Annotated in this window: 111 protein-coding genes, 1 tRNA gene and 1 pseudogene (1 of these 113 only partly in view); 69 read left to right on the top strand and 44 right to left on the bottom strand. The window is 62.5% G+C overall.

The window, feature by feature from the left end; genetic code table 11:
* Both L6D80_RS05970 and phnE read left to right on the top strand, forming a co-directional pair.
* Positions 1-107: pseudogene (locus tag L6D80_RS05970) on the top strand (ABC transporter permease); the annotation flags it as partial.
* On the top strand, positions 104-871 hold the full coding sequence (phnE, locus tag L6D80_RS05975; RefSeq protein ID WP_054901108.1) for a phosphonate ABC transporter, permease protein PhnE: 768 nt from the start codon (positions 104-106) through the stop codon (positions 869-871). The pseudogene L6D80_RS05970 and the gene phnE, both read left to right, overlap by 4 nt.
* Before the next feature lie 38 nt (positions 872-909).
* Here phnE and L6D80_RS05980 read toward each other — a convergent pair whose 3' ends face one another.
* From L6D80_RS05980 to L6D80_RS05995, 4 genes are all read right to left on the bottom strand, one after another.
* The gene (locus L6D80_RS05980; RefSeq protein WP_054901107.1) at positions 910-1809 is read right to left on the bottom strand and encodes a bestrophin family protein; all 900 of its coding nucleotides are present in this window, start codon (positions 1807-1809) and stop codon (positions 910-912) included.
* Between the two features lie 213 nt (positions 1810-2022).
* Complete coding sequence (locus L6D80_RS05985; protein ID WP_176513001.1) at positions 2023-2790, bottom strand: hypothetical protein; 768 nt, start codon at positions 2788-2790, stop codon at positions 2023-2025.
* Between the two features lie 183 nt (positions 2791-2973).
* The gene (locus L6D80_RS05990) at positions 2974-3621 is read right to left on the bottom strand and encodes a trypsin-like peptidase domain-containing protein (protein WP_054901134.1); all 648 of its coding nucleotides are present in this window, start codon (positions 3619-3621) and stop codon (positions 2974-2976) included.
* Positions 3622-3893: 272 nt separating this feature from the next.
* Positions 3894-3978: transfer RNA gene (locus L6D80_RS05995), tRNA-Leu, on the bottom strand.
* A gap of 108 nt (positions 3979-4086) precedes the next feature.
* On the opposite strand from L6D80_RS05995, the gene queA reads away from it, so the two are divergent.
* The 6 genes from queA (at position 4087) to L6D80_RS06025 (ending at position 10155) form a co-directional block, all read left to right on the top strand.
* On the top strand, positions 4087-5136 hold the full coding sequence (gene queA, locus L6D80_RS06000) for a tRNA preQ1(34) S-adenosylmethionine ribosyltransferase-isomerase QueA (RefSeq protein WP_176513003.1): 1050 nt from the start codon (positions 4087-4089) through the stop codon (positions 5134-5136).
* A 14-nt stretch (positions 5137-5150) separates the two neighbouring features.
* Positions 5151-6266, top strand: coding sequence for a tRNA guanosine(34) transglycosylase Tgt (tgt, locus tag L6D80_RS06005; protein ID WP_176513221.1), 1116 nt, complete (start codon positions 5151-5153; stop codon positions 6264-6266).
* Between the two features lie 45 nt (positions 6267-6311).
* Positions 6312-6647, top strand: coding sequence for a preprotein translocase subunit YajC (gene yajC / locus L6D80_RS06010; protein ID WP_008092587.1), 336 nt, complete (start codon positions 6312-6314; stop codon positions 6645-6647).
* A gap of 63 nt (positions 6648-6710) precedes the next feature.
* Complete coding sequence (secD, locus tag L6D80_RS06015) at positions 6711-8573, top strand: protein translocase subunit SecD (protein ID WP_054901103.1); 1863 nt, start codon at positions 6711-6713, stop codon at positions 8571-8573.
* Positions 8574-8583: 10 nt separating this feature from the next.
* Complete coding sequence (gene secF / locus L6D80_RS06020) at positions 8584-9492, top strand: protein translocase subunit SecF (protein ID WP_054901102.1); 909 nt, start codon at positions 8584-8586, stop codon at positions 9490-9492.
* Between the two features lie 120 nt (positions 9493-9612).
* Positions 9613-10155 carry a glycine zipper 2TM domain-containing protein gene (locus L6D80_RS06025; RefSeq protein ID WP_176513004.1) on the top strand — a complete coding sequence of 181 codons (543 nt, stop codon included), beginning with the start codon at positions 9613-9615 and terminating at the stop codon, positions 10153-10155.
* A gap of 101 nt (positions 10156-10256) precedes the next feature.
* Here L6D80_RS06025 and suhB read toward each other — a convergent pair whose 3' ends face one another.
* Entirely contained in the window at positions 10257-11075 is an 819-nt protein-coding gene (suhB, locus tag L6D80_RS06030) for a type III secretion system regulator SuhB (protein WP_054901100.1), read from the bottom strand.
* 151 nt (positions 11076-11226) lie between these two features.
* On the opposite strand from suhB, the gene trmJ reads away from it, so the two are divergent.
* The 21 genes from trmJ (at position 11227) to L6D80_RS06135 (ending at position 29825) form a co-directional block, all read left to right on the top strand.
* The gene (gene trmJ, locus L6D80_RS06035; protein WP_176513006.1) at positions 11227-11982 is read left to right on the top strand and encodes a tRNA (cytosine(32)/uridine(32)-2'-O)-methyltransferase TrmJ; all 756 of its coding nucleotides are present in this window, start codon (positions 11227-11229) and stop codon (positions 11980-11982) included.
* A gap of 3 nt (positions 11983-11985) precedes the next feature.
* Entirely contained in the window at positions 11986-12771 is a 786-nt protein-coding gene (gene cysE, locus L6D80_RS06040) for a serine O-acetyltransferase (RefSeq protein ID WP_054901099.1), read from the top strand.
* Positions 12772-12950: 179 nt separating this feature from the next.
* Positions 12951-13442, top strand: coding sequence for a Fe-S cluster assembly transcriptional regulator IscR (gene iscR / locus L6D80_RS06045; protein ID WP_042111731.1), 492 nt, complete (start codon positions 12951-12953; stop codon positions 13440-13442).
* 53 nt (positions 13443-13495) lie between these two features.
* On the top strand, positions 13496-14710 hold the full coding sequence (locus L6D80_RS06050) for an IscS subfamily cysteine desulfurase (RefSeq protein ID WP_054901098.1): 1215 nt from the start codon (positions 13496-13498) through the stop codon (positions 14708-14710).
* A gap of 46 nt (positions 14711-14756) precedes the next feature.
* Positions 14757-15143 carry a Fe-S cluster assembly scaffold IscU gene (iscU, locus tag L6D80_RS06055; protein WP_003248539.1) on the top strand — a complete coding sequence of 129 codons (387 nt, stop codon included), beginning with the start codon at positions 14757-14759 and terminating at the stop codon, positions 15141-15143.
* A gap of 28 nt (positions 15144-15171) precedes the next feature.
* Positions 15172-15495 (top strand): iron-sulfur cluster assembly protein IscA, encoded by a 324-nt coding sequence (gene iscA, locus L6D80_RS06060; RefSeq protein ID WP_008092567.1) that lies wholly within the window; start codon positions 15172-15174, stop codon positions 15493-15495.
* A gap of 8 nt (positions 15496-15503) precedes the next feature.
* A complete protein-coding gene (gene hscB / locus L6D80_RS06065) occupies positions 15504-16025 on the top strand; it encodes a co-chaperone HscB (protein WP_054901097.1) in 522 nt (173 codons plus the stop codon).
* Positions 16026-16067: 42 nt separating this feature from the next.
* Positions 16068-17930: a Fe-S protein assembly chaperone HscA gene (gene hscA, locus L6D80_RS06070; RefSeq protein ID WP_054901096.1), complete on the top strand. Its 1863-nt coding sequence runs from the start codon at positions 16068-16070 to the stop codon at positions 17928-17930.
* Between the two features lie 3 nt (positions 17931-17933).
* Positions 17934-18275, top strand: coding sequence for an ISC system 2Fe-2S type ferredoxin (gene fdx / locus L6D80_RS06075; protein ID WP_054901095.1), 342 nt, complete (start codon positions 17934-17936; stop codon positions 18273-18275).
* A 10-nt stretch (positions 18276-18285) separates the two neighbouring features.
* Positions 18286-18486 (top strand): Fe-S cluster assembly protein IscX, encoded by a 201-nt coding sequence (gene iscX / locus L6D80_RS06080; protein ID WP_023382209.1) that lies wholly within the window; start codon positions 18286-18288, stop codon positions 18484-18486.
* Between the two features lie 89 nt (positions 18487-18575).
* The gene (ndk, locus tag L6D80_RS06085) at positions 18576-19001 is read left to right on the top strand and encodes a nucleoside-diphosphate kinase (RefSeq protein WP_028942767.1); all 426 of its coding nucleotides are present in this window, start codon (positions 18576-18578) and stop codon (positions 18999-19001) included.
* Between the two features lie 28 nt (positions 19002-19029).
* Entirely contained in the window at positions 19030-20175 is a 1146-nt protein-coding gene (rlmN, locus tag L6D80_RS06090; protein ID WP_054901094.1) for a dual-specificity RNA methyltransferase RlmN, read from the top strand.
* Between the two features lie 13 nt (positions 20176-20188).
* Positions 20189-20950, top strand: coding sequence for a type IV pilus biogenesis/stability protein PilW (gene pilW / locus L6D80_RS06095; protein WP_176513008.1), 762 nt, complete (start codon positions 20189-20191; stop codon positions 20948-20950).
* Complete coding sequence (locus tag L6D80_RS06100) at positions 20947-21945, top strand: RodZ domain-containing protein (RefSeq protein WP_176513010.1); 999 nt, start codon at positions 20947-20949, stop codon at positions 21943-21945. Before pilW ends, L6D80_RS06100 begins: the two co-directional genes overlap by 4 nt.
* Positions 21946-21948: 3 nt before the next feature.
* Positions 21949-23058, top strand: coding sequence for a flavodoxin-dependent (E)-4-hydroxy-3-methylbut-2-enyl-diphosphate synthase (gene ispG, locus L6D80_RS06105; protein ID WP_054901091.1), 1110 nt, complete (start codon positions 21949-21951; stop codon positions 23056-23058).
* Positions 23059-23082: 24 nt separating this feature from the next.
* Positions 23083-24372 carry a histidine--tRNA ligase gene (hisS, locus tag L6D80_RS06110; RefSeq protein ID WP_176513012.1) on the top strand — a complete coding sequence of 430 codons (1290 nt, stop codon included), beginning with the start codon at positions 23083-23085 and terminating at the stop codon, positions 24370-24372.
* A gap of 39 nt (positions 24373-24411) precedes the next feature.
* Positions 24412-25053, top strand: a complete 642-nt coding sequence (locus tag L6D80_RS06115; RefSeq protein ID WP_054901089.1) for a tetratricopeptide repeat protein — start codon at positions 24412-24414, stop codon at positions 25051-25053.
* Between the two features lies 1 nt (position 25054).
* Positions 25055-26197 carry an outer membrane protein assembly factor BamB gene (gene bamB / locus L6D80_RS06120; RefSeq protein ID WP_054901132.1) on the top strand — a complete coding sequence of 381 codons (1143 nt, stop codon included), beginning with the start codon at positions 25055-25057 and terminating at the stop codon, positions 26195-26197.
* A gap of 117 nt (positions 26198-26314) precedes the next feature.
* The gene (gene der, locus L6D80_RS06125; RefSeq protein ID WP_054901088.1) at positions 26315-27778 is read left to right on the top strand and encodes a ribosome biogenesis GTPase Der; all 1464 of its coding nucleotides are present in this window, start codon (positions 26315-26317) and stop codon (positions 27776-27778) included.
* Between the two features lie 119 nt (positions 27779-27897).
* Positions 27898-29046: a pyridoxal phosphate-dependent aminotransferase gene (locus L6D80_RS06130; protein WP_054901087.1), complete on the top strand. Its 1149-nt coding sequence runs from the start codon at positions 27898-27900 to the stop codon at positions 29044-29046.
* Positions 29034-29825: an amidohydrolase gene (locus tag L6D80_RS06135; RefSeq protein WP_054901086.1), complete on the top strand. Its 792-nt coding sequence runs from the start codon at positions 29034-29036 to the stop codon at positions 29823-29825. The genes L6D80_RS06130 and L6D80_RS06135 overlap by 13 nt, the downstream gene beginning before the upstream one ends.
* A 65-nt stretch (positions 29826-29890) precedes the next feature.
* Here the strand turns inward: L6D80_RS06135 and L6D80_RS06140 are convergent, their stop codons facing one another.
* Together L6D80_RS06140 and L6D80_RS06145 are read right to left on the bottom strand one after the other, a co-directional pair.
* Positions 29891-32446 carry a sulfite reductase flavoprotein subunit alpha gene (locus L6D80_RS06140; protein WP_176513225.1) on the bottom strand — a complete coding sequence of 852 codons (2556 nt, stop codon included), beginning with the start codon at positions 32444-32446 and terminating at the stop codon, positions 29891-29893.
* 177 nt (positions 32447-32623) lie between these two features.
* Positions 32624-34927, bottom strand: a complete 2304-nt coding sequence (locus L6D80_RS06145) for a TonB-dependent receptor (protein ID WP_176513014.1) — start codon at positions 34925-34927, stop codon at positions 32624-32626.
* Between the two features lie 221 nt (positions 34928-35148).
* Here L6D80_RS06145 and L6D80_RS06150 point away from each other — a divergent pair, with 221 nt between their 5' ends.
* Complete coding sequence (locus tag L6D80_RS06150) at positions 35149-35829, top strand: Fe2+-dependent dioxygenase (protein ID WP_176513016.1); 681 nt, start codon at positions 35149-35151, stop codon at positions 35827-35829.
* A 3-nt stretch (positions 35830-35832) separates the two neighbouring features.
* Entirely contained in the window at positions 35833-36582 is a 750-nt protein-coding gene (locus L6D80_RS06155) for a tetratricopeptide repeat protein (protein WP_054901083.1), read from the top strand.
* A gap of 43 nt (positions 36583-36625) precedes the next feature.
* Here L6D80_RS06155 and L6D80_RS06160 read toward each other — a convergent pair whose 3' ends face one another.
* The gene (locus L6D80_RS06160; RefSeq protein WP_054901082.1) at positions 36626-37789 is read right to left on the bottom strand and encodes a type III PLP-dependent enzyme; all 1164 of its coding nucleotides are present in this window, start codon (positions 37787-37789) and stop codon (positions 36626-36628) included.
* Between the two features lie 505 nt (positions 37790-38294).
* Here L6D80_RS06160 and L6D80_RS06165 point away from each other — a divergent pair.
* From L6D80_RS06165 to L6D80_RS06175, 3 genes are all read left to right on the top strand, one after another.
* A complete protein-coding gene (locus tag L6D80_RS06165) occupies positions 38295-38783 on the top strand; it encodes an RNA polymerase sigma factor (protein ID WP_054901081.1) in 489 nt (162 codons plus the stop codon).
* A gap of 17 nt (positions 38784-38800) precedes the next feature.
* Positions 38801-39763 carry a FecR family protein gene (locus tag L6D80_RS06170; RefSeq protein WP_176513018.1) on the top strand — a complete coding sequence of 321 codons (963 nt, stop codon included), beginning with the start codon at positions 38801-38803 and terminating at the stop codon, positions 39761-39763.
* Positions 39764-39871: 108 nt separating this feature from the next.
* Complete coding sequence (locus L6D80_RS06175; RefSeq protein WP_054901079.1) at positions 39872-42301, top strand: TonB-dependent siderophore receptor; 2430 nt, start codon at positions 39872-39874, stop codon at positions 42299-42301.
* A gap of 70 nt (positions 42302-42371) precedes the next feature.
* Here the strand turns inward: L6D80_RS06175 and L6D80_RS06180 are convergent, their stop codons facing one another.
* The 4 genes from L6D80_RS06180 to L6D80_RS06195 are packed head-to-tail and all read right to left on the bottom strand — an operon-like array spanning position 42372 to position 45814.
* Entirely contained in the window at positions 42372-43529 is a 1158-nt protein-coding gene (locus tag L6D80_RS06180) for an osmoprotectant ABC transporter ATP-binding protein OsmV (RefSeq protein WP_054901078.1), read from the bottom strand.
* Positions 43526-44179, bottom strand: a complete 654-nt coding sequence (locus L6D80_RS06185; RefSeq protein ID WP_054901077.1) for an ABC transporter permease — start codon at positions 44177-44179, stop codon at positions 43526-43528. Before L6D80_RS06185 ends, L6D80_RS06180 begins: the two co-directional genes overlap by 4 nt.
* A complete protein-coding gene (locus L6D80_RS06190) occupies positions 44176-45087 on the bottom strand; it encodes a glycine betaine ABC transporter substrate-binding protein (protein ID WP_176513020.1) in 912 nt (303 codons plus the stop codon). Before L6D80_RS06190 ends, L6D80_RS06185 begins: the two co-directional genes overlap by 4 nt.
* A 13-nt stretch (positions 45088-45100) precedes the next feature.
* On the bottom strand, positions 45101-45814 hold the full coding sequence (locus L6D80_RS06195; RefSeq protein WP_054901075.1) for an ABC transporter permease: 714 nt from the start codon (positions 45812-45814) through the stop codon (positions 45101-45103).
* Between the two features lie 475 nt (positions 45815-46289).
* Here L6D80_RS06195 and L6D80_RS06200 point away from each other — a divergent pair, with 475 nt between their 5' ends.
* Positions 46290-47873: a peptide chain release factor 3 gene (locus tag L6D80_RS06200; protein ID WP_054901074.1), complete on the top strand. Its 1584-nt coding sequence runs from the start codon at positions 46290-46292 to the stop codon at positions 47871-47873.
* A 220-nt stretch (positions 47874-48093) separates the two neighbouring features.
* On the opposite strand, the gene L6D80_RS06205 is transcribed toward L6D80_RS06200, so the two are convergent.
* The 4 genes from L6D80_RS06205 to L6D80_RS06220 form a co-directional block, all read right to left on the bottom strand.
* Entirely contained in the window at positions 48094-49173 is a 1080-nt protein-coding gene (locus L6D80_RS06205) for a polyamine ABC transporter substrate-binding protein (RefSeq protein WP_054901073.1), read from the bottom strand.
* Between the two features lie 52 nt (positions 49174-49225).
* The gene (locus L6D80_RS06210; RefSeq protein WP_054901072.1) at positions 49226-49567 is read right to left on the bottom strand and encodes a cupin domain-containing protein; all 342 of its coding nucleotides are present in this window, start codon (positions 49565-49567) and stop codon (positions 49226-49228) included.
* 32 nt (positions 49568-49599) lie between these two features.
* Complete coding sequence (locus L6D80_RS06215; RefSeq protein WP_054901071.1) at positions 49600-51006, bottom strand: NAD(P)/FAD-dependent oxidoreductase; 1407 nt, start codon at positions 51004-51006, stop codon at positions 49600-49602.
* Between the two features lie 65 nt (positions 51007-51071).
* Positions 51072-51881 carry an AraC family transcriptional regulator gene (locus tag L6D80_RS06220; RefSeq protein ID WP_054901070.1) on the bottom strand — a complete coding sequence of 270 codons (810 nt, stop codon included), beginning with the start codon at positions 51879-51881 and terminating at the stop codon, positions 51072-51074.
* 261 nt (positions 51882-52142) lie between these two features.
* On the opposite strand from L6D80_RS06220, the gene L6D80_RS06225 reads away from it, so the two are divergent.
* Entirely contained in the window at positions 52143-53039 is an 897-nt protein-coding gene (locus L6D80_RS06225) for a hypothetical protein (protein WP_054901069.1), read from the top strand.
* Positions 53040-53213: 174 nt separating this feature from the next.
* Here the strand turns inward: L6D80_RS06225 and L6D80_RS06230 are convergent, their stop codons facing one another.
* From L6D80_RS06230 to L6D80_RS06270, 9 genes are all read right to left on the bottom strand, one after another.
* Positions 53214-54182: a peptide ABC transporter ATP-binding protein gene (locus L6D80_RS06230; protein ID WP_176513022.1), complete on the bottom strand. Its 969-nt coding sequence runs from the start codon at positions 54180-54182 to the stop codon at positions 53214-53216.
* Complete coding sequence (locus L6D80_RS06235) at positions 54182-55150, bottom strand: ABC transporter ATP-binding protein (protein ID WP_176513024.1); 969 nt, start codon at positions 55148-55150, stop codon at positions 54182-54184. The genes L6D80_RS06230 and L6D80_RS06235 overlap by 1 nt, the downstream gene beginning before the upstream one ends.
* A gap of 10 nt (positions 55151-55160) precedes the next feature.
* Positions 55161-56087: an ABC transporter permease subunit gene (locus L6D80_RS06240; RefSeq protein ID WP_054901066.1), complete on the bottom strand. Its 927-nt coding sequence runs from the start codon at positions 56085-56087 to the stop codon at positions 55161-55163.
* 10 nt (positions 56088-56097) lie between these two features.
* Positions 56098-57108, bottom strand: coding sequence for an ABC transporter permease subunit (locus L6D80_RS06245; RefSeq protein WP_054901065.1), 1011 nt, complete (start codon positions 57106-57108; stop codon positions 56098-56100).
* 76 nt (positions 57109-57184) lie between these two features.
* Positions 57185-58795, bottom strand: coding sequence for an ABC transporter substrate-binding protein (locus L6D80_RS06250; protein WP_176513026.1), 1611 nt, complete (start codon positions 58793-58795; stop codon positions 57185-57187).
* 79 nt (positions 58796-58874) lie between these two features.
* Complete coding sequence (locus L6D80_RS06255) at positions 58875-60254, bottom strand: OprD family porin (protein WP_176513028.1); 1380 nt, start codon at positions 60252-60254, stop codon at positions 58875-58877.
* Between the two features lie 145 nt (positions 60255-60399).
* Entirely contained in the window at positions 60400-61992 is a 1593-nt protein-coding gene (locus L6D80_RS06260; RefSeq protein ID WP_176513030.1) for an ABC transporter substrate-binding protein, read from the bottom strand.
* A gap of 148 nt (positions 61993-62140) precedes the next feature.
* Entirely contained in the window at positions 62141-63766 is a 1626-nt protein-coding gene (locus L6D80_RS06265) for an ABC transporter substrate-binding protein (protein WP_176513032.1), read from the bottom strand.
* Between the two features lie 355 nt (positions 63767-64121).
* The gene (locus L6D80_RS06270; protein WP_054901061.1) at positions 64122-64838 is read right to left on the bottom strand and encodes an SIMPL domain-containing protein; all 717 of its coding nucleotides are present in this window, start codon (positions 64836-64838) and stop codon (positions 64122-64124) included.
* Between the two features lie 202 nt (positions 64839-65040).
* On the opposite strand from L6D80_RS06270, the gene L6D80_RS06275 reads away from it, so the two are divergent.
* The 4 genes from L6D80_RS06275 (at position 65041) to L6D80_RS06290 (ending at position 69369) form a co-directional block, all read left to right on the top strand.
* A complete protein-coding gene (locus L6D80_RS06275; protein WP_176513034.1) occupies positions 65041-66297 on the top strand; it encodes an ATP-binding protein in 1257 nt (418 codons plus the stop codon).
* Positions 66297-66857 carry a response regulator transcription factor gene (locus L6D80_RS06280; protein WP_054901059.1) on the top strand — a complete coding sequence of 187 codons (561 nt, stop codon included), beginning with the start codon at positions 66297-66299 and terminating at the stop codon, positions 66855-66857. Before L6D80_RS06275 ends, L6D80_RS06280 begins: the two co-directional genes overlap by 1 nt.
* A gap of 153 nt (positions 66858-67010) precedes the next feature.
* Positions 67011-67952, top strand: a complete 942-nt coding sequence (locus tag L6D80_RS06285; protein WP_054901058.1) for an AEC family transporter — start codon at positions 67011-67013, stop codon at positions 67950-67952.
* Positions 67953-68007: 55 nt separating this feature from the next.
* A complete protein-coding gene (locus L6D80_RS06290) occupies positions 68008-69369 on the top strand; it encodes an amino acid permease (RefSeq protein ID WP_054901057.1) in 1362 nt (453 codons plus the stop codon).
* Between the two features lie 49 nt (positions 69370-69418).
* Here the strand turns inward: L6D80_RS06290 and L6D80_RS06295 are convergent, their stop codons facing one another.
* The 6 genes from L6D80_RS06295 to gatC all read right to left on the bottom strand — a co-directional run bounded on the left by L6D80_RS06295 (position 69419) and on the right by gatC (position 74624).
* Complete coding sequence (locus L6D80_RS06295; RefSeq protein ID WP_054901056.1) at positions 69419-69790, bottom strand: carboxymuconolactone decarboxylase family protein; 372 nt, start codon at positions 69788-69790, stop codon at positions 69419-69421.
* Positions 69791-69800: 10 nt separating this feature from the next.
* Positions 69801-70844 carry a calcium/sodium antiporter gene (locus L6D80_RS06300; protein WP_082422770.1) on the bottom strand — a complete coding sequence of 348 codons (1044 nt, stop codon included), beginning with the start codon at positions 70842-70844 and terminating at the stop codon, positions 69801-69803.
* A 71-nt stretch (positions 70845-70915) separates the two neighbouring features.
* Entirely contained in the window at positions 70916-71290 is a 375-nt protein-coding gene (locus L6D80_RS06305; protein WP_054901054.1) for a septal ring lytic transglycosylase RlpA family protein, read from the bottom strand.
* A 122-nt stretch (positions 71291-71412) separates the two neighbouring features.
* Positions 71413-72858, bottom strand: a complete 1446-nt coding sequence (gene gatB, locus L6D80_RS06310) for an Asp-tRNA(Asn)/Glu-tRNA(Gln) amidotransferase subunit GatB (protein ID WP_054901053.1) — start codon at positions 72856-72858, stop codon at positions 71413-71415.
* An 11-nt stretch (positions 72859-72869) separates the two neighbouring features.
* Positions 72870-74321 carry an Asp-tRNA(Asn)/Glu-tRNA(Gln) amidotransferase subunit GatA gene (gatA, locus tag L6D80_RS06315; RefSeq protein WP_176513036.1) on the bottom strand — a complete coding sequence of 484 codons (1452 nt, stop codon included), beginning with the start codon at positions 74319-74321 and terminating at the stop codon, positions 72870-72872.
* A 15-nt stretch (positions 74322-74336) separates the two neighbouring features.
* Positions 74337-74624, bottom strand: coding sequence for an Asp-tRNA(Asn)/Glu-tRNA(Gln) amidotransferase subunit GatC (gene gatC / locus L6D80_RS06320; protein ID WP_054901051.1), 288 nt, complete (start codon positions 74622-74624; stop codon positions 74337-74339).
* A gap of 204 nt (positions 74625-74828) precedes the next feature.
* Here gatC and mreB point away from each other — a divergent pair, with 204 nt between their 5' ends.
* The 8 genes from mreB (at position 74829) to tldD (ending at position 85896) form a co-directional block, all read left to right on the top strand.
* Positions 74829-75866 carry a rod shape-determining protein MreB gene (mreB, locus tag L6D80_RS06325; RefSeq protein WP_003255163.1) on the top strand — a complete coding sequence of 346 codons (1038 nt, stop codon included), beginning with the start codon at positions 74829-74831 and terminating at the stop codon, positions 75864-75866.
* Positions 75867-76058: 192 nt separating this feature from the next.
* A complete protein-coding gene (gene mreC, locus L6D80_RS06330) occupies positions 76059-77045 on the top strand; it encodes a rod shape-determining protein MreC (protein ID WP_220462491.1) in 987 nt (328 codons plus the stop codon).
* The gene (mreD, locus tag L6D80_RS06335; RefSeq protein ID WP_054901050.1) at positions 77045-77533 is read left to right on the top strand and encodes a rod shape-determining protein MreD; all 489 of its coding nucleotides are present in this window, start codon (positions 77045-77047) and stop codon (positions 77531-77533) included. The genes mreC and mreD overlap by 1 nt, the downstream gene beginning before the upstream one ends.
* Positions 77534-77566: 33 nt before the next feature.
* A complete protein-coding gene (locus tag L6D80_RS06340) occupies positions 77567-78178 on the top strand; it encodes a Maf family protein (protein ID WP_176513038.1) in 612 nt (203 codons plus the stop codon).
* Positions 78179-78232: 54 nt separating this feature from the next.
* Positions 78233-79690, top strand: a complete 1458-nt coding sequence (gene rng, locus L6D80_RS06345) for a ribonuclease G (RefSeq protein ID WP_054901048.1) — start codon at positions 78233-78235, stop codon at positions 79688-79690.
* Between the two features lie 88 nt (positions 79691-79778).
* A complete protein-coding gene (locus tag L6D80_RS06350; protein WP_176513040.1) occupies positions 79779-83588 on the top strand; it encodes a YhdP family protein in 3810 nt (1269 codons plus the stop codon).
* 14 nt (positions 83589-83602) lie between these two features.
* Positions 83603-84454 carry a carbon-nitrogen hydrolase family protein gene (locus L6D80_RS06355; RefSeq protein WP_176513043.1) on the top strand — a complete coding sequence of 284 codons (852 nt, stop codon included), beginning with the start codon at positions 83603-83605 and terminating at the stop codon, positions 84452-84454.
* 2 nt (positions 84455-84456) lie between these two features.
* Positions 84457-85896, top strand: coding sequence for a metalloprotease TldD (gene tldD / locus L6D80_RS06360; protein WP_054901045.1), 1440 nt, complete (start codon positions 84457-84459; stop codon positions 85894-85896).
* 125 nt (positions 85897-86021) lie between these two features.
* Here the strand turns inward: tldD and yjgA are convergent, their stop codons facing one another.
* The gene (gene yjgA / locus L6D80_RS06365) at positions 86022-86543 is read right to left on the bottom strand and encodes a ribosome biogenesis factor YjgA (protein ID WP_054901044.1); all 522 of its coding nucleotides are present in this window, start codon (positions 86541-86543) and stop codon (positions 86022-86024) included.
* A 108-nt stretch (positions 86544-86651) separates the two neighbouring features.
* Between yjgA and pmbA the strand changes: the two genes are divergently transcribed.
* The 6 genes from pmbA to L6D80_RS06395 all read left to right on the top strand — a co-directional run bounded on the left by pmbA (position 86652) and on the right by L6D80_RS06395 (position 91922).
* Positions 86652-87998, top strand: a complete 1347-nt coding sequence (pmbA, locus tag L6D80_RS06370; protein WP_176513045.1) for a metalloprotease PmbA — start codon at positions 86652-86654, stop codon at positions 87996-87998.
* A 129-nt stretch (positions 87999-88127) separates the two neighbouring features.
* Positions 88128-88529 carry a FagA protein gene (locus tag L6D80_RS06375; protein ID WP_082422766.1) on the top strand — a complete coding sequence of 134 codons (402 nt, stop codon included), beginning with the start codon at positions 88128-88130 and terminating at the stop codon, positions 88527-88529.
* Positions 88522-89898 carry a class II fumarate hydratase gene (locus L6D80_RS06380; RefSeq protein ID WP_054901042.1) on the top strand — a complete coding sequence of 459 codons (1377 nt, stop codon included), beginning with the start codon at positions 88522-88524 and terminating at the stop codon, positions 89896-89898. The genes L6D80_RS06375 and L6D80_RS06380 overlap by 8 nt, the downstream gene beginning before the upstream one ends.
* A gap of 44 nt (positions 89899-89942) precedes the next feature.
* The gene (locus L6D80_RS06385; RefSeq protein ID WP_054901041.1) at positions 89943-90404 is read left to right on the top strand and encodes a hypothetical protein; all 462 of its coding nucleotides are present in this window, start codon (positions 89943-89945) and stop codon (positions 90402-90404) included.
* 1 nt (position 90405) lies between these two features.
* Positions 90406-91017: a superoxide dismutase gene (locus tag L6D80_RS06390; protein WP_176513046.1), complete on the top strand. Its 612-nt coding sequence runs from the start codon at positions 90406-90408 to the stop codon at positions 91015-91017.
* An 11-nt stretch (positions 91018-91028) separates the two neighbouring features.
* Positions 91029-91922, top strand: coding sequence for a ZIP family metal transporter (locus L6D80_RS06395; RefSeq protein ID WP_176513229.1), 894 nt, complete (start codon positions 91029-91031; stop codon positions 91920-91922).
* Between the two features lie 61 nt (positions 91923-91983).
* Here L6D80_RS06395 and L6D80_RS06400 read toward each other — a convergent pair whose 3' ends face one another.
* From L6D80_RS06400 to L6D80_RS06445, 10 genes are all read right to left on the bottom strand, one after another.
* On the bottom strand, positions 91984-92256 hold the full coding sequence (locus L6D80_RS06400; RefSeq protein ID WP_054901038.1) for an HPr family phosphocarrier protein: 273 nt from the start codon (positions 92254-92256) through the stop codon (positions 91984-91986).
* Positions 92257-92276: 20 nt separating this feature from the next.
* On the bottom strand, positions 92277-93131 hold the full coding sequence (gene rapZ / locus L6D80_RS06405) for an RNase adapter RapZ (RefSeq protein WP_054901037.1): 855 nt from the start codon (positions 93129-93131) through the stop codon (positions 92277-92279).
* A gap of 2 nt (positions 93132-93133) precedes the next feature.
* Entirely contained in the window at positions 93134-93598 is a 465-nt protein-coding gene (gene ptsN, locus L6D80_RS06410) for a PTS IIA-like nitrogen regulatory protein PtsN (protein WP_054901036.1), read from the bottom strand.
* A gap of 12 nt (positions 93599-93610) precedes the next feature.
* Positions 93611-93919 (bottom strand): ribosome hibernation-promoting factor, HPF/YfiA family, encoded by a 309-nt coding sequence (gene hpf, locus L6D80_RS06415; protein ID WP_003255135.1) that lies wholly within the window; start codon positions 93917-93919, stop codon positions 93611-93613.
* Between the two features lie 79 nt (positions 93920-93998).
* Positions 93999-95492 carry an RNA polymerase factor sigma-54 gene (locus L6D80_RS06420; RefSeq protein WP_054901035.1) on the bottom strand — a complete coding sequence of 498 codons (1494 nt, stop codon included), beginning with the start codon at positions 95490-95492 and terminating at the stop codon, positions 93999-94001.
* 175 nt (positions 95493-95667) lie between these two features.
* Positions 95668-96393 (bottom strand): LPS export ABC transporter ATP-binding protein, encoded by a 726-nt coding sequence (lptB, locus tag L6D80_RS06425; protein ID WP_054901034.1) that lies wholly within the window; start codon positions 96391-96393, stop codon positions 95668-95670.
* Positions 96394-96918: a lipopolysaccharide transport periplasmic protein LptA gene (gene lptA / locus L6D80_RS06430; protein WP_054901033.1), complete on the bottom strand. Its 525-nt coding sequence runs from the start codon at positions 96916-96918 to the stop codon at positions 96394-96396.
* Positions 96905-97477 (bottom strand): LPS export ABC transporter periplasmic protein LptC, encoded by a 573-nt coding sequence (gene lptC, locus L6D80_RS06435; protein WP_054901032.1) that lies wholly within the window; start codon positions 97475-97477, stop codon positions 96905-96907. Before lptC ends, lptA begins: the two co-directional genes overlap by 14 nt.
* Before the next feature lie 7 nt (positions 97478-97484).
* Positions 97485-98009: a KdsC family phosphatase gene (locus L6D80_RS06440; protein ID WP_054901031.1), complete on the bottom strand. Its 525-nt coding sequence runs from the start codon at positions 98007-98009 to the stop codon at positions 97485-97487.
* 15 nt (positions 98010-98024) lie between these two features.
* Positions 98025-98999 carry a KpsF/GutQ family sugar-phosphate isomerase gene (locus L6D80_RS06445; protein WP_054901030.1) on the bottom strand — a complete coding sequence of 325 codons (975 nt, stop codon included), beginning with the start codon at positions 98997-98999 and terminating at the stop codon, positions 98025-98027.
* A 247-nt stretch (positions 99000-99246) separates the two neighbouring features.
* On the opposite strand from L6D80_RS06445, the gene L6D80_RS06450 reads away from it, so the two are divergent.
* From L6D80_RS06450 to L6D80_RS06515, 14 genes are all read left to right on the top strand, one after another.
* Positions 99247-100056 (top strand): ATP-binding cassette domain-containing protein, encoded by an 810-nt coding sequence (locus L6D80_RS06450; protein ID WP_043213285.1) that lies wholly within the window; start codon positions 99247-99249, stop codon positions 100054-100056.
* On the top strand, positions 100056-100853 hold the full coding sequence (mlaE, locus tag L6D80_RS06455; protein WP_054901029.1) for a lipid asymmetry maintenance ABC transporter permease subunit MlaE: 798 nt from the start codon (positions 100056-100058) through the stop codon (positions 100851-100853). Before L6D80_RS06450 ends, mlaE begins: the two co-directional genes overlap by 1 nt.
* On the top strand, positions 100853-101338 hold the full coding sequence (mlaD, locus tag L6D80_RS06460; protein WP_054901028.1) for an outer membrane lipid asymmetry maintenance protein MlaD: 486 nt from the start codon (positions 100853-100855) through the stop codon (positions 101336-101338). Before mlaE ends, mlaD begins: the two co-directional genes overlap by 1 nt.
* Before the next feature lie 9 nt (positions 101339-101347).
* Complete coding sequence (locus L6D80_RS06465) at positions 101348-102001, top strand: MlaC/ttg2D family ABC transporter substrate-binding protein (RefSeq protein WP_054901027.1); 654 nt, start codon at positions 101348-101350, stop codon at positions 101999-102001.
* Positions 101998-102300: an STAS domain-containing protein gene (locus L6D80_RS06470; RefSeq protein WP_176513047.1), complete on the top strand. Its 303-nt coding sequence runs from the start codon at positions 101998-102000 to the stop codon at positions 102298-102300. Before L6D80_RS06465 ends, L6D80_RS06470 begins: the two co-directional genes overlap by 4 nt.
* Positions 102301-102419: 119 nt before the next feature.
* Positions 102420-102659, top strand: a complete 240-nt coding sequence (locus tag L6D80_RS06475; RefSeq protein WP_003255121.1) for a BolA family protein — start codon at positions 102420-102422, stop codon at positions 102657-102659.
* A gap of 23 nt (positions 102660-102682) precedes the next feature.
* Positions 102683-103948, top strand: a complete 1266-nt coding sequence (gene murA, locus L6D80_RS06480; protein WP_176513048.1) for a UDP-N-acetylglucosamine 1-carboxyvinyltransferase — start codon at positions 102683-102685, stop codon at positions 103946-103948.
* 169 nt (positions 103949-104117) lie between these two features.
* Entirely contained in the window at positions 104118-104753 is a 636-nt protein-coding gene (hisG, locus tag L6D80_RS06485; RefSeq protein WP_023382134.1) for an ATP phosphoribosyltransferase, read from the top strand.
* A gap of 126 nt (positions 104754-104879) precedes the next feature.
* On the top strand, positions 104880-106205 hold the full coding sequence (hisD, locus tag L6D80_RS06490) for a histidinol dehydrogenase (protein WP_054901024.1): 1326 nt from the start codon (positions 104880-104882) through the stop codon (positions 106203-106205).
* A gap of 2 nt (positions 106206-106207) precedes the next feature.
* Positions 106208-107254, top strand: coding sequence for a histidinol-phosphate transaminase (gene hisC, locus L6D80_RS06495; protein ID WP_176513049.1), 1047 nt, complete (start codon positions 106208-106210; stop codon positions 107252-107254).
* A 134-nt stretch (positions 107255-107388) separates the two neighbouring features.
* Positions 107389-108039, top strand: coding sequence for a FadR/GntR family transcriptional regulator (locus L6D80_RS06500; protein ID WP_176513050.1), 651 nt, complete (start codon positions 107389-107391; stop codon positions 108037-108039).
* Between the two features lie 13 nt (positions 108040-108052).
* Entirely contained in the window at positions 108053-109333 is a 1281-nt protein-coding gene (locus L6D80_RS06505) for a CynX/NimT family MFS transporter (protein ID WP_054901021.1), read from the top strand.
* A gap of 114 nt (positions 109334-109447) precedes the next feature.
* The gene (locus L6D80_RS06510; protein WP_176513051.1) at positions 109448-109918 is read left to right on the top strand and encodes a nuclear transport factor 2 family protein; all 471 of its coding nucleotides are present in this window, start codon (positions 109448-109450) and stop codon (positions 109916-109918) included.
* Between the two features lie 39 nt (positions 109919-109957).
* Positions 109958-110242 carry a GIY-YIG nuclease family protein gene (locus tag L6D80_RS06515; protein ID WP_176513053.1) on the top strand — a complete coding sequence of 95 codons (285 nt, stop codon included), beginning with the start codon at positions 109958-109960 and terminating at the stop codon, positions 110240-110242.
* On the opposite strand, the gene yejK is transcribed toward L6D80_RS06515, so the two are convergent.
* On the bottom strand, positions 110243-111250 hold the full coding sequence (gene yejK, locus L6D80_RS06520) for a nucleoid-associated protein YejK (protein WP_176513055.1): 1008 nt from the start codon (positions 111248-111250) through the stop codon (positions 110243-110245).
* A gap of 391 nt (positions 111251-111641) precedes the next feature.
* On the opposite strand from yejK, the gene L6D80_RS06525 reads away from it, so the two are divergent.
* Positions 111642-111923: an HU family DNA-binding protein gene (locus tag L6D80_RS06525; RefSeq protein WP_008098055.1), complete on the top strand. Its 282-nt coding sequence runs from the start codon at positions 111642-111644 to the stop codon at positions 111921-111923.
* Positions 111924-111974: 51 nt separating this feature from the next.
* Here the strand turns inward: L6D80_RS06525 and rlmF are convergent, their stop codons facing one another.
* Positions 111975-112335 carry the 3' portion of a 23S rRNA (adenine(1618)-N(6))-methyltransferase RlmF gene (gene rlmF / locus L6D80_RS06530; protein ID WP_176513057.1) on the bottom strand. The gene runs 590 nt beyond the window's last position, so 361 of the gene's 951 nt are visible here — the last part of the coding sequence; its start codon lies beyond the right edge, outside the window; the stop codon is at positions 111975-111977.

Below are 112335 nucleotides of genomic sequence, written 5' to 3' on the forward strand. Positions count from 1 at the left end.
TGCGCATGTTCGCCGGCGGTGAAGTGGCGAGTATGCTGTTGGCGTTTTTTGTTCTGGTGCTGCTCGCCGACCTGCTCAGCCGCTTCTTGCGCGGGCGGTTGGCATGAACCGGCTGGTCAATGTGCTGCTGATGGCTGCTATCGCTGCCGCGGTAGTGGCTTCATTCGGCTATCTGGAGCTGGACCTCGGTGCGCTGGTCGGTCATGGCGGGCTGGGGCAGATGGCCGAGTATGCCGGACGCTTTCTGCATCCGGACCTGACGGGCGAGCACTTGCAGGCGGTGGGGCGTGGCGCCCTGGAAACCTTGGCCATGTCGGGGTTGGGGACGTTGCTGGCGATGCTGCTGGGCCTGCTGTTGGCGCTGCCCGCGGCGGGGCGCTTCGGCTGGCCGTTGCAGGCTGCGGCACGGGTGCTGCTCAATGCCTTGCGCGCCATTCCCGAGCTGGTGTGGGCCGCGCTGATGGTGCTGGCAGCAGGCCTGGGGCCCAATGCCGGCACGCTGGCGCTGGCGCTGCACACGGCAGGGGTGCTCGGGCGGTTGTTCGCCGAGGCACTGGAGAATGCACCGGCCGAGCCGGCAGCGGCGATCCGCCTGCAAGGGGGCGGGCAGTTGGCCGCGTTCTGTTTCGGCACTTTGCCCAATCTGTGGCCGCAGTTGCTGGCCTACAGCCTGTACCGCTGGGAGAACAACATCCGCATGGCCAGCGTGCTTGGGCTCGTCGGGGCCGGGGGGCTGGGGCAACTGCTCTATACCACCTTGAGCCTGTTCCAGGAGGCGCAGGCCAGCACGGTAATCATGGCGATGCTGGTGCTGGTGTTGCTGGTGGATGCCCTGAGCGATGTGCTGCGCCAGCGGTTCGTGCGGGCTTGAAAAGCCTGCACGGGCGGCCAATTGGCCTGCGCCATTGGTTAGGCAATCGGCACACTCAATTCCCCACACTGAGCCTCACGCTGCATCGATTCGAGGTTGCGCTCGATGGTCTCGCAAATGGTATCCATCTGAATCTGGTGTTCGCTGAAACGGAACGGGCTCTGCAAGTCAGTGCCAATCCGTTCGATGGCCAGCAGCATGAAGCCCACCACCGTTGACGCCAGCGGCGTGAACCAGCCCAGCGACTCGACCAGCCCCACCGGTACGATCAGGCAGAAAAGCGTAATGAACAGCCGCGGAAAGTACACGTAAGGGTAGGGTAGCGGTGTATTGGCGATGCGCTCCATGCCGCCTTGGGCGTTGGTCAGGTCAACCAGGGTCGACTCCAGCCGCGCCAGGCGAATGCTGTCCAACCGCCCTGCCTGATGTTCCCGTGCCAGCAGCGCTGCAGAGCCGCTGAGGATATCGTTGGCGAAATTGTTCGAACGGTTGCGCCGCTCGAACTCGCCCGGTGGGATAAACGCCATCAACTCTTCCGGGCAGGCCTCGCCCTTCAGGTGTGCCGCCAGGCAATTCACATAGGCGATGTGCCGGCGCAGCAAGGTGGCCTTCACCGGGTTCAGCCCGTCATCGGGGTCGTCGATCAGCGTCAGCGTCTGCCGGGCGAAGCTACGTGAGCTGTTCACCAGCGCGCCCCACAAGGTGCGTGCCTCCCACCAACGGTTGTAGGCGCTGCTGTTGCGAAAACTCACCAGCACCACCAGCGCCGAACCCAGCAAGGTCAGCGGGAGCAGTGGCAGGGTGAACTTGCTGTTGAAGAACAGCATGAAGTCGATAGTGACCAGCACATCCCAGATCAGCAGCCAGAACAGCGACCAGCCGATGTAGCCGAGGGTTTTCACCACCAGCCGGTACTTGCGGGCGATCATGTCTTTCACGCGTGGGTGCCTCTAAACGGGTGGGGATGCTGGATCGGACGTCGAGGGGCGTTGAAGGTTCGGTGCGGGAGGTTGCAAGAGGTTTTGCTCCCTCCACCAGAAGAACATCCTGACGCGATTACAGGACGTTGCTGGCTTTTCCATCAGCTGGATGCAAATCGGCAGGAGCGGCCCTGTGGCTCGACAAGGCCTCTCGCCATTTCTGAGGCAGGGTTACGGCTGATTACTCAACGGCACCTCGTTGAATTTGAGTGCCTGTTCATTGTGGTTGCGTGTTTGGAAAACAAGCTTGATAGACGGCGAGCGCTTGATTTTCCTGTCGGCTTCCTGGAACTGCAGTGTCACGGTCGTCGTAACGTTACGAATCAGCTGAAACTCGCTCCAGGCGCTGTTGCGCTGCTGACCTACCCGCAACTCACTGATCTTGAGAGGCGCGCCGGCTTCGTCGAACAGGCGTGAGTCACCGCTGAACCTGAACTCGCGATCCATGCCCAAGTTGGTCAGCTGGAATGTGCAGTTGGGGTAGCTGCCGATGTTCTCGCATTCGATCAGCTCGAAGCGGACATCATCGACCACCTCGATGCGCTTGCCCAACAGGTTGCTGCCATCGTTTTCAACGATGTTCGACTGTACCTTGGCGAATTCGAAGCTTGGCTTGGCGAACTCGGTGCCGAGAACGAAAAAGGCAAACGACAGGGCCACGATCAACACGGTGGTCAATGTGCCGCGCATTATTCTGGGGAGGTTGCGTATCTGCCAGCAGATCGACAGGCTGGATAACAACAGGAACGTGCTAACCAGCAAGACGATGTTACGCCAGTTGAGGAAGCCGAAACCGAATACGCTGGGGTCAGGTACCAGGTAGGTGATGACGGCCCACATACCGCCCAGTGCGACACCTACCCCGGTCATGACCTTTGCTACCAGCGTAGTGATCCGATTGCTGCGCGTAGAGGGCAGCGATTGCTCCATTTGGGACATACGAACTCCATGTCATGCCCCTCGCGTTTGCCGGGACGGTTGATTTCAAAATGACATTATCGGTGCTGGAGGCCGCAGGGGTAAAGCGCTGATAGGGCGGCAAGGCCGCAGTGGTGCTGGCCCGCCATTGTGACTGGAGCGTTCGACCAGGCGGAACGCTCCGCCTGGTTCTTGAGGGGCGCCTCAGGGGTGGGCTGTCACTGCCACATACCCTTTGACCGCAGCAGGCGCGGCAGTTGGCTTGCCCTTATGGGCCAAGTACTGGAAGCGTCGCCATTCCTTGTCGATTTCGCTGTACGACATGAACACGCTGACGCGCGCCTTCCCGGCCAGGTCGGGCCGGTTGCGCGCATCGATCTCAGTCTTGGGGATGAACGCAACATTGATCCCGACCACCTTGCCATCGTCGGCGAATACTGGGCCACCGGACATGCCTTTGACCATCGGGCCGTCGTGCACCGAATAGAACACGCTGCCTGGCGTGCCTTCCAGGCGCACCAGCGACGCCAAGGTCTGGCCTTTGCCCTGCACCGGCATCATCAGGCTGTTGAAGCCCACCGCAGTCACCGACTCGCCCGGTACGTACTGACGCCATAGCGGTACCTGCGTGGCCTTGTGCTTGAAGAACACCACGTCACCGAGCCCTTCATGCACCACGTTGCGCAGGAAGGGGGTGTGTTTGGCGGTCACCGCATAGTCTTCGTTCCACTGGATGGCGGTGGCCATCAACAGCATCGGCAACGGGGCACCGGAAGTGACCACGAAAGCCTGGTCGTAGACAGGATCTGACACGTAGGACGTCGGCACTCCATTGCACCCGCTCAACAGCATCATCGCTGCCACACAGGGCACAGTTGTTTTCATGGTCTGCACATAGGATTAGAAAATGGGAGCGGAACTATGGCTAAGTGATATTACGCAAACAATACTTTCTGCATATATCTGACGAATGACATCTTAGGTAGGGGCGGGGGCCATGGCCAATAGATTCACGGCATGGTTGCAGGGCTCGGGGCCGGTGGGGTGGCGTCAAATCGAGGGCGGTAGGCGGGGCAAACGTCAGGCACAAAAAAACCGACCATAAGGTCGGTTTTTTCTGGATTTGGTGCCCCGAGGGAGACTCGAACTCCCACTCCTTTCGAAAACGGATTTTGAATCCGCCGCGTCTACCAATTCCGCCATCAGGGCTAGTGGCGCGCAGTATAGAGAGGTGCCGCTGGTCGGTCAATCGGCTTTCATGGTCAATTTTCACACATTGGGCTAAACTTCCCGGCCCTGCCGAACCCGAACAACATCATGCGCGTCGCCGATTTTTCCTTCGAACTCCCCGATTCCCTGATCGCCCGCCACCCTCTGGCCGAGCGCCATGGCAGCCGTCTGCTGGTCCTCGATGGGCCGAGCGGGGCGCTGGCACACAAGCGGTTCACCGATCTGCTCGACTACCTGCGCCCCGGCGACCTGATGGTGTTCAACAACACCCGGGTTATCCCGGCGCGGCTGTTTGGCCAGAAAGCCTCTGGCGGCAAGCTGGAAGTGCTGGTCGAGCGCGTGCTCGACAGCCACCGGGTGCTTGCCCATGTGCGCGCCAGCAAGGCGCCCAAGGAAGGCGCGATGATCCTCATCGATGGCGGTGGCGAGGCTGAGATGGTCGCCCGCCACGAAACGCTGTTCGAACTGCGCTTCACCGAAGAGGTGCTGCCACTGCTTGAACGTGTCGGGCACATGCCGTTGCCGCCCTACATCGACCGCCCCGACGAAGGCGCCGACCGCGAGCGCTACCAAACCGTCTACGCCGAGCGTGCTGGCGCCGTGGCCGCGCCGACTGCTGGCCTGCACTTCGACGAGGCGCTGCTGGAACAGATCGCCGCCAAGGGCGTGGAACGTGCCTTCGTCACTCTGCATGTGGGTGCGGGCACCTTCCAGCCGGTGCGGGTCGACAAGATCGAAGACCACCACATGCATAAAGAGTGGCTCGAAGTGGGCCAGGATGTGGTCGATGCCATCGAGGCCTGTCGTGCCCGGGGTGGCCGTGTGATCGCGGTCGGCACCACCAGCGTGCGTTCGCTGGAGAGCGCGGCGCGTGACGGCGTGCTCAAGGCCTTCAGCGGTGACACCGATATCTTCATCTACCCGGGCCGGCCGTTCCACGTGGTCGACGCCCTGGTCACCAACTTCCACCTGCCGGAGTCCACGCTGCTGATGCTGGTCTCGGCCTTCGCGGGTTACCCCGAGACCATGGCTGCCTACGGGGCGGCGGTCGAGCAGGGTTACCGCTTCTTCAGTTACGGTGATGCCATGTTCATCACCCGCAATCCGGCGCCACGCGGCCCAGAGGATCAAGCATGAGTCGCACCTGTCGAATGTCCTTCGAACTGCTGGCCACCGACGGCAAGGCCCGTCGGGGCCGCCTGACCTTCCCCCGTGGCACGGTCGAGACCCCGGCCTTCATGCCAGTGGGCACCTATGGCACGGTCAAGGGCATGCTGCCGCGTGATATCGAGGCCATCGGTGCCGAGATCATCCTTGGCAACACCTTCCACCTGTGGCTGCGCCCGGGCACCGAGGTGATCAAGAAGCACAACGGCCTGCACGACTTCATGCAGTGGAAAGGCCCCATCCTCACCGACTCCGGTGGCTTCCAGGTATTCAGCCTGGGTGCCATGCGCAAGATCAAGGAAGAGGGCGTGACCTTCGCCTCGCCGGTTGACGGGTCCAAGGTGTTCATGGGGCCTGAGGAGTCCATGCAGGTGCAGCGCGACCTGGGTTCGGACATCGTGATGATCTTCGACGAGTGCACGCCTTACCCGGCCGAGCATGACGTGGCGCGCACCTCCATGGAGCTGTCGTTGCGCTGGGCCCAGCGCTCGAAAAACGCCCATGGCGACAACACCGCGGCATTGTTTGGCATCGTCCAGGGTGGCATGTACCAAGACCTGCGCATGCGTTCGCTGGAAGCCTTGGTCAACATCGACTTCGACGGCCTGGCCATCGGCGGCCTGTCGGTGGGTGAGCCCAAGCACGAAATGATCAAGGTGCTGGATTACCTACCGGCACAAATGCCTGCTGACAAACCTCGTTACCTTATGGGGGTAGGCAAACCGGAAGATCTCGTTGAGGGTGTGCGCCGCGGCGTCGACATGTTCGACTGCGTGATGCCGACGCGTAACGCGCGCAACGGCCATCTGTTCGTCGATACAGGGGTGATCAAGATCCGCAATGCGTTCCATCGCCACGATGATTCGCCGCTGGATCCGACCTGTGACTGCTACACCTGCACCAACTTCTCGCGCGCCTATCTGCATCACCTGGACAAGTGCGGCGAAATGCTGAGCAGCATGCTGAATACCATCCACAACTTGCGCCATTACCAGCGCTTGATGGCCGGTTTACGCGAGGCTATTCATCAGGGTAAATTGGCCGCCTTTGTCGACGCCTTCTATGCCAAGCGCGGGCTGCCTGTGCCGCCTTTGGACTGACTGTTCGCACCTACTAATTAAAACTTATAGCAACTGGAGTGCCCAATGAGCTTCTTGATCCCCGCCGCCTACGCGGACGCTGCTGCACCCGCCGCTGGCCCAGCCGGCACCGGCTTCGAGTGGATTTTCCTGGTCGGTTTCCTGGTCATCTTCTACCTGATGATCTGGCGTCCGCAGGCCAAGCGTGCCAAAGAGCAGAAGAACCTGCTGAGCAACTTGCAAAAAGGTGACGAAGTTGTCACCAACGGCGGCATCGCCGGCAAGATCGTCAAGGTTTCCGATGATTTCGTGGTGCTGGAAGTGTCCGACACCGTCGAACTGAAGTTCCAGAAGGGCGCCATTGCCGCGACCCTGCCTAAAGGTACGCTCAAGGCTATCTGAGTTACCGGTTTTTCTTTCCAGTCGGGGCGCGCAACGCGCCCCGCGTCTTGAACGGGCGGCGTGATGCTGAACAAATACCCTCTGTGGAAATACGCACTGATCGTGTTGGTACTGGCGATCGGTTTTATTTATTCCGCTCCCAACCTTTACCCGGATGACCCGGCGGTGCAGATCAGCGGTGCCAGCTCGGCGCTGCAGGTAAACCAGGCCGACCTCGACCGCGTCAGCAAGGCGCTGGCCGATGCCGGGATCACCGTCAAGGGCGCAAGCCTGGGCGAGAAGGGCAGCGGGCTGGTACGCCTGACCAACCAGGAAGACCAACTTCCGGCCAAGGATGTGGTGCGCAAGGCACTGGGCGATGATTACGTCGTGGCCCTGAACCTGGCCCAGACCACCCCGCAATGGTTGCGTAACGTGGGCGCAAGCCCGATGAAGCTGGGCCTGGACCTGTCCGGTGGTGTGCACTTCCTGCTGGAAGTGGACATGGACAAGGCCATGAGCGCCCGCATGAAAGTCTACGAAGGCGAGGTCAAGACCTTGCTGCGCAAAGAGCGCGTCCGCTACCGCAGCCTGCCTCAGCAGGATGGCGGCATCATGCTGGGCTTCGCTGACGATGCCACCCGCGAACAGGCACGTGCCCTGATCCGCAAGAATTTCAATGATTTCGACCTGACCACCACCGAGCGCAACGAGCTCGCCGTGCTGCGTCTGGCGCTCACCCAGGCGAAAGTCGCCGAGATCCGCGAATACTCGATCAAGCAGAACCTCACCACCGTGCGCAACCGTGTCAACGAGCTGGGCGTGGCTGAGCCGCTGGTACAGCGCCAAGGCGCCAACCGCATCGTGGTCGAGCTGCCGGGCGTGCAGGACACTGCCGAAGCCAAGCGCATCCTCGGCAAGACTGCCAACCTTGAGTTCCGCTTCGGTGCCGAGCCGGGTGCGTCCAAGGCCACTACCGAAGTCTTCGAGTTCCGTGAAGGCGGCCGTTCCGCTGCCGTCGAGCGCGGCCTGATCATCACCGGTGACCAGGTCACCGACGCCCAGGCCAGCTTCGACGAGCACGGTCGCCCGCAGGTGAACATTCGCCTGGATGGCCACGGTGGCGAGTTGATGAGCCGCGCGACCCGCAGCAACGTCGGCCGCAGCATGGCGGTGATCTTCATCGAGCAGAAGCCGATCACCCGCTACGTCAAGCAGACTGTCGACGGCGTCGAGAAGGAAGTGCCGGTTCAGAGCTTCCAGGAAGAGAAGAAGATCATCAGCCTGGCGACCATCCAGTCGCCGCTGGGTAGCCAGTTCCGCATCACCGGCCTCAACGGCCAGGGCGAATCCTCTGAACTGGCCCTGTTGCTGCGTGCCGGTGGTCTGGCCGCGCCGATGTACTTCGCCGAAGAACGTACCATTGGCCCAAGCCTGGGTGCCGACAACATCACCAAGGGTGTGGATGCATCGCTGTGGGGCATGCTGTTCGTCTCGCTGTTCATCATCGCCATCTACCGCGGCTTTGGCGTGATCGCCACCGTTGCCCTGGCGGGCAACATGGTGCTGCTGCTGGCATTGATGTCGCTGCTGGGCGCAACCCTGACGCTGCCGGGTATTGCCGGTATCGTGTTGACCATGGGTATGGCGGTCGATGCCAACGTGCTGATCTTCTCGCGAATTCGCGAAGAGCTCAAAGCCGGCATGTCGGTGCAACGTGCCATCCACGAAGGTTTCAACCGCGCCTACACCGCGATCATCGACGCCAACCTGACCAGCCTGCTGGTCGGCGGTATCCTGTTCGCCATGGGTACCGGTCCGGTCAAGGGCTTTGCGGTCACCATGTCCCTCGGGATTTTCACCTCGATGTTCACCGCCGTCATGGTGACCCGTGCAATGGTCAACCTGACCTGTGGCGGGCGTGACATCAAGAAGCTGTGGGTTTGAGGGAGCTGCGATGAAAACCATCAATTTCATGGGCGTGCGCAATGTCGCGTTCGCCGTTACCGTGCTCCTCACCGTACTGGCGCTGTTCAGCTGGTGGCACAAGGGCCTGAACTTCGGCCTGGACTTCACCGGCGGTACGCTGATCGAGCTGACCTACGAACGCCCGGCCGACCTCAAGACGGTGCGTGCCGAGCTGGTCGACTCCGGTTTCCACGAAGCCGTGGTGCAGAGCTTTGGCGCGACCACCGACCTGCTCGTGCGCATGCCAGGGGACGACCCGCAACTGGGTAACAAAGTGGCTGCCGCCTTGCAGAAGGCCGGTGGTGACAACCCGGCAACCATCAAGCGGGTCGAGTTCGTTGGTCCCCAGGTGGGTGAAGAGCTGCGTGACCAGGGCGGGCTAGGTATGCTCCTGGCGCTGGGTGGCATCCTTATCTACCTGGCCTTCCGCTTCCAGTGGAAGTTCGCCGTGGGTGCGATCATCTCGCTGATTCACGACGTGGTGGTGACACTGGGTATCCTGTCGTTCTTCCAGATCACCTTCGACCTCACGGTGCTGGCAGCGGTGCTGGCGATCATCGGTTACTCGCTGAACGACACCATCGTCGTGTTCGACCGGGTGCGTGAGAACTTCCGCGTCATGCGCAAGGCCTCGCTGATCGAGAACATCAACGTCTCGACCACCCAGACCCTGCTGCGCACCATCGCCACCTCGGTTTCGACCCTGTTGGCGATCGCTGCACTGCTGTTCTTCGGTGGTGACAACCTGTTCGGCTTCTCCCTGGCACTGTTCATTGGTGTCATGGCCGGTACCTACTCGTCGATCTACATCGCCAACGTGGTGCTGATTTGGTTGAACCTGAACAGCGAAGACCTGATTCCACCTGCCAAGACTGAAGGTGTGGATGATCGTCCGTAAGGGTTAGCCCTTGCCGTTCGGCGGCCCGAAAGGCGCGAGTGTTGAACTCGCGCCTTTTTTTTTGCTCCAAGGCTGGGAGAAGGTGGGGTAGCCCCCCACAGGTACGGTCAGGAGGTTCAAGTGAACAAATCAATGCTGGTGGGTGCGGTACTGGGTGCTGTCGGTGTAACCGCCGGAGGTGCTGTGGCGACCTACAGCTTGGTGAACAAGGGCCCTGAATACGCCCAGGTCACCGACGTGCAGCCAATCAAGCAGCAGGTGAAAACCCCGCGTGAGGTCTGCAAGGACGTTGCCGTGACGCGTCAGGCGCCAGTGAAGGACCAGCACCAGATCGCAGGCACCGTGGTGGGCGCCCTGGCAGGCGGTTTGCTGGGCAACCAGATCGGTGGTGGTACCGGCAAGAAGATCGCGACCGTGGCCGGTGCGGTGGGTGGTGGCTATGCCGGTAACAAGGTGCAGGAAGGCATGCAGCAGCGTGATACCTACACCACCACGCAAACCCGTTGCAACACGGTCAATGACATCAGCGAGAAGGTCGTTGGTTACAACGTGACCTATTCCATTGGCGATCAGGTGGGCAAGGTGAAGATGGATCGCGAGCCGGGTTCGACCATTGCGCTGGACAAGAATGGCAAGCTGATCCTCAGCGAAGCGGGCCAGTGAGCTGATGTCGCCAGTGCTGGCCGCATCGCTGGCACAGGCGGCATGAAAAGTAGCCGCAAAAAAAGCACCCTCGCAGGTGCTTTTTTTGCGGCAATCGGCGCTTAGCGCTTCATGTGCTCTGGCAGGTGCGGCTGGATAGCAGTCAGCACGGCCTTGAAGCACTTGATGTTGCCCGCAACGATGTGGCCTTTGTCGAGGAAGTCGTGGCCACCGTTGAAGTCGCTGACCAGGCCGCCTGCTTCCTGAATCAGCAGCACACCCGCAGCCATGTCCCACTCGGACAGGCCCGACTCCCAGAAGGCATCAAAACGGCCGGCTGCCACATAGGCCAGGTCCAGGCTGGCCGAGCCGGCGCGGCGGATGCCAGCGGTCTGGCCGGTCAGGGCGCGGAACATGCCCAGGTAGTTGTCCATGTCGGCCATCTGGCTGTCACGGAACGGGAAGCCGGTACCCAGCAGGGCGCCGTCCAGGCTGGTGCGCGAGCTGACGCGCAGGCGGCGGCCATTGAGCTGGGCGCCACGGCCACGGCTGGCGGTGAATTCTTCCTGGCGCACCGGGTCGACGATGACGGCGTGCTCGAGGCGGCCACGGTATTTGCAGGCAATGCTGACCGCGAAGTGCGGGATGCCACGCAGGAAGTTGGTGGTGCCGTCCAGCGGATCGATGATCCAGAGGTAGTCCTTGCCTTCTTCACCGGTACCCGCGTGCAGACCGGTTTCCTCGCCCTGGATGGAGTGATTCGGATAGGCCTTGCGCAGGGCGTTGACGATGCTCTGCTCGGCGGCGCGATCAACCTCGGACACGTAATCCTTAGCCTCTTTCTCGTCCACCTTGATGCTATCCAGGCGTTCGATGGAGCGGAAAATCAGTTCACTGGCGCTGCGAGCGGCGCGCAGGGCGATATTCAGCATAGGCTGCATGGGCGGGTCACCTGGAGATGTTAAAGAAGAAAGCCGATCATTCTAGCAGAAAATCTTGGCGGCTGAAGTGTCACATTTGCTTTCATGGCGTTACGCTGGTCGGTTCTGTAAGATCGTAACCCCCGAAACCTGCATCTGTGAGCACAGCACCTTGCTGCAAAATATTCGTGTTGTTCTGGTCAATACCAGCCACCCCGGCAACATCGGCGGCGCTGCGCGTGCCATGAAAAACATGGGCTTGTCGCGTCTGGTACTGGTGCAGCCAAAAGAGTTTCCCGCTGCTGACGCCAGTGCCCGTGCCTCCGGTGCCGACGATGTACTGGCCAATGCCCAGGTGGTCGACAGCCTCGAGCAAGCGTTGGTCGGCTGCAGTCTGGTCATGGGCACCAGTGCCCGTGAGCGCAGCATCCCGTGGCCGTTGATCGACCCCCGTGAATGTGGGGCCAAGGCCGTGGAGCACGCCAGTGGCGGTGAAGACGTCGCCCTGGTGTTCGGGCGCGAGCACGCCGGCCTGACCAACGAAGAACTGCAGCGATGTCACTTCCACGTGCACATTCCCTCGAACCCCGACTTCAGTTCGCTGAACCTGGCCGCCGCGGTCCAGGTGCTTTCCTACGAGGCACGCATGGCCTGGTTGGCGGCACACGGTTCGGCGCCCAGAGCCGAGAAGGTCGACGCCAGCGAGCTGGCGACCATGGACGAAATGGAGCTGTTCTACGAACACCTGGAAAAAACCCTGGTGGACATCGGCTTCCTTGACCCAGAGAAACCCAAACACCTGATGGCGCGCCTGCGCCGGTTGTATGGGCGAAGCTCGGTCGAGCGTCCGGAAATGAGCATTTTGCGCGGTATCCTCACCGAGACCCAGAAGGTCGCACGGGGCGAACCGCATAAAAGGAAGGGCTGACAGATGTTCGAACGTCTGCGTGAAGATATCCAGAGCGTTTTCCACCGTGACCCGGCAGCGCGCAATGCCTTCGAGGTGCTCACCTGCTACCCGGGCATGCACGCCATTTGGCTGCACCGCCTGGGCAATGCCCTGTGGAGGCGCGACCTCAAATGGCTGGCCCGCCTGGTGTCGAACTTCGGTCGATGGTTGACCGGTATCGAGATCCATCCCGGCGCGACCATTGGCCGGCGCTTCTTCATTGACCACGGCATGGGTATCGTCATCGGCGAAACAGCCGAGATCGGTGACGATGTCACCCTGTATCAGGGCGTGACCCTGGGCGGCACCAGCTGGAACAAGGGCAAGCGCCACCCGACTCTGGAAAACGGTGTGGTGGTAGGGGCGGGGGCCAAGGTGCTCGGCCCGTTTACCGTTGGAGCCGGGGCCAAGATCGGCTCCAATGCAGTGGTCACCAAGGCGGTGCCTGCGGGCGCCACTGCGGTTGGCATCCCCGGGCGGATCATCGTCAAGAGCGAAGACAGCGAAGTCGAGGCCAAGCGCAAGGCCATGGCCGAGAAGATCGGCTTTGACGCCTATGGCGTCAGCGGCGACATGCCGGACCCGGTGGCGCGTGCCATTGGCCAGATGCTCGACCACCTGCAGGCGGTCGACGAGCGTCTGGAGGGGATGTGCGGGGCGCTGACCAAGATGGGTAGCGACTACTGTGCCACGGAGCTGCCTGCCCTGCCGGAAGACGATTTCATCGAGGCCGTGCAGGCTGCGCAGCGCGACACTCAGTCGCATTGATCACGGCACGCTGCAGGCATACTGACATATGGGGCGTGTGCTCACGCCCCATTACTGCTACAATCGCGCCCGCCTCCCCGATGCAAACCCGACTAAAGCAGTAGGTCTAATAGTTGACTTAAATGCTCGGGAATAGCATACTTGCTCACATCCTGTAACTCCTGTGGTACCCACTAGCCATGCGACTGACTACCAAAGGCCGATACGCGGTGACAGCCATGCTTGACCTGGCGTTGCACGCGCAGCATGGGCCGGTGTCTTTGGCCGACATTTCCGAGCGCCAGGGCATTTCCCTCTCTTATCTGGAACAGCTGTTCGCCAAGCTGCGCCGCAGCAGCCTGGTCTCCAGCGTGCGCGGTCCGGGTGGCGGCTACCAGCTGTCGCGTGGCATGGAAACCATCCAGGTGGCCCAGGTCATCGACGCGGTCAATGAATCGGTCGATGCCACCCGTTGCCAAGGACTGGGGGATTGTCATGCCGGTGATACTTGCCTGACCCACCACCTGTGGTGCGACCTCAGCCAGCAAATTCACGAATTCCTCAGCGGCATCAGCCTGGCCGACCTCGTCATGCGCCGTGAGGTGCAGGAAGTCGCCCAGCGCCAGGACCTGCGTCGTGTCGCAGGCCGTTCCGCCCAGCTGGACAAGATTGAGACGTCCGCCGTCGACTGATTTTCGCTAAACAGTGACGACGAGCGACGCCACCGCCTGATAGGAGATATTCAATGAAGTTGCCGATCTACCTCGATTACTCCGCGACCACGCCGGTCGATCCCCGTGTCGCCCAGAAAATGGCCGACTGCCTGCTGGTCGACGGGAACTTCGGTAACCCGGCCTCGCGTTCCCACGTATTCGGCTGGAAAGCTGAAGAAGCGGTCGAGAACGGCCGCCGCCAGGTTGCCGAGCTGATCAACGCCGACCCGCGCGAGATCGTCTGGACCAGCGGTGCCACCGAGTCCGACAACCTCGCCCTCAAAGGTGTGGCGCACTTCTATCAGACCAAGGGCAAGCACATCATCACCTCCAAGATCGAGCACAAGGCGGTCCTCGACACCGCTCGCCAGCTGGAGCGTGAAGGTTTTGAAGTCACCTACCTGGAACCGGGCGAAGACGGCATCGTCACGCCGGCCATGGTCGAGGCGGCGCTGCGCGATGACACCATCCTGGTCTCGCTGATGCACGTGAACAACGAAGTCGGTTCGATCAACGACATCGCAGCCATCGGCGAGCTGACCCGCTCCCGTGGCGTCCTGTTCCACGTCGATGCTGCCCAGTCGGCCGGCAAGGTCGAAATCGACCTGCAAAAGCTCAAGGTCGATCTGATGTCGTTCTCGGCGCACAAGGTCTATGGTCCCAAAGGCATCGGCGCGCTGTACGTCAGCCGCAAGCCGCGTGTACGCCTGGAAGCCATCATCCACGGCGGTGGCCATGAGCGCGGCATGCGTTCGGGCACCCTGCCGACCCACCAGATCGTCGGCATGGGCGAAGCCTTCGCCATCGCCAAGCAGGAAATGGCTGCTGAGAACCAGCGCATCAAGGCCCTGAGCGACCGCTTCTTCAAGCAGGTCTCGGACCTCGAAGAGCTGTACGTCAACGGCAGCCGTACTGCCCGCGTGCCGCACAACCTGAACCTGAGCTTCAACTACGTCGAAGGCGAGTCGCTGCTGATGTCGCTCAAAGACATCGCCGTATCGTCCGGTTCGGCCTGTACCTCCGCTTCGCTCGAGCCGTCGTACGTACTGCGCGCGCTGGGCCGCAACGACGAGCTGGCGCACAGCTCGATCCGCTTCTCCTTCGGCCGCTTCACCACCGAAGAAGAAGTTGACTACGCCGCGCAGAAAGTCTGCGAGGCAGTGAACAAACTGCGTGAGCTGTCGCCGCTGTGGGACATGTACAAAGACGGCGTTGACATCTCCAAGATCGAGTGGGCCGCCCACTAAGCAGTCGCCAGCAAGAGCGGCTCCCTGATGAGGAAGGAATAGCACCATGGCATACAGTGAAAAGGTCATCGACCACTACGAAAACCCACGCAACGTCGGCAAGATGAATGCCGAAGACCCGGATGTCGGTACCGGCATGGTCGGCGCTCCAGCGTGCGGTGACGTGATGCGTCTGCAGATCAAAGTCAACGAACAAGGCGTCATCGAAGACGCCAAGTTCAAGACTTACGGCTGCGGTTCGGCTATCGCGTCCAGCTCCCTGGCCACCGAGTGGATGAAGGGCAAGACCCTGGACGAAGCCGAAACCATCAAGAACACCCAGCTGGCGGAAGAACTGGCGTTGCCGCCGGTCAAGATCCACTGCTCGGTTCTCGCCGAGGATGCCATCAAGGCAGCCGTTCGCGATTACAAGCAGAAAAAAGGCTTGATCTAAGTCGCCTGTGTTGAGGTAAGGAGTTCCGATGGCTATCAGCATGACAGAAGCCGCCGCCAACCACGTGCGGCGTTCCCTCGAAGGGCGCGGCAAGGGCGAGGGCATCCGCCTGGGCGTGCGCACCACCGGTTGCTCGGGCCTGGCCTACGTGCTGGAGTTCGTCGATGAACTGGCGGACGAAGACACCGTGTTCGAGAACCATGGCGTGAAGGTGATCATCGATCCCAAGAGCCTTGTCTACCTCGACGGTACCGAGCTGGACTTCGTCAAGGAAGGGTTGAACGAAGGCTTCAAGTTCAACAACCCCAACGTGCGCGGTGAGTGTGGCTGCGGCGAAAGCTTCAACGTCTGAGGCTGGCTGTGGGTACTCCTTGTCATTTCGCGCTGTTTGATCTCCAGCCCAGCTTCCGTCTGGACCTCGACAAGCTGGCCACTCGTTATCGCGAGCTGGCCCGTGAGGTCCATCCGGACCGCTTCGCCGACGCTCCCGAGCGGGAGCAGCGGGTAGCGCTGGAAAAGTCCGCCGCCCTCAACGACGCCTACCAGACCCTGCGCAGTGCGCCGCGCCGTGCCCGCTACCTGCTGGCCATCGGTGGCCACGAAGTGCCTCAGGAAGTCACGGTCCACGACCCGGACTTCCTGTTGCAGCAGATGCAGTGGCGCGAAGAGCTCGAAGAGCTGCAGGACGAAGCCGACCTCGACGGTGTGGCTGTGTTCAAGAAGCGCCTGAAGGGTGCCCAGGACACGCTGAACGAGGATTTCGCCGCCTGCTGGGATGTGCCTGCCGAGCGCGACAAGGCCGAACGCCTGATGCGCCGCATGCAGTTCCTCGACAAGCTCGCCCAAGAAGTGCGCCAACTGGAAGAGCGCCTCGACGATTAACCCGGTGTCGCCCGTGATGGCACCTAAGGTATTCAGATAAGCATGGCCCTACTGCAGATCGCCGAACCCGGTCAAACCCCCCAGCCACACCAGCGCCGCCTGGCGGTGGGGATCGACCTCGGTACCACCAATTCCCTGGTCGCTGCTGTGCGCAGCGGTCGCAGCGAGCCCCTACCCGATGCGCAGGGCAGCGTCATTCTGCCGTCCGCGGTGCGCTACCTCGAAGGGCGCATCGAGGTCGGGCAGGCGGCGCGCGATGCAGCCTCCAGCGACCCCCTGAACAGCGTGTTGTCCGTCAAGCGCCTCATGGGGCGTGGCCTGGCCGACGTCAAGCAGCTCGGTGAACAATTGCCGTACCGCTTCACCGGTGGCGAATCGCACATGCCGTTCATCGACACTGTCCAGGGGCCGAAAAGCCCGGTGCAAGTGTCTGCCGATATCCTTAAGGTGCTGCGCGAGCGCGCTGAACAGACCTTAGGCGGCGAGCTGGTTGGCGCAGTGATCACCGTTCCGGCCTACTTCGACGATGCCCAGCGCCAGGCTACCAAGGACGCTGCGCGTCTGGCCGGTCTGAACGTGCTACGCCTGCTCAACGAGCCGACTGCGGCAGCCGTGGCCTATGGCCTGGATCAGAATGCCGAAGGCCTGGTGGCCATCTATGACCTGGGTGGTGGTACTTTCGACATCTCGATTCTGCGCCTGACGGCAGGCGTGTTCGAAGTGCTGGCCACCGGTGGCGATACGGCCCTCGGTGGCGATGACTTCGACCATGCCATTGCCGGTTGGATTATCGAGCAGGCAGGGCTGTCCGCCGACCTCGACCCGGCCACGCAGCGCCAACTGCTGCAGGCTGCCTGTGCCGCCAAGGAAGCGCTGACCGATGCAGATGTGGTCACGGTCCGCCATGGCGCCTGGCAGGGCGAACTCAGCCGTAGCGCTTTTGAAGCCATGATCGAGCCGCTCATCGCCCGCAGCCTCAAGGCCTGCCGCCGTGCCGTGCGCGACAGCGGTGTGGAGCTTGAAGAGGTCGGTGCGGTGGTCATGGTTGGCGGTTCGACCCGCGTGCCACGTGTACGCGAAGCGGTAGGCTCGCTGTTCGGCCGTACGCCGCTGACCTCGATCGACCCTGACCAGGTGGTGGCCATCGGTGCCGCCATCCAGGCCGATACCCTGGCCGGCAACCGCCGTGAAGGGGGCGAGTTGTTGCTGCTCGATGTGATCCCGCTGTCCCTGGGCCTTGAGACCATGGGCGGCCTGATGGAAAAGGTGATCCCTCGCAACACCACCATTCCGGTGGCCCGTGCCCAGGAATTCACTACCTACAAAGATGGCCAGTCGGCCATGATGATCCACGTCCTGCAAGGTGAGCGCGAGCTGATCAGCGACTGCCGCTCGCTGGCGCGCTTCGAGTTGCGTGGCATCCCGGCCATGGTTGCCGGGGCAGCCAAGATCCGTGTCACCTTCCAGGTCGACGCCGATGGCCTGCTCAGCGTCGCTGCACGCGAGCTGGGTTCAGGGGTGGAGGCCAGCATCCAGGTCAAGCCGTCCTACGGCCTGACCGATGGCGAGATTGCGCGCATGCTCAAGGATTCCTTCGAGCACGCCGGTACTGATAAACAGGCACGCCAGCTGCGTGAGCACCAAGTAGACGGCGAACGTCTGCTCGAGGCCGTACAGGGCGCCCTGGACGCTGATGGCGAGCGCCTGCTCAGCAGCGAAGAACGCGAAGCCATCGAATTCCAGATGCAGGAACTACGTGATTTGCTGACCGGCACCGATGGCCCTGCCATCGAGCAACAGACCAAGCGTCTGTCGCAGGTGACTGATGCATTTGCCGCCCGTCGCCTTGATTCGACGGTCAAAGCCGCACTGGCCGGGCGCAACCTGAATGAGATCGAGGAGTAACCGATGCCGCTGGTGACATTCCTGCCGCATGAGAAGTTCTGCCCTGAGGGGCTGACCGTGGAGGTCGAGCCCGGGACCAACATCCTGGAACTGGCCCACGACCATCACATCGAGATGGAAAGCGCCTGCGGTGGCGTCAAGGCCTGCACCACCTGCCACTGTATCGTTCGCAAAGGTTTCGACTCGCTCGAAGAAGCCGACGAACTCGAAGAGGACATGCTGGACAAGGCCTGGGGCCTGGAGGCCCAGTCGCGCCTCGGCTGCCAGGTGGTTGTCGGTGATCAGGACCTGACCATCGAGATCCCCAAGTATTCGCTCAATCACGCTGCCGAAGCGCCGCACTGAGGTTAGCCGCATGAGCCTGAAATGGATTGATGTACTTGAGATCGCCATCCAGCTTGCGGAAAGCAAGCCGGACGTCGATCCTCGTTATGTGAATTTCGTCGATCTGCACCGCTGGGTGCTGGCCTTGCCAGAATTCAGCGACGATCCGTCACGCGGCGGTGAGAAAGTGCTTGAGGCCATCCAGGCGGCCTGGATCGAAGAAGCCGACTGAGCGTGTGCTGCAGGTTAGGCAATCCCCTGGAACCCGCGTATAATTCGCGGGTTTAATTTTTCGCAACACTCATATTTCTGGAGTTTTCCATGGCTGTTCAACGTACTTTCTCCATCATCAAGCCTGACGCCGTCGCCAAAAACGTCATCGGCAAGATCACCACTCGCTTCGAAGATGCCGGCCTGCGCATCGTTGCTTCGAAAATCAAGCAACTGTCCAAAGCCGAAGCAGAAGGCTTCTACGCTGAGCACAAAGAGCGCGGCTTCTTCGGTGACCTGGTTGCCTTCATGACTTCCGGCCCGGTTGTCGTTCAGGTGCTGGAAGGCGAAAACGCCATCGCGCTGAACCGTGAGCTGATGGGTGCTACCAACCCTAAAGAAGCTGCTCCAGGCACCATCCGTGCTGACTTCGCCGAGTCCATCGACGCCAACGCCGTCCACGGTTCGGACTCCGAAGCTGCTGCTGCTCGCGAAATCGCTTACTTCTTCGCTGCTACCGAGGTAACCACTCGCTAAGCGAAAGCTTACGGGTGAGGGTGAATCCATGACGACATCTACTGGCAAAATCAACCTGTTGGGCCTGACCCAGCCGGAAATGGAACAATTCTTCGACTCGATCGGGGAGAAACGCTTCCGTGCCGGCCAGGTGATGAAATGGATTCACCATTTTGGCGTCGATGATTTCGCCGCCATGACGAACGTCGGCAAGGCCTTGCGCGAAAAGCTCGAGGCCGTTGCCGAAATTCGCCCGCCGGAAGTGGTCAGTGAAGACATTTCCGCCGACGGCACCCGTAAATGGGTGATCCGCGTTGCCTCCGGCAGCTGCGTCGAGACCGTCTACATTCCCACTGACGACCGCGGTACCCTCTGCGTTTCGTCCCAAGCCGGCTGCGCCCTGGACTGCAGTTTCTGCTCCACCGGCAAGCAGGGCTTCAACAGCAACCTCACCGCCGCCGAAGTGATTGGCCAGGTGTGGCTTGCCAATAAATCCTTCGGGACCGTTCCGGCCAAGATCGACCGCGCCATCACCAACGTGGTCATGATGGGCATGGGCGAGCCTCTGCTGAATTTCGACAATGTCATCGCCGCCATGAAGATCATGATGGACGATCTGGGCTATGGCATTTCCAAGCGTCGCGTCACCCTGTCCACCTCGGGCGTGGTGCCGATGATCGACGAACTGGCCAAGCATATCGACGTGTCGCTGGCCTTGTCGCTGCACGCCCCCAATGACGAGCTGCGCAACCAGTTGGTGCCGATCAACAAGAAGTACCCGCTCAAGGTGCTGCTGGAATCGTGCATGGGCTATATGTCCACCCTGGGTGGCAAACGCGTCCTGACGGTGGAATACACCCTGCTCAAGGACGTCAACGACCAGCCCGAGCATGCCGCGCAGATGATCGAGCTGCTGCGCGACGTACCGTGCAAGATCAACCTGATCCCGTTCAACCCCTTCCCGCATTCGGGCTACGAGCGGCCTAGCAACAACGCTATCCGCCGCTTCCAGGACCTGCTGCACCACGGTGGTTTCAACGTCACTACCCGTACCACCCGTGGCGACGACATCGACGCGGCCTGTGGTCAGTTGGTCGGCCAGGTCAATGACCGTACCCGCCGCAGCGAGCGCTACATCGCCGTGCGCCAGCTCTCTGCCGACGCCGAGCTGCAAGACAGCGCTGTGCGCCACTGAGCCCGGCCCCGCCATGAGCCTGCGCGCCGCGCTGTCGATCCTTGCGCTTTCGCTGCTGGCCGGCTGCGTGTCGGGCGGCGCGAGCGATCCTCTGGCCAGTCGCCAGGGGCGCGTGGAAGCAGGGCGCGCTTATGTGCAACTTGGGCTTGGTTATTTGCAACAAGGTTTGACCGAGCAGGCCAAGGAGCCCCTTGGCAAGGCATTGGCGCTGGACGCCGGTGACGCGGATGCCCACGCGGCGTTGGCCATTGTGTTTCAGGCCGAGGGCGAGCCAGCGCTTGCCGAGGCGCACTTCAGAAAGGCGCTGGCAACTCGCCCGGGCGACACGCGAATTCGCAACAACTACGGCAGTTTCCTATATGCTCAGCAGCGTTTTGCCCAAGCCGAGCAGATGTTTCGCCTGGCCAGCGCCGATACCCTGTATCCTGAACGTTCGCGGGTGTACGAAAACCTGGGCCTGACGGCCCTGCGGCTCGACAACCGTGGCCAGGCACAGGCGTATCTGACCAAGGCCCTGCAACTCAACCAGCGGCAACCCAGGGCATTGCTGGAAATGGCTGAGTTGTCCTACGAAAACAGGCATTATGTGCCGGCCCGGGACTATTACGATCGTTTCAGCCAGTTGAGCGATCACAGCGCCCGTAGCCTCCTGCTGGGCAGCCGTCTTGCCCGGGTATTCGACGAGCAGGGCACACTGGCCGAGCTGGGCCAGCAATTACAACGACTTTATCCCGGTACGCCGGAATATCAGCAATACCTGTCGGAGCAACGATGAAAGCCGCGCATCCCGAAGTAGCAGCAGCGACTGGCCAGAACCCCGGCGAGCTGTTGCGCCAGGCCCGCGAGAAACGCGAGTGGTCGCAAGCCGAGGTGGCTCGTAAGCTGAACCTCACTGTAAATTCGCTGAACCACGTGGAAACCGGCGCCTTCGACAAGCTGCCAGGGCATACCTTTGCCCGTGGCTATATCCGTGCCTATGCCAAGCTGATGGACATGGACCAGGCGCCGCTGGTCGAGGCTTTCGACCAGTACACCGGCACCCACGCCAAAGGCAGCGAAGTGCATTCACTGGGCCGAATCGAAGAGCCGGTGCGCCTTTCGCACAACATCCTGCGCGGTGTCAGCCTGGTGCTGCTGGTGGCTGTGGTTGGCGGCAGCTTTCTCTGGTGGCAGGATCAGGGCAGCTTGCCAGGCAAGGACCTGGCCAAGATCGCCCTGGAGCACGTCGAGGTCGAAAGCGCCGACGGCACCACCCAGATCCACCCGCTGGACGAGCCTGAGGATCAGGCCGTGACCGCTGGCCAGCAGCCCGAAAGCGCACCGCTGCCGTTGGAGCAGGCCCCCGCCGAACCGGTCGCCGAGGCCGCCGATCCGGCCGCGCCCGCGCCGGTTTCGCCGGCAGCTGCGCAGCAGGCGCCAGTACAGGCCGCAACACCGGCCACACCCCCTGCAGCACCCACCGCTACCGCAGCACCCACCGCCAGCGTGCCGGCCATTGCCGCCGCCGAGCCTGTTGCCGTACCGGCTGGCAGCGCCAAGGTTGCCATCCAGTTCACCGCCGATTGCTGGACCCAGGTGTCCGATGGCAACGGCAAGGTGCTGTTCAGCGCCATCAAGCGCAAGGGTGACAGCCTGGAACTGACTGGCAAGCCGCCGTTCGCGGTGCGCCTGGGCTTTGCCCGTGGCGCCCAGGTCAGCTACAACGGCCAGGCCGTCGATGTAGCCCCGTTCACCAGTGGCGAAACCGCTCGCCTGAAGTTGGGACAGTAAGTCATGCACGGCGAATCTCCGATCAAACGTCGCGAATCCCGCAAAATCTGGGTCGGCAATGTGCCGGTGGGTGGTGATGCCCCCATCGCGGTGCAGAGCATGACCAACACCGATACCAATGATGTTGCCGCCACCGTCGCGCAAATCCAGCGCCTGGTCGATGCCGGCGTCGACATCGTCCGTGTCTCGGTTCCGGACATGGACGCCGCTGAAGCCTTCGGCAAGATCAAGCAGCTGGTCAGCGTGCCGCTGGTCGCCGATATCCATTTCGACTACAAGATCGCGTTGCGCGTGGCCGAACTGGGTGTCGATTGCCTACGTATCAACCCGGGCAACATCGGCCGTGAAGACCGTGTGCGCGCCGTGGTCGATGCCGCCCGTGACCGGGGCATCCCGATCCGTATCGGTGTCAACGCCGGCTCGCTGGAGAAGGACCTGCAGAAGAAGTACGGCGAACCCACGCCGGCTGCGCTGGTCGAGTCTGCGTTGCGCCATGTCGAGCACCTGGACCGCCTGGACTTCCAGGACTTCAAGGTCAGCGTCAAGGCCTCCGACGTGTTCATGGCCGTCGAAGCCTATCGCCTGCTGGCCAAGCAAATCATCCAGCCGCTGCATCTGGGCATCACCGAAGCTGGTGGCCTGCGCTCGGGGACGGTGAAATCCGCCGTCGGCCTCGGTATGCTGCTGGCCGAAGGCATTGGCGATACCATCCGTATCTCGCTGGCGGCCGACCCGGTCGAGGAAGTGAAGGTCGGCTACGACATCCTCAAGTCGCTGCACCTGCGTTCGCGTGGCATCAACTTCATCGCCTGCCCGAGCTGCTCGCGGCAGAACTTCGATGTGGTCAAGACCATGAACGAGCTGGAAGGGCGCCTGGAAGACCTGCTGGTGCCGCTGGACGTGGCGGTGATCGGTTGTGTGGTCAACGGCCCCGGTGAAGCCAAGGAGTCCCATGTGGGGCTCACCGGCGGTACGCCGAACCTGGTCTACATCGACGGCAAGCCGGCGCAGAAGTTGACCAATGACAACCTGGTCGATGAGCTGGAAAAGCTCATCCGCCAGAAAGCGGCCGAAAAGGTCGAGGCCGACGCGGCGCTGATCGCCCGCGGCTGACACACAGATTCGTAAGGACTTTTCGTGAGCAAATCGCTGCAAGCCATCCGTGGCATGAACGACATCCTGCCAGAGCAGTCGCCGCTGTGGCGCTACTTCGAAGGCACCGTGGCCGGGCTGCTGGACACCTATGGGTACAGCCAGATCCGCACGCCGATCGTCGAGTTCACCGAGCTGTTCAAACGCTCCATCGGTGAAGTCACCGACATCGTCGAAAAAGAGATGTACACCTTCGAGGACCGCAACGGCGATTCGCTCACCCTGCGCCCTGAAGGCACTGCCGCCTGCGTGCGTGCCGTGCTCGAGCATGGCATCACCGGCAACGGCCAGGTGCAGAAGCTCTGGTACATCGGCCAGATGTTCCGCCACGAGCGCCCGCAGAAGGGTCGTTACCGTCAGTTCCACCAGATCGGTGTGGAGGTGTTCAACCTCGACGGTCCGGACATCGATGCCGAGTTGATCATGCTGACCTGGCGCCTGTGGGGCCTGCTGGGCATCCAGGATGCGGTCAAGCTCGAACTGAACAGCCTGGGCACCAGCGAAGCCCGTGCCCGCTACCGTGAGGCGCTGGTCGAGTTCCTCTCGGCGCGCCTGGAACAGCTCGACGAAGACAGCCAGCGCCGCCTCAAGAGCAATCCGCTGCGCATCCTCGACAGCAAGGACCAAGGCACCCAGGCGGTGCTGGTCGGTGCGCCGAAGCTGGAAGACTACCTGGACGAAGACTCCCGCGTGCACTTCGAGAGCCTCAAGGCCCGCCTGGACGCCGCCGGTATCCCGTTCGTGATCAACACCAAGCTGGTGCGTGGCCTGGACTACTACAGCAAGACCGTGTTCGAGTGGGTCACCGACAAGCTCGGCGCCCAAGGCACCGTCTGCGCCGGTGGCCGTTACGACGGGCTGGTCGAGCAGATGGGCGGCAAGCCGACGCCGGGGGTAGGCTTTGCCATGGGTATCGAGCGCCTGATCCTGCTGTTGGAGACCCTGGGCAAGGTCCCGGAGTCGATCAACCGTCAGATCGACGTCTATCTGTGCGCCTTCGGCGAGCAGGCAGAGCTGGCCGGCCTGCGCCTGTCCGAGCGCCTGCGTGATCGCCTGCCGGGCCTGCGCCTGGCGGTCAACGCCGGTGGTGGCAGCTTCAAGAGCCAGTTCAAGAAAGCCGACAAGAGCGGCGCGTTGTTCGCCCTGATCCTGGGTGACGACGAGCTGGCCAAGCAAGAGATCGGTCTCAAGCCCCTGCGTGGTCAGGGCGAACAACAGAACATTGCCTGGGATGCTCTGGCTGAGCACCTGGAAACCGCGATCGCACAGGCGTAACGCGGTTCAACAAGCGAATAGGCGAAAAGGAGTATTGGGGTGTCGAGTACCGATGATGATGACCTGGCAGGGGTCAAGGACTGGTGGAACCGCAACGGCAAGCCGCTGTTGACCGGTGCCCTGCTGGCCGGTGTGGTGGTGCTGGGCTGGAATACCTGGCACAAGTACCAGAACAACCAGTCGCAGGGCGCCTCGCAGCTGTACCAGGCCTTGCTGGAAACCAGCCTGACGCCAAGCGGCCAGCCTGACGCGACCAAGGTCGCGGAACTCTCCGGCAAGCTCAAGAGCGAGTTCGGTGGTACCGCCTACGCCCAGTACGGCAGCCTGTTCGTGGCCAAGGTGGCGGTCGAAAGCGGCAAGCTCGACGACGCAGCTGCCGAGCTGAAAGCTGTGCTGGACAAGCCGGCCGACGTGACCCTGGGTGAAATCTCGCGCCAGCGCTTGGCGCGCGTGCTTGCGGCCCAGAACAAGGCCGAGGATGCCCTGAAGCTGCTCGACGGTGATGCCGACAAGGCCTTCCTGGCCAGCCGTGAAGAATTGAAGGGTGACCTGCTGGTGCAGCTGGGTCGCGCCGACGATGCCCACAGCGCATACGAAAAAGCCAAGGCCGCGCTGTCGGATGACGCAGCGGTCGGTGGCCTGCAACTGAAGCTGGATGACCTGGCCAAAGGGGACGCGTGACGTGATCGGTTGGAAACAAGCAGCAGTGCTGACCCTGGCCGTACTGGCCGCAGGTTGCAGCAGCAACAGCAAGAAGGAACTGCCTCCGGCCGAGCTGACCAAGTTCACCGAAGAAGTGGTGCTGAAAAAGCAGTGGAGCCGTTCGATCGGTGACGGCCAGGGCGAGACGTACAACACCCTGGTGCCGGCGATCGAGAACGACCGCATCTACGCCTCCGACGTCAACGGCGAAGTGTTCGCCCTTGACCGCATCAATGGCGACGTGGTGTGGAAGAAGGACCTTGACCTGCCGGTTTCCGGCGCGGTCGGCGTAGGCTACGGCCTGGTCATGCTCGGTACGCTCAAAGGTGAGGTCATTGCCCTTGATTCCAGCACCGGTGAGGAACGCTGGCGTTCCCGCGTGACCAGCGAAGTACTGGCGCCACCTGCCAACAACGGTGACGTTGTGGTGGTCCAGACTCAGGACGACCGCCTGATCGGCCTCGACGCCGCCACCGGCGACCGTCGCTGGATCTACGAGAGCACCCCGGCCGTGCTGACCCTGCGGGGTACTGGTGCGCCGATCGCAACCAACCACTTGGCCGTCGCCGGCCTGTCCACTGGCAAGGTGGTCGCGGTGGACATCAACAACGGCGTGCCCGTGTGGGAGAGCCGCGTGGCTATCCCGCAGGGGCGTTCCGAGCTGGACCGTGTGGTCGATATCGACGGCGGCTTGCTGCTGTCCGGTGGTACCCTGTACGTCAGCACCTACCAGGGCCGTGTCGCGGGCCTGGACCTGGAAAGCGGCCGCGTGCTGTGGCAGCGTGATGCTTCCAGCTACGTGGGTGTCGCCCAGGGCTTTGGCAACGTCTATGTCAGCGAAGCTTCGGGCAGTGTCGAGAGCGTCGATGAGCGCTCTTCCAGCGCCCTGTGGACCAACGATTCGATGGCCCGCCGCCAGTTGACGGCGCCCGAGGTGTACTCCAGCTATGTGGCGGTGGGTGACTTCGAGGGTTACCTGCACCTGCTCAGCCAGGTCGATGGCCGTTTCGTCGGCCGTGAGCGTATCGACAGCGATGGCCTGCGCGCCCGGCCCCTGGTGGTCGGCGACACCATCTATGTCTTCGGCAACAGCGGCAAGCTCGAGGCACTGACCATCCGCTGAAGCTATGCTTGAAGCCTTGGCGGGCTTCAGGCCGCGGCACATGATGTGCCGCACGAACTCCGGCCGCTGCCTTGCAGCGGCCTTTGCATTTTCAAGAATTCAAGAGTGGAGAGCCGCATGGTTCCCGTAATCGCCCTGGTGGGACGGCCGAACGTCGGCAAATCCACCATGTTCAATCGCCTGACCAAAACCCGCGATGCCATCGTTGGTGACTTGTCGGGCCTGACCCGTGACCGCCAGTATGGTGATGCCAGCTGGCAGGGTCGCTCCTTCATCCTGATCGACACCGGTGGTATCACCGGTGACGAAGTGGGCATGGACGAGAAGATGGCCGAGCAGTCGCTGATGGCCATCGAAGAAGCCGACTATGTGCTGTTCCTGGTCGACGCGCGCGCTGGCATGACCGCCGCCGACCAGATGATTGCCGAGCACCTGCGCAAGCGCAACAAAGAAGCGATTCTGGTCGCCAACAAGATCGACAACATCGATGCCGACGTGGCCCGGGCCGAGTTCTCGCCGCTGGGCATGGGCAACGCTATTCCGGTGGCGGGCTCCCAAGGCCGTGGCATCAATGCGCTGATGGAAACCGTGCTCGGTCATATCCCGCGTGACGCCGAGGAAGAGGCTCTCGACCAGGAAGTTGCCGAAGGCGAGGAAGCGGTACGCATCCCGGGCCCGAGCGAGAAGGACGGCATCAAGATCGCCATCATCGGCCGCCCCAACGTGGGCAAGTCGACCCTGGTCAACCGCATGCTCGGCGAGGAGCGCGTGGTGGTCTACGACCAGCCGGGCACTACCCGTGACAGTATCTACATCCCGTTCGAGCGCGATGGCGAGAAGTACACCTTCATCGACACCGCTGGGGTGCGCAAGCGCGGCAAGATCCACGAAGAAGTCGAAAAGTTCTCCGTGGTGAAGACCCTGCAGGCGATCAAGGACGCCAACGTGGTGATCTTTGTCATGGATGCCCGCGAAGGGGTGGTCGACCACGACCTCAACCTGCTGGGCTTCGCCCTCGAAGCCGGCCGCGCCATCGTCATTGCCCTGAACAAGTGGGATGGCATGGAGCCAGGTGAGCGCGACTACGTGAAGACCGAGCTGGAGCGCCGGCTGTTCTTCGTCGACTTCGCCGACATTCACTTCATTTCGGCCCTGCACGGTACTGGCGTTGGCCACCTGTACAAGTCGGTACAGGCTGCGTTCAAATCGGCGGTCACCCGCTGGCCGACCAGCCGCCTGACCCAGATCCTCGAAGATGCGGTCAGCGAGCACCAGCCGCCGCTGGTCAATGGCCGCCGCATCAAGCTGCGCTATGCCCACCTCGGTGGGGCCAACCCGCCGCTGATCGTGATCCACGGCAACCAGACCGAGAAGATCCCCAAGTCGTACTCCCGATACCTGGAAAACACCTACCGCCGGGTGCTCAAGCTGGTCGGTACGCCGATCCGCATCGAGTACAAAGGCGGTGAGAACCCGTACGAGGGCAAGAAAAACACCCTCACCGACCGCCAGGTCAACAAGAAGCGCCGCTTGATGTCGCACCACAAGAAGGCCGAGAAGAAGCGCCGCGACAAACGCTGACAGGTGCCAGGCTACACGCTGCAAGCTGCAAGAAAGCGCGGACACTGATATGTGCCGCTTTTTCTTGTGGCTTGGAACTTGTAGCTTATAGCTCTCAGTCCCCCAGGAAAGAGGGCTTCATGATTCGCAGCAAACTGCCGAATGTCGGCACGACCATCTTCACCACCATGTCCCAGCTCGCCGTGCAGACCGGTGCGCTCAATCTCTCCCAGGGGTTTCCCGACTTCAATGGCCCGCAGGCACTGCTCGACGCGGTCGGTCGCCACGTCGCCGCCGGGCACAATCAGTACGCGCCGATGACCGGCCTGCCGGCCCTGCGCCAGCAGGTGGCAGCAAAGGTCGAGCGCCTGTATGGGGCCAAGGTCGATGCCGACCACGAGGTCACCATCACCCCAGGCGCCACCGAGGCTATCTTCTGCGCCATTCAGGCGGTGATCCAGGCGGGTGACGAGGTGATCGTCTTCGACCCTTGCTACGACAGCTATGAACCGTCCGTAGAACTCGCCGGCGGCCGTTGCGTGCATGTGCAGCTCAGTGACGGCGATTTTCGTATCGACTGGCAGGCGTTCAGCGATGCCTTGAGCCCACGCACACGCATGGTGATCCTCAATTCGCCCCATAACCCCAGTGGCGCGCTGATCACCCGCGAGGACCTGGACCAATTGGCGCGTTTGATCGCCGAGCGCGATATCTACCTGGTCAGCGACGAGGTATACGAGCACCTGGTTTACGATGGCGTACACCACGCCAGTGTGCTGGCCCATGCCGAGCTCTACAGCCGTGCTTTCGTGGTCAGCTCGTTCGGCAAGACCTACCACGTGACAGGCTGGAAAACCGGATACGTGATTGCGCCCCCGGCCTTGAGCGCCGAGCTGCGCAAGGTGCACCAGTACGTCAATTTCTGCGGTGTGACGCCCTTGCAGTGTGCGCTGGCCGATTTCATGGCTGAGCACCCGCAGCATCTCGATGAACTGCCGGGCTTCTACCAGGCCAAGCGCGACCTGTTCTGTGACCTGCTTGAGGGGTCGCGTTTCAGTTTCCGGCGTACGGCCGGCACCTATTTCCAACTGGTGGACTATTCACAGATCCGTCCGGACCTGAACGATGTCGACATGGCCCTGTGGCTCACCCGTGAGCATGGCGTGGCGACCATTCCAGTGTCGGTGTTCTACCAGCAACCCATCCCCGAGCAACGCCTGGTTCGCCTGTGTTTTGCCAAACGTGAGGAGACGCTGCGTCAGGCAGCGGAAAAACTATGCGCGATCTGAGTGTACTGCCCAACCTGAACATTGCCCTGGTACAGACCACCCTGGCCTGGCATGACCGCGAGGCCAACTACGCACACTTCGAGGTGTTGCTGGACCAGGCAGGTGACGTTGACCTGGTGATCCTGCCGGAGATGTTCACCACTGGTTTTTCCATGGAGTCGCAGGCCCTGGCCGAGCCCGAGAATGGCCCGACCTACAAATGGCTCAAGGCCCAGGCCAAGCGCATCGATGCGGTGGTCACTGGCAGCGTGATCATCCAGGCCGCCGACGGCAGTCATCGCAACCGCCTGCTGTGGGCGCGGCCGGACGGCGAAATCCTGTTCTACGACAAACGCCACCTGTTCCGCATGGCAGGGGAGCACAAGCATTACACCCCAGGTGAGCGCCAGGTACAGTTCGAGATCAAGGGCTGGCGGGTGCGTCCACTGATTTGCTACGACCTGCGCTTCCCGGTGTGGAGCCGTGATGCCCAAGACACCGACCTGCTGTTGTACACCGCCAACTGGCCGGCTGCACGGCGCCAGCACTGGAACCGCTTGCTGCCGGCACGGGGCATCGAGAACCTGTGCTACGTGGCAGCGGTGAACCGGGTGGGTACCGACGGCAAGGGCTTCGCCTATTCCGGCGACAGCCAGGTGCTCGACTTCCAGGGTGAGAGCCTGCTGAGCGCAGGCGAAGCGGACGGGGTGTTCACGGCGGTGTTGAGTGCGGCGGAGCTGGCCGCCTACCGCACGCGCTTCCCGGCCAACCTGGATGCCGATACCTTCGAGCTTCACTGAGCCTGTATTGGCCCCGTCGCCGGGTTGTCGGCGATGGGGCCAATACGGACTACATCAGTGGCTGATCAGTAGACATCCCGACGATACCGCCCATCTTCGATCAACTGCTCGACCACTTCTTCGCCAAGAATCCCCTTGAGCGCCGCATCTACCCCCGCGGCCATCCCTTGCAGGCTGCCGCAGACATATACACAAGCCCCGTCAGCCACCCAGCGCTTGAATGCCTCGGCCTGCTGCAGCAACACATCCTGTACGTACACCTTCTCGGCCTGATCCCGCGAAAACGCCAGGTCCAGCCGCGCCAGATCGCCGTTCTCCAACCAGGCGTGCAGCTCTTGGCCACACAACAGGTCGTGCGCCCGGTTGCGTTCACCGAACAGTAACCAGTTGCGCTGCTCGCCAGCGTTTACCCGCGCCCGCAGCAAGCTGCGCAGGCCCGCCAGGCCAGTGCCGTTGCCAATCAGTACCATCGGCGCCGCGCTATCGGGCAGATGGAAGCTGCTGTTGCGGCGCAGCCGCAGGCTCAGGGTGCCATGGAGCGGCAGGTGCTCGGTCAGCCAGCCCGAGCCTAAGCCCAGGCTACCGTCGGGGTGGCGCTCCTGGCGCACGATCAGCTCCAGCACACCGTCGCTGGCGATCGAAGCGATGGAGTACTCGCGGCTGCCGATCGGCACCAGCGCATCGACCAGCGCCTGCGGCTGCAAGCCGATCAGGTGATCACGGCGGCTCGGCAGTTGGCGTGCCGACAGGGCCTGGCCGAGGGTTTCATTCAGGCCATCGAGCTGCACGGTCGCGTTGGCATCCAGTGCCATACCACTGAGGAATGCATCGACCCGCGCACGGCCATTGAGCGGCAGGATCTCCACCAGGTCACCGGCTTCCCAGCTGACGGGCGCCTCGGCGCGCAGGCCGATCAAGTAGACCGGTTGGCCTTGGCTGCCTGGGTTGAGCAACTCGCGCTTGATCAGGCTCCAGTTGCCGAAGCTTGGCGGTTGCCATGCAGCCACTGGCTGGGCACCGGTTATTTGCGCCAGGGCCTGCTGCCATTGCTGCAAGGCCGCCTGGTCGGCGTTGTCCACTTCCACCGGGCTGAACGCACTGCTGGCGCCGCGCTCAGCCAGCCATGCCTGCAGGCGCCGGGCAAAGCCGCAGAAGTGCGGGTACTGGCGGTCGCCGAGCGCGAGCAGGGCGTAACTGAGGTTATTCAGCGCCCAGGGTTGGCCGAGGACCTTGCGTTCGAAGGCGCGAGCGCTGTCGGGCGCTTCGCCGTCGCCAAAGGTGCTGACCACAAACAGTGCGCGGTGGGCCTGGCGCAAATCGCCCTCGCTCAGTTCGGACAGCGCCCGCACCTGCACTGGCAGGCCGGCAGCCTGCAATTGCCCAGCGCTTTGCCAGGCCAACTGCTCGGCAAAGCCACTCTGGCTGGCGAAGCCGATCAGCCAGCTGTCGGCACTGGCTGTTGCGCTGTCGACAGTGCCACGGGCTGCGCGCACTTGGCGCTTTTTGCGACGGCGGTCGAGGTAGAGCAACCAGCCGGTGACGAAAAACAGCGGCATGGTCAGGCTGGCAATCGTGACGATGATGCGCCCCGGCAGGCCGAAGTATTCGCCCACGTGCAAGGCGTAAACGCTTTGCAGCAACTGCGCCTTGAAAGATTTGTCAGTGTAACGGTCGTGGTTCTTCACCTGACCGGTGGCCGGGTCCAGGGTCAGGGTATTGAAGGCGCGTGGGTGCGCGGCGCTGTCGAGCAGGTAGAAGAGGGTTGCCGGCTGGCCACCCACCGGCGGCAGGCGCAGGTTGTAGGCCGCCAGGCCCGGCCCTGCGGCGTCCTTGAGGTTGGCCCAGATGGCGTCATAGTCCACCACGAGGGGGGGCGCGTTCTTGTCGACCTTCTGCGGCCCGTGGCGTCCACGGCCTTCTCCGCGTTTTTGCTGCTGACCTGCGGCTGGCGCGTCGGCCAGCAGCCTGTTCAGGCCTTCGCGGTACCACTCATAAGACCAGAACAGGCCAGTGAGCGCGAACAAGAGGTAGAACAGCAGGCACCAGGTACCGGCCACCGCGTGCAGGTCCCAATTGAAGGCGCGACCTTGCTTGGCCCAATCGAAGGTCAGCCAGGTCCGCCAGTTCAGGGCCTTGCGCGGCCAGCGCAGGTACAAGCCTGAGAGGCAGAAGAAGATCAGCATCAGGGTGCACGCGCCGGTGATCTGCCGGCCGGTGTCGCCCATGGCCAGAAAGCGGTGCAGTTGCAGCATCAGGTCGAAGAAGCCCTGGCCGGCGACTGCTTCCTTGAGCGCGCCGGTATAAGGGTCTGCATAGCGCAGGGCGCCGCGCCGCTCGCCTGGGGCAGGGGTGAAGAAGATGCGTGCGGCATTGCCCTCGCGGGTGTCGACCCACAGCATCGATACCTTGTCGCCCTGCTCGGCCTCGACTCGGCGGACCAACTCGGCGGGGGGCAGTACGCCTTCGGCGCGCACTTCGACCTTCAGCACATCGGCATTGAATGCGCGCAGCAGTTCTTCCTGGAATGACCAGATGGCCCCGGTAATCCCCATCAAGGCCAGCACCAGGCCGGCGGTGATGCCAAAGAACCAGTGCAATTGGAACAGTGTCTTTTTCACCACATCGATCACCTTGTGTTGCTGCCGCAGACTGCGCGGCATGCATTATGCCTTGATACGCAAAAGCCCCGCTCATTGAACGGGGCAGGGGTGGGCTGCCTTTAGTGATGCATGTGCTTGCCCCGCGAAAGGCCGCTACAGGAGCCGCCTTTCTACTAGCGGATCAACCCAATCCCGACATCAGAAGTGCACGCTGGTGGTCAACAGTGCAGTCCGGCCCGCCGCCTGGTTGGCGAAGTGGGTGGAGAATGCCTTGTCGTAGTACACCTCGTTGGTGAGGTTCTGCACGTTCAACTGTAGGTCGACGTTCTTGGTCAGCTTGTAGGCAGCCATGGCGTCGTAGCGCACGTAGCTGTCGACCATGGTGGTGTTGGCCACGCTGCCGTATACATCATCCACGTAGAACGCACCGCCACCGACGGTCAGCTTTGGCGTGATCGAGTAGGTCGTCCACAGGCTGGCGCTGTTGTTCGGGGTGTTCGGCAACTGGTTGCCGTCGTTGGCCTTGCCCAGCGGGCCGCCGTCGATCTGGCGGGCTTGCATGTAGGTGTAGCCGGCGAATACCTGCCACTTGTCGGTAAGCTTGCCGCTGGCCGACAGTTCGATGCCCTGGACGCGGGTTTCGCCGACGTTCTCGTAGCTGGTGGTGTCCACCTGCACGCGGGCGTTTTCTTTCTCGGTGCGGAACAACGCAGCGGCCAGGGACAGGCGCTGGTCGAGCAGGTCCCATTTGGTGCCGATTTCGTAGTTGGTGGTTTCTTCCGGCTCCATGTCGCTGCTCAGCAGGTTGCCGGTGCGGTCGGTGGTATTGCCCAGCGGGTTGCCTTCCATGCCTTCACCCAGCAGGGCACCTGGTGGCGTTGCGGAGGTTGCGTAGGAGACATAGATGCTGCCGTTTTCAGCGGGCTTCCACACCAGGCCCAGTTGGCCCGTGACGAACTCGCTGGTGTCGCGGCTCTTGGACGCAACGCCCTTGCTGTTCACTACAGTGGCGCCGGAGGCATCGTAGGTACGGTATTGGGTATCGAAGTGATCGTAGCGCAGGCCCATGTTCAGCAACCACTCAGGCGACAACTCGAGGGTGTCGAACACGTAGAGGGCGCGGGTATTGCTCTTGGTGTCGGTGCCGGCGTAGTTGCGCGAGATGGCGCCGTTCCACGGATCGTCCGGGTTAGGGTTGCTCAGCGAGGTGCAGTTGTAGTCGCTGTTCGCGCCGATCAGGCTCGGAGTGCACGTGGTGGGCGACGAGCCCTTGGTGTTGGTATCAACGTTGTACGAGGAGCGCTCGCTCTCTTCGCGGCTCAGTTCGATACCGGTGGAGAAGCTGTTCTTCAGGCCACCGAGGTAGAACTCGCCGAACAGGTCAGTCTGGTTGGTGGTCGTGGCGGTGTTGCCCACACGGGTGTTGGCCCGGCGCCAGACGCTGCCGTTGTTGACGTTGCCCTTGCTATCGTCAGGCTGGGTAAGGATGTAGTCCTGCATGCTGTTACCGTGACGCAGGGTGTTCTTGATGGTCAGCGAGTCAGTCAGGTCATGCTCGATGGCGAAGGTGGCGATGTCCACACGGGACTTGCGGAAGTCGCGACCGGTCAGGCCATAGAAGTTGTCGTGGTCGCCACCGGCATAGGGCTTGCTCGGGTCTGCCGAGGTACGGGCGCCGCTGCCACCGGTTGGAATGGTGTACGGGATGCCCGAATCGGGCAGGTCGTCGCTTTCCAGGTGGTAGTAGTCAAGGTTGACGCGGGTGGGTGTGCCCAGGCCAAAGGCCAGGGACGGGGCGATGCCCCAGCGGTCGTAGTTGACCTTGTCACGACCGGCGACGTTGCTCTCGTGGGTCATCAGGTTGAGACGACCGGCAACGGTATCGCTGAACTGGTAGTTGCCATCGAAGGTGTAGCGCTGGGTCTGGTCGCTGCCCCAGGTCCAGGCACCATCGAGCGAGTTGCCCAGGTGCGCACGTTTGCTCACCAGGTTGATGGTGCCGCCGGCGGCACCGCGGCCACCGATGGCCGAGTTCGGGCCTTTGGCCACCTCCACCGATTCGATGGCGAAGATCTCGCGCGTCTGCGCGCCGGTGTCACGCACGCCGTCCAGGTAGGTGTCGCCCTGGGCGTCGAAGCCGCGGATGAACGGGCGATCGCCTTGCGGGTTGCCACCTTCGCCGGCACCGAAGGTGATGCCAGGCACCGTGCGCAGGGCGTCCTGCAGGCTCAGGGCGTTGGTGTCCTTGATCACCTGCTGGGGGATCACGGTGACCGAGCGCGGTGTATCCACCAGTGGCGCGGTGTACTTCTGCGAGGAGGCCTTCTCGACCTTGTAATCGGTGCTGGCCTGTTCGGCTTTGCCATTGACGCTGGTGGCGTCGAGGGTAATAGCACTATTGGCAGCTGGATCGGCCGCATACGCGGACGAAGCGCTGAGGGCGACGCCGATGGCCGACACGATCAGGCGTGGTGAGCTCACTGCAGATGGTACGTGACGCATTGTTGTAGACCTTCCCCAAGGTGTGAAGGCCGCGGAGCATAATGTAAGCGATTGTAACTAACAATTGAGACTCGTTACCATTCGCTAGGAATTTACAATCTTTACACCTTCGCTTTACGGTTTACTCAGGCTGAAACGTCTAAGGCGTCGAAAGGGCTTGTGCGGCGTAAAAGGGAATCAATATCATTGGCGCCTTTACACTTTTCTACGGTGCTGCTGCCATGCTGCTTCATATCCCCGGCCTTTTCGATGCCGACGAGCTCGCCCGCATCCACGAGGCGCTGGAGCAGGCCGACTGGGCTGATGGCAAGGTCACGGCTGGGTATCAATCGGCCAAGGCCAAGCACAACCTGCAACTGCCAGAAGGGCATCCGCTGGCCAAGGAAATCGGCAGCGCGCTGATCGAGCGCCTGTGGAAGAACCCACGCTTCATGTCGGCGGCGCTGCCCCACAAGGTGTTCCCGCCGTTGATCAATTGCTATCGCGACGGTGGCAACTTCGGCTTTCACATCGACAACGCCCTGCGCCAACCCAAAGGTAGCCCGGAGCGGGTGCGTACCGATCTGTCTTCGACACTGTTTCTCAGCGACCCCGATAGCTATGACGGTGGCGAGTTGGTGATTCAGGACACCTACGGCATTCAGCAGGTCAAGCTGGCGGCGGGCGACCTGGTGTTGTACCCCGGCACCAGCTTGCACAAGGTCAACCCGGTGACCCGGGGCGCGCGTTATGCCGCATTCTTCTGGACCCAGAGCCTGGTGCGCGAAGACAGCCAGCGGGCGCTGCTATTCGAGATGGACAATGCCATCCAGCAACTGACTGCCGATGTGCCGGAACACCCTTCGCTATTGCAACTGACCGGCACCTACCACAACTTGCTGCGCCGCTGGGCTGAGGTCTAAACGGTGTCCTACCAACTGCGTCGTGAGGAAGTGGTGGATGTTGCGGGCCTGCAGGCCATGCTCGAAGAGAGCCCCGGCAAAGCCGCCCAGGCGATCCTGGCCGCGGCGGGGCAGGGCGCGGTCGAGGCACAGTTGCTGCTGGGGCAGATCCTGCTCGATGGCCGGGGCATCGAACAAGACGCGCGGGTGGCCCGCCGCTGGTTTGCCATTGCGGCGGGCGGTGGCAGCGCCATGGCCTGCAACATGCTGGGGCGCTGCCTGGAGCATGGGTGGGGCGGAGAAGCGGACCTACCCGGTGCGGCGCAGCACTACCAGCGGGCTGCCATCGCCGGCCTGGATTGGGGGATGTACAACCTTGGCAATCTACTGGCCACCGGGCGCGGTGTGGAGATGGACCAGGCATTGGCACTGGCCTGCTACGAGCGGGCAGCGCACTTGGGGCATGCCAAGTCGATGAACCTTTACGGGCGGTACCTTGAGCAAGGCATCGCGACTGCAGCCAGCCCGGCACGGGCAGTGCGCTGGTATCGGCGCTCGGCCGAGGCCGGGGATTTTCGCGGGATGTTCAGCCTGGCGTTGGTGCTGGTCGAGCGCGGTCAACTGGCCGAGGCGGGGCCTTGGCTGGAGCGGGCCAGGGTTGAGGGGAATGTGAACTTCCTGCGCAGTGCGCTGGCGACCCTGTCCAGAGGAGGAGCATTCCTGGCGGGGTATGCGCCAGGGTATGCGCAGGAGATCGAGCAGCGCGACCTGTGAGGCAGCGACCACATGAAACGGGGCCTTGCGGCCCCGTTCGGTCTTACAGGTAGTACGCCTTCAGCGGCGGGAAGCCGTTGAATTCCACCGCGCTGTAACTGGTGGTGTAGGCACCGGTCGACAGCCAGTACAGGCGGTCGCCGATGGCCAGGTTCAGCGGCAGGCCGTACTTGTAGTTCTCGTACATGATGTCGGCGCTGTCGCAGGTCGGGCCGGCGATGACCACTTCTTCGGCCTCGCCTTTCTTTTCCGTCCAGATCGGGAACTTGATGGCTTCGTCCATGGTTTCGATCAGGCCGGAGAACTTACCCACGTCGGTGTAGATCCAGCGCTCTACGGCGGTACGCGACTTGCGCGCCACCAGTACCACTTCGCTGACCAGGATGCCGGCGTTGGCAATCAGCGAGCGGCCCGGCTCGAGGATGATTTCCGGCAGGTCGTCACCGAAGTCTTCCTTCAGGAAGCGGATGATCTCTTCGGCGTAGGTTTCCAGGCTATTGGTACGGGTGATGTAGTTGGCCGGGAAGCCGCCACCCATGTTGATCAGCTTCAATTCGATGCCGTCTTCTTCCTTCAGGCGCTCGAAGATCACTTTGACCTTGGCAATGGCGGCGTCCCAGACGCTGATGTCGCGCTGTTGGGAACCCACGTGGAAGGAAATGCCGTACGGCACCAGGCCCAGGTCGCGAGCGAGGATCAGCAAGTCCATGGCCATGTCGGTCTGGCAGCCGAACTTGCGCGACAGCGGCCAGTCGGCGGTGGTCGAGCCTTCGGTGAGAATACGTACGTAGACCTTGGAACCCGGTGCAGCCTTGGCGATGTTGCGCAGGTCGGCTTCCGAGTCGGTGGCATACAGGCGCACGCCCTTCTCGTAGAAGTAGCGGATGTCCTTGGACTTCTTGATGGTGTTGCCGTAGCTGATGCGATCGGCGGTGACGCCGCGGCCCAGTACCTTGTCCAGCTCGTAGATCGAGGCGATGTCGAAGCTCGAACCTTTCTCTTTGAGCAGGTCGATGATCTCGACCGCAGGGTTGGCCTTGACCGCGTAATAGACCTTGGCGAACTCGAACCCGGCGCGCAGGTCGTCATAGGCCTGGCTGATCATCTGGGTGTCGATGAGTACGAACGGGGTTTCCTGCTTGTCGGCGAACGCCTTCATTTTCTGGAAAGTGTCACGTGCGAAATAGTCTTCGACTTGGATCGACATGCTCAGGGACTCCATGGGCAAACTGAAAAGATAAGTGGCTGCAAACTGAACGTCCTCCGTATCCCCACTTTGGTTCGCCTACTCAGTACTTGAGCCGGATGGATCGTTTCCAGCATGGACGTTCGGCGCGCACTTTAGGGCGAGAAGAAAGCAAGATCAACAGGCAATCCGGGCCTGTTCGTCGCGGATCGACGCTCCCTCAGTTGAATAGACGACTCATGTGAACGGCAGATGTTCCGCAGAGGGTGGCGAGCGTAAAAAATTGTGGAATAGAGCTTATTGGCCACTGTGTGGGTGATCCCTTTTCCACTGGGCTTACGCGGTTGCAGGCGGCCCGAGCCCCCCCCTGGAGAAGCCCATGGTGTTCATATTTATGGCCACGGTTTCCTGGCACTGGCGTGCATGAATCAGCCATAAATTTTTTGTTACCGACTGGCGGATTTGCTGTGTTTGATGAGAAACATTACTATTCGCAGCCTTATCTGCCTCCCTGACGAACCTGACCGTGTCCGGACACAAAGGCTTTCTCGACCATTACCATGAGCTGATCGGCACCTGGACGCGCAAGTTGCGCAGTCGTCAGCAGGCCGAGGACCTTACCCACGATGCCTTTGTGCGCGTGTTGGAAAACCCGCGCGAACAGGTCGAGCAGCCACGCGCCTACCTTCACCAGACGGCACGCAACATCGCCGTGGACGGTTTTCGCCGCGAGGACCGTCGCCACGCCCTCGAGCTGGAAGCGTTCGATGAGGGCGGGGCTGGCAGCGGCGACCCCGAAGCCTATGTTCATGCCCTGGAGCTGGCAGACTGTGTCGAACGGGCGCTGGCCGAGTTGCCGCTCAACTGCCGGCAGGTGTTCGTCTGGCAGAAGCTCGAGGGCCTGACCCAGGCCGAGATCGCAGAGCGCATGGGTTTGACCAAGAACATGGTCGAAAAGTATATGATCCGCACGCTCCGACATCTGCGTGAGCACCTGGATGTGTCGGCAAGATGAGTCAGGAGACCTTTTCCATGAAACAGCACGGTGCTGATACCGTCCGTGAGCAGGCGGCCCAATGGTTCGCCCGCATGCAGGATGCGCCTCGGGACGCCGGGCTGCAGGCGCAATTGTGCGCCTGGCAGGATGCCGACCCGCGGCATCGCGAAGAGTACGAGCAGCTCGCCCGGCTTTGGCGCGCCGCTGAGCTTGTCCCGCGTCAGCGGCTTGAAGCCTTGTGCCGGCCGACGCCGGTACAGCAACTGCCGCGCCGGCGCTTGCTGCGCCTGGCGATGGCCGCTGCGGTGGCGACGGTGGCCCTGGGGGTGGGCTGGAGTGGTTGGCAGTACCAGCGCCTGAACCATCAGGACACCCTGCAGACCGCCTTCGGCGAGCGCCGCCAGGTGGAGCTGCCCGATGGCTCGCACCTAGCCCTCAATGGCAGTACCCAGCTGCAGGTCGACTTCAGCGCCGGGCGTCGGCACATTCAACTGCAGGCCGGCGAGGTGATGTTCATCGTCGCCCACGACAGCAGCCGGCCGTTCGTGGTGGATACCGCTCAAGGCAGCGTGACCGTAACCGGTACCCGGTTCGACGTGCGGCTGGACCCGGCTGCCACGCGGGTGGCGGTCGAGCAGGGTTCGGTACGCGTGCAGGGCACGCAGGCCTCGCTGGCGCAGCTGACCGCTGGCCAGGGTTCGCATATAGATGCACACGGCAAGGTGGCTGCACCCTACGCGGTCAATGCCGCTGCAGTGACCGCCTGGCGCCATGGCAAACTGGTGTTCGACAACGCCACCCTGGCCGACGTGGTTGCCGAAGCCTCGCGTTATCGCACCCAGCCACTGCGCGTGGCGCCTGGCAAAGTGGCGCAGATGCGGCTGTCGAGCACCTTCAGTACCGACGACACCGACGCCTTGCTGCGCGCGTTGCCGAGCATCCTGCCGGTGGCCATCAAGACCCATGAAGACGGCTCTCGCGAAATAATTGCGAAATAGATTCAGGTTTTTTTCCGCTCGTTCGTCTTCCTCGCCAGCTGCAACTGCCACGCATTTCCATTTGCATGCAGTTGGCGTTTATCCCGCACTTCAGGATGTCTCGACGACGTGAACAACAACAAGCCTTTCCCACGCTTCCGCGCCCTGGCGCTGGCCCTTGCGGTCAGTGCCGTTGCCATGAACAGCCAGGCCGAGCAGGCCCCGGCCGCAATCCAGATTCAGGCACAACCCCTGGCCTCGGCGCTGAGCCAGCTGGGCCAGCAGACCAGCCTGCAACTGTTCTTCAGCCCTGAGCTGGTCGCGGGCAAGCAGGCGCCGGCGGTGTCTGGCAACCTGTCGCCGGTGCAGGCCTTGCAACAGTTGCTGCAAGGCAGCGGGCTGACCTTCGAGATGTCCCAGGACACCGTGGTGGTCAAACCTGTACAGAACACGGTGGACCTGGGCAGTGGCAGCCTGGAGCTGGCGCCCACTGACATCAAGGTGGTGGGTGACTGGCTGGGCGATGCCGACCAGGCGGTGGTGCAGAACCACCCCGGTGCGCGTACGGTGGTGCGTCGAGAGGCGATGGTCGAGCAGGGCGCCATGAGTGTGCGTGACGTGCTGCGCGGCATCCCTGGTGTGCAGGTGCAGGACTCCAACGGTACCGGTGGCAGCGACCTGTCGCTGAACGTGGGCGTTCGCGGCCTGACTTCGCGTCTGTCGCCACGCTCGACCGTGCTGATCGATGGCGTCCCAGCGGCCTTCGCGCCCTATGGCCAGCCGCAACTGTCGATGGCGCCGATCTCCTCTGGCAACCTCGATAGCATCGACGTGGTACGGGGTGCAGGCTCGGTACGTTATGGGCCGCAGAACGTCGGCGGGGTCATCAACTTCGTCACCCGGGCGATCCCGCAAAAAGCCTCGGCGGAGCTTTCCACCACCCTGGAAACGTCGCAGCACGGCGGCTGGAAGCACACCGAATCGGCCTTTGCCGGCGGTACTGCTGACAACGGCATGGGCGTGGCTTTGCTGTACACCGGTGTGAACGGCAACGGCTACCGTGAAAGCAACAACAGCAACGACATCGACGACGTGCTCCTCAAGACCCACTGGGCGCCGACCGACGTCGATGAGTTCTGGCTCAACTTCCATTACTACGATGGCCGAGCCGACATGCCGGGCGGCCTGACCCAGGCACAGTACGACAGCAACCCGTGGCAGTCGCTGCGTGACTATGACTACTTCGCCGGCCGGCGCAAGGATGTGTCGTTCAAATGGCAGCGCCAGCTGGACGAAGCCACCCAGTTCGAAGTGTTGACCTACTACACCGACAGTTTCCGCGGCAGCGCCATCGCCGCGCGTGACCTGAAAACCCTGTCGTCGTACCCGCGCAACTACCACACCTTCGCCATCGAGCCACGTGTGTCGCGGATCTTCTTCGCCGGCCCGACCACCCAGGAAGTCAGCGTGGGTTATCGCTACCTGAAGGAGGCCATGCGCGAGCAGGCGACCCGCCTGGCACTGATCGACAACGTGCCAACCGTCACCCCGACCTCCGATGGCCATGTGTATCAGGACCGCAGCGGTGGCACTGAAGCCAGTGCCTACTACATCGATGACAAGATCGATATCGGCAACTGGACTATCACCCCGGGCATCCGCTTCGAGCACATCAACACCGACTGGCGCGACCGGCCGGTGCTGGACACCAACAACCGCCCGGTACCGGAGAAGAACCGCAGCATCACCAGCAACGAGCCCCTGCCGGCGCTGAGCGTGATGTATCACCTCTCCGATGCGTGGAAAGTGTTCGCCAACTACGAGACGTCGTTCGGCAGCCTGCAGTACTTCCAGCTGGGCCAGGGTGGTACCGGCAACAGCACGGCCAATGGCCTGGAGCCGGAAAAGGCCAAGACCTACGAAATCGGTACGCGCTATGACAACGGCGGTTTCGCGGGCGAGCTGACGGCGTTCTACATCGACTTCGATGACGAACTGCAATACATCAGCAACGATATCGGCTGGACCAACCTGGGTGCCACCAAGCACCAGGGTATCGAAGCGTCGGCACGGTATGACCTGGACGCCCTGGACCCACGGCTTGTGGGCCTGTCGGTCACCGGTGGTTACACCTACACCCGCGCGACCTACGAAGGGGAAATCCCTGGCTTCAAGGGCCGTGACCTGCCGTTCTACTCGCGCCAGGTGGCCACTGCCGGCTTGCGTTACGAGATCAACCGCTGGACCTGGAACCTGGACGCCTACGCCCAATCCAAGCAGCGCGCGCCGGGTACTGGGATCAATGGCAACGGTAGCTTCAATGGCGATTACATCACCAAGCCGAGCGCCGATGGGCAGTATGGCGACATCCCAGGCTACGTGACCTGGCATGTCCGTGGAGGCTATGACTTCGGGCCACAGGCGTCGAACCTGAAGCTGGCGGCAGGGGTGAAGAACCTGTTCGACAAGCAGTACTTCACCCGCTCCAGCGACAACAACGCCGGCATCTATGTGGGTGAGCCACGGACCTTCTATGTGCAGGCCAGCGTAGGGTTCTGATAGCTGCGCTGCCCCCGATCGCCGGCAGGTCGGTTTGCTGGCGATCGGGGCGCAACGCGCCCCGTGGCGATTACGAAACCACCGCCTCGGCCGGCGAGACGATGCTGGTCTTCGCCCCGCGCGATCTCCCCGAACTCAGGTAAGCCGCGATCGACTCCTGGGTCACCTCGCCCAGGAACACCTGCTCGGCGTCCAGCACCGGCAACCACGCCCGGTTGAACTCGTACATCCGCGACAACAGAATGCGCAAGTGCTCATCGTGCGACGCCGTGGCATTGAACTGGCGCAGGAAGTCGCCGCAGGTGCCTTGCTGGCGGTGCATGTCACGCCGGCGCACATAGCCCAGGGCCTTGTTCTGCTCATCGGTGACCACCACGTAGCGGCGATCATGTTCGTCCAGCAGCTCCAGCGCATCGTTCACCGGCGTCTGCGGGCTGACCGAAGGCGCGTTGTCCGCTGCATCTTCGGCACGTACCAGCAACAGGCGTTTCAACGTACTGTCCTGGCCGACGAAGTTGCTGACGAAATCATCCACCGGGTGCGCCAGCAGGGTGTCCGGGTGGTCCAGCTGCAACAGCTTGCCCGCGCGGAAAATGGCAATCTTGTCGCCAAGCTTGATCGCTTCGTCGATGTCGTGGCTGACCATGATCACGGTCTTGTTCAACGCCCGTTGCATCTCGAAAAACTCGTTCTGGATCATTTCGCGGTTGATCGGGTCGACCGCGCCGAACGGCTCATCCATCAGCAGCACCGGCGCGTCGGCCGCCAGCGCGCGAATCACGCCGATACGCTGCTGCTGGCCGCCGGACAGTTCCCGTGGGTAACGCTGCAGGTACTGCTTGGGCTCGAGCTTGATCATGCTCATCAACTCGCGGGCGCGGTCATGGCAGCGCTGCTTGTCCCAGCCGAGCAGGCGTGGAACCACGGTGATGTTTTCCTCGATGGTCATGTTCGGGAACAGGCCGATCTGCTGGATCACATAACCGATGTGGCGGCGCAGGGTCACTTCGTCCAGCCCGCTGGTGTCCTCGCCATTGATGAACACCTGGCCGGAGGTGGGGGTGATCAGGCGGTTGATCATTTTCAGCGTGGTGCTCTTGCCGCAGCCCGACGGGCCGAGGAACACGCAGATCTCACCTTCGTTGACAGTGAGGCTTACCGCGTCGACGGCTTTGACGTCCTTGCCGTTGACGTTGAAGGTTTTGCTGAGGTTCTTGAGTTCGATCATGAGCGCAGTCCTTCTGGAGTCAGGGCACGTTGCAGGGTTTGCAGGAGCAGATCGGCGATGATCGCCAGCAGGCTGACCAGTACGGCGCCGACCAGCAGCATCGACATGTCGCTGCGGCTGATGGAGGTCAGGATGAGTACGCCCAGGCCACCGGCACCGATGGTGGCGGCGATGGTCATCACGCCGATGTTCATCACCACGGCGGTGCGCACGCCAGCGAGGATCACCGGCACGGCGATGGGCAATTCGACCATGCGCAGGCGCTGGCCGAACGTCATGCCGATGCCGCGTGCGGCCTCACGGATGCCGGGCTCGACATTGGTCAGGGCGAGGTAGGTGTTGCGCAGGATCGGCAGCAGCGAATACAGGAACACCGCCGTGATCGCTGGCAGTGGCCCAAGCCCCTGGCCGAACTTGGAGTAGAACGGCAGCAGCAGGCCGAACAGGGCGATCGACGGGATGGTCAGCAGTACGGTGGCACTGGCCTGCAGCGGGCCGGCGACGGCGGGGAAGCGGGTCATGAGGATGCCCAGCGGTACGCCGACGATGATCGCCAGGCCGACGGCAACGCCGACCAGCATGATGTGTTGCCAGGTCAGTTGCAGCACCTGAGCCCAATCGAGATGGGCGAACGTGTCGAGCAGGCTCATGGCTGTACCTCCTTGAGGGGATGCTCGCGCAGGAACGCGGCGGCGACGGCGGTCGGGTTCTGGTGTTCGACATCGACCTTGGCGTTGAGCTGGCGCATGGTCTCGTCGTCGAGTTGCTCGGCCAGGGGCTTGAGCAGGCCGACCAGTTGCGGGTGGGCGTCGAGCACAGCCTTGCGTACCACTGGTGCGGCGGTGTAGTCCGGGAAGTAGTGCTTGTCGTCTTCCAGCAGCTTGAGGTTGAACGCGCTCAGGCGGCCGTCGGTGGTGTAGACCAGGCCGGCGAACACCTGGTTGTTGTGCATGGCGGTGTAGACCAGGCCCGCGTCCATCTGGCGGATGTTGGCGCGGCCGACCTGCAGGTCGTACATGTCCTTCAGGCCTACCAGGCCGTCCGGGCGGTTGGCGAACTCGGTGTCCAGGGCCACCAGGTGGTTACGCTGGTGCTCGTCGCGCAGCACCTGGTTGAGGTCGCTGATCGAGTTGACCTGTGGGTAGGCTTCGGCAACCTGCTTGGGCAGGCCCAGGGCGTAGGTATTGCTGAATTTCGACGGTGTCAGCCAGATCAGGCCTTTCTTCTCATCCAGTGCCTTGACCTTGGCATAGGTGGCCTCGGCGCTGGGCATGCGTTCGTCGATGTGGTTATAGGACACGAGCGACACGCCGGTGTATTCCCACATCAGGTCTAGCTGGCCGGTTTCCTGAGCCTGGCGGGCGATGCTGCTGCCAAGGCCGGCGGTCACGCGCACGTCAAAGCCGTTGGCGCGCAGGTACTGCGCAGTGATTTCGGCCAGCACGGTCTGTTCGGTGAACACCCGCGCGCCGATGCGGATCAGCGGTTTGTCCGCCGCCTGGGCAAAGCCTGCAAACAGCAGGGCCGCGCCCAGCAGCAAGGCGATTCTCTTCTTCATACGTTCCCTCTTGTTATTGGGCCAGGCCACGTTCCAGCCAGCGCTTGCTGGAGAAACTCACCAACGCGTCGAGCAGCAGGGCCAGGAGCGCGGTGCACGCGGCACCCAGCAACAGCTGTGGCTGGTTGTTCAGGGCGATGCCGGGGAAGATCAGGCTGCCCAGGCTGTTGGCACCGATCAGGAACGCCAGCGGCGCAGTGCCGACGTTCAGCGCCAGCGCCACGCGCACACCGCCGACAATGATCGGCACGGCATTGGGCAGTTCCACCTGCCACAGTTGCTGACGTGGGGTCATGCCGATGCCGGTGGCGGCTTCCTTGAGCGAGGCGGGGACGTTTTTCAGGCCCTCGTAGGTATTGCGCACGATGGGCAGGAGCGAGGCGAGGAACAGCGCGAAGATCGCAGGACCGGCGCCGATGCCCAGGATACTCAGGGCGATGGCCAGAACGGCCAGAGGGGGGATGGTGTTGCCAACGTTGAAGAACTGCATGAAGCGCTCGGCTTTGTCGACCCGGTGCGGTCGACTCAAGGCAATGCCAGCGGGGATGCCCACGGCCAACGCCGCCGCCATCGAAGCCAGCACCAGAACCAGGTGCGCTTGCAGGTAGAACCCAAGATCGTCGCGGTAGCGCGCGATCGTGTCGATGCCGATCCAGTGGACCAGCAGGGCCAGGATGACGAGCACGGCGGCCCATCCCAACAGCCCTTTTCCGTAGCGTTTAGCCACAGGCGGACTCCTTGTGTAGTCGGCGAGCACACTTCTTGTTAGCCGGCCATACCTGGCGGCGCTGGGTGTGTTCGCGAGTAGCAGCGTGATGCAAACCGAAGGCTGCGATCAGGCCATGAGCCGAACCCCGTCGGGCCCGAAAAAGCTGATGAAACCAGTCCCCAAGCGAAGCGGGTTGCAGGGGAGTGGACGTCTCCGAGGGCGTAAAGGTTCCCATCTGAGGCGGCATTTGGCCAGTGCTAATCACTGGAAGGTGTGAAATATGGCGAGAGAAAACAGCGACTTAATGTGCTGTAGGCGTTGAAATAACTGGCCTGTGGCCATTTATCATGAAAAAACGGGCGCTTGGGGGAAAGTCGTGGGTCAATGCCGGCCTCTGCGCGGGTATGGGTTGCCGATGACGTGGGCTTTGGTCCAATGCCTCAGTTCAGGTATGATATCGCCCCTTTTAAATCCCCCAGTCAGGCGATTTCCCATGACCAACCAGGCCGCCGAAGTCGCGAAGCGCCGCACTTTCGCAATCATTTCCCACCCCGACGCCGGTAAGACCACCATCACCGAGAAGCTCCTGCTGATGGGCAAGGCCATTGCCGTCGCCGGTACTGTGAAGTCGCGTAAGTCCGACCGCCACGCCACCTCCGACTGGATGGAAATGGAGAAGCAGCGCGGTATCTCCATCACCACCTCGGTGATGCAGTTCCCGTACCGCGAGCACATGATCAACCTGCTCGACACCCCTGGCCACGAAGACTTCTCGGAAGACACCTACCGCACCCTGACGGCGGTGGACTCGGCGCTGATGGTGCTCGACGGCGGTAAGGGTGTAGAGCCACGGACCATCGCCCTGATGGACGTTTGCCGCCTGCGCGACACGCCCATCGTCAGCTTCATCAACAAACTCGACCGCGACATCCGCGACCCGATCGAGCTGCTCGACGAAATCGAGGCCGTCTTGAAGATCAAGGCCGCGCCCATCACCTGGCCGATCGGTTGCTACCGTGACTTCAAGGGTGTGTATCACCTGACCGGCGACTACATCGTGGTCTACACCCCGGGGCATGGCCACGAACGCACCGAGGCCAAGATCATCCAGAACCTGGACTCGGACGAGGCCCGTGCGCACCTGGGCGACCAGTACGATTCGTTCGTCGAGCAGCTCGAGTTGGTGCAGGGCGCCTGCCACGAGTTCAACCAGGAAGAGTTCATCAACGGTCAATTGACCCCGGTGTTCTTCGGTACTGCGCTGGGCAACTTCGGTGTCGACCACGTACTCGACGCGGTCGTCGACTGGGCGCCGCGCCCGCTGGGCCGTGTGGCCCACGAGCGGACTGTCGAGCCGGTCGAGGAGAAGTTCACGGGCTTCGTGTTCAAGATCCAGGCGAACATGGACCCGAAACACCGCGACCGCATCGCTTTCATGCGCATCTGCTCGGGCAAGTACGAAAAGGGCATGAAGATGCGCCATGTGCGCCTGGGCAAGGACCTGCGTATCGGTGATGCGCTGACCTTCTTCTCGTCCGAGCGTGAGCAGCTGGAAGAGGCCTATGCCGGCGACATCATCGGCTTGCACAACCACGGCACCATTCAGATCGGCGACACCTTCACCGAAGGCGAGGCGCTGGGCTTCACCGGGATCCCGCACTTTGCCCCGGAACTGTTCCGCCGTGTGCGCCTGAAAGACCCGCTCAAGTCCAAGCAGTTGCGCCAGGGCCTGCAACAGCTCGCCGAGGAGGGTGCAACCCAGGTGTTCTTCCCTGAGCGCAGCAACGACATCATCCTCGGTGCGGTCGGTGTTCTGCAGTTCGACGTGGTCGCCAGCCGCCTGAAGGAAGAGTACAAGGTGGAATGCGCCTACGAGCCGATCACTGTCTGGTCGGCACGCTGGATCACCTGTGACGACAAGAAGAAGCTCGAGGAATTCCAGAACAAGGCCATGGAGAACCTGGCCATCGACGGTGGCGGTCACCTGACCTACCTGGCCCCGACCCGGGTCAACCTGTCGCTGATGGAAGAGCGTTGGTCGGACATCAAGTTCCGCGCGACCCGCGAGCACCACTGACCGTCAATGCCAGATCAGCACCGGGTGGTGTCTGATCTGGCCCTGTCGCCGGCAAGTCGGCTTCCTATCAGGCCCTGCACAGGCACAAAGGCTTGTGCAATTGCTGGGTTGCATCAAAGAGCTGGATGGGTGTCCAACATTGGGAGCCGTCCATGCCTGTGGGCGCGGCCTTGCCCCGCGAACACCGGCGAAGCCGGTGCCAACCCGCGTGCTACAGGCTTCAATTACCTGCCTTGATACTGGTCCAGATCCGCGTGCGAATGCGGTCGATCTTGGCCGGCATCGCCTCCAGCGCATACAGTTTGCCCATCACCTCGTCACTGGGGTAGATCATCGTATTGCCCTTCATCGCCGGGTCCACCAGGGCGTCAGCCTTGAGGTTGCCGTTGGCGTACTGCACGGAGTTGCTGATGTTGGCCATCACCTCCGGCTGCAGCAGGTAGTTCATGTAGGCATAGCCTGCCTTCTCGTCTGGTGCATCGGCTGGCATGGCCACCATGTCGAACCACATCGGCGCGCCTTCCTTGGGTATTGAATACCCCACTTTCACGCCGTTCTTCGCCTCGTCGGCGCGGTTCTTGGCCTGCAGTACATCACCCGAGAAGCCCACCACCACGCAGATATCGCCGTTGGCCAGATCGCCCGTGTACTTGGACGAATGGAAGTAGCTGATGTACGGCCGCACCTTCATCAACAGGTCTTTGGCTTTTTCGTAGTCCTTCGGGTCTTGGCTGTGGTGTGGCAAACCGAGGTAGTGCAGGGCGATTGGCAGCAGTTCGGGGCCGTTGTCCAGCACTGCCACGCCGCAGCTTTTCAGCTTGCTCATGTACTCGGGCTTGAAAATCAGGTCCCACGAGTCCACGGGCGCGTTGTCGCCGAGCACCGCCTTGACCTTGTCGATGTTGTAGCCGATCCCGGTACTGCCCCACAGGTACGGGAAGCCGTACTGGTTGCCAGGGTCGTTCACTTCCAGTGCCTTGAGCAACACCGGGTTCAGGTTGTGCCAGTTGGGCAACTGCGACTTGTCCAGGCGCTTCAAGGCCTTGCCCTGGATCTGCCGGGCCATGAAATGGTTGGAGGGAAACACCACGTCGTAACCGGAATTGCCGGTCATCAATTTGCCGTCAAGGGTTTCGTTGCTGTCGTATACGTCGTAGGTCGGCACGATGCCGGTGGCCTGCTGGAAGTTCTTCAGGGTGTCGGGCGCGACATAGCTGGACCAGTTGTAGATCTTCACTGTGTCGGCGGCGCTGGCCACGCTGGCGGCCAGCATCAGGGGTGCGAGAAGAAGTGTACGCATGTCGGGTATACCTTGCTTTGTCTGTTGTTATCGAAGGCAGGCGATCAGCGGATCAGAAAATTAGCACGTAGGTCTTGCGCACGGTTTCCAGGATGTCCCAGATACCGGTGCTGTTGGCCGGTAGCATCAGTGCGTCTCCGGCTTCTATGTACAGGGTTTCGCCACCGTCGGGGGTGAAGGTGCAGCGGCCCTTGATGAAGTGGCAGAACTCCTGTTGCACGATCTGCCGCCGCCAGCGCCCGGGGGTACATTCCCAGATGCCGGTTTCGACGCCATCGCTGCGCTCCACGCAGGTGACTGACGCCACCGCCACGGGGTCGCCGAGCGGTACCGCGACCGGGTTGGAACTGTCCAGGACGGCGCTGTCGGTGTGTTTGAACTGGGTGATGCTCATGACCGGTGGATCCTGTGCGAGTGAAAGGGAAGTCAGTGCATGAAGCCTTCCATGAAGTCCGCGAGTGAGCTGGCCAGGCGCCGCCTCCAGGGCGCGCTGGCGGGGTTGGCGAGGGTCCGGTCCTCGTGGACGAAGCTCTGGATGATGGCGTTGTAGCCGAGCCAGCGGCAGGGCTCGGGCGGCCAGCTGGCCAGGCTCGACAATGGACGGTTGTCCAGTACCCAGGGTTGCGCGGTCAGCTGGTTGTGCTGGTTGAGGATCAGCGCGGCCAGCGTGCGCCCACCGAGGTTGGTGGCGCCGACACCTTCGCCACCATAGCCGCCCGAAAGCGCGATGCCGCGCTGACGATCACACAGCATGTGCGGGCGGAAGCGCCGTGCCATGCCCAGGTTGCCGCCCCAGGAGTGGGTGATGCGCACATGCCTGAGCTGCGGGAACAGCTCGCTGAACAGGTAACGGCGCAGGCCGACCTCGGCTTCGCTGAGGGTGAAGTCTTCGCGCAGCCGACCACCAAAACGGTAGCCACCGCGGGCGCCGAACACCAGGCGGTTGTCGGCGGTACGTTGACCGTAGGTGACCTGGCGGCTGCTTTCGCTGAACGCCTGGCCCTGGCCCAGGCCGATCTGCTCCCAGGTCGATTCGGGCAGCGGTTCGGTGGCCACCAGCAGGCTCTGCACCGGCAATTGGTGCTTGCCCAGCGGCGGCAGGCTGGCGGCATAGCCCTCGACCGCAGGCACCATCCACTGGCAGCGGATGCGCGCCAGTGGTGAGCGCACCTCGCCGGGCTGCCAGTCGATGGCCGGGGTGTTTTCGTAGATCGTTACCCCCAGCGCCTCTACCGCCCGGGCCAGGCCGCGGACCAGCTTGGCCGGCTGGATGGTCGCGGTGTGCGGGCTGTAGATCGCGCCGTAGGCATTGCTCAGCCGAAGCTGCCCATCCAACTGCTCGGGACGCAGCCAGCGGTAGTCGTCCTCGGTCATGCCTTGGCGGTACAGCTCATCCAGGTAGGCGCGCAGGCTGCGCTCCTGTTCCGGGTAGCGTGCAGCGCAATACAGCACACCGCCTTTGCGGTAGTCGCAGTCGATGCCTTCACGTTGCAACACGGCGTGGACTTCATCGGGGATGCCATGCAGAAGGTCGACGCTGGCGCGGCGCTGTTGCGGCGACAGCGTGGCAAGCAGGCGGTCTTCGCCCAGCAGGTTGCCCATCAGCCAGCCGCCATTGCGCCCGGAGGCACCGAAGCCGGCAATGTTGGCCTCGATCACGGCGATATTCAGGTGTGGCGCCTGGCGCTTGAGGTAGTAGGCGGTCCACAGGCCGGTGTAGCCGGCACCGATGATGCATACGTCGAGCTCAAGGTCTTCGCGCAGGGCCGGGCGGGCGCACAGCGGCTCGTCGAGCTGGTCCATCCACAGGCTGAGCGTACGCAGGGGTTGCATCGGGGTTCGGCTCCACATCCATCAAGGTCTGTGGGCGATCCTAGTGGCGTCGGGCGAGGGCTGTCTTACGTGCGTGCACGCAGGGAAATTTGCTTCAGGTACGCCTTGGGCGTGAGCCCGGTGTGCGCGCGGAAGCACTTGTAGAACGCTGACAGGGAGTTGAAGCCGGCACCGAACGCCAGGTCGTCGATTGTTGCCTCGACGCTGTCATCATCCAGGCGGGCCATCAGGTGCTGCAGGCGCGCCTGGTTGACGTAGCGATAGAAGCTCTGGCCGAGCACCTGGTTGAGCAGGTAGGAGATCTGGTTGCGGCTATAGCCGCTGGCGTCGGCGACCTGCTGCAGGTCCAGTTCGGGGTCGAGGTAGGGGCGCTGGCGTTGGAAATAGTGCTCCAGGTCCTGGGCCATGGTCGACAACTGCCGTGGTGACAGCCCCAAGCGGCTGGTGGCCGGACGCGGGCCGCTGCTGGCCAAGCCCTGACTGGTCTGTCGCACCAGCGTGGCGTACTCGTTGACCCGCCAGATCAGGCCGTCCTTGACCGTGATCGCTTCGCTGGACTGGAACGCCACCAGCCCGTCACCGCCCTGCACCGTGACCTGGTACTGGATGAAGGCGGTACAGCCATCGACGCGAATACGGTCGTTGTGAACGATGTCCTCGCCGGCATCAGCGGGCAGGCAGGCGCGCACGTACTCGCGCAGCTCGCCGTAACCGAGCATGCGGTTCTGGAAAAAGTCGTGGTACTGGACCTCGGGATGGTACAGCGCGATGACCCCGTCCAGGTCACGGTGCTTCCAGCACAAGTGGTAGCGCATGACCGTTTCGGCAGTGATCGGCGTTTGTCCGGGGCCGTCAGGGGGAGTGTTCGGGCTCATGTGCAGATAGTGCAAGGGAGACGGGATACAGGCAAGTCAGTGCGGCCTCTGGGCGCGCGCCTTCATGCGCCGTGAGGGTCGTGACATTGCATAAACCCTGAACCCTAACCCTCAAACCGGGTGTTTTGCACGATCCTAGGACGTGGGTTAGAGCTAACCCATTGATTTTCCTGCAACTCACTTCTCGACACAATTGGCACAGCGTCTGCACTGATCACAGGGCAACTGATCCTGACGCTCACAACAAAGGCGAAAAAACTCATGATCCCCTCTGCCGATTACCCCTATGTCGATTCCCAGACCCGTTCAGGTGTCTCTTGGGCGGCCATCTTCGCAGGTGCTGCCGCCGCTGCGTCATTGTCCCTGATCCTCGTGGTGCTCGGCGCCGGGCTTGGCTTTGCGGCCACCTCGCCCTGGGCTAATGAAGGTGCCAGCGCCAAGGCGTTGGGCATCTCCACGATCATCTGGCTGCTGTTGACACAGATCCTTGCCTCTGGCCTCGGTGGCTATATCGCCGGCCGCCTGCGGGTGAAGTGGGCCAACTTGCACGGTGATGAAGTGTACTTTCGCGATACGGCCCATGGCTTCCTGGCCTGGGCGGTGGCGACCCTGGTGGCCGCCATGCTGATCGTGAGCACCGCCGGTGGCCTTGCCAGTGCCGGGGCGCAGGCGGGAGCCAGTGCTGTGGGCGCCGCTGCCAGCGTGGCACCCAAGCCTGACCCTAGTGGTTATTTCGTCGACAGCCTGTTCCGTAGCGATGGCCCGGTCGCCGTGAGTGAAGATGCCGCCAACGGTGTGGCCGCGCGCATTCTGGCCAAAGGCGTCGCCCAGGGGGGCACATTGGACGAAGGTGACCGTGCTTACCTGGCGCAGCTGGTGGCCCAGCGTACCCGCTTGAGCCAGGCCGAGGCCGAGGCCCGGGTGGACCAGGTGATCGCGCAGGTTCAGCAAGCCAAGGTGCAGGCACAGCAAGCAGCTGACACGGCGGCCAAAGTGGCGGCATGGACTGCCCTGTGGACGTTTGTCGCACTGCTGTGCGGGGCCTTCTTCGCCAGCTTGGCGGCGCTGTTCGGTGGCCGTCAGCGCGATCGCGTGCTGTGGCTGGAAGGTGAAGGTGTGGACTACTCGGCTACGGCTCGTCGTACCGTTCAACGTTAAGGAAGGAGAAGGTCATGCGCTCATTACTGCTCTGGATGCTTGGGGTACCGATTCCGGTCATCATCCTGATCGCGATATTCATGCATTGACGTGTGGGGCGCCTGGCGCCCCTTTCGCGTCACATGGCCGCGGCTACAGAGGACCGTTTCACCTCTGCAGCCGCGGCTTTGCTACCTACAGAAACTGCTCCGCATAGTGACAGGCCACCTGCCGGGTGCCCACGGGCCTGAACGCTGGCACTTCCCGGGCGCAGCGCTCCGTCGCATACGGGCATCGCTTGTGAAACGCACAGCCGTCGGGCGGGTTAAGCGGGTTGGGTAGCTCACCGACGATGCGGATCTTCGGCTTTAGCGGGTCAGGGTGAATCGTCGGGGTCGCCGACAGCAGCGCCTGGGTATAGGGGTGCAGCGGCTTTTCATAGATATCTTCCTTTGGCCCCATTTCCGCCGGCTTGCCCAGGTACATCACCAGCACCTGGTCTGCCACATGGCGCACCACTGCAAGGTTGTGGGAGATGAACACATAGGCCGTGTTGAACTCCTTTTGCAGGTCCATGAACAGGTTCAGCACCTGCGCCTGGATCGACACGTCCAGTGCCGAGGTTGGCTCGTCCGCCACCAGCACCTTTGGCTGCAGCATCATTGCCCGGGCCAGGGCGATGCGCTGGCGCTGGCCGCCGGAGAACATGTGCGGATAGCGCTGATAGTGCTCAGGCCGCAACCCGACCTGCTCCATCATCTTCTGCACCTTTTCGCGCCGCTCGGCCTTGCTCAGCGAGGTATTGATCAGCAGGGGCTCGGCCAGTTGATCGCCGATCTTCTGCCGGGGGTTGAGTGAGGCATAAGGGCTCTGGAACACCATTTGCACGTCGCGGCGCAGTTGCTTGCGCTGGTGCGTGCTGGCGCCCGTGACCTCGGTGCCGGCGATTTGCAACGAACCGGAGGAGGGCGCCTCGATCAGGGTCAGGGCGCGGGCCAGGGTCGACTTGCCGCAGCCCGACTCGCCCACCACGGCCAAGGTCTTGCCGGCCTCCAGTTCGAACGATACACCGTTGAGCGCACGCACCAGGGCGTTGCCCTTGAACAGGCCACGGGAGACTTCGTAGTGCCGGGTCAGCTCCCGTGCAGTCAGAACGACGGCCATCACGCCACCTCCTGGTTCAGTGGGTAGAAGCAACGCACCAGGCTATGGGCCTGGGGGGCGAGGGGCGGACGCTCGCGCCGGCAGTTGTCCTGCACATAGGGGCAACGCGGCGATAGCAGGCAGCCAACGGGTCGGTCGTAGCGGCCGGGAACGATGCCGGGTAGGGTCGCCAAGCGCTCGGCGCCAGCGCTGTGTTCGGGGATCGCGGCCAGCAGCGCTTCGCTGTAGGGGTGTGCAGGCACGTCGAACAGCGCCGGCACCTGGCCTACTTCCACGGCTTGCCCGGCGTACATCACGCAGACGCGCCTGGCTGTTTCGGCAACCACCGCCAGGTCATGGGTAATCAGAATCAGCGCCATGTTGCGCTCCTGCTGCAGGTTGACCAGCAGCTCCATGATCTGCGCCTGGATGGTGACGTCGAGCGCCGTGGTCGGTTCGTCGGCGATCAGCAGCTTGGGCTCGCCGGCAATCGCCATGGCAATGGCCACCCGTTGGCTCATACCACCGGACAACTGGTGCGGGTAGGCATCCAGACGGCTTTCGGCTGCCGGAATCTCGACCTTCTTCAGCAGCTCCAAGGCGCGCTGGCGCGCCGCTTTGCCCTTCAGGCCCAGGTGCTGACGCAGCACTTCTTCGATCTGGTAGCCCACGGTGAAGCTGGGGTTGAGTGCGGTCATCGGATCCTGGAAGACCATCGCGATGTCCTTGCCCACTACCTTGCGCCGCTGGCGGCCGCTGAGCTTGAGCATGTCGGTACCGTCGAAGGTGAGCGAGTCGGCGGTGATGCGCCCCGGGGCGTCAATCAGGCCCATCAGGGCCATCATCGTCACCGACTTGCCCGAGCCGGACTCGCCAACGATGGCCAGGATCTCGCCAGCCTCCACCGCCAGGTCCAGGCCATCCACGACAGGGACCGCATTGGCGTCGCCGAAGCGCACGTTCAGGTTGTTGATCTGCAACAGTGACATGGCGTTCTCCTCAGGCGGCGTTCTTGAGTTTCGGGTCCAGCGCATCGCGCAGGCCGTCGCCCATCAGGTTGATTGCCAGCACACTGAGCAGAATGGTCAGGCCGGGCAGGCTCACCACCCACCAGGCGCGCTCGATGTAGTCACGGGCCGACGCCAGCATGGTGCCCCACTCCGGGGTGGGCGGTTGCACGCCCAGGCCCAGGAAACCCAGGGCAGCGGCGTCGAGAATGGCCGAGGAAAAGCTCAAGGTCGCCTGCACGATCAGCGGCGCCATGCAGTTGGGCAGCACGGTGACGAACATCAGCCGTGGCAGCCCGGCACCGGCCAGGCGGGCGGCGGTGACGTAGTCGCGGTTGAGTTCGCCCATCACCGCAGCGCGCGTCAGGCGCACATAGGAGGGCAGCGAGACGACGGCGATGGCGATCACCGTGTTGATCAGGCCAGGGCCGAGGATGGCGACGATGGCAACGGCCAGCAGCAACGACGGCAACGCCAGCATCACGTCCATCAGGCGCATGATCGACGGGCCGAGCAACTGTGGGAAGAAGCCGGCCAGCAAACCCAGCAGAATGCCGGGGATCAGTGACATCACCACTGACGAGAGGCCGATCAGCAGGGACAACCTGGCCCCCTGGATCAACCGCGAAAGCAGGTCGCGGCCAAGCTCGTCGGTGCCGAGGATGAACTGCCAGGTGCCGCCTTCGAGCCACACCGGCGGCGTAAGCAGGAAGTCGCGGTACTGCTCGCTGGGGTTGTGCGGTGCGACCCAGGGTGCGAACAACGCGCAGAACACCACCAGGCACATGAAGGCCAGGCCCATCACCGCGCCCTTGTTGCGCGAGAAGGCGTGCCAGAATTCTTTGTACGGCGACGGGTAGAGCAGGCTCTGGTCCACCGGGCTGGCCGGCGAAACGGGTTTCGGAATCGGGCTAGTCATGGTGAAGGCCTCAGCGCTGATGACGGATGCGTGGGTTGGCCAGGCCGTAGAGAATGTCCACGACGAAGTTGACCAGGATCACCAGGCAGGCGATCAACAGGATGCCGTTCTGGACCACGGGGTAATCACGGGCACCGATGGCTTCGATCAGCCACTTGCCGATGCCCGGCCAGGAAAAGATGGTTTCGGTCAGTACGGCACCGGCCAGCAGCGTACCGACCTGCAGGCCGAACACGGTCAGTACCGGGATCAGCGCGTTGCGCAGGCCGTGCACGAACACCACGCGGGCCGGTGACAGGCCCTTGGCGCGCGCGGTACGGATGTAGTCCTCGCGCAGCACTTCAAGCATCGACGAACGGGTCATGCGGGCGATGACCGCCAGCGGGATGGTGCCGAGCACGATGGCCGGCAATATCAGGTGCATCACCGCATCCTTGAATGCGCCTTCCTCGTCGCTGAGCAGGGTGTCGATGAGCATGAAACCGGTCTTCGGCTCGATGTCGTAGAGCAGGTCGATACGCCCGGAAACCGGTGTCCAGCCCAGGCTTACCGAAAAGAACATGATCAGGATCAGGCCCCACCAGAAGATCGGCATCGAGTAGCCCGCCAGCGATATGCCCATCACCCCGTGGTCGAACAGCGAGCCGCGCTTGAGTGCGGCGATCACCCCGGCCAGCAGGCCGACGATGCCGGCGAACACCAGCGCGGCGAACGCCAGCTCGAGGGTGGCCGGGAACAGCGTGAGGAACTCGGTCCAGACGCTTTCGCGGGTGCGCAGCGATTCGCCCAGGTCGCCGTGGGCAAGCTTGCCGATGTAGTCCAGGTACTGGGCAGGCAGCGGCTTGTTCAGGCCCAGGCGCTCCATGGCCTGGGCGTGCATTTCGGGGTCGACCCTGCGCTCGCCCATCATCACTTCCACCGGGTCGCCGGGGATCAGGCGTATGAGCGCGAAAGTCAGCAAGGTGATGCCGAAAAAGGTCGGAATCAGCAGGCCCAGGCGCCGGGCAATAAAACTCAACATTGTCGGGGTTACCTCATCAGCCGTTGTACGGCGGTGCCGCCGGTGCCCGTGTGGGTTGCCGGCGATCGTTGTTGTTCTACTTCACCTTGGTGGTGGCGAAGTTGTTGTTGGTCAGAGGGTTGATCACGTAACCCTCCACGTTGTCACGCATGGCGGTGAACATCTTCGGATGGGCCATGCTGATCCAGGGCTGGTCGTCATCGTACACCTTCAATGCCTCGGCATAGAGCCTTGCACGTTCGTCGTTGTCGATCACCTCGCGGGCGCGGGTGATCAGGTCCTGGAACTTCGAGTTGCACCAGCGGGCGTAGTTCTCGCCGTTCTTGACGGCATCGCAGCTGAGCAGGGGGCTGAGGAAGTTGTCCGGGTCGCCGTTGTCGCCGGCCCAGCCGGTGGACACCAGATCCGCCTCACCGTTTTTCGCCCGGCGCAGCATCTCTGCCCACTCCATCACGCGGATATCCAGCTTGAGACCGATCTGGGCGAGGTCGGACTGCAGCATCTCGGCAGACAGGCGCGGGTTGGGGTTGGTCGCGCCGCCGCCGTTGCGGGTGAACAGGGTGATGACCGTGCCCTCCGGCACGCCGGCCTGCTTGAGCAGTGCCCGGGCCTTGGCCAGATCGCGGGGCGGGTTCTTGTTATCGGTGTTGAAGCCGATCATGGTCGGCGGGTAGGGGTTGACCCCGACCAGCGCGTTACCCTTGCCGAACAGCTGGTCCACGTGGGTCTGGCGGTCGAAGGCCATGTTGATGGCTTTGCGCACGCGGACGTCGCTGAGGTACTTGTGTTCGGTGTTCATGGCGATGTAGCCGGTGACCAGCGCTTCGATCTCGGCGACCTTGAGCCTGGAATCGGCCTTGATCGACGCGACATCGTCCGGCTTGGGGTACAGCGCGACCTGGCATTCGTTGGCGCGCAGCTTCTGCAGGCGCACGTTGCTGTCGGAGGCGATGGCGAAGACCAGCGTATCGGCCGGTGGCTTGCCGCGGAAATAGTCCGGGTTGGCCTTGTAACGAACCTGGGCGTCCTTGTTGTAGCGCTGGAAAATGAACGGGCCGGTACCAATCGGCTTGCTGTTCAGCTCGGCGGTCTTGCCGGCCTTGAGCAACTGGTCACCGTACTCAGCGGAATAGATCGAGGTGAAAGCCATGGCCATGTCCCGTAGAAACGGCGCCTCTTGGCGAGTCAGGGTGATGACCACGGTATGGTCGTCGGCCTTGTCCACCGACTTGAGCAGGTCGTTGAAGGCCATGCTCTCGAAATACGGGTAGCCGACGCTGGTCTTGTCGTGCCAAGGGTGAGTAGGGTCCAGCTGTCGGCGCAGGCTCCACAACACGTCGTCGGCGTTGAAGTTCCGGGTTGGCGTGAAGTAGGGGGTGGTGTGGAACTTCACCCCCTGACGCAGATGGAAGGTGTAGGTCAGGCCATCGGGGGAGATGTCCCAGCGCTCGGCCAGCGCCGGCTGAATATCGGTGGTGCCAGGTTTGAAGTCGATCAGGCGGTTGAACACTGTCTCGGCAGAGGCATCGGCGGTGACTGCAGTGGTGTACTGGACGATGTCGAAGCCCTCCGGGCTGGCTTCGGTGCACACCACCAGCGGCTTGGCCGCTAGGTTGCCGGTGGCGGTGAGAATGACCGCTGCCAAGGCAGCGCGCAGCGGTAATGTCTTCACGAAGGCTCTGTACATACGTTGATGGCTCCCTTGCCTGCATTGGTTCCAGCGTAGTCGCCACGGGCCATGCGTAGATGAACCGTGGCGCTGGTGGTCAGAGAATGTTGAACGGAATGGTGGTGACGATGCGCAACTCGTCCAGGCTACCGTCGGCCTGGGCTTTGCTGGCACGGTGAGCGGTATAGGTGGCGCGGATGCTGGTGTCCTTCAGTGGCCCGCTCTGCAGCGCATAACTGGTGCCGATGCCCCACTCGTAGTGGGTTTCGCCATCCATGCCAGCAACGTCATAGGCAGTGCCACGGTAGTGGGTCCCGTCGATGCCCCAGCCGCGTGCGTTGTACAGGTTGAACTTAAGGCCTGGCACACCATAGGGGGCCATGTTCAGCACGTAGGAAATTTGCAGGGACTTCTCGTTGGGGCCGTTGAAATCTGACAGCAGCGAGTTGGCCAGGAAAATACCATTGGTCTCGTGCAGGTAGTCGAAGTACTCGTTGCCGTTGACCTGCTGCCAGGAGGCCGTGAGGGTGTGAGCCTGGTGGGTGAGGCCGAGCGACACGCTGTAGGTGTCGTTGTCGATCTCGCCCATCTTCTTGCTGCCTTCGTCCACGGTCTTGTAGTAGTTCAGACCCGTGGTCAGGGCCAACACCGCGTTGTCGCCCAGCACGTGGCTGGCGCCGAAGTAGTACTGGTTCCAGAAGTCGTCGACCTTGGTGGCGTAGAGGCTGGTGGTCAGGCTTTTGAACGGCTGGTAGTTGACCCCTGCGGTGCTGGCGCGGTCGGTTTCGATACCGGTGGCGCCATACTCGCTGCGGAATTTGCTCAGGCTCTGTTCGGTGCGCGGCGAGACCCGGTCGAAGGTGCCCAGGTCGAACGACAGGTTGTCGAATTCGGCGCTGTGCACAAAGGCCCCCTGGAAGCTGGAAGGCAGGGCACGGTTGCCGATGTAGGCGATCATCGGTGTATCCACCGACTGGCGGCCGAGGGTGAGGGTGGTGTTGGAGAAGCGTGCCTTGAGGTTGGCCAGGCCCATCTTGCTCCATTGGCCGAGCGGATCGCCATCACTGTGGGTCAGGGTGCGGTTGTTTGGCCCGGCGATTGCGGCGCGGCCTTGCTCCAGGGCGATGGCGTTGTAGCCGGCCGCCTCCACGGCAAAGCCCACCGTGCCCTGGGTAAAGCCAGAGCTGTAGTTAAGGATGGTGCCCTGCAGCCAGTTGTCGCGGCTGTGGGTGTCGTGGCGGCTACCGTCGCTTTTGTAGTACTTCCACAGCGGAGCGCGGGTGGCGCGTTCGCGGGCATACCAGTTGCGGGTGCTGCCGGAAAGGCTCTGGCCTTCGATGAAGCCTGTTGCCTGGTCCTGTTCGCTGGTGCCTTTGAGGCTGAGCGGGACGTAGTCCTGGCTTTGGTTGTCGGCCTGGACCATGACGGGACATGCGCCGATGGATAAGGCCAGTGCGGTTAGTGTGAATAGTCTCAAGATTGAAGCTCCCTTTCTGTTTTTCTAGTTATTGCCTGGCCTTGTGAGCCGGGCCGTTGCGGTGTTGCCTGGGTTGCCGGGGTCGCCGGCTAATCAGAGGGTGTTGGGAGTGCCTGCCGGCGATCGGGCCGGCGCTGGCGAGTGGTCAATCGACACTCACACCGGAAAATGCATTGCGCCCAAAGGGGCTTACCTTGAAGCCCGAAACCGTTGCACTGATGGGCTGGTTCACCGTGGAATGCGCCACGGGCGTGATGGGCACCTGATGCTTGAGGCGCTGCTGCGCCTGCTGGTAAAGGGCGGTTCGCTGTGTGCGGTCGGTGACGTGCTTGGCCTGCTTGACCAGGCTGTCGTATTGCGCATCGCACCATCTGGAGTAGTTGTTACTGCCGATGGCGTCGCAGCTGTAGAGGGTGCCGAGCCAGTTGTCAGGGTCGCCGTTGTCGCCCGTCCAGCCGATCAGCGCGATATCGTGCTCGCCACTTTTCAGGCGTTTGAGGTATTCGCCCCATTCGTAGCTGACGATGCGCACCTTGAAGCCGAGCTTTTGCCAGTCGGCCTGGAGCATCTGGGCCATCAGCTTGGCGTTAGGGTGATAGGGGCGCTGTACCGGCATGGCCCACAAGGTGATTTCGCTGCCGTCCTTGACCCCTGCCTGCCTGAGCAGCTGTTTGGCCTTTTCCGGGTCGAAGGGCGCATCCTTGAGGGAGTCGTCATAGGACCACTGGGTGGGTGGCATGGCATTTACCGCCCTTTGGCCGGACTCCCCATACACCGCCCGCAGGATCGCCTCCTTGTTCACGGCCATGTCCATGGCCTGGCGAACCTGCAGGCGGTCGAAGGGCGGGTGCTGAGTGTTGTAGGCGAGGTAGCCCAGGTTGAAGCCCGGTTGCTGGAGTACTTGCAGCGTGCTGTCGGCCCTGAGCGCCGGCAGGTCGGCCGGACGCGGGTGCAGGGTGACCTGGCATTCGTTACGGCGCAGCTTCTGGATGCGCACCGAAGGGTCGGTATTGATCGAGAAGATCAGGTTGTCGATCTTCACATCCTCGGGTTTCCAGTAGTCTTTGTTGCCCTTGAAGCGGATCTGCGAATCCTTCTGGTAGCGCTGGAATACGAACGGACCGGTGCCGACGGGGTGCTGGTTGATGTCGCTGGCCCGCCCGCTGGCCAATAACTGGTCGGCATATTCGGCGGACAGAATCGACGCGAAACTCATCGCCAGGTTCTGCACAAAGGCCGCATCGACCTTGTTGAGGGTGAACACCACGGTCAGCGGGCCGGTCTTTTCTACACGGGCGATGTTCTTGTCCAGGCCCATGCTGACGAAGTACGGAAACTCGGTAGGGTAGGCCAGGCGGAACGGGTGGCCTTTGTCGAGCATACGGTTGAAGGTGAACAGCACATCGTCGGCATTGAAGTCGCGGCTTGGCCTGAAGACGTTGTTGGCATGGAACTTCACCCCTTCGCGCAAGTGAAAGGTGTAGCGCAGACCGTCATCGCTCACGGTCCATTTCGTGGCCAGTGCGGCCTGTACGGCCGTGGCGCCGCGTTGGAACTCCACCAGCCGGTTGTACAGCGGCTCGGCCGCGTCGTTGTCGGTGGCGCTGGTGTACTGGGCAGTGTCGAAGCCGGCCGGGCTGCCTTCGGAGCAGAACACCAGGCTCTTGGCCTCAAGGGCCGAGGCCTGGCTCAGCAGGCCCAGGGCGAGCAGGGTGGCGAGGCGGGTGGTATTGCGCATGGCGGTTCCTCTTCCAGCTGTTGCGCGACGACTCGGGGTACGAATTGCGGCAACAGTTGCCCGACCCCGTTGCGGATGGCATCGGGGCGGGGGTAATGATCGGGGACGGTGGACTGGCACCCGCCAAGCAGCGGGTGCCGGGGCTAGGCTATTTTTCCACGCTCACGCCGTAGAACGCGTTGAGGGCGAACGGGCTGATCTTGAAGTCTTTCACCTTGGCGCTCATTGGCTGGTACACGGTGGAGTGGGCGATCGGGGTGATCGGTACCTGCTCCTTGAGGATGTGCTGGGCCTTTTGGTAGAGCTCGGTGCGTTTGGCTTGGTCGGAGGTGGCCTTGGCTTGCTTGATCAGATCGTCGTAGGGCTTGTAGCACCACTTGGAGAAGTTGTTGCCGTCGACTGCATCGCAGCCGTACAGGGTGCCCAGCCAGTTGTCCGGGTCGCCGTTGTCGCCGCTCCAGCCAATCAGCATCGCGCCCTGTTCGCCGCCTTTGGAACGCTTGATGTACTCGCCCCATTCATAGCTGACGATCTTTGCCTTGATGCCGATCTTGCTCCAGTCGGATTGCAGCATCTCGGCCATCAGCTTGGCATTGGGGTTATAGGGGCGTTGCACCGGCATGGCCCACAAGGTGATTTCGGTGCCTTCCTTGATCCCGGCCTCCTTGAGCAGTTGCTTGGCCTTTTCGGGGTCGTACGGTGCGTCCTTGATGCTGGTGTCGTAGGACCACTGGGTCGGCGGCATGCCATTGACGGCGAGCTGGCCTGCCCCCTGGTAGACCGATTCGATGATCTTCTGTTTGTCGACGGCCATGTCCAGCGCCTGGCGCACCTTGAGCTGGGCCATCGGGTTGGGCTGGTTGCTGCCCTTGATCTTGTCCATCACGTTGTAGGCGATGTAACCGAGGTTGAACCCGGCCTGCTGTGGCATCTGCAGGTTCTTGTCGGCCTTGAGTGGCTCGATGTCGGCGGGGCGCGGGAACAGCGTGACCTGGCACTCGTTCTTTTTCAGTTTCTGCATGCGGACCGAGGCATCGGTGGTGATGGCGAAGATCAGGTTATCGATCTTCACGTCCTCGGGTTTCCAGTAGTCCTTGTTGCCCTTGAAGCGGATCTGCGCGTCTTTCTGGTACTTGCTGAACACGAACGGGCCGGTACCGATGGGTTTCTGGTTGATGTCGGCGGCCTTGCCCTGCTTGAGCAACTGCTCGGCGTACTCGGCCGACTGGATGGACGCGAAGCTCATGGCGAGGTTCTGGATGAAGGCGGCGTCCACTTCGTTGAGGGTGAACCTCACGGTGTGCTCGTCGACTTTCTCCACCTTGGCGATGTTCTTGTCCATGCCCATGTCGGTGAAGTAGGGGAACTCGGTGGGGTAGGCCTTACGGAACGGTTGTTCCTTGTCGAGCATGCGGTTGAAGGTGAACAGCACGTCGTCGGCGTTGAATTCGCGGGTCGGCTTGAAGTAATCGGTGGTGTGGAACTTGACGCCTTCACGCAGGTGGAAGGTATAGGTCTTGCCGTCGTCGGACACGTCCCAGGTGGTCGCCAGGCCCGGGATGACGGCGGTACCGCCTCGTTCGAACTGGGTCAGGCGGTTGAACACGGTCTCGGCTGAAGCATCGAAGTCGGTTCCGGTGGTGTACTGCCCCGGGTCGAAGCCAGCCGGGCTGCCTTCGGAGCAGAACACCAGGTTGGACGCGGCATGGGCGAGTGGCGCGCCAGCTAGCAAGCCTGCGCCGAGCAGAAACGGAATGACTGCGTGTTTGAGCATGGTGGCCTCATTGTTGTCATTTTTCGATTAGAGGCGGCCTCGTGAGCCGACCTGCGGATACTTATGCAGGGGGGAATCCCAATGCAACACATAGAAGGATAGTTGGCGCCCGAAAAGTAGTACGAGCGTACATGGATGTCGCATCTGTATAACTTTCGACGAAGTTGAACGTTTGCGCAGGCAAAATGATGGCTTTTTCTAGATATTTCGAAAAGAAGAGGGATGACGGATGCACCTTAAAGGTGCGTAGGAAATGTCTGAATATGAGTGATTAGGGCCAGCTCTGGAGCCTCAGCGTTGCACCGACGCTCCAGGGTTGGCTTGCCGACGATTAGCCGCAAGGCGGCTCGTCAGGTTACGGCATCTGCACTTCGATCAAGCCATCGGCATTCATGCTGACTTCGCTTGTGCCGGCCTCGATATCCGGAGCGGGCGCCGCCTCATCGCCAGCCATAGCCTTCATGGCCATGGGGGCGCTGCGCAGGTACGGGCGTGGGTAGCCGCTGCTGTTGAGATTCAGGCTGACCACTTTATAACCTTTGCCGCCCAAGGCCTCGGTGGCCAGTTGTGCACGGGCCTTGAAGGCATCGACGGCATCCTTGAGCAGCGCATCCTCGCTGGCCTTGCGCGTGGTCGGGGCGATGGAGAAGTCCATGCCGCCCATTTTCAGGTCTTGCAGCAGGTCGGCGCTGAGCTGGGACAGGGCCGGGAAGTCGGCGCTTTCCAGGCGCAACTCGGCACGCTCACGCCAGCCGGTGATCTTCTGGCCTTTGCTGTCGTAGACCGGGTAACTGTTGCGGCTGCCCTGGCTGATCTTCACATCCTTGACCTGGCGCGCCTGCTGCACGGCCTTGTTCATGGTTTCGGTGATCTGTTTGGCCAGCTTGCCCGGGTCGCTGTTCTGCGCTTCGCTGTAGAGGGTCACGACCATCAGGTCACGTGCGACTTCCTTGCTGACTTCGGCACGCAGCGATACCTGGTTGTAGCGCGGTTCATCGGCCGCCAGGGCCGGCAGGCTGGCGAGCAGGCCGCAGGAGAGGATCAGGGCAGCGCCGCGACGAGGGATATGCATGTGGTACTCCTTGGCAATAAAAGGCGTGGGTTCTGGCCATCCATTCCACGCATGGCCCATAGGACCGGAAACAGTGTAGTGGGTTCAAAAGTGCCATCATTCTCCTGTGACAAAGTGTGGCGCTTTGCCGCATCGCTGCTGCCAAGTGCCTGGTTTCGGTATACTCCAGGCGATTTTCCTGGAGCACTCATCAGGAGAGCTCATGCTCGCCGCCGCACACCCGCTGTCCGCTACTCGTCAGAACCTCTGGCGCCTGACTGTCATTCGCGTTCTGGTCCTGGCCGCTCAGGCAGGCTCCGTGGGCGTTGCTTATTGGACCGAACTGCTGCCGCTGCCGTGGTTCTCGCTGGCCGCGACATTGGCCCTGTCGTCCATTCTCTGCGCCTTCACCGCCTTGCGACTGCGCCTGTCGCTGCCGGTCACCGAACTTGAGTATGCATTGCAGCTGGCCTGCGACCTGCTTATTCACAGTGCACTGCTGTATTACTCCGGTGGCTCGACCAACCCGTTCGTTTCCTATTACCTGGTGCCGCTGGCGATTGCCGCCGTGACCTTGCCCTGGCTGTACTCGCTGATCCTGTCGGGTATCGCGCTGACGGCCTACAGCCTGCTGCTGGTGCAGTTCTATCCGCTCGAAGGGCTGCCGATGGCGCGGGACAAGATGCAGGTCTACGGCATGTGGCTGAGTATTGCCCTGGCCGCTGCAGTGATTACCTTCTTCGCCGCGCGCATGGCCGAAGAGCTGCGCCGTCAGGAGCAATTGCGCTCCGAGCGACGGGAAGAAAGCCTGCGCGATGAGCAACTGCTGGCCGTAGCCACCCAGGCCGCCGGCGCTGCCCATGAACTGGGCACGCCGCTGGCGACCATGAGTGTATTGCTCAATGAAATGCGCCAGGACCATGCCGACCCGTTGTTGCAGGAAGACCTGCAGATCCTTCAGGACCAGGTGAAGCTGTGCAAGGAGACCTTGCAGCAGCTGGTGCGCGCCGCCGAGGCCAACCGCCGTCTGGCCGTGGTCGAGCAAGAGGTGACGGCATGGCTGGATGAGGCACTCAACCGTTGGCACTTGATGCGCCCGGAAGCCAGCTATCGCTTCCAGCGCCTGCGTGACGGCCAGGTTCCCCGCCTGACACCGCCGCCCGACCTGACCCAGGCCCTGTTGAACCTGTTGAACAATGCTGCCGATGCCTGCCCCGATGACCTTGAGGTACGCCTGGACTGGGATGCCCAGGACATCGTCATCAGTATCCGTGACCACGGCCCTGGCGTACCGCCGGCGATCGCCGAGGCGATCGGCAAACCTTTCATTACCACCAAAGGCAAAGGCTTCGGCCTGGGCCTGTTCTTGAGCAAAGCCAGCGTGACCCGTGCGGGCGGTTCGGTGAAACTCTATAGTCATGAGCAGGGTGGCACCCTGACCGAATTGCGCCTGCCCCATGGCAAGCGAGGAGATGAATGATGAGCGAAGAAAACCAGGTCGAAGGCGAAGAGTTGCCGCACCTGCTGCTGGTGGATGACGATGCCACCTTCACTCGGGTCATGGCCCGGGCCATGAGCCGCCGCGGTTTTCGCGTCAGTACGGCGAGCTCCGCCGAGGAGGGGCTGATCCTGGCTCAGCAGGACCTGCCGGACTACGCCACGCTGGACCTCAAGATGGAAGGTGACTCGGGCCTGGTGCTGCTGCCCAAGCTGCTGGAGCTCGACCCGGAAATGCGAGTGGTGATCCTGACCGGTTACTCGAGCATCGCCACCGCGGTCGAGGCGGTCAAGCGCGGCGCCTGCAACTACCTGTGCAAACCGGCCGATGCCGACGATGTGCTGGCGGCGCTGCTCTCGGAGCACACCGACCTGGACGCCCTGGTGCCGGAAAACCCGATGTCGGTGGACCGTTTGCAGTGGGAGCATATCCAGCGGGTTCTCAGCGAGCACGAAGGCAACATCTCCGCCACCGCACGGGCGCTGGGCATGCACCGGCGGACCTTGCAGCGCAAATTGCAGAAGCGGCCGGTTCGGCGCTGAATCCGTCTTGATCGCACAGGTCCTATCGCTGGCAGGCCGGCGATTGGGCCTGTGCTGCCAGAAATTTCTTTATATTGCAGCTGATCCCGCAACTCCTGGCGTGTTGACGTATCATTAGCCCCCTAACGGCAACCCCTTCAGGATCGCTAGCGCATGCTCGCCCTTCTTATCCAGACGCTGAACATCACGGCGCCCGTCTTCGCCATGCTGTTCATGGGCGTGTTGCTCAAGCGCATCAACCTGATCGACGACAATTTCAACCGGGTCGCTTCGCAGTTGGTCTTCAACGTCTGCATGCCCGCGCTGCTGTTTCTCGGTATCTACCATGCCGACCTGGCTGCGGCGGTCAAACCTGGCGTTATTCTGTACTTCGTTCTCGCCACCCTGGTCGGCTTCGCTGCGGCCTGGGGCCTGGCCATCTGGCGCAGTCCACCGGCCGATCGTGGTATCTATACCCAGGGGGCGTTCCGTGGCAACAATGGCGTGATCGGCCTGGCCCTGGCCGCCAGCCTGTATGGCGATTACGGCATCTCCCTGGGCGCGGTGCTCGCCGGTCTTGTGATCCTCCTGTACAACTCGCTGTCGGCGGTGGTGCTGGCGGTATACAGCCCGGACCTCAAGTCCGACCCCTGGAGCATCTGCAAAAACATTATCAGTAACCCGCTGATCCTCAGCGTGCTGGTGGCCACGCCCATGGCTTACGGGCAAGTGCCGCTGCCAAACTGGCTGCTCACCTCGGGTGACTACCTCGCACAGATGACCCTGCCGCTCGCGCTGATCTGCATCGGTGGCACCCTGTCGCTGGCGGCGCTGCGCGACAGCGGCAAGCTGGCCATCGATGCCAGCCTGGTGAAGATGGTCTGGCTGCCGCTGATTGGCACCTTTGGCGCCTGGCTCTGCGGTTTTCGCGGTGCCGAACTGGGCATCCTGTTCCTGTACATCGGCAGCCCCACGGCGGCAGCCAGCTACGTCATGGCGCGAGCGGCCAAGGGCAACCATGAGCTGGCGGCCTCTATCATCGTGATTACTACGCTAATGGCAGCGATCACCACCAATATTGGTATTTTCATCTTGCAGTGGGGCGGATGGATCTAGATCCTTGACTGCACACCTCATAAAAACACGGCCTCACTGAGCTTAAGGACACTTCATGCAAGACCAGAGCAAGCCCGAGCGGTTGCAGCGCGGGCTGAAGAATCGCCATATCCAGCTGATTGCGTTGGGCGGCGCCATCGGGACCGGGTTGTTCCTGGGCATCGCCCAGACCATCCAGCTGGCTGGCCCCTCCGTTCTGCTGGGTTACGCCATTGCGGGTCTGATGGCCTTCTTCATCATGCGCCAACTGGGCGAGATGGTCGTGGAAGAGCCGGTGGCTGGCAGTTTCAGCCATTTCGCCCACCAGTACTGGAGCGAATTCGCAGGCTTTGTCTCGGGCTGGAACTACTGGGTGGTGTACGTGCTGGTGGGTATGGCCGAGCTCACTGCGGTTGGCATCTACGTGCAGTACTGGTGGCCGGGCTTTCCTACCTGGGCCACGGCGGCGATCTTCTTCGTGGTCATCAACCTGATCAACCTGACCCAGGTGAAGGTCTACGGCGAAATGGAATTCTGGTTCGCCCTGGTCAAGGTGGTGGCCATCGTCAGCATGATCGGCTTCGGTGCCTGGCTGCTGAGCAGTGGCCATGGCGGCCCGGATGCCAGCGTGGCCAACCTGTGGCAGTACGGTGGGTTCTTCCCCAACGGCATTAGCGGGCTGGTGATGGCCCTGGCGGTCATCATGTTTTCCTTCGGTGGCCTGGAGCTGGTGGGTATCACTGCCGCCGAGGCCGACAACCCACGCCACAGCATCCCCAAAGCGACCAACCAGGTCGTGTACCGCATCCTGATCTTCTACATCGGTGCCCTGGCGGTGCTGTTGTCGCTGTACCCATGGCAAAAGGTGGTGCAGGGCGGTAGCCCGTTCGTGATGATTTTCCACGAACTGGACAGTGACCTGGTGGCGACCATCCTCAACATCGTGGTGCTGACGGCGGCGCTGTCGGTCTACAACAGCTGCGTCTACGCCAACAGCCGTATGCTGTTCGGCCTGGCCAGCCAGGGCGATGCACCCCGCCAGTTGCTCAAGGTCAGCCGCAGCGGCGTACCGCTGACGGCGTTAGGTGTGTCGGCGTTCGCCACAGGCATGTGCGTGTTGATCAACTACCTGATGCCGGGTGAGGCGTTTGGCCTGCTGATGGCGCTGGCGGTGTCGGCGTTGGTGATCAACTGGGCGAGCATCAGCATCACCCATCTGAAGTTCCGCAAGGCCAAGCTGGGGGCGGGTATTACCCCGTTCTACAAGAGCTGGGGGCACCCGTTTACCAATTACCTGTGCCTGGCGTTCATCGTGCTGATTCTGGTGGTGATGTACCTGACCCCGCCGATCCGCATTTCGGTGATGCTGATTCCGGCGTGGATTGCCTTGCTTTGGGTAGCGTTCCGCCTGAAGAAGGCTCGGCAGGGCAGGGCCTGAGTCTGCACTGGCCCTATCGTCGGCTTGCCGGCGATAGGGCTCTCGTTGATCAGGCCGGGTAGCTGTCGATCACTTCCTGCGCCGCTCTGAACGCATCGATCGCCGCCGGCACGCCGGCATAGACGGCGCAATGCAGCAACGCCTCGCGAATTTCCTCCACCGTACAGCCATTGTTCAGCGCCCCGCGCACATGCCCCTTGAGCTCTTGGGGGCACTTGAGCGCCGTCAGTGTGGCCAGGGTAATCAGGCTGCGGGTCTTCAATGGCAGGCCGCCACGTGCCCAGACACTGCCCCAGGCGTGCTCGTTGACGAAGTCCTGCAGCGGTTGCGTGAAGTCGGTGGCGTTGCCCAGCGCGCGGTCGACGAACGCATCGCCCATCACCTGACGGCGAATCTGCTCGCCGGATTTGTTTTCAGCCATGTTGTTTTCCTTAGTGTTGGCGGCGCCAGGCGCGAACGGTGGTGTACAGCAGCAGCATGCCGAGCACTGGCAGGACGTAGAACAGCATCAGCCGCTCCAGGCGGCCGGCCAATGGCATGCCCGTGGTGAAGGCCACCACATGCAGGCCATAGGCCAGGTAAAGGCAGAGGAATATCAGGCCTTCGGCGCGGGTGATGCGGTAGCCGGAGTAGAACACCGGCAGGCTCAGGGCGGCTACACCTAGCATTACCGGCAGGTCGAAGCCCAGGGCATTGGGAGAGATGCTCAAGGGTTCGGGGGTGACCATCGCCGTCAGCCCCAGCACCGCCAGCAGATTGAACAGGTTGCTGCCGATCACCGTGCCCACGGCAATCTCCCGTTCGCCGCGAATGGCGGCGATCAGCGCTGCGGCCAGTTCGGGTAGGGAAGTGCACACGGCAACGACGGTCAGGCCGATGATGCGCTCTGACAAGCCAAGGTCGGTGGCCACTTCGACTGCCGCTTCCAGCAGCAAATGGCCGGCCAGGCTCAGCAGGCCAAGGCCGAACAGTACCTGCAGCAGCGTGCCGGACCAGAAGCGCCCAGGGCTGCTGGCGAGCGGGCGCGGAGCAGGGTAGGTGCGTGCATAGTGGCGTGACTGGTGCCAGAGCATGGCCAGGTAGGCCGCCAGGCCCAGCAGTAACAGCAGGCCTTCCATTCGGCCCAGTTGGCCGTTGGCTGCAAGTGCATACACCAAGGCACTGGCGATGATCATCAACGGGATGTCCAGGCGCACCAGCTGACGTGAAACCCGCAAGGGGATGATCAGCGCAGCCAGGCCAAGGATCACCAGCACATTGAAGATGTTGCTGCCCACCACGCTGCCCACCGCCACGTCGGGTGCCCCTTGGTAAGCGGCTTGCAGGCTCACGGTCAGTTGTGGCGCGGTACTGCCGAAAGCCACCAGGCTCAGGCCGATGATCAGTGGCCGAACGTGCAGGCGCAGGGCCAGGCGCAGGGCGGCGCGTACCAGCAGTTCGGCGCCGGCGATCATGAGCAGCAGCGCTACGCCCAATTGCAGCAGGCTGAACGTGGGGAGTGTGGCCAGGTCGAAAATGGTCGGGCTCCTGTCAGGGGGCAGTCAGGTCAATCGCTAAGACCTTGTACCCGGACGCGCGCCGTTCCGCTACGGAGCATGCCGATTTTTTCTGCGGCGGCCCGTGACAGGTCGATCAGGCGGCCGCGTGTGTGTGGCCCGCGGTCGTTGATGCGGACCACCACGCTACGCTGGTTGGCAAGGTTGGTGACCAGTACACGGCTGCCGAACGGCAGGCTTCGGTGGGCGGCGGTGAGGCCGTGCTGGTTGAAGGCTTCGCCGCTGGCGGTGCGGTTGCCATGGTGGCGGGAGCCGTAATAGGAGGCGGTGCCGGTCTTGTCGTATCCGCGGGGGTCGATGTCGTGGCTGGCGCAGCCGGCCAACAGTGAGAAGAGGGCAAAGGTGGCGAGGGGGCGTTTTAGCAAGTCGATGCTCCGGTGCTGCCAGTGGGGCCGCTGTGCGGCCCGTCGCGGATCATCCCCAGCCTGTGGAAGGGGGTGATCCGCGAACGAGGGCAAAGCCTCGCAGGGCTACAAGGGTGAAACAATCACCCTTCGAGCTTGGCCTTGAGCAATTGGTTCACTTGCCCCGGGTTGGCCTTGCCTTTCGATGCCTTCATCGCCTGGCCGACGAAGAAGCCGAACATCTTGCCGCGCTTGGCCTCGTCGGCGGCGCGGTACTGTTCGACCTGTTCGGCGTTGGCGGCCAGTACCTCGTCCAGCATCTTGTCGATCGCGCCGGTGTCGGTGACCTGCTTGAGGCCTTTGCTTTCGATGATGCTGTCGGCATCGCCTTCACCGGCGGCCATTGCCTCGAACACAGTCTTGGCGATCTTGCCGCTGATGGTGTTGTCGCGGATACGCAGCAACATGCCACCGAGTTGCTCGGCGCTGACCGGCGCCTGGTCGATCTCGATACCCAGCTTGTTCAGCAGGCTGCCCAGCTCGACCATGACCCAGTTGGCGGCCAGCTTGGCGTCGCCGCCGATCTTGACCACCTGTTCGAAGTAGTCCGCCTGCTCGCGGCTGGACGCCAGCACGTTGGCGTCGTAAGCCGACAGGCCGTATTGGCTCTGGAAGCGCTCGACTTTCTGCGGCGGCAGCTCCGGCAGGCCGGCGCGGACGGTTTCGAGGAAGCTGTCCTCGATGACCACCGGCAGCAGGTCCGGGTCGGGGAAGTAACGGTAGTCGTTGGCCTCCTCCTTGCTGCGCATGGAGCGGGTCTCGTCCTTGTTCGGATCGTACAGGCGGGTTTCCTGGATGACCTTGCCACCGTCCTCGATCAGGTCGATCTGGCGCTGGATTTCGCTGTTGATCGCACGCTCGATGAAGCGGAACGAGTTGACGTTCTTGATTTCGCAGCGGGTGCCGAACTCGGTCTGGCCTTTTGGCCGGATCGATACGTTGCAGTCGCAGCGCAGCGAGCCTTCGGCCATGTTCCCGTCGCAGATGCCCAGGTAGCGCACCAGTGCGTGGATCGCCTTGACGTAGGCGACCGCTTCCTTGGCGCTGCGCATGTCAGGCTCGGAGACGATTTCCAGCAGCGGCGTGCCGGCACGGTTCAGGTCGATACCGGTGGAACCGCTGAAGTCTTCGTGCAGGCTCTTGCCGGCGTCTTCCTCAAGGTGCGCACGGGTTACGCCGATGCGCTTGATGGTGCCGTCCTCCAGGGCGATGTCCAAGTGGCCCTTGCCGACGATCGGCAGGTCCATCTGGCTGATCTGGTAGCCCTTGGGCAGGTCGGGGTAGAAGTAGTTCTTGCGTGCGAACACGTTGCGCTTGCCGATTTCGGCATCGATCGCCAGGCCGAACATGCAGGCCATGCGCACGGCTTCCTGGTTCAGCACCGGCAATACGCCGGGCATGCCCAGGTCAACCAGGCTGGCCTGGGTGTTCGGCTCGGAGCCGAAGGTGGTGGCGCTGCCGGAGAAGATCTTCGACTGGGTGGCCAGCTGGGTATGAATCTCCAGCCCGATCACAACTTCCCATTGCATGTGTGAATTCCTCAGAAGCCGTTGGGGGCGCGGGTGTGCCAGTCGGTGACTTGCTGGTAGCGGTGCGCGACGTTGAGCAGGCGGCCTTCCTGGAAGTACGGGGCCAGCAGCTGTACGCCGACCGGCAGGCCATCGACGAAACCGGCTGGCATCGACAGGCCCGGCAGGCCCGCCAGGTTGGCGGTGATGGTGTAGACGTCTTCAAGGTAGGCGGCGACCGGGTCGCTGTTCTTGGCGCCGAGCTTCCAGGCCGGGTTTGGCGTGGTCGGGCCGAGGATCAGGTCGACGCCTTCGAAGGCGGCCATGAAGTCGTTCTTGATCAGGCGGCGGATCTGCTGCGCCTTGACGTAGTAGGCATCGTAGTAACCCGCCGACAGGGCATAGGTGCCGACCATGATGCGCCGTTGTACTTCGGCACCAAAGCCTTCGCCACGGGAGCGCTTGTACAGGTCGGTCAGGTCCTTGGGCTCTTCACAGCGGTAGCCGAAGCGCACACCGTCGAAACGCGAGAGGTTGGAGGACGCCTCGGCAGGCGCGATCACGTAGTACGCCGGGATGGCATGCTGCATGTTCGGCAGGCTGATTTCCTTGATCACCGCGCCGAGCTTTTCCAGTTCCTTGACGCTGGCCTGTACCCGTTCGGCGATGCGCGGGTCGAGGCCGGCACCGAAGTATTCCTTCGGCAGGCCGATGCGCAGGCCTTGCAGCGAGGCGTTGAGGTTGGCGCTGTAGTCCGGTACCGGCTCGTCGATGCTGGTGGAGTCCTTGGCATCGAAACCGGCCATGCCTTGCAGCAGCAGGGCGCAGTCCTCGGCGGTGCGGGCCAGCGGGCCGCCCTGATCGAGGCTCGAGGCGTAGGCGATCATGCCCCAGCGCGAAACACGACCGTACGTCGGCTTGAGGCCGGTGAGGTTGGTGAGTGCTGCCGGCTGACGGATCGAACCGCCGGTGTCGGTGCCAGTGGTGACCGGCAGCAGGCGCGCCGCCACGGCCGCCGCCGAACCGCCGGACGAGCCACCTGGCACGTGCTCGAGGTTCCACGGGTTCTTCACCGCGCCATAGTGGCTGGACTCGTTGGCCGAGCCCATGGCGAATTCGTCCATGTTGGTCTTGCCCAGGGTGACCATGCCGGCTTGGGCCAGCTTGGCGACCACAGTCGCGTCATACGGCGCCTTGAAGTTGTCGAGCATCTTCGAGCCGCAGCTGGTACGCACGCCGTTGGTGCAGAACAGGTCTTTGTGGGCGATCGGCGCACCCAGCAGCACGCCCACCTCGCCAGCGGCGCGGCGGGCGTCGGCGGCACGGGCCTGGCCCAGGGCCAGCTCCTCGGTGACGCTGATGAAGCTGTTCAGTTGTGGGTCGAGCTGCTTGATACGCGCCAGCAGGGCGCCGGTCAGCTCTTCGGAGGAAAACGACTTGTCGGCGAGTCCGCGGGCGATCTCGGCCAGGGTCAATTGATGCATGGCAGGCTCTATCCCTTACTCGATGACTTTGGGAACCAGGTACAGACCGCTTTCGGTCGACGGCGCGATGGCTTGGTAGGCATCGCGCTGGTTGCTTTCGGTGACCTGGTCGGGGCGCAGGCGCTGGCTGGCCTCCAGGGGGTGGGCCAGGGGCTCGATGCCAGTGGTGTCGACCGCTTGCATCTGGTCGACCAGCCCGAGAATGCTGTTCAGTGCATCGGTAATGCGTGGCAGTTCGCCTTCATTCAGGCCCAGGCGGGCCAGATGGGCGATCTTTTCCACGTCGCAGCGTTCAAGCGCCATGGGAATCTCCAGGGGAAACAAAGAACGGAATAGGGTCCGTGATGAGGAACATGTCGGCATTCTGGCGGTCATACGGCCGCGATCATCTGCTGGCTTGCTCGGAAAAACGACCAATTTAACATATTGGCTCCTTGCCCAAAATCCCTGCCATTGTTAGAGTTTGCCGCACTTTTTTACCCACGCTTTCCCCAGGGTCACTTTCCCATGTTCAAGAAACTGCGTGGCATGTTTTCCAGCGATCTTTCCATCGACCTGGGTACTGCCAACACCCTTATTTACGTGCGTGAGCGCGGTATCGTCCTGAATGAGCCCTCGGTTGTTGCCATCCGTACCCACGGCAACCAGAAAAGCGTCGTGGCCGTCGGTACCGAAGCCAAGCGCATGCTGGGCCGTACGCCTGGCAACATTGCCGCCATTCGTCCGATGAAGGACGGCGTCATCGCCGACTTCAGCGTTTGTGAAAAAATGTTGCAGTACTTCATCAACAAGGTTCACGAAAACAGCTTCCTGCAGCCCAGCCCTCGCGTGCTGATCTGCGTGCCGTGCAAGTCGACCCAGGTAGAGCGCCGCGCCATTCGCGAGTCGGCCCTGGGGGCCGGTGCCCGTGAAGTGTTCCTGATCGAAGAGCCGATGGCAGCGGCCATCGGTGCCGGCCTGCCGGTGGAAGAAGCCCGTGGTTCGATGGTCGTCGATATCGGCGGTGGTACCACCGAAATCGCCCTGATCTCGCTGAACGGTGTGGTCTACGCCGAATCCGTACGCGTTGGCGGCGACCGCTTCGACGAAGCCATCGTCACCTACGTGCGCCGCAACTACGGCAGCCTGATCGGCGAGTCCACCGCCGAACGCATCAAGCAGGAAATCGGCACGGCCTACCCGGGCGGCGAAGTGCGCGAAGTCGATGTCCGTGGCCGTAACCTGGCCGAGGGCGTGCCGCGTGCCTTCACCCTGAACTCCAACGAAGTGCTCGAGGCCCTGCAAGAGTCTCTGGCGACCATCGTTCAGGCGGTCAAGAGTGCCCTGGAGCAATCGCCGCCGGAGCTGGCCTCCGATATCGCCGAGCGTGGCCTGGTGCTGACCGGTGGCGGCGCGCTGCTGCGTGACCTCGACAAGCTGCTGGCTCAGGAAACCGGCCTGCCGGTGATCGTCGCCGAGGATCCGCTGACCTGTGTCGCCCGTGGCGGCGGTCGCGCCCTGGAGATGATGGACAAGCACGCGATGGACCTGCTCTCCAGCGAGTGATAATCGCAGCGATCGAGCGCCCGGTTTACAGGTAGCACGCGCAGTGCTACCTGTATGTGCTGGGCTGGCGTCCGTTCGGGCGTCGTTTCCGTCAACCCGCAACCAGGCTGGTGCGTTGTCCCATGTCCAATGACCTCCTGAGTCGTCCACGAGGAACGGCCCATTAAACCGCTTTTCTCCAAGGGCCCTTCGCTGGGCGTTCGCCTGCTCGTCTTGGTGGTGCTGTCGGTCGCGCTGATGGTGGTCGACGCGCGCTTCGACGTGCTCAAGCCCGTGCGCAGCCAGATGGGCCTGGTGCTGATGGAGTCGTACTGGATCACCGACCTGCCGCAGCGCATGTGGCAAGGCGTGGCGGGCCAGTTCGGCAGCCGTACCGAACTGATCGCGGAAAACGAGAAGCTCAAGACCGAGGCCCTGCTGCTGCAGGGGCGCCTGCAGAAGCTGGCGGCCCTGACCGAGCAGAACGTGCGTCTGCGTGAGCTGCTCAACTCGTCGGCCCTGGTCAACGAGAAGGTCGAGGTGGCCGAGCTCATCGGTGTCGACCCCAACCCGTTCACCCACCGCATCCTGATCAACAAAGGCGAGCGCGACGGCGTGTTCCTGGGCCAGCCGGTGCTCGATGCCCGTGGCTTGATGGGCCAGGTGGTCGAACTGATGCCCTATACCTCACGGGTACTGCTGCTCACCGACACCACCCATAGCATCCCGGTGCAAGTCAACCGCAACGGCCTGCGCGCCATCGCCAGCGGCACCGGTAACCCGGAGCGTCTGGAGCTGCGCCATGTGGCGGACACCGCCGACATCAAGGAGGGTGACCTGCTGGTCAGTTCAGGCATGGGCCAGCGCTTCCCGGCAGGCTATCCGGTGGCCACGGTCAACGAGGTGATCCACGATTCCGGCCAGCCATTCGCCATTGTGCGCGCCATCCCCACCGCGGCGCTTAACCGCAGCCGCTACATGCTGCTGGTGTTCAGCGACCGGCGCACGCCGGAGCAGCGTGCAACCGAGGCGGCGATTGCCCAGGAAGAGGCCGATCGCAAAGGCGCCGAAGGCAGCGGCCAGCCTGCCGCCAGTGGCGCGCACGAGTCACCGGCCAGTGCGCCGGCCGCCGCCCCTGCAGCCCCTGCCAGCCCCGCCGCCGCCGCGCCAGCGGCGCCCGCTCAACCCCGGAGGCAATGATGGCCAAATCGCGCCGCAACCACGGCTGGGTCATCTGGCTGACGTTCGCTATCGGCCTGCTGCTCAGCGTCTCGCCGATGCCTCAGTTCCTGGAAATGTTCCGGCCCATGTGGCTGGCGCTGCTGGTGTCGTTCTGGACCCTCATGGTGCCGAACAAGGTCGGCATGACCACCGCGTTCATGCTGGGGCTGGCCGAGGACGTGCTGTATGGCACCCTGCTTGGGCAGAACGCCCTGATCCTCACCCTGATCACCTTCCTGGTACTGTCCCTGCAGCAGCGCCTGCGCATGTTCCCGATGTGGCAGCAGAGCCTGGTGATCCTGGTGATCTTTGGTATCGCTCAATTGATCCAGCTGTGGCTCAGCGCGCTTACCGGCAATCGCTTGCCCACCCTGGCCCTGGTGTGGTCGGCGGTGATCAGCGCCTTGCTCTGGCCATGGATCAGCTATGCCCTGCGCGATTTGCGCCGGCGCTTGCATATCAACTGACGGCGCTGCCGCCACTGACAGGGAGATGTCTGCATGAAACCACTTTACCTGGCCTCCGGCTCACCCCGTCGTCGCGAACTGCTGACCCAGATCGGCGTGCCGTTCAGCATCACCAGTGCCCCCATCGATGAAACCCCCTTGCCCGATGAAAGCGCCGTGGCCTATGTCGAACGCCTGGCGCGGGCGAAAGCCGAAGCCGGCCTTGCCAGTGTTGGCGGGCCGGCAGTGGTGCTGGGGGCAGACACTGCGGTGGTGCTCGATGGTCGTATTCTCGGCAAACCGGAAAACCGCGAACATGCCCTGGCCATGCTGGGCGACCTGGCCGGTCGCGAGCATCAGGTGCTGACGGCAGTAGCGCTGAGCGATGGGCAGTGCTGCCTGAGTGTCTGCGTGACCAGCAAGGTGCGTTTTCGCCCTATCAGCGTCGAAGAGGCCCAGCGCTACTGGGCCAGTGGCGAACCGGCGGACAAAGCCGGCGGCTACGCTATTCAAGGCCTGGGCGCGGTGTTCGTCACCGGCCTCCAAGGCAGCTACTCGGCAGTGGTCGGCCTGCCCCTGAGCGAAACGGCCGAACTGCTCGCTCAATTCGGTATTGCCTGGTGGCAGGTACCGGCGCTTTTGCCTGAGGTAACAAACCAGCAGTAGCCAGCCCGGCACCCGCGATCCATCATTACCGAAGACCTTTGACGAGAGCCTGCCATGAGTGAAGAGATCCTGATCAACATCACCCCGATGGAGTCACGTGTGGCGGTGGTGGAAAACGGGGTGCTGCAGGAAGTGCACGTCGAGCGCACCCTGCGCCGTGGCATTGTCGGCAATATCTACAAAGGCAAGGTAGTCCGCGTGCTGCCGGGCATGCAGGCGGCGTTTGTCGACATCGGCCTTGAGCGCGCCGCGTTCATTCATGCTTCGGAAATATCCCAGCGAGAAGGCTCGGCGGTAGAAACCATCACCGCACTGGTGCATGAAGGCCAGGCCTTGGTGGTGCAGGTGACCAAGGACCCGATCGGTACCAAGGGCGCCCGCCTGACCACGCAGCTGTCGATCCCGTCGCGCTACCTGGTGTACATGCCGCGCAGCAGCCATGTCGGTATTTCCCTGAAAATCGAAGACGAAGCCGAGCGTGAACGCCTCAAACAGGTGGTCAGCAACTGCATGGACAGCGAGGACATCAAGGACGCCGGTGGTTTCATCCTGCGTACCGCCGCCGAGGGCGCGCGCGCCGAAGAGATCCTGCAGGACATCCGCTACCTGCGCCGTCTGTGGGAGCAGATCGGCAGCCAGATCAAAACCTGCGGCGCTCCTACGGTCATTTACGAAGACCTCGGCCTGGCGCTGCGTACGTTGCGGGACCTGGTCAACCCGAAGATTGAGAAAATCCGCATCGATTCGCGGGAAACGTTCCAGAAAACCACGCAGTTCGTTGCCGAATTGATGCCGGAGATCGCCGACCGGCTGGAACATTACCCCGGCGAGCGACCGATCTTCGACCTGTATGGCGTCGAGGATGAAATCCAGCGTGCACTGGAGCGCAAGGTACCGCTCAAGTCTGGAGGCTACCTGGTGGTCGACCCCGCCGAGGCGATGACCACCATCGACGTCAACACCGGTGCATTCGTTGGCCACCGCAACCTCGAAGAGACCATCTTCAAGACCAACCTCGAAGCGGCCACGGCCATTGCCCGGCAACTGCGCCTGCGCAACATCGGCGGGATCATCATCATCGACTTCATCGACATGGAAGACGAAGAGCACCAGCGTCAGGTGCTGCGTACCCTGGAAAAGCAGCTCGAGCGAGATCATGCCAAGACCAACATCATCGGCATCACCGAGCTGGGGCTGGTGCAGATGACTCGCAAGCGCACCCGCGAAAGCCTCGAGCAGGTGCTGTGCGAGCCCTGCGTGGCTTGTCAGGGCCGCGGCAAGCTGAAAACCCCAGAAACAATCTGCTACGAAATCTTCCGCGAGATCCTCCGTGAAGCCCGTGCCTATCAGGCCGAAGGCTATCGGGTGCTGGCCAACCAGAAGGTGGTCGACCGTCTGCTCGACGAAGAGTCAGGTAATGTGGCCGAGCTGGAAGCCTTCATCGGCCGAACCATTCGCTTCCAGGTCGAGTCGATGTATTCGCAGGAACAATACGATGTGGTGCTGCTCTGAGGCTTCTTGACGCGCGCCATTTGATGGCTGGGCTGGCAAAAACGGCCCAGGCAGCCATCATGGATAAACGAACCGGAGGGCCGTGGCCATGGGACGTCTGACCCGCGTTCTTGTTGCCTTGACCCGTTGGGGACTAGGGATCTGCGCCTTGCTGGCAGTGCTGGTGGCGGTTTACGTCAGCCTCGGGCGCGAGCTGGTGCCGTTGGTGGCCGAGTACCGTGCAGACGCCGAACAGAAGGCCGAGCAGGCGTTAGGCATGCCGGTGCATGTCGGTGCCCTGGAAGGGCGCTGGAGTGGCCTGGCGCCGGTACTGCGGGTGCGTGACCTGCAACTGGGCGAGGGCGCTGCTGCTCTGCGCCTGGATGATGTCAGGCTGGTGCCCGATCTGTGGGCGAGCCTGACCTCCCGCGAGCTGCGCCTGGCGCATATCCAGCTCTCGGGGTTGCAACTGATCCTGCGTGAGAACGAGCAGGGCGAATGGGCCCTGGAAGGCCTGCCGAAAAAAGACGACGCGCCGCTGGACCCGGCCGAGCTGCTGCAGCGCCTGCGCCAATTGGGGCGCATTGATGTGTTCGACAGCCAGGTCACCCTGCAGCCCTGGCAGCGTGACCCGTTGACGCTTACCTATGTCAGCCTCGGCCTTAAAGCCGGCACCTCGCGCCAGGCCCTGGACCTGCGCGCGACCTTGCCCGATGGCCAGCCCATGGCGCTCAACCTGCGCAGCAGGGCAACGGCCAAGGCCTGGCGCGACGGCCAGTTCGAGGCTTATCTAAGCCTGCCACAAAGCGACTGGGCACGCTGGTTGCCGCCACGGCTTCTCGGCCAATGGCATGCGGATGCACTGCGCGCCGGAGGCGAGTTCTGGGTCGACTGGCGCAAAGGCCAACTGCAGCAGGCAGCGGTCCGACTCAACGCCCCACAGCTGCGGGGTGCCTATGCCGAGCGTAAAGCTGTCACGCTGGATAACCTGGCCATGTCGGCCTGGCTGCAGCGCCAGGACCAGGGCTTCGATGTGGTGGTCGATTCGCTGGCTGCCAACATTGGCAAGGCCCGTTGGGAGTCGCACCTGCAGGTGCGCCAACGCATGGGTGAAGACCCCTCGGCCGAGCGCTGGCAGGTGCAGGCAGACCGCCTCGACCTCACGCCACTCACCCCGCTGATCAATGCCCTGGCGCCGCTGCCAGAAAAACTCATGACCGTGGTCGATGCCTTGAACGTCACTGGCGCGCTGCGCAATGTGCGTCTTGAAGTGCGACCCAAGGCCGAAGGCGACCAGCGTTTGCAGTTTGCCGCCAACCTGGAAAAGGTCGGCTTCGATGCCTACCATGGCGCCCCGGCTGCAGGCAATGTGAGCGGCAGTATCAGCGGCGATCTGGGGCACGGCGAGCTGCGTCTGGATACCGACGCATTCATGCTGCACCTCTACCCGATCTTCGCCAAACCCTGGCATTACCAGAAAGCCAACGCGCGCCTGACCTGGGCGCTCGACAAGGACGGCTTCACCCTGATCGCCCCTTACCTGAAGGTACTGGGTGAAGAGGGCAAGATTGCCGGGGATTTCCTGATTCGCCTGCTGTTCGCCGAAGGCACCGAGAGCTATATGGACCTGCGCGTCGGCCTGACCGAAGGCGATGGCCGTTACACGGCCAAATACCTGCCCGAGGTGCTCAGCCCGGCCCTGGATGAATGGCTGCGCAGTGCCATCGTCAAAGGCAATGTGGACCAGGGCTATTTCCAGTACCAGGGTTCGCTCAACCACGGTGCTTCGCCGCAGGCGCGCAGTATCAGCCTGTTCTTCAAGGTGCACGACGCTGCTTTGGACTTCCAGCCTGGCTGGCCACAGGTGCAGCATGTCGAGGGTGATGTGCTGATCGAAGACAGCGGCGTGCGCATCAAGGCCAGAAAAGGCCTGTTGCTGGGTACTCAGGTCAGCGATGTCAGCGTCGACATTCCCCATGTCGATGGCGATCAGCACAGCCACCTGTACCTTGATGGCGATTTTGACGGCAGCCTTGGCGATGGCTTGAAGATTCTCAAGCAGGCGCCGATTGGTACCGAGGAGATCTTTGCCGGTTGGGAAGGCGAGGGGCCGCTCAAGGGGCGCGTCAAGCTCGATATCCCCTTGGCCCATGGCGAGCGGCCGAAGGTGCTGGTCGATTTCGCCACCAACGATGCCCGCTTGAAGGTGGCGCCGCCCAGCCTGGAGCTAAGCCGCCTCAAAGGCGAGTTCAGTTTCGACCTGGACAAGGGGCTCAGTGGCCGGGACATCGCCCTACAGGCGTTCGGCAAGCCTGTCACTGCGCAGATCACCGCCCAAGGGCAGCCAGGGCAGATGCAGACGCGCATCAGTGCCAGCGGCCAGGTATCGCTCAAGGCCCTGACCGACTGGTTGCAGTTCAAGCAGGCGTTGCCTGCTTCGGGTGACTTGCCCTACCAGTTGCAGCTCAATCTGGGGAGCAGTGACAACAGCCTGAACGTGAACTCGTCGCTCAAAGGCCTTGCCATCGACCTGCCGGCCCCGTTCGGCAAAACTGCGGCGGATACCCGAGACAGCCGTTTCAGCATGAACCTGCAAGGCACCCAGCGGCGCTTCGATGGAGCCTACGCCGAGCTTGCGCGCTTTGCCTATGCCGCACCCGCCGACAACTTGGCCCAGGGCCGTGGTGAGTTGCTGCTGGGGACTGGACAGGCGCAGGTCCCTTCCGGCCAAGGCTTGCGTGTACGCGGGCGGTTGCAGAGCCTGGACCTGGCGCCCTGGCAAGAGCAGATGTCGCGCCTGGGCGGTGATGACCCAGGCGGCAGTGCCCGTCAGACCCTGCAGAGCGTCGACTTGAGCATTGGCCAACTGAAGGCCTTTGGCATGGACCTGAACCAGGCGGTGGTACGCATGGCCCGTGGCGGCCCTGCCTGGGATCTGCGGCTGGACAGCAGGGAAGTCATCGGTAACGCGCGCCTGCCCGACGCCAAGGGTGCGGCGATGACGGTGCGCTTGCAGACCCTGCGCCTGCCTGCCGCTGACCCCGCCGAAGCGCAAGCGGAGGAGGGCCCTGACCCGCTGGCCTCTTTCGATCCGCGTAAGGTGCCGGCGCTGGACCTGACCATCGACAAGCTGTATCGCGGTGATGATCTGTTCGGCAAGGTTGCCCTGAAACTCCGGCCGACCGCCCGCGGCGTGGCGGCGCAGGACATCGACCTGGACCTCAAGGGGCTACACATCGACGGTAGCGGCGCGTGGGAGGGTAACCCGGGTGCCACCAGCAGTTGGTATAAGGGACGCCTGGATGGCAAGAACCTGGGTGACGTGCTTGAGGCCTGGGGCTTCGCCCCCACCGTGACCAGTCGCGATTTTCGCCTGGATGTGGACGGTCGCTGGCCTGGCTCACCTGCCTGGGTCGGCCTCAAACGTTTCTCTGGCAGCATGGATGCGGCGTTGCGTACAGGGCAGTTCGTCGAGGTGGAAGGTGGGGCCCAAGCCCTGCGTGTGTTCGGCCTGCTCAATTTCAACTCCATTGGCCGCCGCTTGCGCCTGGACTTTTCCGACCTGTTCGACAAAGGCCTGGCCTATGACCGGATCAAAGGTCTGCTGGTCGCCAGTGACGGTGTCTACGTGACCCGTGAGCCGATCGCCGTTACTGGGCCATCGAGCAATTTTGAGCTCGACGGCACCTTGGACCTGGTTCGTGACCGGGTCGACGCCAACCTGCAGGTATCACTGCCAGTGACCAACAACCTGCCCCTGGCGGCGCTGATCGTCGGTGCACCGGCGGTCGGCGGGGCGCTGTTCCTGGTCGATCGGCTGATCGGCGACCGGGTTTCGCGCTTTGCCAGTGTGCACTATCGGGTCGAAGGGCCGTGGAAAGAGCCTAGAATCACCTTTGTGAAACCCTTCAACAAATAGTGTCAGGAGCGCCCATGAAGGTAGCGGTAATCCAGATGGTCAGCCAGGACGATGTGCTGGCCAACCTGCAACGCGCGGGCGCCCTGCTTGAACAAGCCGCATACGGCGGCGCACGGCTGGCGGTACTGCCAGAAAACTTCGCGGCCATGGGCCGCAAGGACGCTGCCGCAATTGGCCGGGCAGAGGCGCTGGGTGAAGGGCTGATCCTGCCGTGGTTGAAACGCACGGCTCGCGACCTCAGATTATGGATAGTGGCCGGCACATTGCCGTTGCCGCCTGCCGCCCAGCCCGATGCCAAGGCCCATGCCTGTTCGCTGCTGATCGACGAGCACGGCGAAGTGGTTGCGCGGTACGACAAGCTGCACCTGTTCGATGTCGACGTGGCCGATAACCGTGGCCGCTACCGTGAGTCCGACGACTATGCCCATGGCGCTCGCGTAGTGGTGGCTGACACGCCGGTGGGGCGCCTGGGGTTGAGTGTTTGTTATGACCTGCGTTTCCCCGAGCTGTACAGCGCTCTGCGCGGCGCCGGTGCACAACTGATTACGGCACCGGCCGCGTTTACTGCGGTCACAGGGGCAGCGCATTGGGAAGTGCTGATTCGTGCACGCGCCATCGAGACCCAATGTTATGTCCTGGCCGCCGCGCAGGGTGGTACCCATCCAGGCCCACGGGAAACCCACGGGCATGCGGCGATCGTCGACCCTTGGGGGCGGATCGTCGCCGAACAGGCGCAAGGCGAAGCGGTATTGCTCGCCGAGCGTGACAGTGATGAACAGGCGTCCATTCGGGCGCGCATGCCGGTTGCCTCGCACCGGCGCTTTTTCTCGCAGGACGCCTTGCGGCCTGCGCACACCTCGGAGTGACTATGAGCCAGATGTTATCCACCGTCAGCGAGCAGCTCCTGGCCCCAGGCGGACTGACCCTGGACAGCCTGCAGGCTGTGCTGGGGGAGTTGGCAGGCCCGGGCATCGACGCCGCCGACCTGTACTTCCAGGGCCAGATCTCGGAAACCTGGGCGCTGGAGGACGGCATCGTCAAGGAGGGTAGCTTCAACCTCGACCAAGGCGTGGGCGTGCGTGCCCAGTCGGGTGAGAAAACCGGTTTTGCCTACAGCAACGCCATCAACCATGAAGCACTGACCTCGGCGGCACGTGCCGCCCGTTCGATTTCCCGTGCTGGCCAGAATGGCACGGTCCAGGCCTTCCGCAGCCAGGATGTAACGGCCTTGTATGCGCCAGACAACCCACTGGATGTCCTCAGCCGTGCCGAGAAGGTCGAGCTGCTAAAGCGCGTCGATGCCGCTACGCGGGCGCTGGATCCGCGTATCCAGCAGGTCAGCGTGAGCATGGCCGGGGTCTGGGAGCGCATTCTGATTGCAGCCGCTGACGGCAGCCTGGCGGCCGATGTGCGGCCGCTGGTGCGCTTCAATGTCAGTGTCATCGTCGAACAGAATGGCCGCCGTGAGCGCGGCGGCCAAGGTGGCGGCGGGCGTACCGACTATCGCTTCTTCACCGAGGAGCGGGTCATGGGCTATGCCCGTGAGGCACTGCGCCAGGCCTTGGTGAACCTGGAAGCGATCCCTGCGCCTGCTGGCACCTTGCCGGTAGTGCTGGGCTCCGGCTGGTCGGGGGTACTGTTGCATGAAGCGGTAGGCCATGGCCTGGAAGGCGACTTCAACCGCAAGGGCAGCTCCGCCTTCAGTGGCCGTATTGGTGAAAAAGTCGCATCGAGCCTGTGCACCATCGTCGACGACGGTACCCTCGAAGGCCGTCGTGGCTCGCTGAGCGTTGACGACGAAGGCACGCCGACCGAATGCACCACGCTCATCGAGAACGGTGTGCTCAAGGGCTACATGCAGGACAAGCTCAATGCGCGCCTGATGGGCATGGCCGTGACCGGCAATGGCCGTCGAGAATCCTACGCTCATCTGCCGATGCCACGCATGACCAACACCTACATGCGTGCCGGCGAAAGCGACCCGCAGGAAATCATCGCGTCGGTGAAGAAGGGCATCTACTGCGCCAATCTCGGCGGCGGCCAGGTAGATATCACCAGCGGCAAGTTCGTGTTCTCCACCAGCGAAGCGTATCTGATCGAAGACGGCAAGATCACTGCTCCGGTGAAGGGCGCGACGCTGATCGGCAATGGCCCTGAGGCAATGAGCCGGGTGTCGATGGTCGGCAACGACCTGGCGCTGGACAGTGGCGTGGGGACGTGTGGCAAGGATGGGCAATCGGTGCCGGTTGGGGTAGGGCAGCCGACCTTGAAGCTGGACGCGATCACCGTCGGTGGTACCGGCGCCTGATGGCCTTCAGGGCCTGCGTGGGAGCGGGCTTGACCTGTGCAGAAAGCGACCCGGTGCTGGCTGGCACCGGCTTCGCCGAGGGTTGCGGGACAGGCCCGCTCCCCAAGGGGTTGCGTACCGACCTGTCAGCGCAGGCCGCGCTGCAATTCATCGAGGTCGCGGATGTACTTGAACACCTTGCGCGCAGCGGCAGGCGGTTTGTTCCGCGCTTTCTCGTGTTGCGCGTGACGGATCAGCGAACGCAGTTGCTGACGGTCGGTTTCGGGGTACTCGTTGACGAAGCGCTCAAGGTCTTCGTCATTACCGTCGATCAGGCGGTCACGCCAGCGTTCCAGGTTGTGGAAGCGCTCGTTGTATTGGCGGCTGGAGCTGTCGATCTGCTCGAGTACCGCGTGGATGGCGTCCAGGTCCTGGTCGCGCATCAGCTTGCCGACGAACGACATGTGGCGTTTGCGTGCGCCATGGGCAGTGTGCTTGGAGGCGTCGGCCAGCGCCTTGCGCAGTTCGTCGGTCAGCGGCAGGCGTGCCAGGGTATCGGCCTTGACCGTGGTCAGTCGCTCGCCGAGTTCGACCAGTGCATGCAGTTCGCGCTTGATCTGGGTTTTGCTTTTTTCGCCGTCGAAGGCGTCGTCGTATGAATCAACCATGGTGGCAGTCCGCTAGAAATCGCCGCCATGATAACCAGTCGGGGGCCGCTTGTCCGGCCCGGTCGTAGAATGACCCCTGCCGAACGCAGAATTTGAGTGGAGAAAACCATGAGTGCAGTCCAGAGCGTAGGCCCGAAGGACCTGCCAGCGTTGCAGGAACAGGTCGAAGCGATCATCGCCGAGGCGCGCCAGCAGGGCGCCAGTGCCTGCGAAGTGGCGGTGTCGCTGGAGCAGGGCCTGTCCACCACCGTACGCCAGCGTGAGGTCGAAACGGTTGAGTTCAACCGCGACCAGGGCTTTGGCATCACCCTCTATGTTGGCCAGCGCAAGGGGTCGGCCAGCACCTCGGCCAGTGGCCCGGAAGCAATTCGTGAAACCGTTGCCGCCGCGTTGGCGATTGCCAAGCACACCTCCGAGGACGAGTGCGCGGGCCTGGCCGACGCGGCGCTGATGGCCCGTGAAATCCCGGACCTCGATCTCTATCACGACTGGGATATCGAGCCAGAGAAGGCCATCGAAATGGCGCTGGCCTGCGAGGCTGCGGCATTTGACGCCGACAAGCGCATTCTCAACGCCGATGGCACGACCCTCAATACCCACCAGGGTTGCCGTGTGTACGGCAACAGCCATGGGTTCATCGGCGGTTATGCCTCGACTCGGCACAGCCTGAGCTGCGTGATGATCGCCGAGGGCGAAGGGCAGATGCAGCGGGATTACTGGTATGACGTAAACCGTCAGGGCAACCTGCTGGCCGACCCGCGCAGCATCGGCCTGCGTGCCGCCCAGCGTGCCGCCAGCCGTCTTGGCGCACGCCCGGTGAAGACCTGCGAGGTACCGGTACTGTTCTCTGCCGAGCTGGCCGGTGGCCTGTTCGGCAGCTTCCTGTCGGCCATTTCCGGCGGCAACCTGTACCGCAAGTCGTCGTTCCTTGACGGTGCCATCGGGCAACGGCTATTCCCCAGCTGGCTGACCCTTGACGAGCGCCCGCACATTCCACGCGCGCTGGGCAGCGCCGCATTCGACGGTGATGGGCTGGCTACCTATGCCAAGCCCTTCGTCGACAAAGGTGAGCTGGTGTCCTATCTGCTGGGTACCTATTCAGGGCGCAAGCTGGGGCTACCTAGCACAGCGAATGCCGGTGGCGTGCATAACCTCTACGTCACCCATGGCGTGGAAGACCAGGCAGCACTGATCCGTCGCATGGGGCGCGGGTTGCTGGTGACCGAGTTGATGGGGCATGGCCTGAACATGGTGACCGGGGATTATTCCCGTGGGGCGGCGGGCTTCTGGGTCGAGAACGGCGAAATCCAGCATGCCGTTCAGGAGGTGACCATCGCCGGTAATATGAAAGACATGTTCCAGCAGATTGTCGCGATTGGTAGCGATCTTGAAACCCGCAGCAATATTCATACGGGATCGGTACTAATCGAGCGCATGACTGTCGCCGGTAGCTGATCCTTTCACGTTGTAGACTGATTTGCATAACCCGGCCCTCGCGCCGGGTTTTTTACTTTCGTCGCACCCCTCTTGAAGTGATTCTATTTATCACTTAATAATGAATATCATTATCCAGTAACCCCGGCGATGATGTTCATGAAACCCGTCCTGCGCGAACTGCCTTACCTGGAAAACTGGCGCTGGCTCAGCCGGCGCATCCGCTGTGCGCTCGAACCTGATGAGCCGCGCCTGATCGAGCACTACCTGGCCGAGGGCCGGTACCTGGTGTGCTGCACCGAAACTGCGCCATGGACGGTGGCACTCACCTCCTTCCGCCTGCTGCTCGATACCGCGTGCGACCGCATGCTTCCCTGGCATTGGCGCTGTCAGTGCCTGGACCAGGCCTGGCGGCCGTTGCTCGACCTGCGCAACCTCGATCGCCGCGAACACAACCAGCGCTGGCAGCCCTATGCCCTGCAACTGGCCAATTGCCGGTTGTTGCCGTCGATTTCTCCCGATGAACTGATGCAAGGATTTGATGATGAGTGATACCCGTATCGAGCGTGACAGCATGGGTGAACTGCAGGTGCCGGCCCAGGCCCTGTATGGTGCCCAGACCCAGCGCGCGGTCGACAACTTCCCGATCAGCGGCCAACGTATGCCAGCCCAGTTCATTCGTGCCCTGTTGCTGGCCAAGGCCGCTGCTGCCAAGGCCAATATCGAGCTGGAGCAGATCTCGGCAGGGCAGGGCCAGGCGATCGTCCAGGCGGTGGAGCAACTGCTGGCCGGCGATTTCATCCCGCACTTCCCGGTCGATGTATTCCAGACTGGCTCCGGCACCAGCTCGAACATGAACGCCAACGAGGTGCTCGCCACCTTGGCCAGCCGAGTGCTCGGCGAGCCGGTCAATGCCAACGATCACGTCAACTGTGGCCAGAGCAGCAACGACATCATCCCGACCACTATCCATGTCAGCGCCGCGTTGGCGCTGCACGAGCAGTTGCTGCCCGCACTGGGTCACCTGGTTCAGGTGATCGAAGCCAAGTCGGTGCAAGTGCGCCAGTACGTGAAGACGGGCCGTACTCACCTGATGGATGCCATGCCGGTGCGCATGAGCCAGGTGCTTGAGGGTTGGGCTGCACAGGTCAATGCTGCCAAGGGGCATCTCGAAGCGATCCTGCCGAGCCTGCAAGCCCTGGCTCAGGGGGGGACCGCTGTAGGCACCGGAATCAACGCCCATCCGCAGTTTGCCGCGGGTTTCGCACGTCAACTCAGCGCCTTGACCCAGGTCAAGTTCACCCCGGGTGAGAACCTGTTCGCCCTCATCGGCTCCCAGGACACCGCCGTAGCGCTGTCCGGGCAACTCAAGACGACCGCCGTGGCGCTGATGAAAATCGCCAACGACCTGCGCTGGATGAACTCAGGCCCATTGGCAGGTCTTGGAGAAATCGAGCTGCAAGGGTTGCAGCCTGGCTCCTCGATCATGCCGGGCAAGGTCAACCCGGTCATTCCCGAGGCCACTGCCATGGTTGCCGCTCAGGTCATCGGCAACGACGCGACCATCGCCGTGGCAGGCCAATCGGGCAACTTCGAGCTCAACGTGATGTTGCCGGTGATCGCCCGCAATCTGTTGGAGAGCATCGAGCTGATGGCCAATGCCAGCCGCCTGTTGGCCGACAAGGCCATTGCAACCTTCAAGGTCAACGAAGGCAAGCTCAAGGAAGCCTTGGCGCGCAACCCGATCTTGGTCACAGCGCTAAATCCGATCATCGGCTACCTCAAGGCCGCGGAGATCGCCAAGACCGCCTACAAGCAAGGTCGCCCGATCATCGATGTGGCGCTTGAGCACACCGATCTGTCGCGTGATCAGCTCGAGGCGCTGCTGGACCCTGAAAAACTCACCGCCGGCGGAATCTGACCCGCGTCAGCGCGCATGAGTCATCAGCGCGCAGGAGGAACGTCATGCAGCACTGGAAACGCACCACTGAAACCGCCAATCGCCTGTTCGAGCAGGGTGAGCTGGTCGATGCTCGCGAACACTATCTGCAAGCGCTGGCCTTGGCCCAAGTGCTGTTCGAGCGCTGGCATGACGTCGATGAAGCGGTGGCGGCATTTGTCATTGCCCACCACAACCTGGCGGACCTGCACCTGCGCCTGAACCAGCCGCACGAGAGTGCCGATTACTTGTGCGCTGCTCATCAGCGCTTGCTGCAAGCCAGCCAGGAGCCCCGCCTGGCGCAGCCGTTGCGAGATGCCGCACTGCGTCACAGCGGGCGAACCTACACCGAGCTCCTGAGTTTCATCGCCGAGTACGGCCAGTATCCGCGAACCGAGCGCCTGCTCAACCGCCACGTGCCAGCCGCCAGTGAACTGGCAGCCCAGCCGGGCCTGGCATCCAGCCCTCAAGCCTACGGAATCCATTGATATGCCCCATACCTTGCCTGCATTGCCTTACGCCTACGATGCGCTGGAGCCGCACATCGATACCCAGACCATGGAGATTCATCACACCAAGCATCACCAGACCTATGTCAACGGCCTCAATGCTGCCATCGAAGGTACCGAGTGGGCCGAATGGCCGGTCGAAAAACTCGTCGGCGCAGTCAAGCAACTACCCGAGGCCCTGCGCGGTGCGGTGACCAACCACGGTGGTGGCCACGCCAACCACTCACTGTTCTGGACGGTCATGTCGCCGCAAGGGGGTGGTCAGCCACAGGGCCAGGTGGCCGACGCCATCGACACAGGGCTGGGTGGTTTCGAGGCATTCAAGGACGCCTTCACCAAAGCTGCGCTGACCCGCTTCGGCAGCGGCTGGGCCTGGCTCAGCGTCACCCCGGAGAAACATCTGGTGGTGGAAAGCAGCGGCAACCAGGACAGCCCGCTGATGCACGGCAACACGCCGATCCTCGGCCTGGATGTGTGGGAGCATGCCTACTACCTGAAGTATCAGAATCGTCGCCCGGAATACATCAGTGCTTTCTACAACGTCATTGATTGGGCGGAAGTGGAACGTCGTTATCTCGAAGCCTTGAAGTGAGTCGACCCGGTATGCGCTCGGAGGTGATGTCTGTCAGCAGTGTGCGCCTGTTCCGCCTGGCGCTAGGCACCTTGTTGCTCCTGGTCGGCACGGCTCTGCTGGTGGCACGGGGTATCGCCTGGCTGGACCTGGAGCCGCGTATGCTGCGTGCTCTGGAAGGCGGCGCATTGTGCGCGTTGGGGACGGCGCTGGGCGCGGTACCGGTGCTGGTCATTCGCAACATGCCGGTGGCCCTGGCCGATACCCTGCTGGGCTTTGGTGCCGGCGTGATGCTGGCCGCCACAGCGTTTTCCCTGATCATACCGGGGTTGGACGCGGCACAAGCCCTCGGTTTCAGCCCGTGGGGTGCCGGTGGCCTGGTCAGTTTCGGCTTGTTGTTCGGCGCCTTCTGCTTGTTCGTTGTCGACCTCAAGGTGTCTGGCGCTTCGCCAGAGGCCTTGGTCGGCAGTGAAAACCAGCCGGTGATCGCGGCGCGAATCTGGTTGTTCGTCATCGCCATCATCGCCCACAACATACCTGAAGGCATGGCCATTGGTGTGTCAGCCGGTGGCGGCATGCCCGATGCCGACAGCCTGGCCATGGGCATTGCCTTGCAGGATGTGCCCGAAGGCCTGGTCATTGCGCTGGTATTGGCAGGGGCGGGGATGCCGCGGTTCAAGGCATTTCTGATTGGTGCCGCATCGGGGCTGGTGGAGCCCCTGGCGGCAGTGATCTGTGCCTGGCTGGTGAATGTTGCACAGCTGCTATTGCCTCTGGGCCTGGCCTGTGCAGCGGGCGCGATGTTGTTGGTGGTGACCCAGGAAATCATCCCCGAGTCGCGCAGCAACGGGCACCACCGCTTGGCCAGCCTTGGGCTATGTATCGGGTTTTGCCTGATGATGGTGATGGATACAGCGATGTCGTGAAGGACCTGGAGCGGGAGCTGTCTTTGTCAGCGCGGCTGGTCACTCGGCGAAGATGACGCCGTTATTCGCCTTCGTCGAAGTAGTTGTTGATCAACGTCACCAGCGCCTCCAGGGCTTCGCTGTCCTGCTCACCTTCGGTGTGCAGGTGCACCTGGGTGCCTTTGCCCGCAGCCAGCATCATCACGGCCATGATGCTCTTGCCGTCAACCAGCTTGTCAGGCGCACGCCCGACCCGCACCTGGCAGGGGAAACGCCCGGCCACGCCGACGAACTTGGCTGCCGCCCGGGCGTGTAGCCCCAGCTTGTTGATGATGGTGATTTCGCGGGCGGGCATCGTGGTGCGGATCCTGTGGGCTAGAGGTCGCGGTGGCGGACCTGGACGTTTTTCAGGGACTGTTGCAGCAATTGGCCAAGGCGTTCGGTGATGTACACCGAGCGGTGGTGGCCGCCGGTGCAGCCGATGGCGATAGTGACATAGGCCCGATTGCTGGCAGCAAAGCGTGGCAGCCATTTGAGCAGGTAGCTGGAAATGTCGTTGAACATTTCTTCGACATCCGGCTGTGCGGCAAGGTAGTCGATTACCGGTTGATCCAGGCCGGAATGCTCGCGCAGCTCAGGCTTCCAGTAGGGGTTGGGCAGACAGCGCACATCGAACACCACGTCGGCGTCGACCGGCATGCCTCGCTTGAAGCCAAATGATTCGACCAGGAAGGCGGTGCCGGGCTCGGGCTGGTTGAGCAAGCGCAGCTTGATCGAGTCGCGCAGTTGGTAGAGGTTGAGGTTGGTGGTGTCGATCTTCAGGTCGGCAAGGTCGGAGATCGGCCCGAGCAACTCGCTTTCCACGCGGATTGCCTCCGCCAGCGAGCGGTCTGCGTTGGTCAACGGGTGGCGCCGTCGCGTCTCGGAGAAGCGCTTGAGCAGCGTGTCTTCGTCGGCGTCGAGAAACAGCACGTCACATTGGATATGGCGGCCACGGGCTTCTGCCAGCAGGTCCGGGAAGCGCGACAAGTGGCTCGGCAGGTTACGCGCATCGATCGAAACGGCCACCTTGGGTTGCAGCAGCTCGGTATTGATCAGTGCGTTTTCAGCCAGTTGCGGCAGCAGGCCGGCGGGCAGGTTGTCGATACAGTAATAGCCGTTGTCTTCCAGCACATCGAGGGCGGTACTCTTGCCGGAGCCGGACCGGCCGCTGACGATGATCAGGCGCATGTTCAGTGCTCGTTCTGTACGTCCAGGACAACCTGGTACAGGGCCTCGCTGCTATTGGCAGCACGCAGGCGATCGCGGACCTCCTTGCGATCGAGCATGCTGGCAATCTGGCGCAGCAATTCGAGATGGGCGTCGGTGGCAGCCTCGGGCACCAGCAGGACGAACAGCAGGTCGACCGGCGCACCATCGATGGCGTCGTAGTCGATTGGAGCGTCCAGGTGCAGCAAGGCGCTGACGGGGGCAGTGCATCCTTCGATCCGGCAGTGGGGAATGGCAATGCCATTACCGAAGCCGGTGGAGCCGAGCTTTTCACGAGCGATGAGTTTTTCGAAGACGACCTGCATCTCCAACTCGGGTACTTGTTCGGCAATGAGGTTGGCGACCTTTTCAAGGGCGCGTTTCTTACTGCCGCCCGGCACGTTCACGAGGGAACGGCCGGGGGTCAGGATGGTTTCAAGTCGGATCATGGATGAGGGGGATCAGCGGGCGGCTGCACCTTGCAGCAGGCTTTGCTGTTTTTCCTTGTGTTTTTTCAGTTGGCGGTCGAGCTTGTCGGCCAGGGCGTCGATCGCTGCATACATGTCTTCGTGTTCGGCGTTGGCAACCACTTCGCCGCCGGGAATCTGCAAGGTCGCTTCGACCTTCTGCTGCAGCTTCTCGACTTTCATGATGACCTGCACGTTGGTGATCTTGTCGAAGTGACTCTCCACGCGGGCGAGCTTTTCAAGCACATAATCGCGCAGCGGTTGAGTGACTTCTACATGCTGTCCACTGATATTGACTTGCATACAGCTTCTCCTTTGTTGCCCGTGCATAAAGAGGCAGGTATTGCACCTGCCCCACAAACGCTATGGCACATCTCAGGGGCTACATCAGTCGCTTGCGCTCGCTCGACGGTGCGATGCCGAGGGACTCGCGGTACTTGGCGACGGTGCGACGGGCTACCTGGATGCCTTGTGCCTCCAGTAAACCAGCGATCTTGCTGTCACTCAATGGCTTTTTCTGATTTTCCGCCGCTACCAGTTTCTTGATGATCGCGCGGATGGCCGTGGACGAGCATTCTCCGCCTTCGGCGGTGCTCACATGGCTTGAGAAAAAGTATTTCAGTTCGTAGATGCCGCGGGGGGTATGCATGTATTTCTGCGTGGTCACCCGCGAAATGGTCGATTCGTGCATGCCCACCGCTTCGGCGATGTCGTGCAGCACCAGAGGTTTCATCGCCTCGTCGCCGTAGTCGAGGAAACCGCGTTGATGCTCGACGATCTGGGTGGCGACCTTCATCAGCGTTTCGTTGCGGCTTTGCAGGCTTTTAATGAACCACCGAGCTTCCTGCAGCTGGTTGCGCATGAAGGTGTTGTCGGCGCTGGTGTCGGCACGGCGGACGAACCCGGCATACTGCGGGTTGACCCGCAGGCGGGGGATCGCTTCCTGGTTCAGCTCGACCAGCCAGCGGTCGCTGTCCTTGCGCACGATGACATCGGGTACCACGTATTCTGGCTCGCTCGACTCGATCTGCGAGCCAGGGCGTGGGTTGAGGCTCTGTACCAGCTCAATGACCTGGCGCAGCTCGTCTTCCTTGAGTTTCATCCGGCGCATCAGCTGGCTATAGTCGCGGCTGCCGAGCAGGTCGATGAAATCGGTGACCAGGCGCTTGGCCTCGGCCATCCAGGGTGTGTTGGCCGGCAGTTGGCGCAATTGCAGCAACAGGCATTCGCCCAGGTTGCGCGCGCCGACACCTGCTGGCTCGAACTGCTGGATGCGGTGCAATACCGCTTCGACCTCGTCAAGCTCGATGTCCAGCTCCGGGTCGAAGCCTGCGCAAATCTCTTCGAGCGTGTCTTCCAGGTAGCCCTGGCCGTTGATGCTGTCGATCAAGGTGACGGCGATCAGTCGGTCGGTATCGGACATCGGTGCCAGGTTCAGCTGCCACAGCAGGTGGCTTTGCAGGCTCTCGCCGGCCGAGGTGCGGGTGGTGAAATCCCACTCGTCATCATCGTTGCTCGGCAGACTGCTGGCGCTGGTCTGGTAAATGTCTTCCCAGGCCGTGTCGACCGGAAGTTCATTGGGGATTCGCTCGTTCCACTCACCGTCTTCCAGGCTTTCGGCACTGCTGGTGCTTTCCTGGAAGCTGTTGTCCTGGACCTCGGCGGCCGGCTTGTTCTCGGCGTTGTCCGCCATGGGGTCGCTGTTGTCGAAGTCGTCGCCGTCTTCCTGACGTTCGAGCATCGGATTGGACTCCAGCGCTTCCTGGATTTCCTGCTGAAGGTCCAGGGTGGAGAGCTGAAGTAGGCGGATGGCCTGTTGCAACTGCGGGGTCATCGTCAGTTGCTGGCCCATTTTTAGGACGAGCGATGGTTTCATGGCAGGGGCTTAATACCTTGTTCGCCGGCGCGCATGCGCCATCCACTACACGAGGGCGCCGAGGCGCCAAATTCAAGCAAGTTTTATGCCTTAAATTGTAGCGTTTGCCTAGAGCACTGTAACAACTTAAACCCCGCCAGGGCGGGAAAGCCAGTGCTCCAGGCGCGTCCCGGGGTCAGAGCCGGAACTCGTGACCCAGGTAGACCTCTTTGACCAGGTCGTTGGCCAGGATGGTCTGGGCATCGCCTTCGGCGATCAGCTGGCCATCGTTGACGATGTACGCGGTTTCGCAGATATCCAGGGTTTCACGGACGTTGTGGTCGGTGATCAGTACGCCGATGCCCTTGGCCTTGAGGTGGTGGATGATCTGCTTGATGTCGCCGACCGAGATCGGGTCGACGCCGGCAAAAGGTTCGTCGAGCAGAATGAACTTTGGTGCGGTCGCGAGGGCGCGGGCAATTTCGACCCGGCGGCGCTCGCCCCCGGACAGGCTCATGCCGAGGTTGTCGCGGATGTGGCTGATGTGGAACTCCTGCAGCAGGCTTTCCAGCTCCTTGCGGCGGCCATCGCGGTCGAGTTCCTTGCGGGTCTCGAGGATGGCCATGATGTTGTCGGCCACCGACAGCTTGCGGAAGATCGAGGCTTCCTGCGGCAGGTAGCCGATACCGGCGCGAGCGCGGCCGTGCATGGGCTGGTGGCTGACATCGAGGCTGTCGATCAGGACGCGGCCCTGATCGGCCTGGACCAGGCCGACGATCATGTAGAAGCAGGTGGTCTTGCCGGCGCCGTTGGGGCCGAGCAGGCCGACGATCTGGCCGCTGTCGATCGACAGGCTGACGTCACGCACGACCTGACGCCCCTTGTAGCTCTTGGCCAGGTGCTGGGCTTTGAGGGTTGCCATTTACTCGGCCTTCTTCTTCGGCTGGATCACCATGTCGATGCGCTGACGTGGCTGGGTCACGTTGCCACCGCGACCGGCGGTCGCAACCTGGGTCTTGGTGTTGTAGACGATCTTCTCGCCTTCGGTGGTGTTGCTTTCGTTCTCGACCTTGGCGCGGTCAGTCAGGATCACCGTGTCTTTCTGCGCCTGGTACTGGATGGTCACGGCCCAGCCTTTCATTTTGTCGGGCTTGGCGGCGCTCTGCTGCTGCTCGAAGTAGGCCAGGTTGCCCACCGAGGTCACCACGTCGATGTCGCCATTGGCGGCACGGGTCATGGTCACGGTGTTGCCTTTGATCATCATGGAGCCTTGGGTGATGATCACGTCGCCGGTATAGGTGGCCACGCCTTGCTTGTCGTCCAGGTGCGCGTTGTCGGCCTGGATGCGGATCGGCTGGTCACGGTCGGTCGGCAGGGCGAAGGCGCTCGCGCTTCCCAGTGCTGCGCTCAGGCTGAGCAAAAGGGGGAGGGTTTTAACGAGCCTCATACTGTCCTCTTACGTTAGAGAGCAGGTCCATCCTGCCTTCTTTCAAATACGCTTTCATTCCTTTGCCCGTAGTTGTACCACCGGCGCCGTCGATTCTAACGGCTTGATCGGTCTGCGCATATTGCTTCTGCGGGAACACGGTCATGCGTGAGCTGGTAATGATGGTTTCACGCTGTTTTTCGTCGGTACGGGCCACGCGCACCTGGTCGATCAGTTCGACCTCGGTGCCGTCCGGGTTGACCTCGGCGCGCGCGCTCTGTACGTGCCAAGGGTATTCGGTGCCCCGGTACATGTGCAGGTCGGGCGTGGTCACCAGTGTGACCTCGGTCGCCTTGAGGTGTTCGACCTTGTCGGCCGTCATTTCGTATTGCAGCTTGCCGTCGGGCAGAAACTGCACGCTATGGGCGTTGATCGCATAGTAATCGATGGCGCTTTCGTCGACTTGCGCCACCGGTTTGTCGAGGAAGCTCTCGGGGCTGACATTCCAGTAGCCGATTGCCACCAGCAGGGCGGCGATCACCGCGAGCAGCGCAACATTGCGGGCTTTCTTGCTGAACATGGGCAACCTACAGGTAGTTGGCGTTGGCAGCGTCCAGGGTGCCCTGGGCCTGCATGATCAGTTCGCAGAACTCGCGCGCAGCGCCTTCACCGCCGCGTGCTTGGGTCACGCCGTGGGCATGCTGGCGAACGAACGGAGCAGCATTGGCGACCGCGATACCCAGCCCTACCCGGCGAATGACCGGTAGGTCGGGCAGGTCATCACCCAGATAGGCGACCTGCTCATAGCTTAGGCCCAGTTCGGCCAGCAGGCCGTCGAGCACCACCAATTTGTCCTCACGGCCCTGGAACAGGTGCGGGATGCCGAGGTTCTTCGCGCGGCGCTCGACCACCGGGGTCTTGCGCCCGCTGATGATCGCCGTGGTCACGCCGCTGGCCATGAGCATCTTGATGCCATGCCCGTCCAGCGTGTTGAAGGTCTTGAACTCGCTGCCGTCCTCGAGGAAGTACAGGCGCCCGTCGGTCAGGACGCCATCTACGTCGAACACGGCGAGCTTGATGGCTTTGCCGCGTTGCATCAGATCCTGGTTCATGTGCAAGGTTCTCATCTACATGACCCCTGCGCGCAGCAGGTCGTGCATGTTCAGGGCGCCGGTAGGGCGGTCGTGTGGGTCGACAACGACCAGTGCGCTGATCTTGTTGTCTTCCATGATCTTCAGTGCCTCGGCGGCGAGCATGTCGGCGCGGGCAGTCTTGCCGTGCACGGTCATCACCTGATCGATCAACGTGCTGTGTATGTCGATGTTGCGGTCCAGGCTGCGGCGCAGGTCGCCGTCGGTGAAGACCCCTGCCAGGGTTCCATCCTGTTCCAGTACGACGGTCATCCCTAAACCTTTACGGGACATTTCAAGCAGTGCGTCCTTGAGCAGGGTGCCGCGTTGTACTTGCGGTAGCTCGTCACCAGCATGCATGACGTTCTCGACCTTGAGCAGCAGGCGACGACCCAGCGCACCGCCGGGGTGCGAAAACGCGAAGTCTTCGGCGGTGAAGCCGCGTGCCTCGAGCAGGGCGATGGCCAGGGCGTCGCCCAGTACCAGTGCCGCTGTGGTAGAGGAGGTGGGCGCCAGGTTCAGCGGGCAGGCTTCCTGGGCAACACGGGCGTCGAGGTTGGCCTCGGCGGCCTGGGCCAGGGGCGAGTCAGGGTTGCCGGTCAGGCTGATCAGCTGGATGCCAAGGCGTTTGATCAGGGGCAGCAGGGTAACGATTTCGGCGGTACTGCCGGAATTGGACAGGGCCAAAATGACATCATCGCGGGTGATCATGCCCATGTCGCCGTGGCTGGCCTCGGCCGGGTGCACGAAGAACGACGGCGTACCGGTGCTGGCCAGGGTGGCGGCAATCTTGTTGCCGATGTGCCCCGATTTGCCCATGCCGACCACAACGACTCGGCCCTTGCTGGCCAGAATCAGCTCGCAGGCTTTGACGAAATTGGCATCGATACTGGCCGCCAAGCCCTGTACTGCCTCGATTTCCAGGCGCAGGGTTCGCTGGGCGGACTGGATCAGCTCATTGGATTGGCTCATGTCGAAAAGCAATGCCTGATGAAAAGGCGGCGATTATAGCTGCAATGGAAGAAAGCCTCATCCTTTCGATTGTCCTATCAAATGTCATCAAACCCTGTCGCTGGCCTGAACGACTCGTTCCATGGCCTTGGGGCCGCACTGTGAGCGGTGCTATAGTTCGCCGCTATTCGGCCCGCGAGGGGCGCGTGTGCCTTCAAGATGAACGCCAGCGTCCACTAGAACGAGGCTGCACTAGCAAGGAGTCTAGATGAGTGTGGATAGCGCCTACGCGGTCGAGTTGAAGGGCGTCACCTTCAAGCGCGGTTCGCGCAGCATTTTCAGCAATGTCGACATACGCATTCCGCGTGGCAAGGTCACCGGCATCATGGGGCCGTCGGGTTGTGGCAAGACCACGCTGCTGCGCCTGATGGGCGCGCAACTGCGTCCGTCCAGTGGTGAAGTGTGGGTTGCCGGGCAGAACCTGCCGAGCCTGTCGCGTAGCGACCTGTTCGATGCACGCAAGCAGATGGGGGTGCTGTTCCAGAGTGGCGCCCTGTTCACCGACCTCGACGTGTTCGAGAACGTTGCGTTCCCGCTGCGTGTGCATACGCAGCTGTCGGACGAGATGATCCGTGACATCGTGTTGATGAAGCTGCAGGCCGTGGGCCTGCGGGGTGCCATCGACCTGATGCCCGACGAGCTTTCCGGCGGCATGAAGCGTCGCGTAGCGCTGGCCCGAGCGATCGCGCTCGATCCGCAGATTCTCATGTACGACGAGCCGTTTGTCGGCCAGGACCCGATCGCCATGGGCGTACTGGTGCGCCTGATCCGCCTGCTCAACGACGCCCTAGGCATCACCAGCATCGTGGTGTCCCACGACCTGGCCGAAACCGCCAGTATTGCCGACTACATCTATGTGGTCGGTGATGGTCAGGTGCTGGGGCAGGGTACGCCCGACGAGCTGATGGGGTCGGACAACCCGCGTATTCGCCAATTCATGAAGGGCGACCCGGACGGCCCGGTACCCTTCCATTTTCCTGCGCCTGACTACCGCGCCGATTTGCTGGGGGCGCGTTGATGCGCAGAAAATCCTTACTCGAACGTATCCGTCTGCTCGGCCGCTCGGCGATCGATGTACTGGCGGTGCTTGGCCGTTCCTGCCTGTTCCTGTTCCATGCACTGGTCGGACGTGGCGGCATCGGTGGCGGTTTCCAGCTGCTGACCAAGCAGCTGTATTCGGTGGGCGTGCTGTCGCTGGCCATCGTTGTGGTCTCCGGTGTGTTCATCGGCATGGTGCTGGCCCTGCAGGGCTACAGCATCCTGACCAAGTACGGCTCCGAGCAGGCAGTCGGGCAAATGGTTGCCCTGACCCTGCTGCGTGAGCTGGGCCCGGTAGTGACTGCGCTGCTGTTCGCAGGCCGTGCCGGTTCGGCACTGACTGCCGAGATCGGCAACATGAAATCCACCGAGCAGCTGTCGAGCCTCGAGATGATCGGTGTCGACCCGCTCAAGTACATCGTCGCACCACGCCTGTGGGCCGGCTTCATTTCGCTCCCGCTGCTGGCGCTGATCTTCAGCGTGGTCGGCATCTGGGGCGGCTCATGGGTCGCGGTGGACTGGCTGGGCGTCTATGAAGGCTCGTTCTGGGCCAACATGCAGAACAGCGTGTCCTTCACCGACGATGTGCTCAATGGGTTGATCAAGAGCCTGGTGTTTGCCTTCGTCAGCACCTGGATCGCCGTATTCCAAGGGTATGACTGTGAGCCCACTTCAGAGGGGATCAGCCGTGCCACCACCAAGACCGTGGTCTACGCCTCGTTGGCAGTACTGGGTCTGGACTTTATTCTGACCGCCTTGATGTTTGGAGATTTCTGATGCAAAACCGCACCCTGGAAATCGGTGTCGGCCTGTTCCTCCTGGCCGGGATCCTGGCGCTGCTGCTGCTGGCCCTGCGTGTCAGCGGGCTGTCGGCCAGCCCGAGCAGCGATACCTACAAAGTTTACGCGTACTTCGACAATATCGCCGGTTTGACTGTCAGAGCTAAAGTGACCATGGCCGGTGTGACGATCGGCAAGGTCACCGCCATCGATCTGGACCGTGATTCCTACACCGGTCGGGTGACGTTGCAGCTGGACAAGAAGGTCGACAACCTGCCGACCGATTCCACTGCCTCGATCCTGACCGCCGGGTTGCTGGGCGAGAAGTACATCGGCATCAGCGTGGGTGGCGAAGAGCAGGTACTCAAGGATGGCGCTACCATCCATGACACGCAGTCGGCGCTGGTGCTGGAAGATCTGATTGGCAAGTTCCTGCTCAACACCGTTGGCAAGGAACCCAAAGAAGCGCAACCGGCTAATTAAGGAGTTTCCATGATTTCGATCCTGCGACGTGGCCTGCTGGTCCTGCTGGCGGCTTTCCCCTTGCTGGCTGTGGCGGCGCCGGGGCAAACCCCGCACGACGTGGTCCAGGGCACGACCAACGAATTGCTGGGTGACCTCAAGGCCAACAAGGAACAGTACAAGACCAACCCGCAGGCCTTCTACGATGCGCTCAATCGCATCCTGGGCCCGGTGGTCGATGCCGACGGCATCTCCAGAAGCATCATGACCGTCAAGTACTCGCGCAAGGCCACGCCTGAGCAGATGCAGCGCTTCCAGGAAAACTTCAAGCGCAGCCTGATGCAGTTCTATGGCAATGCCCTGCTCGAATACAACAACCAGGGTATCGTCGTGGACCCAGCCAAGGCTGACGATGGCAAGCGTGCCAGTGTCGGCATGAAAGTCACCGGCAACAACGGTGCTGTGTACCCGGTGCAATACACCCTCGAGAACCTGGGTGGCGAGTGGAAGGTGCGTAACGTCATCGTCAATGGCATCAACATCGGCAAGCTGTTCCGCGACCAGTTCGCCGATGCCATGCAGCGCAATGGCAACAACCTGGACAAGACCATTGACGGCTGGGCTGGCGAAGTTGCCAAGGCCAAGGAAGCCGCCGATACCTCGCCCGAGAAGACCGTCAAATGAGTGAAACCAGCGTAAGCATGGCCGAGCCGGGTGTTCTGCGCCTGGCGGGCGTGCTGGACTATCGCAGCGGCCCAGCCTTGCGCAAGCAGGGCAAGGCGTTGGTAGACACTTCCCGCGAGTCGCACCTGGTGCTCGATTGCACGGCTGTGCAAAAGTCATCCAGTGTTGGCCTGTCGTTGCTGCTGGCCTTCATCCGTGACGCCCAGGCGGCCGGCAAGGCCTACGAGGTGCGTGGCATGCCTGATGACATGCGGGAAATTGCCGGGGTCTACGACCTCGATGAAGTACTGGCGAGCTGATGGCTCGTTACGCGTGAACAGCCCCTCGGTCAGCGCACGCCCTCGTTGGGCTTCGCAGGCGAGGGGCTTTTTTGTATGATGGCCGACCCGTGCGCATCGGGCGCCGATTGAGGTTGAGCATGCAGGCCGTAGAAGTTAAGAGCTTCCTTGAAGAGAAATTGCCGGGATCCCGGGTCGAAGTTGAAGGCGAAGGCTGCAACTTCCAGTTGAACGTGATCAGCGACGAGTTGGCTGGCCTGAGCCCGGTCAAGCGCCAGCAGGCGATCTATGCTCACCTGAATCCCTGGATCGCCAATGGCAGCATCCATGCGGTAACCATGAAATTTTTCAGCAGCGCAGCCTGGGCTGAGCGCACCTGAGCCAACGTGGCGGCGAGACTCCAATGGACAAACTGATTATTACTGGCGGCGCTCGCCTTGACGGCGAGATCCGCATTTCGGGCGCGAAGAACGCAGCCCTGCCGATTCTGGCGGCGACCCTGCTGGCCGATGGCCCGGTCACCGTGGGCAATCTGCCGCACCTGCACGACATCACCACCATGATCGAGCTGTTCGGGCGCATGGGCATCGAGCCTGTGATCGACGAAAAGCTGGCGGTGGAGATCGACCCACGTACCATCAAGACCCTGGTTGCGCCTTACGAACTGGTCAAGACCATGCGTGCCTCGATTCTGGTGCTCGGCCCCATGGTCGCGCGCTTCGGCAAGGCCGAAGTGGCCCTGCCAGGCGGCTGCGCCATCGGTTCGCGCCCGGTCGACCTGCACATCCGCGGCCTCGAGGCCATGGGCGCGAAGATCGAAGTCGAAGGTGGCTACATCAAGGCCCAGGCGCCTGAAGGCGGCCTGCGTGGCGCACACTTCTTCTTCGATACCGTCAGCGTGACCGGTACCGAGAACATCATGATGGCCGCAGCCCTGGCCAAAGGCCGCAGCGTGCTGCAAAACGCCGCACGTGAGCCTGAAGTGGTCGATCTGGCCAACTTCCTGATCGCCATGGGTGCGAAGGTTCATGGCGCCGGCACCGACACCATCACCATCGATGGTGTCGAGCGCCTGCACTCGGCCAACTACCGCGTCATGCCTGACCGCATCGAGACCGGCACCTACCTTGTCGCCGCAGCCGTGACCGGCGGCCGTGTCAAAGTCAAGGACACCGACCCGACCATCCTCGAAGCGGTGCTTGAGAAACTCAAGGAAGCGGGTGCCGACGTGACCACCGGTGAGGACTGGATCGAACTGGACATGCACGGCAAGCGGCCGAAAGCCGTGAACCTGCGTACCGCTCCGTACCCGGCGTTCCCGACCGACATGCAGGCGCAGTTCATCTCCCTCAACGCCATTGCCGAAGGCACAGGCGCGGTCATCGAGACGATCTTCGAAAACCGCTTCATGCATGTGTATGAGATGCACCGCATGGGCGCGCAGATCCAGGTCGAAGGCAACACCGCCATCGTTACTGGCGTGCCGACGCTCAAGGGTGCTCCGGTCATGGCCACCGACCTGCGTGCATCGGCCAGCCTGGTGCTGTCGGCCTTGGTCGCCGAAGGCGATACCCTGATCGATCGCATCTACCACATCGACCGTGGTTACGAGTGCATCGAAGAGAAACTGCAGATGCTGGGCGCGAAGATCCGCCGCGTACCGGGCTAGTAACCCGCTGGTGCAGGGAGTGGTAGCGGGGTTGCCCCGCGAACAAGCCATCGCGGCATAGGGCACCGGCTTTGCCGGTGTTTGCGGGGCTAGCCCGCTCCCACACACGAATTGAATGCGGTCGGGCCCAGGCCCGGCCGGCAGTAGCCGCTTAAGGACCGACGTTCCAATGTTGACCATCGCGCTTTCCAAAGGCCGCATCCTCGACGACACCCTGCCGCTGCTCGCTGAAGCCGGTATCGTGCCGACCGAGAATCCGGACAAGAGCCGTAAGCTGATCATTCCCACCACGCAGGATGACGTGCGCCTGCTGATCGTGCGCGCCACCGACGTGCCGACCTATGTCGAGCATGGCGCCGCCGACCTCGGTGTGGCCGGCAAGGACGTGCTGATGGAGTACGGCGGCCAGGGCCTGTACGAGCCGCTGGACCTGCAGATTGCCCGCTGCAAGCTGATGACCGCTGGCGTGGTCGGTGCGCCGGAGCCCAAGGGGCGCCTGCGTGTGGCCACCAAGTTCGTCAACGTTGCCAAGCGCTACTATGCCGAGCAAGGCCGCCAGGTCGACATCATCAAGCTCTACGGCTCGATGGAGCTGGCGCCTTTGATCAACCTCGCCGACAAGATCATCGACGTGGTAGACACCGGCAATACCCTGCGCGCCAATGGCCTGGAACCCCAGGAACTGATCGCTACGATCAGCTCACGCCTGGTGGTCAACAAAGCGTCCATGAAGATGCAGCACGCCCGAATCCAAAGCCTGATCGACACCCTGCGCCAAGCTGTCGAATCGCGACACCGCGGCTGACCTCTGCGCGCGACCTTCGCTGTCGCGCCCGTCTATCCGCGTCATAGCCATTTTTCTCGGGTGCCCGCGCGGATGGACTGGTAGCCTAGGGCGCCTGAGCATTCGCTAATAATCGAGGCCCTCGCCATGACCGTGTCCACTGCAATTGCCCGTCTCAACGCTGCTGATCCGGATTTCGCCCGACATCTGGATCATCTGCTGAGCTGGGAAAGTGTGTCTGATGATGCGGTCAACCAGCGCGTGCTCGACATCATCAAGGCCGTGCGTGAGCGCGGTGATGCAGCGCTGGTAGAGTTCACCCAGCGTTTCGACGGTGTCGACGCCACCCGCATCGAGGACCTGATCCTGGGCCGCGAGCGCCTGGAGCTGGCCCTGACCCGCATCACCGCGGCCCAGCGCGAAGCCCTGGAAACCGCTGCCAACCGTGTGCGCATGTACCACGAGCGGCAGAAGCAGGATTCCTGGCAGTACACCGAAGCTGATGGCACCGTGCTCGGCCAGAAGGTCACCCCGCTGGACCGTGCCGGGCTTTATGTGCCAGGTGGCAAGGCGTCGTACCCGTCGTCGGTGCTGATGAACGCCATCCCGGCCAAGGTCGCTGGCGTGGCCGAGGTGGTCATGGTGGTGCCTACCCCGCGTGGTGAAATCAACGAGCTGGTGCTGGCCGCCGCCTGCATCGCCGGTGTCGACCGCGTGTTCACCGTGGGCGGTGCGCAGGCGGTCGCGGCCTTGGCCTACGGCACCGAAAGCGTGCCCCAGGTCGACAAGATCGTTGGCCCGGGCAACATTTACGTGGCCACCGCCAAGCGACACGTGTTCGGCCAGGTCGGTATCGACATGATTGCCGGCCCGTCGGAAATCCTCGTGGTGTGCGACGGCCAGACCGACCCGGACTGGATCGCCATGGACCTGTTTTCCCAGGCCGAGCACGACGAAGATGCCCAGGCCATTCTGGTCAGCCCGGATGCGGCGTTCCTTGACCGTGTTGCCGCCAGCATCGACAAACTGCTGCCGACCATGGAGCGGGCCGAAATCATCGAAAAATCGATCAACGGTCGGGGTGCGCTGATCCAGGTGCGTGACATGCAGCAGGCCATCGACGTGGCCAACCGCATTGCCCCGGAGCACCTGGAGCTGTCGGTCGCCGACCCGCAGGCCTGGCTGCCGCAGATCCGTCATGCTGGCGCGATCTTCATGGGCCGCCACACCAGCGAGGCACTGGGTGACTACTGCGCCGGCCCTAACCATGTGCTGCCGACCTCTGGCACCGCACGTTTCTCGTCGCCGCTGGGGGTGTATGACTTCCAGAAGCGTTCGTCGATCATCTTCTGCTCCGAGCAGGGGGCATCCGAGTTGGGCAACACCGCGTCGATCCTGGCCCGGGGCGAATCGCTGACCGCCCACGCCCGAAGCGCCGAATACCGTATCCTGACCCAAGGCAAGGGGAACTGAACATGAGTCGATTCTGGAGCCCCTTCGTCAAGGACCTGGTGCCTTACGTGCCGGGCGAGCAGCCCAAGCTGGCGCGCCTGGTCAAGCTGAACACCAACGAGAACCCCTATGGCCCGTCGCCCAAGGCGTTGGAGGCCATGCGTGGCGAACTCAACGACAACCTGCGCCTGTATCCGGACCCCAACGGTGACCGGCTCAAGCAGGCGGTGGCCGAGTACTACGGCGTAACCCCTGGGCACGTGTTCGTGGGGAATGGTTCGGACGAAGTATTGGCGCACATCTTCCACGGCCTGTTCCAGCACGGCGGCCCGCTGCTGTTCCCGGATGTCAGCTACAGTTTCTACCCGGTCTACTGCGGCCTGTACGGCATCCCATTCGAGCAGGTGGCACTGGACGAGCAGTTCCAGATCCGCGTCGAGGACTACCACAAGCCCAACGCCGGGATCATCTTCCCCAACCCCAACGCGCCGACCGGTTGCCTGTTGCCGCTGCAGGCGATCGAGCAACTGCTGCAGGCCAACCGTGATTCGGTGGTGGTGGTAGACGAAGCCTACATCGATTTTGGTGGTGAAACGGCGATCAGTCTGGTGGGCCGCTACGACAACCTGCTGGTGACCCAGACACTGTCCAAGTCCCGCTCGCTGGCCGGCCTACGCGTTGGCCTGGCGGTCGGCCACCCGGACTTGATCGAAGCCCTGGAACGTATCAAGAACAGTTTCAACTCTTACCCGCTGGATCGCATGGCGATCGTCGGTGCGGCCGCGGCGTTCGAGGATAAGGCCTATTTCGAAGAGACGTGCCGCAAGGTGATCGACAGCCGCGAGGCACTGGTCGAGCAACTGACCGCCAAAGGTTTTGAGGTGCTGCCCTCGGCCGCCAACTTCATCTTCGCCCGCCACCCGCAGCAGGACGCAGCCGAGCTTGCTGCACGCCTGCGCGAGCAGGGCGTGATCGTGCGCCATTTCAAACAGCAGCGCATCGCTCAGTTCCTGCGGATCACCATTGGTACGCCGGACATGAACAAGGCGCTGATTGACGCACTGGGTTAAAGCCATTGGCCTATTCGCGGGCTTGCCCGCGAATAGGCTGAGGTGAAGTCGGCAGCTAAGGATGCTAGGTATTTGCGCAGAGGCCTGGGCTCCCTTAAGTTATCTAAATTCATCGGATGATTGGTTGAGTAGACATGAGCACTGAGCTGACCAAGCGATCGCTGGTCGAGCTCGCCGTGGAGCGTATGCGTGAGCGCATCCTCCAGGGCGACTGGCAGGTCGGGCAGCGCCTGCCCACCGAGCCTGAACTGGCACTTGAGCTGGGCATAAGCCGCAATACCGTGCGCGAGGCCATGCGTGTGTTGGCCTTCAGTGGCCTGGTGGAAATCCGCCAGGGCGACGGCAGCTACCTGCGTACTTGCCAGGACCCGCTGCAGGCGGTGCAGGCGATGTCCCGCTGTACCCTGGAGCAAGCGCGGGAAACCCGTCACATCCTTGAAACCGAGGCAATCGGGCTGGCTGCGCTGCGGCGTAGCGAAGACGACCTGCACAGACTGCGCGCAGCGCTCAAGGGCAGCGCCGAGCACTTTCATGGCGATGTGGATGCTTATGTCAGCTGCGACCTGGTGTTTCATCAATGCTTGATCGACGCCGCGCACAACCCGGCGCTCAGTGAGCTGTACCGCTATTTTTCCGGCGTGGTGGCCGCAGCGTTGCAGCACAACATGACCACCGTGCCGCGCTGCCAGGCCACCTTCGACCTGCATGGGCAGATCCTCGATGCCATCGAGCATCGCGATTCGGAACGGGCCAAGCGCCTGAGCCGAACCCTTATCGAATCCTGAGAACGAGAAGGCCATGGCCGAACCAATGACCCGTGACACTACCGCCCGTGAGCGGGAACTCGATGAACTGCTGATCGATGCCGAAGCCGATGATGCTCAGGTGCAGCAACAACCGGTGCTGCTGAAGCGGCCATGGCTGCTATTGCTTGGCCTGGTACTGGTGGCGCTGAACTTGCGCCCGGCGCTGTCGAGCATGGCGCCTGTACTCGGCCAGGTCAGTGAAGGTCTGGGCCTGAGTGCTTCACAGGCCGGGCTGCTGACCACCCTGCCGGTGCTGTGCCTGGGCCTGTTCGCACCGTTGGCGCCAATGTTGGCCCGGCGCTTTGGCAGCGAACGCGTGGTCCTCGGCATCCTGTTGACCTTGGCGTTGGGCATTGTATTGCGCAGCACGCTGGGCGAGGCAGGGGTGTTTGCGGGCAGCGTGGTGGCTGGCGCCAGTATCGGCATCATCGGCGTGCTGTTGCCAGGGATCGTCAAGCGCGATTTCCCCAAACACGCAGGCACTCTGACCGGGGTGTACACCATGGCCTTGTGCCTGGGTGCGGCGATGGCAGCGGGCGCCACCGTTCCCCTGGCCCAGCGTTTGGGCGACAGCTGGGCCCTTGGCTTGGGCTTCTGGGTGATTCCGGCGGTGCTGGCCATGCTGGTCTGGCTGCCACAGGTGCGTCAGCGCCATGGTTTGCACAAGGTCGCTTACCGGGTGCGGGGGTTGTGGCGTGACCCCCTGGCCTGGCAGGTAACGCTGTACATGGGGCTGCAGTCGTCACTGGCGTACATTGTCTTTGGCTGGTTGCCGTCGATTCTCATCGGCCGTGGCCTGAGCCCAACCGAGGCCGGCCTGGTGTTGTCAGGCTCGGTGATCGTGCAGTTGGCCAGCTCGCTCAGTGCGCCTTGGCTGGCGACCCGCGGCAAAGACCAGCGGCTGGCGATCGTCGTTGTGATGCTGATTACCTTGGCCGGCCTGTTCGGTTGCCTGTATGCGCCGATTTCCGGCCTGTGGGGCTGGGCAGTGCTGCTGGGGTTGGGCCAGGGCGGGACTTTTGCCTTGGCGTTGACCCTGATCGTGCTGCGTTCGAAGGACGCGCACGTAGCTGCCAACCTGTCGAGCATGGCGCAAGGGGTGGGTTATACCCTGGCATCGATGGGCCCCTTTGCCGTGGGACTGGTGCATGACCTGACCGGGGGCTGGGCGGCGGTGGGCTGGATCTTCGCTGTGCTGGGCGTCGGTGCGATCGTGTTCGGGCTTGGGGCAGGGCGCGCGCTGTACGTGCAGGTGAACAGCGAGAAAGTCTGAAATCCAGGCCGGAAGTGCCGGTCATGTCGCGCGCATTCATGCTGCGAATGAGCATGGCATTACGTCGTTGCGCAGATTATCGTGCATCTACCCATTCCCAGGACGGACCAGCCTATGAGCGACGCCAACCGTGACCTGATCACCCGTTTCTATCAGGCCTTCCAGCGCCTGGACGCCGAAGCCATGGTGGCCTGCTACAGCGACGACATCGTCTTCAGCGACCCGGTTTTTGGCTCCCTGCGCGGCCGCGACGCGGGGGACATGTGGCGTATGCTCACCGCCCGCGCCAAAGACTTTTCCCTCACTTTCGACCAGGTCCGTGCCGACGAGCGCAGCGCGAGCGCGCACTGGGTCGCGACCTACCTGTTCAGCCAGACGGGTCGCACCGTGGTCAATGACATCCAGGCACGTTTCGTCATCCGCGATGGGCTGATCTGCCAGCACGATGATTCCTTCGACCTGTGGCGTTGGTCGCGTCAGGCACTGGGTGCGCCCGGGGTGTTGCTGGGTTGGTCACCGATGTTGCAGAACAAGGTACGCCAGCAGGCGTTCAAAGGGCTGCGTACATTCCAGCAGGCGCGTTGAGCGGTTAAGCTGTCGGCTTTCCGGCCAGTCAGGCGCATCGTGAGCGAAGTATCCGAAATTCCGGCTTGCAAGCCTTGGTATGTGTACCTGGTGCGGGCCGCCAATGGTTCGTTGTACTGCGGCATCAGTGACGATCCGCAGCGGCGGTTCGTGGCGCATCAAAAGGGACAGGGCGCGCGGTATTTCAAGACCAGCCCGGCGCAAGCGTTGGTGTATGTCGAGCAGTGGCCGGACAAGGGCGAGGCTTTGCGCCAGGAGCGCCTGGTGAAGAAGCTGCGCAAATCGGCGAAGGAGGCGTTGGTCGCCTCCTATGCCGCGCCGTGATCAGTCCTTGCGACGCTTGAGCTGATCCACCAGCTGCGTCGGCAAACCCTTGATGATCAAGGTGCCCGCGGCCTCGTCATATTCCACCTTGTCCCCCAGCAGGTGAGCCTCGAAGCTGATCGACAGGCCCTCCGCGCGCCCGGTGAAACGGCGGAACTGATTGAGGGTGCGTTTGTCCGCAGGGATCTCTGGCGACAGCCCGTAGTCCTTGTTACGAATGTGGTCGTAGAAGGCCTTCGGGCGGTCCTCGTCAATCAGGCTGGACAGCTCTTCGAGGGTGACCGGTTCGCCAAGTTTGGTCTGAGTGGTGGCGTATTCGACCAGGGTCTGGGTCTTTTCGCGGGCGGCTTCCTCTGGCAAGTCTTCGCTTTCGACGAAATCGCTGAAGGCCTTGAGCAGGGTGCGGGTTTCGCCCGGCCCGTCGACGCCTTCCTGGCAGCCGATGAAGTCGCGGAAGTAGTCCGAGACCTTCTTGCCATTCTTGCCCTTTATGAACGAGATGTACTGCTTGGAGTTGTGGTTGTTCTTCCACTCCGAGAGGTTGATGCGCGCCGCCAGGTGCAACTGCCCAAGGTCCAGGTGCCGCGAAGGGGTCACATCCAGCTCGGCGTTCACCGCCACGCCTTCGCTGTGGTGCAGCAAGGCAATGGCCAGGTAGTCGGTCATGCCTTGCTGGTAATGGGCGAACAGAATGTGGCCGCCGGTGGAAAGGTTGGATTCTTCCATCAGCTTTTGCAGGTGTTCGACGGCAATGCGACTGAACGCGGTGAAATCTTTCTCGGCTTCAAGGTACTGCTTCAACCAGCCGCTCAGTGGGTAGGCCCCGGATTCGCCGTGGAAGAAGCCCCAGGCTTTTCCTTGCTTGGCGTTGTAGCTGTCGTTGAGGTCGGCCAGGAGGTTTTCAATGGCATCCGATGCCGCAAGCTCGGTGTCCCGTGCATGGAGCACGGCGGGGCTGCCATCGGGCTTCTTGTCGATCAGGTGAACGATGCAATGACGGATTGGCATGGAATTCTCGGTGAGTCTGGGGCGGCCAGGCGCCGCGCTGCAAAAGTCGTCCAGTTTAACCCAGACCACAGGTGGTGCAGTGGCCGGATGTTGGCAGAAATGCCGGTTGTTCGTTTTTTGTTCAATTTTGTGCGTTTTTGCCTAAAAGCCCCGAAAAACCTGCATAAAAACCAGGTGGGCTGCGGATATTTATCTATTCCTGTGGTAGCTTTGCGCGGTCTTGCGCACCTCGAGTGGCGCATTGCTGGCAGCGCGCTTGCACCGTGTCGAACCAAACGCCGATTTACGCATCTACATGCCGATTGGCGCGGCCCTCCAGACTTAGGGGCTGGCCCGATAACGTCGTAGAGCGCTGCATAACCACTGAATTTGATAGGGAAGGAACACCACCATGGCATTGACCAAAGACCAACTGATTGCCGACATCGCCGAAGCCATCGACGCGCCGAAGACCACTGCCCGTAACGCGCTGGAGCAACTGGGCCAGATCGTTGCCGACCAACTGGAAAACGGCGCTGAAATCACGCTGCCAGGCATTGGCAAGCTGAAAGTCTCCGAGCGTCCTGCCCGTACCGGCCGCAACCCTTCGACTGGCGCTGCCATCGAAATCGCTGCCAAGAAAGTCGTCAAGTTCGTTCCGGCCAAAGCCCTGAGCGACTCCATCAACAAGTAATCTGTTGACGGTGTGACGAAACCGCGCCCGGCTTGCCCGGGCGCGGTTTTTTTATGCGTGTGATTTGCGCCTGGCGTGCCATGCCTGGCGTGCGGCATCGTCATGGAAACTCCAGGCGACCATGCGGCTCTGTTTCTGACCTTGGCCCATTTCGACGATGCGTAGTGCCTTGGCCCCGGCCTTTTTCAGTGCCGCCTCGATGCCAGGCAGGTTGCTGGCCTTGGACACGAGGCTGGTGAACCACAGCACCTGATGCGCATATTCCACGCTTTCGCCGACCAGTTGGCTGACGAAGCGGATTTCGCCGCCTTCGCACCACAACTCGTTGTTCTGCCCGCCGAAGTTGAGCACTGGCAATTTGCGCTTGGGGTCCTGCTTGCCCAGATTCTTCCACTTACGCTGGCTGCCACGG

Origin of the sequence: Pseudomonas ceruminis, assembly GCF_021602025.1 — a bacterium.
GTDB classification, from domain to species: Bacteria; Pseudomonadota; Gammaproteobacteria; order Pseudomonadales; family Pseudomonadaceae; genus Aquipseudomonas; species Aquipseudomonas ceruminis.

Excerpts from the sequence above, each read along its gene's own strand:
- phnE (WP_054901108.1), top strand. The coding sequence starts at position 104 with ATGAACCGGCTGGTCAATGTGCTGCTGATGGCTGCTATCGCTGCCGCG.
- L6D80_RS05985 (WP_176513001.1), bottom strand. The coding sequence starts at position 2,790 with ATGTCCCAAATGGAGCAATCGCTGCCCTCTACGCGCAGCAATCGGATC.
- L6D80_RS05990 (WP_054901134.1), bottom strand. The coding sequence starts at position 3,621 with ATGCTGTTGAGCGGGTGCAATGGAGTGCCGACGTCCTACGTGTCAGAT.
- queA (WP_176513003.1), top strand. The coding sequence starts at position 4,087 with ATGCGCGTCGCCGATTTTTCCTTCGAACTCCCCGATTCCCTGATCGCC.
- tgt (WP_176513221.1), top strand. The coding sequence starts at position 5,151 with ATGTCCTTCGAACTGCTGGCCACCGACGGCAAGGCCCGTCGGGGCCGC.
- yajC (WP_008092587.1), top strand. The coding sequence starts at position 6,312 with ATGAGCTTCTTGATCCCCGCCGCCTACGCGGACGCTGCTGCACCCGCC.
- secD (WP_054901103.1), top strand. The coding sequence starts at position 6,711 with ATGCTGAACAAATACCCTCTGTGGAAATACGCACTGATCGTGTTGGTA.
- secF (WP_054901102.1), top strand. The coding sequence starts at position 8,584 with ATGAAAACCATCAATTTCATGGGCGTGCGCAATGTCGCGTTCGCCGTT.
- suhB (WP_054901100.1), bottom strand. The coding sequence starts at position 11,075 with ATGCAGCCTATGCTGAATATCGCCCTGCGCGCCGCTCGCAGCGCCAGT.
- cysE (WP_054901099.1), top strand. The coding sequence starts at position 11,986 with ATGTTCGAACGTCTGCGTGAAGATATCCAGAGCGTTTTCCACCGTGAC.
- iscR (WP_042111731.1), top strand. The coding sequence starts at position 12,951 with ATGCGACTGACTACCAAAGGCCGATACGCGGTGACAGCCATGCTTGAC.
- L6D80_RS06050 (WP_054901098.1), top strand. The coding sequence starts at position 13,496 with ATGAAGTTGCCGATCTACCTCGATTACTCCGCGACCACGCCGGTCGAT.
- iscU (WP_003248539.1), top strand. The coding sequence starts at position 14,757 with ATGGCATACAGTGAAAAGGTCATCGACCACTACGAAAACCCACGCAAC.
- iscA (WP_008092567.1), top strand. The coding sequence starts at position 15,172 with ATGGCTATCAGCATGACAGAAGCCGCCGCCAACCACGTGCGGCGTTCC.
- hscA (WP_054901096.1), top strand. The coding sequence starts at position 16,068 with ATGGCCCTACTGCAGATCGCCGAACCCGGTCAAACCCCCCAGCCACAC.
- fdx (WP_054901095.1), top strand. The coding sequence starts at position 17,934 with ATGCCGCTGGTGACATTCCTGCCGCATGAGAAGTTCTGCCCTGAGGGG.
- iscX (WP_023382209.1), top strand. The coding sequence starts at position 18,286 with ATGAGCCTGAAATGGATTGATGTACTTGAGATCGCCATCCAGCTTGCG.
- ndk (WP_028942767.1), top strand. The coding sequence starts at position 18,576 with ATGGCTGTTCAACGTACTTTCTCCATCATCAAGCCTGACGCCGTCGCC.
- rlmN (WP_054901094.1), top strand. The coding sequence starts at position 19,030 with ATGACGACATCTACTGGCAAAATCAACCTGTTGGGCCTGACCCAGCCG.
- pilW (WP_176513008.1), top strand. The coding sequence starts at position 20,189 with ATGAGCCTGCGCGCCGCGCTGTCGATCCTTGCGCTTTCGCTGCTGGCC.
- L6D80_RS06100 (WP_176513010.1), top strand. The coding sequence starts at position 20,947 with ATGAAAGCCGCGCATCCCGAAGTAGCAGCAGCGACTGGCCAGAACCCC.
- ispG (WP_054901091.1), top strand. The coding sequence starts at position 21,949 with ATGCACGGCGAATCTCCGATCAAACGTCGCGAATCCCGCAAAATCTGG.
- der (WP_054901088.1), top strand. The coding sequence starts at position 26,315 with ATGGTTCCCGTAATCGCCCTGGTGGGACGGCCGAACGTCGGCAAATCC.
- L6D80_RS06130 (WP_054901087.1), top strand. The coding sequence starts at position 27,898 with ATGATTCGCAGCAAACTGCCGAATGTCGGCACGACCATCTTCACCACC.
- L6D80_RS06135 (WP_054901086.1), top strand. The coding sequence starts at position 29,034 with ATGCGCGATCTGAGTGTACTGCCCAACCTGAACATTGCCCTGGTACAG.
- L6D80_RS06145 (WP_176513014.1), bottom strand. The coding sequence starts at position 34,927 with ATGCGTCACGTACCATCTGCAGTGAGCTCACCACGCCTGATCGTGTCG.
- L6D80_RS06150 (WP_176513016.1), top strand. The coding sequence starts at position 35,149 with ATGCTGCTTCATATCCCCGGCCTTTTCGATGCCGACGAGCTCGCCCGC.
- L6D80_RS06160 (WP_054901082.1), bottom strand. The coding sequence starts at position 37,789 with ATGTCGATCCAAGTCGAAGACTATTTCGCACGTGACACTTTCCAGAAA.
- L6D80_RS06170 (WP_176513018.1), top strand. The coding sequence starts at position 38,801 with ATGAAACAGCACGGTGCTGATACCGTCCGTGAGCAGGCGGCCCAATGG.
- L6D80_RS06180 (WP_054901078.1), bottom strand. The coding sequence starts at position 43,529 with ATGATCGAACTCAAGAACCTCAGCAAAACCTTCAACGTCAACGGCAAG.
- L6D80_RS06185 (WP_054901077.1), bottom strand. The coding sequence starts at position 44,179 with ATGAGCCTGCTCGACACGTTCGCCCATCTCGATTGGGCTCAGGTGCTG.
- L6D80_RS06190 (WP_176513020.1), bottom strand. The coding sequence starts at position 45,087 with ATGAAGAAGAGAATCGCCTTGCTGCTGGGCGCGGCCCTGCTGTTTGCA.
- L6D80_RS06200 (WP_054901074.1), top strand. The coding sequence starts at position 46,290 with ATGACCAACCAGGCCGCCGAAGTCGCGAAGCGCCGCACTTTCGCAATC.
- L6D80_RS06205 (WP_054901073.1), bottom strand. The coding sequence starts at position 49,173 with ATGCGTACACTTCTTCTCGCACCCCTGATGCTGGCCGCCAGCGTGGCC.
- L6D80_RS06210 (WP_054901072.1), bottom strand. The coding sequence starts at position 49,567 with ATGAGCATCACCCAGTTCAAACACACCGACAGCGCCGTCCTGGACAGT.
- L6D80_RS06215 (WP_054901071.1), bottom strand. The coding sequence starts at position 51,006 with ATGCAACCCCTGCGTACGCTCAGCCTGTGGATGGACCAGCTCGACGAG.
- L6D80_RS06220 (WP_054901070.1), bottom strand. The coding sequence starts at position 51,881 with ATGAGCCCGAACACTCCCCCTGACGGCCCCGGACAAACGCCGATCACT.
- L6D80_RS06225 (WP_054901069.1), top strand. The coding sequence starts at position 52,143 with ATGATCCCCTCTGCCGATTACCCCTATGTCGATTCCCAGACCCGTTCA.
- L6D80_RS06230 (WP_176513022.1), bottom strand. The coding sequence starts at position 54,182 with ATGGCCGTCGTTCTGACTGCACGGGAGCTGACCCGGCACTACGAAGTC.
- L6D80_RS06235 (WP_176513024.1), bottom strand. The coding sequence starts at position 55,150 with ATGTCACTGTTGCAGATCAACAACCTGAACGTGCGCTTCGGCGACGCC.
- L6D80_RS06240 (WP_054901066.1), bottom strand. The coding sequence starts at position 56,087 with ATGACTAGCCCGATTCCGAAACCCGTTTCGCCGGCCAGCCCGGTGGAC.
- L6D80_RS06245 (WP_054901065.1), bottom strand. The coding sequence starts at position 57,108 with ATGTTGAGTTTTATTGCCCGGCGCCTGGGCCTGCTGATTCCGACCTTT.
- L6D80_RS06250 (WP_176513026.1), bottom strand. The coding sequence starts at position 58,795 with ATGTACAGAGCCTTCGTGAAGACATTACCGCTGCGCGCTGCCTTGGCA.
- L6D80_RS06260 (WP_176513030.1), bottom strand. The coding sequence starts at position 61,992 with ATGCGCAATACCACCCGCCTCGCCACCCTGCTCGCCCTGGGCCTGCTG.
- L6D80_RS06265 (WP_176513032.1), bottom strand. The coding sequence starts at position 63,766 with ATGCTCAAACACGCAGTCATTCCGTTTCTGCTCGGCGCAGGCTTGCTA.
- L6D80_RS06270 (WP_054901061.1), bottom strand. The coding sequence starts at position 64,838 with ATGCATATCCCTCGTCGCGGCGCTGCCCTGATCCTCTCCTGCGGCCTG.
- L6D80_RS06275 (WP_176513034.1), top strand. The coding sequence starts at position 65,041 with ATGCTCGCCGCCGCACACCCGCTGTCCGCTACTCGTCAGAACCTCTGG.
- L6D80_RS06280 (WP_054901059.1), top strand. The coding sequence starts at position 66,297 with ATGAGCGAAGAAAACCAGGTCGAAGGCGAAGAGTTGCCGCACCTGCTG.
- L6D80_RS06285 (WP_054901058.1), top strand. The coding sequence starts at position 67,011 with ATGCTCGCCCTTCTTATCCAGACGCTGAACATCACGGCGCCCGTCTTC.
- L6D80_RS06290 (WP_054901057.1), top strand. The coding sequence starts at position 68,008 with ATGCAAGACCAGAGCAAGCCCGAGCGGTTGCAGCGCGGGCTGAAGAAT.
- L6D80_RS06295 (WP_054901056.1), bottom strand. The coding sequence starts at position 69,790 with ATGGCTGAAAACAAATCCGGCGAGCAGATTCGCCGTCAGGTGATGGGC.
- gatB (WP_054901053.1), bottom strand. The coding sequence starts at position 72,858 with ATGCAATGGGAAGTTGTGATCGGGCTGGAGATTCATACCCAGCTGGCC.
- gatA (WP_176513036.1), bottom strand. The coding sequence starts at position 74,321 with ATGCATCAATTGACCCTGGCCGAGATCGCCCGCGGACTCGCCGACAAG.
- gatC (WP_054901051.1), bottom strand. The coding sequence starts at position 74,624 with ATGGCGCTTGAACGCTGCGACGTGGAAAAGATCGCCCATCTGGCCCGC.
- mreB (WP_003255163.1), top strand. The coding sequence starts at position 74,829 with ATGTTCAAGAAACTGCGTGGCATGTTTTCCAGCGATCTTTCCATCGAC.
- mreD (WP_054901050.1), top strand. The coding sequence starts at position 77,045 with ATGGCCAAATCGCGCCGCAACCACGGCTGGGTCATCTGGCTGACGTTC.
- L6D80_RS06340 (WP_176513038.1), top strand. The coding sequence starts at position 77,567 with ATGAAACCACTTTACCTGGCCTCCGGCTCACCCCGTCGTCGCGAACTG.
- rng (WP_054901048.1), top strand. The coding sequence starts at position 78,233 with ATGAGTGAAGAGATCCTGATCAACATCACCCCGATGGAGTCACGTGTG.
- L6D80_RS06350 (WP_176513040.1), top strand. The coding sequence starts at position 79,779 with ATGGGACGTCTGACCCGCGTTCTTGTTGCCTTGACCCGTTGGGGACTA.
- L6D80_RS06355 (WP_176513043.1), top strand. The coding sequence starts at position 83,603 with ATGAAGGTAGCGGTAATCCAGATGGTCAGCCAGGACGATGTGCTGGCC.
- tldD (WP_054901045.1), top strand. The coding sequence starts at position 84,457 with ATGAGCCAGATGTTATCCACCGTCAGCGAGCAGCTCCTGGCCCCAGGC.
- yjgA (WP_054901044.1), bottom strand. The coding sequence starts at position 86,543 with ATGGTTGATTCATACGACGACGCCTTCGACGGCGAAAAAAGCAAAACC.
- pmbA (WP_176513045.1), top strand. The coding sequence starts at position 86,652 with ATGAGTGCAGTCCAGAGCGTAGGCCCGAAGGACCTGCCAGCGTTGCAG.
- L6D80_RS06375 (WP_082422766.1), top strand. The coding sequence starts at position 88,128 with ATGATGTTCATGAAACCCGTCCTGCGCGAACTGCCTTACCTGGAAAAC.
- L6D80_RS06380 (WP_054901042.1), top strand. The coding sequence starts at position 88,522 with ATGAGTGATACCCGTATCGAGCGTGACAGCATGGGTGAACTGCAGGTG.
- L6D80_RS06385 (WP_054901041.1), top strand. The coding sequence starts at position 89,943 with ATGCAGCACTGGAAACGCACCACTGAAACCGCCAATCGCCTGTTCGAG.
- L6D80_RS06390 (WP_176513046.1), top strand. The coding sequence starts at position 90,406 with ATGCCCCATACCTTGCCTGCATTGCCTTACGCCTACGATGCGCTGGAG.
- L6D80_RS06395 (WP_176513229.1), top strand. The coding sequence starts at position 91,029 with ATGCGCTCGGAGGTGATGTCTGTCAGCAGTGTGCGCCTGTTCCGCCTG.
- L6D80_RS06400 (WP_054901038.1), bottom strand. The coding sequence starts at position 92,256 with ATGCCCGCCCGCGAAATCACCATCATCAACAAGCTGGGGCTACACGCC.
- rapZ (WP_054901037.1), bottom strand. The coding sequence starts at position 93,131 with ATGCGCCTGATCATCGTCAGCGGCCGGTCCGGCTCCGGCAAGAGTACC.
- ptsN (WP_054901036.1), bottom strand. The coding sequence starts at position 93,598 with ATGATCCGACTTGAAACCATCCTGACCCCCGGCCGTTCCCTCGTGAAC.
- hpf (WP_003255135.1), bottom strand. The coding sequence starts at position 93,919 with ATGCAAGTCAATATCAGTGGACAGCATGTAGAAGTCACTCAACCGCTG.
- L6D80_RS06420 (WP_054901035.1), bottom strand. The coding sequence starts at position 95,492 with ATGAAACCATCGCTCGTCCTAAAAATGGGCCAGCAACTGACGATGACC.
- lptB (WP_054901034.1), bottom strand. The coding sequence starts at position 96,393 with ATGGCAACCCTCAAAGCCCAGCACCTGGCCAAGAGCTACAAGGGGCGT.
- lptA (WP_054901033.1), bottom strand. The coding sequence starts at position 96,918 with ATGAGGCTCGTTAAAACCCTCCCCCTTTTGCTCAGCCTGAGCGCAGCA.
- lptC (WP_054901032.1), bottom strand. The coding sequence starts at position 97,477 with ATGTTCAGCAAGAAAGCCCGCAATGTTGCGCTGCTCGCGGTGATCGCC.
- L6D80_RS06440 (WP_054901031.1), bottom strand. The coding sequence starts at position 98,009 with ATGAACCAGGATCTGATGCAACGCGGCAAAGCCATCAAGCTCGCCGTG.
- L6D80_RS06445 (WP_054901030.1), bottom strand. The coding sequence starts at position 98,999 with ATGAGCCAATCCAATGAGCTGATCCAGTCCGCCCAGCGAACCCTGCGC.
- L6D80_RS06450 (WP_043213285.1), top strand. The coding sequence starts at position 99,247 with ATGAGTGTGGATAGCGCCTACGCGGTCGAGTTGAAGGGCGTCACCTTC.
- mlaE (WP_054901029.1), top strand. The coding sequence starts at position 100,056 with ATGCGCAGAAAATCCTTACTCGAACGTATCCGTCTGCTCGGCCGCTCG.
- mlaD (WP_054901028.1), top strand. The coding sequence starts at position 100,853 with ATGCAAAACCGCACCCTGGAAATCGGTGTCGGCCTGTTCCTCCTGGCC.
- L6D80_RS06465 (WP_054901027.1), top strand. The coding sequence starts at position 101,348 with ATGATTTCGATCCTGCGACGTGGCCTGCTGGTCCTGCTGGCGGCTTTC.
- L6D80_RS06470 (WP_176513047.1), top strand. The coding sequence starts at position 101,998 with ATGAGTGAAACCAGCGTAAGCATGGCCGAGCCGGGTGTTCTGCGCCTG.
- L6D80_RS06475 (WP_003255121.1), top strand. The coding sequence starts at position 102,420 with ATGCAGGCCGTAGAAGTTAAGAGCTTCCTTGAAGAGAAATTGCCGGGA.
- murA (WP_176513048.1), top strand. The coding sequence starts at position 102,683 with ATGGACAAACTGATTATTACTGGCGGCGCTCGCCTTGACGGCGAGATC.
- hisG (WP_023382134.1), top strand. The coding sequence starts at position 104,118 with ATGTTGACCATCGCGCTTTCCAAAGGCCGCATCCTCGACGACACCCTG.
- hisD (WP_054901024.1), top strand. The coding sequence starts at position 104,880 with ATGACCGTGTCCACTGCAATTGCCCGTCTCAACGCTGCTGATCCGGAT.
- hisC (WP_176513049.1), top strand. The coding sequence starts at position 106,208 with ATGAGTCGATTCTGGAGCCCCTTCGTCAAGGACCTGGTGCCTTACGTG.
- L6D80_RS06500 (WP_176513050.1), top strand. The coding sequence starts at position 107,389 with ATGAGCACTGAGCTGACCAAGCGATCGCTGGTCGAGCTCGCCGTGGAG.
- L6D80_RS06505 (WP_054901021.1), top strand. The coding sequence starts at position 108,053 with ATGGCCGAACCAATGACCCGTGACACTACCGCCCGTGAGCGGGAACTC.
- L6D80_RS06510 (WP_176513051.1), top strand. The coding sequence starts at position 109,448 with ATGAGCGACGCCAACCGTGACCTGATCACCCGTTTCTATCAGGCCTTC.
- yejK (WP_176513055.1), bottom strand. The coding sequence starts at position 111,250 with ATGCCAATCCGTCATTGCATCGTTCACCTGATCGACAAGAAGCCCGAT.
- L6D80_RS06525 (WP_008098055.1), top strand. The coding sequence starts at position 111,642 with ATGGCATTGACCAAAGACCAACTGATTGCCGACATCGCCGAAGCCATC.